Source organism: Curvibacter sp. GW821-FHT09D12 (assembly GCF_059416245.1).
In genome coordinates this window covers 226111-338706 of sequence record NZ_JBWKOU010000005.1, presented here as the reverse complement: position 1 = coordinate 338706, position 112596 = coordinate 226111, and the positions used below count along the sequence as shown (strand labels likewise).

The window sequence follows — 112596 nt, the reverse complement described above, 5'->3', positions numbered from 1 at the left end:
TCCGCCGCCGTCCTGCCTCAGATCCTGCAGGGCGTCCGGGTGGCCGGGCAACTCATGCAGGGTGTCAGGCCCCGCCAGCCCCACCGCCACCGAGGACTCGGCCTCGGCCGGAGACTTCTTCTTGGCAAACAGCTTTCCGATTTGATCCGCAAATGACATGGAACGACCTTGATGGCTGAGGCACTCAGGCACTGATACTGAGGAACTGCACAGACTGCGAGAGCGACAGGAGTTGGATCTCCTGCCAGGTCTCGCCTTGCGCATCGGTGTGGAGGGCACCGAAGAAGCCCGGGGCATCTTCGGCAGGGGGGGCGCTGGAAACAAAAGCGTCGGGGCTGCGCAATCCGGCAAGGCGGTCGACCACCAGGGCCACGTTCACGTCCAGGGCGGCATTGAGCGCCAGGAGGCTGCAATCGGCCAGGGCCAGCTCGGAGCGAGGACGCAAAGCAGGCGCTGTTGGCCAGACTTCGACCAGAAAAGCGGCCAGGTCGACCACGCCGGACAGACTGCCGCGCAGATTGGCCACCCCCCAAAACCAGGGCTGCGTGTAAGGCACCGGCTGCACCGGCGACCATGGAAAAATCTCGCCCGACTGGGCCAGGGGCATCAGGTAACGCCCTGCGCCGGCATGCACTGCCAGCCAGGCAATCGAGGGCCCTTCGGCTTGCGCAGCCTGAAGACGGGCGGCCAGGCGGCTTTGGAGTTCACGGAGAGCATCTCGATTGGCCATTGGGGGGGTCGCAGGTCTGGGCGATCAGTTCAGCGCGTTGATCTTGGCCTTGAGTTCGGCGGGATCGACCGGCTTGGTGATGTAACCCCGCGCGCCCTGTCGCAAGCCCCAGACCCGGTCGGTCTCCTGGTTCTTGCTGGTGCACATGATGATGGGCACATCGGCGTACTTGGGGTCCCGGCTGATCGAGCGCGTGAGCTGAAAGCCATTCTGGCCGGGCATCACGACATCCATCAGGATGAGGTCGGGCTTCTCTTCGGCCAGGCGCTTGAATGCTTCGTCAGCGTTTTCAGCGGTGCGGACCTGCATCCCGTTTTTCTGCAGCAGTTCAGACAGGAACATCAGCTCCGTCTTCGAGTCGTCAACGATCAGCACTTTGTGAATCGACATCACAACGCTCCTAGAGTCGGCATACCGAATTGCCGCACGGCCTGCAGCAATTGGTCCTTGGTGAAGGGTTTGGTGAGGTAATCCTGACAACCCACCATGCGTCCGCGCGCCTTGTCGAACACGCCATCCTTGGAGGACAGCATCACGACCGGCGTCGCCGCAAAGCGCTCATTGCGTTTGATGATGGCACAGGTCTGGTAGCCATCCAGCTTGGGCATCAGGATGTCACAGAAGATCAGCTGCGGCTCGTAGTCATTGACTTTGGCGAGCGCATCAAAGCCGTCGTCGGCCAGCAGAACGTCATGACCGCCCTGCTTGAGAAATATTTCAGCGCTGCGGCGGATGGTGTTGCTGTCGTCCACCACCAGCACTTTGAGACCTGAACTGTCAATGGACATCAGTGCGTTCCTCCTGTCGCCAGATCGACGCCAGCAAGGGAGTCACGGGTTCAGATCTGGACCATTTCAAAGTCTTCCTTGCGGGCTCCGCACTCAGGGCAGGTCCAGTTCATCGGAACCTTTTCCCAGGGGGTGCCTGGCTCGATGCCATGCTCGGGAGCACCGGTGGATTCGTCATAAATCCAGCCACAAATAAGACACATCCAAGTTTTGTTATCAGTCACAGCTTAAGGGGCCTTCGAATAGAATGCAATGATTGTATCGAGTCCCGCGGCCGCTTCTGCTACCCTGAGCAGACTGCCCATTTCCGGACTTCATGACCACCCTCACCTCCCCCCCCAGCGCCCCCGCGGCCAGCGACGACGAGAGCACGCCGGCATGCGTGTTGGTGTTCAACGCCAGCGACCCCAGCGGGGCTGGCGGCCTCACGGCAGACATCACCACCATCGCCTCGGTTGGCGGGCACGCCTTGCCCGTGGTGACCGGCAGCTACATCCGCGATACCTCCGAAATCTTCGACCATGCCGCCTTCGATGACGAGGTCGTCACCGAGCAGGCGCGCACCATGCTCGAAGATGTGCCGGTGCAGGTGATCAAGGTGGGCTTTGTGGGCGACCCGGAGAACCTCAGCTCGATCGCCGAGATCAGCTCAGACTACCCCGACATCCCGGTGGTGGCCTACATGCCCAACCTGTCCTGGTGGCAGGAGGACAAGATCGACAGCTACCTGGACGCGTTTTCCGAACTGCTGTTGCCCCAGACCTCGGTGTTGGTTGGCAACCACAGTACCTTGTGGCGATGGCTGCTGCCCGACTGGAACAGTGACCGTTCCCCCACCGCCCGTGACATTGCCACTGCCGCCGCCAAACAAGGCGTGCCCTACACCCTGGTCACGGGCATCCCCCTGCCCGAGCAACATGTCGACAACGTGCTGGCCAGCCCGCAAAGCGTGCTGGGCCACGTGCAGTTCGAGTTGTTCGACGCCGTGTTCGCCGGTGCCGGCGACACTTTGTCGGCCGCGCTGGCCGCCCTGGTCGCCACCGGCATGGATCTGGGCGAAGCCACCAGCGAGGCCTTGAGCTACCTGGACCGATGTCTGGACGCGGGCTTCCGCCCCGGCATGGGCCATGTGATCCCCGACCGCCTGTTCTGGGCCCAGCCCGAAGAAGGTGAAGACGACAACGAAGACCCCGACGCCAGCGACACGCTGGCCGGGTTTGTGATTCCTCCCCATGACACTCAACACTGACCTGAACCTGCCCCTGTTCGAACGTGCCAAGCGCGTGATCCCCGGCGGCGTGAACTCGCCCGTGCGCGCCTTCCGCGCCGTGGGGGGCACGCCACGTTTTGTCCAACGGGCACAGGGCGCCTACTTCTGGGACGCCAACGACCAGCGATTCATCGACTACATCGGCTCCTGGGGGCCGATGATCCTGGGCCATGGCCACCCAGCCGTGCTGGAAGCGGTGCAAAAGGCGGCCCTGGAGGGCTTCTCGTTCGGCGCCCCCACCGAGCGCGAGGTCGAACTGGCCGAAGAAATCCTGAGCCTGGTGCCCTCGATGGACATGGTGCGCCTGGTCAGCTCGGGCACCGAAGCCGGCATGACCGCGATCCGCCTGGCCCGTGGCGCCACTGGCCGCAGCAAGCTGATCAAGTTCGAGGGCTGCTACCACGGCCACGCCGATGCCCTGCTCGTCAAGGCGGGCTCGGGGCTGGCCACCTTCGGCACCTCCACCAGCGCTGGCGTACCGCCCGAGGTGGTGCAGCACACCCTGGTGCTGGAGTACAACAACATCGAGCAGCTTGAACAGGCCTTTGCCGAGCACGGCAAGGAACTGGCCTGTGTGATGATCGAACCGATCGCAGGCAACATGAACTTCGTGCGCGCTTCGGTGCCCTTCATGAAGCGCTGCCGCGAGCTGTGCTCGGAACACGGCGCCCTGCTGATCCTCGACGAGGTGATGACCGGCTTCCGCGTGGCCCTGGGCAGTGCCCAGAGCGTCTATGCGCGGGCCATCCCCGGTTTTGAACCCGACATCACGGTGATGGGCAAGGTGATTGGCGGCGGCATGCCGCTGGCCGCTTTCGGCGCCCGCCGCGCCATCATGGAACACCTGGCTCCGCTGGGGGGCGTTTACCAGGCCGGCACCCTGTCGGGCAACCCGGTCGCCACCGCCTGTGGCCTGGCCACGCTGCGCGAGATCCGCCAACCCGGTTTCTTCGAGGCCCTGTCGGCCAGCACCCAGTCGCTGGTGGACGGGCTCAAGGCGGCCGCTGCCGCCGAGGGCGTCCCCTTCAGCGCCGACTGCCAGGGCGGCATGTTCGGCTTCTTCCTGATGCCGGAGTTGCCGCAGAACTACGCCACGGTCATGAAGACCGACAGCGCCCGCTTCAACCAGCTGTTCCACGGCCTGCTGGACCGCGGCGTGTACATCGCTCCGGCCCTGTATGAAGCCGGCTTTGTCAGCAGCGCCCACAGCGCCGACGACATCGCCCAGACCGTGGCCGCCGCCCGCGAGGTGTTCAAGACCCTGGCGGCCGCGAGCTGACCCCCCTGACGCGCCGGGCCACCGCCCGGTGCGCCCAAAGCCCTTGTGCTTGCGCACCGCTGTGCTAAAAATGAAGCACTGACCGCGCCCTGCGGCCATGAAAAGAGGGCGTCATGAGCAACAACAAGCCGCTTCGCTTTTGGGAAGTCGATCTGCTGGAGTGGGCCAAGCAGACCCTGATCGACCTGTTCGTGCTGGCCCAGTTCACTTCAGTGTTCCTGTTTCTGACCCTGCCGGTGGTGATTCCAGGCCTGCTGATGTGGGGTTTCCAGATCCTGACCGGACGCCCCTGAGTTGAAACTCAAGTCGCAGTTCATCGACCTGCGACGCTTCATCACTTCCCACGGCCTGCCATTTCTTTGGCAGTATTGGCAGTCACTGCCAAACGACTGCCTGCCATGCCCCGCACCCGCCCCACGCTCCGCCCCACGTCGGCCCTGCCGAGCCAGGATGAGCTCAATGCCCTGTTGTCCTTCCTGGAGCACGACCATGCCCCGATGATGGTGCTTGACCCGGCCTACAACATCCTGGCTGCCAACACCGCCTACCGGCGCCAGTTCGGGGCAGCCGACACCTCGCCCCTGGGGCGCAAGTGCTACGAGGTCTCACACCACTACGACGTGCCCTGCGACCAGGCGGGCGAGCACTGCCCCATGCGCCACGCGCTGGAGCGGCGGCGTGCCGACCGCGTGCTGCATGTGCACCACACCCCGCGCGGGCTGGAGCATGTCGACGTCGAACTGCGCCCCATCCAGGACCGCCAAGGCCAAGTGATTGCCTTTGTCGAGCGCTTGTCCACGCTGCGCAGCGCCTCGCCCCAGGTGCGGGCCGACGGCCTGGTCGGGCATTCGAGCGCCTTCACCCAGGCGTTGGCCGCCTTGCAGCGCGTGGCGCCCTCGAACCTGCCGGTGCTGCTGCTGGGCGAGTCTGGCACGGGCAAGGAATTGTTCGCCCGGGCGCTGCATGAGGCCAGCGAACGCGCCCATGGTCCCTTCGTGACAGTGGACTGCTCGGGCTTCACCGAGACGCTGTTCGAAAGCGAGCTGTTCGGCTACGAGAAAGGGGCCTTCACCGGTGCAAGCAGCCGCAAGAAAGGCCTGGTCGAGACGGCCACCGGGGGCACGCTCTTCCTCGACGAGATGGGCGACGTTCCGTTGAGCATGCAGGTCAAGCTGCTGCGCCTGATCGAGTCGGGCACGTTCCGGCGGGTGGGCGGCATCGAGACCCTGCGTGCCGATTTCCGCCTGGTGGCAGCCACCCACAAGCCCCTGGCACGCATGGTCGAGCAGGGGCAGTTCCGGCAGGATCTGTATTACCGCATCAACGCATTTCCGGTGCACCTGCCCGCGTTGCGCGAGCGGGCCGACGACATTCCGCTGCTGGTGGACTCCATCCTGGCGCGCAGCCAGTCCGGCAGCCTGCGTTATCGGGTCGATGCCGAGGCCATGCGCTGCATGCAGCACTACGCCTGGCCGGGCAACATCCGCGAACTGCGCAACGTGATCGACCGGGCGCGCCTGTTTGCCGACGATGGCGTGATCGGACTGGCCCAGTTGCCGCCGGACACCCTGCAGTCCGACGCCCGCGGCGGCCCAGCGGTGGCCACGGCGCCACCGCCTCCGCTGACCACCGACCGGCTCCAGACACCCGACGCATTGCGCGAACTGGCCACCCGCTTCCAGGGCAGCCGCAAGGCACTTGCGCGCCAACTCGGCCTGAGCGAGCGCACCCTCTACCGGCGCCTGAAGGACCTCGGGCTGGCCGGCAGGCCGTGATCAGCGCGGCACCAGGAAGGCCGACTTCTCCGACACATGGGCCTCGCCCCCCTCGGCACCGATCGAGAAATAAACGGTGTGCGAACCTGCCGGGGCCGAGCCATAGGGCACCTGCAGGCGCACGGGCACCCAGCGCGATTCGGCCGGCCCCACCTCGACCAACACCTCCGAGGCCACCTTCAGGCCCTCCAGGCCCGTGGCGCCCAGCCGGTAGGTCTGTGGCTTTTCGGTGGCGTTCATGATCTGCAGCCGGTACACGTTCTCCAGCATGCCGCCCGGGGCAATCCGCGACAGCGCCGCGCGGTCGCGCACCACATCCACGCGCAAGGGCGTGCGCAGCACCAGGTGGGAGAACAGCGCCACGGTCAGCGCCAGCAGCACGGTGGCATACACCAGCACCCGGGGGCGCATCACATGGCGCAGGATCTGTGCGCGCGTCCAGCCGTTGCGCACCGCGTTCTGGGTGGAGTAGCGCACCAGGCCGCGCGGGTAGTTGAGCTTGTCCATCACCGTGTCGCACACATCGGCACAGGCGCCGCAGCCGATGCACTCGTATTGCAGCCCCTTGCGGATGTCGATGCCGGTGGGGCAGACCTGCACGCACAGCTCGCAATCCACGCAAGCCCCGAGCTTCAGCGCCGCCGGGTCGGCCTTGCGCGAGCGCTTGCCGCGCGGCTCGCCGCGCGCTTCGTCGTAGGTGACGATCAGGGTGTCCTTGTCGAACATGGCGCTCTGGAAGCGGGCATAGGGGCACATGTACTTGCACACCTGCTCGCGCATGAAGCCGGCGTTGCCATAGGTGGCAAAGCCGTAGAACAGCACCCAGAAGGTCTCCCAGGGGCCCAGTGAGTTGGTCCAGACCTCCAGGCCCAGCGTGCGCACGGGCGTGAAATAGCCGACAAAGGTGAAGCCCGTCCACACGGCCACGGCCAGCCAGACCCCGTGCTTGCCGCCGCGCCGCCAAAGCTTGTTGAGCGACATGGGGGCCTCGTCCAGGCGGATGCGGGCCATGCGGTCTCCCTCGAAGCGCCGCTCGATCCACAGGAAGATCTCGGTGTACACCGTCTGGGGGCAGGCATAGCCGCACCACAGGCGACCGGCGACGGCCGTGAACAGAAACAGCGACAGGGCCGAGATCACCAGCAAGCCGGTCAGGTAGATGAAATCCTGCGGGTAAAGGACGATGCCGAACAGGTAGAAGCGCCGCGCTCCCAAGTCAAACAGCACCGCCTGACGCTGCCCCCACTCCAGCCAGGGCAAGCCATAAAAGAAGATCTGCGTGAGGAACACCAGGCCCCAGCGCCAGCGAGCAAACAGGCCACTGACCGAGCGCGGATGGATCTTTTTGGTGGCGGCGTACAGGAACACCTCGGCGTCTTCCGGCGGTGCCGCAACGATGGGAATGACTTTGTTCGTGGAGGAAGGCGTGGAATCCATGGCAACCCGGTTCAGTGAGGCGCTCCTCCGCAGGCGGGATGCCACGCGGATGAGCCGACACGCGCCCGGGGACATCCCGGGCACTCAGATCAAGGCTTCCTAAGGGCAGTTTTCATGCCAGCCCATTCGCGCAGGAAATGTTCTTTAAATACAGGGGCTTATGCGCAGAACACCTGATCACCTCGAATTCTGACAGCCATTCCACTGCCAAATATCCGCCACTTCAGTGCCATAACACTGCCAATTCACTGCCACACGAGGTCGGTGGTCTGAAGCATTGAGTCGACCTGTTGCATCCATGGCATATTGAAAATAATCATTTTTAATATTTATCATCTAAAAATAGATGAAATGATTCATTTGGACGCCAAAGAATTACAAAATGCTTGTTGAATTTCATATTTAGTATATATTTCAAATAAATAGACACACTCAACGCTTGGCACCACCCCACCGAGGCCGTTGCATCCCCCAAGGTTGATCCCCCATGGCACACGTCTGCAGTCCAGAACAGTCCCCCTCGCAGCCCCTGACTGCTGCCGACCTGAATGCCCTGCAATCCCTGCACACGCATTTGAGGCAGCACTGCCCCGACGCATTTCGGGTTGCGGCCCGCCACCTGCTGCAAGAACCTGTCAGTCAGGCGCACTGGCCTGATGACGCGTCCGAGGGCCAACTGGAGCAACTGCAGGCAGCCTATTTCGCCAACCTCACCGAAGGCCCCTACGGAGAGGGTTATCGACAAAGCCGGGACCAGATGGGCCAGGCCATGGCCCGCCTGGACCTGCCCCCGAGCTGGCTGACCGAGGCCTACCGGCATTACCTGCAGACGGTGCTGCCCTGCCTGGTGCAGGCGCATGCCGGCCAACCCGACCAGTTGCTGGACCAGGTGCTGGCCCTGAGCAAGGCGCTGATGCATGACATGGGTCTGGCCACCGACGCACTGCAGCGCCACCGGCGACGAAACGCACCCCGTCTTGACAATTACGGCGCGGCCTTTGCCGGGCTGCCCTGCGGCACCCTGGTGCTGACCCCGGACCTGACGGTCGTTTTCGCCAACCCGGCAGTCGAAGCCCTGTTGAATCTGCCCGCTGGCAGCCTGCACGGGAGTGCGCTGCACGAATGGCTGGACGTGACACGCCTGATCCCACTGGCCGAACAGGTCTTCCATCAGAACCTGGCCAGCGAGACCCTGACCCTGTGCCGCAGTGGGCACCCCGAGGCCCTGGCCATCCCGGTGCGTGCCACGACACGCCTTCTGCGCGATGCCCTCCACGGAGGAGAGCCCCACCTGCTGCTGGTATTGGAAGACCTGCGCCAGCAGACCCGCCTGACGCGCGACCTGCTCAATGCCCAGGCTGTGGCCAGCGTCGGCACCTGGCAGATTGACCTGGCCACCGATGTGATGCTGCTCAGCCCCCAGGCCTGCAGCATCCTGAACTGGCCCGAAGACCGGGTCTGCACCTTCCGCAGCCTGATGGAGCACATCCATGACGAAGATCGCGAAGGCGTGGAAAAGGCCTGGCAGGCCGCGCTGGAAGGGGCCCCTTTCCGAGTGGAGCACCGCCTCAAGATGGGCCAGGGGCTGCGCTGGATCGAGGCGCGTGGCCGCCTCGAATACGACGCCCAAGGCCGGCCACTGAAAGGCCATGGGACCCTGCTTGATACCTCTGAGCGCCACCTGGCGGCCGAACACCTGCAACGCCTGGCGCTTTACGACGTGCTGACCGGACTGCCCAATCGAACCCATGGCCTGGTGCTGGCACAGCAGATGCTGGACCGCTGCGAGCGCGCGGGCCGGCAACTGGCCTTGCTGTTCCTGGACCTGGACCGCCTGCAGGAGACCAACGACATCCTGGGGCACGCCATGGGCGACCAGGTGTTGCGCGAGGTGGCGCACCGCTGTCAGGCCCTGCTGTGCAAGGACCAGTTGCTGGCCCGCATTGGTGGTGATGAGTTCATGGTGGCCTGTGAAATCGACAGCCTGGAAGACGCCCAGCACATCAGTCGCAACCTGATGCACACCCTGGCCCAGCCCATCGGCGCAGCCGCCCCCCCGGTCGAGGTGGGCGTGAGCATCGGTATGGCGCTGTTCCCCAGCCAGGGCGCCACTGTCGAGGAATTGCTCAAACATGCGGATCTGGCCATGTTCAAGGCCAAGGCCCTGGGCGGTGGCCATTGCCAGTTGTACGAGCAGCAGATGAGTGAAAAACTGCATCGCCGCAACACCCTGGCCACACGCCTTGCCAAGGCCTTGACCAGTGGCGGCCTGCACCTGCATTACCAGCCCAAGATCGACCTGAACAGCGGCCGGCTGATCGGCCTGGAAGCCCTGGCCCGCTGGAACGACCCCGAGCTGGGGTCAATCAGCCCCGGTGAATTCATCCCGGTGGCAGAGGAACGGGGACTGATTACTCAGCTGGGGGACTGGGCCCTGCGCGAAGCCAGCCGCCAATGGGCGGCATGGCACGCGCCGGCCCTGGCCGCGCCGCCCCCGATTGCGGTGAACGTGTCGGCCGCCCAGCTCAGCGATGAATCTTTCCCGCTCCGGGCCACCCAATTGGTACGCGCCGCCGGCGCCCGTCCTGAAGCGATCGAGCTGGAGATCACCGAGACCGCGATGACACTGGACCCTGAACGTGCCCGACGCGTGGCCGGCCAACTGGTGGCCGCAGGCTTCAACCTGACGCTCGACGATTTCGGCACAGGCTATGCCTCGATGGCGCAATTGAAGAACTTCCCGGTGGGCAAGCTGAAGATCGACATGAGCTTCGTGCACGACATGCTGCGCGCCCCGGCCGACCAGGCCATCGTGACGGCCGTCATCAGCATGGCACGGGCTCTGCGTCTGCGCACCGTGGCGGAAGGGGTGGAAACCCCTGAACAGGCCCAAACCCTGCTGGCACTCGGCTGCGATGAGGCCCAGGGCTACCACTACGCCCCGGCGCTGCCGCCCCGGCTGCTGGCAGCAGATTGGCTGCCCTAGCCATCCGGCCAGCACGGGTCAAAATCATCAGTACCAGCATTTATTTCAGAAAAACCAGCACGATGCCTCACTGACCCTGAGCTTTACCGGATCTGCCATGGCCCGGCACCGGCCTGGGTCATGCTTCTCCTGCAAAATGTTTGGTTACGTTGAGCGCCGTCAGCTCCATCGGGGATGGGCCTGGGCGCGCGACGCCTGCCTGCCAACCGGATGCCTGCCCCATGTGGATCGTCAATATTGCGCTGCGCCGACCTTACACGTTCATCGTGATGGCCCTGCTGATCGTGCTGGCCACGCCCCTGGCGCTGGTGCGCATGGCCACCGACATCTTTCCGGAAATCAACATTCCGGTGATCAGCATCATCTGGAACTACACCGGTCTGTCGGCCCAAGAGGTGGGCACCCGCATCACCAACGTCAATGAACGCTCGCTGACCACCACGGTCAACGACATTGAGCACATCGAGTCGCAGTCGCTGGCCGGCATTGCGGTGATCAAGGTGTTCTTCCAGCCCGACGCCAACATCCAGACCGCGCTGGCTCAGGTGACCTCCTCGGTGCAAGCCATCGTGCGGCAGATGCCGCCGGGTATCACGCCACCGCTGGTGATCAAGTATTCGGCCTCCAGCATCCCGGTGATCCAATTGGGCCTGGCCAGCCCGTCCATGTCGGAGCAGGGCCTGTTCGACGCCGCCGTCAACTTTCTGCGGCCGCGCCTGATCACCATCCCGGGCGCCGCCGTGCCCTTCCCCTACGGCGGCAAGAACCGGGTGGTCTCCGTGGACCTGAACACCCGGGCCCTGCAGGCCAAGGGCCTGACCCCCTCGGACGTGGTGAACGCCATCAATGCGCAGAACCTGATCCTGCCCGGCGGCACCGCCAAGCTGGGTGACACCGAATACACCGTGGCCATGAATGGCTCGCCAGCCAATCTGGAGGGCCTGAACGCCCTGCCCATCCGCTCCAGCAACGGCACCACCATCACCCTCAGCGACGTGGCCAATGTGCGCGACGGTTTCACCCCCCAGACCAACATCGCACGCCAGGACGGCAACCGTGGCGTGCTGCTGTCGGTGCTGAAGAATGGCAGTTCGTCCACCCTGGAGATCGTCACCAAACTGCGCGAACTGCTGCCCTCGGTGGCCCAGACCCTGCCGCCCGACCTGAAAATCACCCCCCTGTTCGACCAATCGCTGTTCGTGAAGGCCGCCATCAGCGGCGTGATCCACGAAGCGCTGATCGCCGCCTGCCTGACCGCGGCCATGATCCTGCTGTTCCTGGGCAACTGGCGCAGCACCTGCATCATTGCCGTGTCGATCCCGCTGTCGGTGCTGTCGGCCATCCTGATGCTCTACGCGCTGGGCGAGACCATCAACCTCATGACCCTGGGTGGTCTGGCGCTGGCGGTGGGTATTCTGGTGGACGACGCCACCGTGACCATCGAAAACATCGAGCGCCATCTGCACCTGGGCACGCCACTGGAGCAGGCCATTCTGGAGGGGGCTGGCGAGATCGCCGTGCCGGCCTTCGTCTCCACGCTGTGCATCTGCATCGTGTTCGTGCCCATGTTCTTTCTGACCGGTGTCGCCCGCTACCTGTTCGTGCCGCTGGCCGAATCGGTGGTGTTCGCGATGATGGCCTCCTATGTGCTGTCGCGCACCCTGGTGCCCACCCTGGTCAAGCTGCTGATGCGCAACGCCCCGCCCGTGGACGACAGCCGGCCCGGCTTTTTCCGCCGCATCTACCTGCGCTTTGACGCCGGCTTCGAAAACCTGCGCGGCGTCTACGTGGTCATCCTGAGCGGCCTGCTGACGCGCCGAGCCAGCTTCATCACCGCTTTCCTGGTGTTCTGCATCGCGTCCTGCGGGCTGTATGGCGTGCTGGGGCGCGACTTTTTCCCGAGCGTGGATGCCGGCCTGATCCGCCTGCACTTCCGTGCCCCCACCGGCACCCGCATCGAAGAGACGGCCCGCCTGGCCGACCGCATCGAGAACGCGGTGCGCGAACTGATCCCGCCCGAAGAGCTGGAGACCATTCTCGACAACCTGGGCCTGCCCTACAGCGGCATCAACCTGTCCTACAGCAATGCCGGCACCATCGGCACATTGGACGGCGAAGTCCAGATCGCGCTGCGCCAGGGCCATGGCCCCACCAATGAACACGTCAAGCGCCTGCGCGCCGAACTGCCCAAGCGCTTCCCGGGCGTGGAGATCTTCTTCCAGCCGGCCGACATCATCACCCAGATCCTCAACTTCGGTCAGCCGGCAGCCATCGACGTGCAGTTCAGCGGCGCCAACATCGCCGAGAACTACCGCCTGGCCAGTGTGTTGCAGAGCAAGGTGCGGCAGATTGATGGCGCCGTGGATGTGCACATCCAGCAGCGCATCAACCAGCCGACCAAAAAGCTCGACATCGACCGCGCCCAGTTGCAGCAGTTGGGCCTGAACGCCAACAACGTGGCGCAAAACCTGCTGGTCTCACTTTCGGGCAGCTTCCAGACCGCACCGGCCTTCTGGCTGAACCCGGCCAACGGCGTGGTCTACAGCATTGCGGTACAGACCCCGCAATACCAGATCGACTCGCTGGACAACCTGCTGCAGATCCCGGTGGGCGTGCCCATCACCAACAGCGTGCCCACGGGCAGCACCGCCCTCGTGCAGCCCCCGGCCCAGCTGATGAGCAACCTGGTCACCGTGCGCCCCACCCGTGAGCAGACCGTGGTGTCACGCTACAACATCCAGCCCGTGGTGGATGTGTTCGTGAGCGTGTCCGGGCGTGACCTGGGCAGCGTGGCCGGCGAGGTTCAGAAGGTCATCGACAGCATGAAGGCCGACCTGCCCCGCGGCACCAACGTGAAGATGCGTGGCCAGGTCGAGACCATGCAGAGCTCTTACCTCGGCCTGGGCGTGGGCCTGATCATGGCCATCGTGCTGGTGTACCTGCTGATCGTGGTCAACTTCCAGTCCTGGGTCGACCCCTTCATCATCATCACCGCCCTGCCGGCCGCCCTGGGCGGCATTGCGTGGATGCTGTTCCTGACCGCCACCACGCTCAGCGTGCCCGCGCTCACCGGGGCCATCATGACCATGGGCGTGGCCACGGCCAACAGCATTCTGATGATCTCATTTGCCCGCGAGCGCCTGTTGGACGGCGCGCCGCCCCTGTCGGCCGCACTCGAAGCCGGCACCACCCGCCTGCGCCCGGTGCTGATGACCGCCCTGGCCATGATCATCGGCATGCTGCCCATGGCCGTGGGCCTGGGCGAAGGCGGCGAACAGAACGCGCCACTGGGCCGCGCCACCATCGGCGGCCTGTTGTTTGCCACCGTCTCCACCCTGTTCTTCGTGCCGGTGGTGTTTGCCGCCGTGCACCGCGCGCTGGAGCATCGGGCCGCCCGGCGCCCGCAGCCCGTCCCGACCCCCGCCCAAGGAAATGCCTGACATGAGCCACGCACAGCGACACTCTTCCATCGGAATCCATGGCCTGCATCAGCATGAAGGGGCCCACAACATCAAGCGCATCCGGCTGCTGCGACGCGCCCGCTGGGCCGCCCTGGGCGTGCTGCTGGTGCTCGGTGCAGGCGCGGCCCTGGTGATGACCGAGCGCGCGGCCCAGGCCAAGGCCCTGGCGGCCAGCACCCAGGAGAACGCCCAGGTGCACGTGTATGTGGTCTCGCCACGGCCCGGCCGGGGCCAGCAGACACTGCAACTGCCAGGCAGCCTGCAGGGCTACATCGAGACCCCGATCTATGCGCGCAGCAGCGGCTATGTCAAACAGTGGTTCAAGGACATCGGCGCGCGCGTGAGCAAGGGTGACCTGCTGGCCGAAATCGCCACTGGCGAAATCGAGCAGCAACTGGCCGAAGCCCGGGCCAACCGGGCCCAGGTGCAATCCAACCTGCAACTGGCGCGCACCTCGTTCGAGCGCTGGCAGGGCTTGCGCGCCCGCGATGCCGTGTCTCAGCAGGAACTCGACGAGCGCCAGAACACACTGAAGCTGGTGCAGGCCAACCTGGCCGCCAGCGAGGCGGTGGTGCAAAGGCTGGAGCTGCAGCTGTCTTACAACCGCATCGTGGCGCCCTTCAGTGGCGTGGTCACCAAGCGCAACATCGATGTGGGCAGCCTGGTGGACGCTGGCAACGGCGGCGCCCCGAAGCTGCTGTTCACGCTGTCGCAGACCGATGTGCTGCGCCTGTACGTGTCGGCACCCCAAAGTTTCGCGCCGCGCATCAAAGCCGGCCAGGAAGCCCAGGTCACCCTGTCCGAACTGCCCGGCCAGACCTTCACCGGCAAGGTGGTGCGCACCGCCGGCGCCATCGACCCGGCCACCCGCACCCTGCAGGTGGAGATCAACCTGCCCAATCCCGAGGGCAAGCTGCTGCCGGGCTCGTACGTGCAGGTGGCCCTGCAGGCCGCCGGCGCTGACAAGCCCGTGCTGACCGTGCCCAACAACGGCCTGCTGTTCCGCCCGGAAGGCACGCTGGTGGCCACCGTGGTCGACGGCAAGGTGCAACTCAAGAAGGTGGCCCTGGGCCGTGACCTGGGCGTGCGCATCGAGATCCAGAGCGGCCTGTCGCCCCAAGACAAGCTGATCATCAACCCGCCCGATTCGCTGGCCGAAGGCGATGCGGTGGTGGCCAGCGAGGCGCCGGTGCCGACCAACAACAAGGAAGGTGCCAAGGAAGGCGGCAAAGAGGGTTCGAAAGAGGGGCCCGGCAAGGATGCCAAGCCCGAGGCCCAGCCGGCCAAGGCCGAGCGGAGCGCCTCATGAACGCCCCTGCGCTGCACCGCCTGGCGCGGCACGGCGCCTGGCTGGGCCTGGCCCTGCTGGGCGGCTGCTCGGCCGTGGGGCCCGACTACGTGCGCCCCGACACCGTGGCCCCGGCCCACTGGCAGGCCGAAGCCGGCTGGCAGGCCGGCCAACCGCGAGACGACGAACTCAAAGGCCCCTGGTGGCTGCTGTACACCGACCCCACGCTGCAGGGCCTGATCGATACCGCCCTGAAGCAGAACAACACCCTGGCCCTGGCCCAGTCGCGCCTGGACCAGGCCCGGGCCCAGACCGATTCGGCCCTGGGTGCCCTGCTGCCCCGGGTGGGCCTGCAGGCCGGAACCTCGCGTTTTCGAACCTCGGCCAACCGGCCGCTGAGCAGCTACACCAGCGCCAACAGTTCGGTTGAGCAGACCGACTACCAGACCGCGCTGACCGTGAGCTATGAGGTGGACCTGGCCGGCCGGGTACGGCGCCAATTGGAAAACGCCCGCGCCGCCCAGGCCCAGTCGGGCGCCGATTTTGAAAACACCCGCCTGGTGCTGACCGCGCAACTGGCCAGCAGCTACCTGGCCCTGCGCGGGCTGGACGCCGAAATCGAGGTGCTGAACCAGACCCTCAAGGCGCAGCGCCAGACGCTGGATTTCATCGCCACCCGGCACGATCTGGGCACCGCCTCCGGCATCGATCTGGAGCAGCAACAGGGCCTGGTATCGGGCACCGAAGCCCAGTTGCAAGGCCTGCGCGACAGCCGGGCCCGTTTCGAGCACGCGATTGCCACGCTCACCGGCCAGCCGGCCCCCAGCTTTCAACTGGCCGCCGACACCCGGCTGCCCGAGCCGCCGCAGTTGCCCCTGGGCACACCGGCCTCGCTGCTGGAGCGCCGCCCCGACATCGCCAGCGCCGAGCGCGCCATGGCAGCGGCCAATGCCCAGATCGGCATCGCCACCAGCGCCTACTACCCCAGCCTGACCCTGAACAGCCTCTATGGCGACGACAGCAACGGCTTCAGCAAGCTGTTCTCGGCCCCCAGCCTGCTGTGGTCGCTGGGCCTGAGCGCCACCCAGACCCTGTTTGACGGCGGCCGCACCACCGCGGCGGTGAACGTGGCCAAGGCCGGCTACCAGCAGGCCAGTGCCAGCTACCGCCAGACCGTGCTGCAGGCGTTCCAGGAAGTGCAGGACAGCCTGAGCACCCAGGCCGCGCTGCGCGAAGCCCAACGCTCGCTGCAGCAGGCCGTGAAAAGCGCCGGCAAGGTGCTGGAGCTGTCGCAGGCCCGCTACCGGGCTGGTGCCTCCAGCCTGCTGGAGGTGGTGCTGGCCCAGCAGACCCTGCTGGGCTACCAGCGCCAGCAGGTGCAGAACCAGAGCCAGCAGTTGCTGACCTCGGTGCAACTGATCAAGGCCCTGGGCGGCGGCTGGAAAGCCACCGACACCACGTTGGGCCAGGCCAGCCCGGCCCGCGTGGCTCAGGACTGAAAGCGCGGCGCTCGTTTCTCGACAAAGGCCCGCACCGCCTCGAAGTGGTCTTCGGTGGTGTGGGCGAGGGCCTGGTAGGCCGCTGAGAGCTCCAGCAGCGACTCCAGCGAACTGCGCTCGCCCTCGCGCAGCAGGCGCTTGGTCATGCGCAGCACGCCGCCCGGGTTGGCGGCAATCTTGCAGGCCAGGGTGCGGGCCGCCGCCATCAGCTGACCGGCCGGCACCACGCGCGAGACCAGGCCGCAAGCCAGGGCCTCGGCCGCATCGATGACCTCGCCCGTGAACGCCATCTCGGAGGCTTTGGACAGGCCCACCACCCGCGGCAACAGCCAGGCGCCGCCATCGCCGGGCACGATGCCCACGCGCACAAAACTTTCGGCAAAGGTGGCGCCTTCGGCGGCGATGCGCATGTCGCACATGCAGCACAGGTCCAGCCCAGCGCCGACGGCGGGCCCGTTGATGGCCGCAATCACCGGCACATCGAGCTGATAGAGCGCGCGCGGCAGGCGCTGGATGCCCTGGCGGTACTCCTCGCGGATCGCGTCGGGCGAAGGTCGCTCGCGCTCGTAGCGCTGCATGTCCTTGACGTTGCCGCCCGAGCTGAACACCGGGCCTTCGCCGGTCAGGATCACCACCCGCACGCTGGGGTCGCGGCGCACCTCATCGCAGGCCTGCACGAACTCGGCCACCGCGGTGTTGCCGGTCAGTGCGTTGCGCGTGGCCGGCTGACTCATGGTGAGGATCAGGATCGCGCCGTCGCGCTCGGATTTCAGGAAAGGGGTCGGTTGGGTCATGGAAAACTCCGTCAGGGCTCAGGCGGGAAGGGATTCGGTGTCGGTGAGCTGGCGCAACAGGTCGAGGGCCAGGCCTTCGTGCCCGTTCACGAGGGCCTCGCCCAGCACACCCTGCCAATGCGATTCGCTGCCCCCGGCCTGACGCCAGGCGTGCAGGCGGCGGGTGTGAAGCTGCAGGTCGAACTCGGCGGTGAAGCCGATGGCGCCATGGATCGAGTGGCCCAACGCCGCCACCTCAGGGGCGGCCTCGCTGCAACGGGCTTTGGCCACGGCGGCCCGCAGCAGGTCAGGCGCCTGCACCGGGCCCTGGCAGCCCAGACGGGCCGCCATGCGCGAGGCAAACACCAACTCAGCCATCACGCTGAGCTGGTGCTGGATGGCCTGGAACTTGCCAATCGGGCGGCCGAACTGCTGGCGCTCATTGGCGTGCTGCAGGCTGCGCTCGAACACCGCCCTCATGGCGCCAGCCATCTGGGCCGCATACAGCACGGCCTGCAGCTCGCGCAGCGGCGGCAGGGCCCCGGGCCAGGCGGGCGTGGCCAGCCAGGAGGCCCGTGGCCAGCTCAGCGTGGCCTCCTGGGCCAGCCCGGTGGCTTCCACCCGGGCCTCGGCCACCGGCAGCAAGGCACAGCGATCGAGGTGGCGCAGCAGCACATGGCTGGCCACGCGGGCACTGGGCACGCTGGTGCAGATCAGGCGCTCCCCGTCATCCAGCGCCTGGGCGGCCAGCGTGAGGGGCCCCTCGGGCCGGGCCAGGCCGGCCTGGGCCAACAGGCCGCGCGCCAGCAGGGTTTCGCCCAGCGGCACGGGCAGCGCGAACTCACCACACAGGGCCAGCAGGCTGAAAGCCTGGCCCAGATCCAGGCCGGCCCCGCCCTGCGTCTCGGGCAACAGGGCATCGACAAAGCCCGAATCCTGCAAGGTCTGCCACAGGGCCAGGTGCGGACCACCGGCCTCGATGGCGCGCACCACGGGCGGGCCTGCATGGTCGGTCAGCAGGGTGCGCAGCGAGGCGGCGAAAAGGTCTTGCTCGTCGTTCATCAACCAGCCTTTCTCGATGGGGTTGTCAGCGGGCTCATCAACGCAGGCCCAGGCCGCGCGCGATCATGCCGCGCAGGATGTCGCGCGTGCCGCCACGCAGCGAGTACGAAGGCGCCACCTGGATCACGTAGTTCAGGGTGTGCAGCAGGCCGAACGGCACGGGCTGGCCCTCGGCCAGGCGGGTCCCCAGGTCGTCAGCCAGTGCCGCCGGGATCAGCTGCTCGACACCAGTGCCCAGGTCTTTGACCAGGGCCGACTCGACCACCGGGCTCTCGCCCCGTGCCAGACGCCCGGTGACCGCCACCGACATGGCCCGCAGCGGCGCCAGTTGGGCCAGCACCCGCCCGGCCAGCCGCAGGGCCGCAGCATTGCGCTGTGGGTGGGTAGCGGCGTCCTGGCGCACAAAGGCCAGCCACTCGTCAAACAGCACGATGCTGGAGTACAGGCGCTCGGGCCCGCTGCGCTCGAAGGCCAGCTCGGCCGTCACCTGGGCCCAACCCTGGCCCTCGGCCCCGATCAGGGCCTCGGGCGCCAGCGCCACGTCGTCAAAAAAGACCTCGCAGAAATGGCGGTCACCGGATTGGTCGGTGATGGGCCGCACGGTCACCCCGGGCAGCGACAGGTCGACGATGAACTGCGACAGGCCCTGCTGGCGGTCGCCCGCCTCGCCGGAGCTGCGCACCAACGCGATCATGTAATGGCAGTGGTGCGCATTGGTGGTCCAGATCTTCTGGCCATTCAGGCGCCAGCCCATGTCGGTGCGGGTGGCCCGGGTGCGCACGCTGGCCAGGTCGGAGCCAGCCCCGGGCTCGCTCATGCCGATGCAGAAGAAGGCCTCGCCCCGGCAGATGGCGGGCAGGTACTGGCGCTTTTGCGCCTCGCTGCCGTACTTGAGGATCAGCGGGCCGCTCTGGCGGTCGGCAATCCAGTGCGAGCCCACGGGCGCGCCGGCATTGAGGAACTCCTCGACCAGCACGTAGCGGGCAAAGGGGCTGCGCCCGCCGCCGCCATAAGCGGTGGGCAGGGTGATGCCCAGCCAGCCCTGTGCGCCCAGTGCCCGGCTGAAGGCCGGGTCGTAACCCGACCAGGAACGCGCCCGGGTGACCCCGGGCACACCTTGCAGGGCCTCGGCCAGAAAGGCCCGCACGGGGGCGCGCAGGGCCTCGTCCTCGGCGGGGATGGGGGTCAGGTCCAGTGAGTCGAGGGCACTCATTCAGCTTCCTTGTGAGAGGGCGGGTATCCGCCGATGAAACTCATGCCAGCACCCCTTGCCGGGTCAGGCGATCGAGTTCGGCTTCACCCAGGCCCAGGCGCTCGGCCAGCACGGCGCGGGTGTGCTGGCCCAGGGTGGGCGGGGCCTGGCGGTATTGCACCGGGGTGTCGGACAAGCGGATGGGGCTGGCTACCAAGGGGATGTCCCCCTCGGCCACCGGGTGCGGCAGGTGGGTGATCACGCCGCGCGACTGCAGTTGGGGGTCGGCAAACACCTGGGCCATGTTGTTGATGGGGCCGCAGGGCACACCGGCAGCCTCCAGGCGAGCGACCCAGTCGGCCGTGGTGTGCATCACCGTGCACTGGCGCAGCAGCGGGATCAGCGTGGCGCGGTGGGCCAGGCGGGCGCTGTTGCTCGCGTAGCGCGGGTCTTGCGCCCACTCGGGGTGACCGGCCTCGGCACAGAAGCGGGCAAACTGGCTGTCGTTGCCAATGGCCAGGATCATGTCGCCGTCGGCGGTCGGAAAGTCCTGGTAGGGCACGGTGTTGGGGTGGGCGTTGCCCATGCGTTGTGGCACCTGGCCGCTGTAGAGGTAGTTCATGCCCTGGTTGGCCAGGCAGGCCACCTGCACATCGAGCAGGGCCAGGTCAATGTGCTGGCCGCGCCCGGTCTGATCCCGGGCCCGCAGGGCGGCCAGCACCGCGGTGCTGGCGTACAGGCCGGTGAGGATGTCGGTCAGCGCCACACCCACCTTCAACGGCCCGGCCCCGGGCTGCCCCTCGGGCTGGCCGGTGACGCTCATCAAGCCCCCCATGCCCTGCATGAGGAAGTCGTAGCCCGCCCGCGCGGCATAGGGCCCGGTCTGGCCAAAGCCGGTGATCGAGCAATACACCAGCCGCGGGTTGAGCGCACACAGGGTCTCGGCGTCCAGGCCATAGGCACTCAGGCCGCCGACCTTGAAGTTCTCGATCAGCACGTCGCTGTCCTGGGCCAGGCGCCGGATGATGTCCTGCCCGGCAGGCTGGGTCAGATCCACTGCGATGGAGCGCTTGTTGCGGTTGGCGCACAGGTAATAGGCCGATTCGTGGCTGGCTTGACCCTGTGGGTCTTTCAGGAAGGGAGGGCCCCACAGGCGGGTGTCGTCACCGAAGCCCGGGCGTTCGACCTTGATCACCTCAGCCCCCAGGTCGCCCAGGGTCTGACTGGCCCAGGGGCCCGCCAGCACGCGCGACAGGTCGAGCACGCGCAGGCCGGCCAGCGCCATCACTGGGGCCCTGTCCGCCGGGGCGGCCGAAGGCAAGGCGCCCGCACTCATTGCAGCTCCACCCGGGCCTTCTGGGCAATGCGCTTCCAGAGCCGGATCTCGCTGGCCTGGAAGGCGCGCATCTCGTCGGGGCCACCCGACATCACCTCGGCCCCCAGGCGCTCGTAGAACTCGCGGGTTTCGGGGAGGGCCTCGATGCGGGTGAACCAGGCGGCCAGGCGGTCGACCTCGGTGCGCGGCGTCTTGGCCGAGACCATGGCCGCGACCCAGGTGTAGGCGCTGAAGCCGGCCAGGCCGGCCTCGGTGGCGGTCGGAATCTGGGGCAAGGCCGGCACGCGGCGCTCGGACGCCACGGCCAGCGCCTTGAGCTTGCCGCCCTTGATCAGCTCCTGGGCGCTGGTGGTTTCGGCAAAGGCAAACTGCACCGTGCCGCCCACCACCGCCGTCACGGCTTCACCAGCGCCCTTGAAAGGCACATGGTGCGTCTGCACGCGGGCGGCATCGTTGAACAGCTCGGCCATCAGCTGATAGCCCGCCGAGCCAGCGCCGTAGTTGAGCGCATCGGGGCGGGCCCGGGCGGCGTTGATCAGATCGCCCAGGCTCTGCTGTTCGGCCTGGCCAGGGACCACCAGCAAGGCGGGCGAGCGCATCAGCATGGACAGGGGAGCAAAGTCAGCCACCGGGTCGTAGGGCAGCGACTTGAACAGTGCGGCATTGACGGCCAGGGTGGAGTTGCTGCCGACGAACACCGTGCTGCCATCGGCCGGGGCGGCCAGCACGGCGCGCACGGCGATGAAGCCATTGCCGCCCGCCCGGTTGTCAACCACCACGGGCTGGCCGCTGAGCTCGGTGAGCTTGCGGGCAAAGTAGCGCGCCGAGGTGTCGGTGCCGCTGCCGGGCGGAAACGGCACCACGAAGCGGATGGGGCGGTTGGCGGCATCGGGCAGGGGCGTCTGCGCCTTCACCACAGGCGCGCTGAGCGTCAGGCAGGCGCCCACCAGGGCCAGGCCCAGGGCGAACAGGGTTTTGCGTTGCATGGGGGGTCTCCAGTTCAACGGGGCCGGTGGCGGTGACTCAGTCGAGGGCGGCGCCGGTCTGACGCACCACCTCGGTCCAACGGCGGATCTCGCTGTCGATGTAGGCGCCGTACTCGGCCGGGGTCGAGCCCAGGGGTTCGGCGCCCTGCTGGGCCAGCTTGGCGCGCACATCGGCGCTGGCCAGGGCCTTGAGCACCTCGGCGTTGAGCCGGTTCACGATTTCGGGCGGGGTGCGCGCCGGCAACAGCAGGCCCTGCCAGGCACCGGCCTCGAAACCGGGGGCCGCGGTCTCGTTGAGGGTGGGCACCTCGGGCAGCACGCTGGTGCGCTTGAGGCTGGTGACGGCCAGCGCACGCAGGCGCTTGTCGCGGATGAAGGGCAAGGCCGAGTTGACGGTGTCGGTCATGAACTGCAGCTGCCCGCCCACCAGATCGGTGAGGGCCGGCGCGCTGCCCTTGTAAGGCGCGTGGGTGGCCTGCAGGCCCTGCCCTTTGAGCAACAGGAAGGCGCCCAGGTGGGTGATGTTGCCGTTGCCCGCCGAGCCGAAGGTGAGCCGCTCGCCCTGGGCCCGGGCGTACGCCAGGAACTCGGCCGGCGTGTGGACGGGCAGCGAGGGGTGCACCACCAGCACCAGCGGAATCACCGCCGTGAGGGCCACCGGCGCAAAGTCGGTGCGCACGTCGTAGCTGAGCTTCTTGTACAGCGCCGGGCTGAGCGCCACGGCCGAGGTGTTGTAGAACAGGGTGTAGCCATCGGCCGGGGCGCGGGCCACCATCTCGGCCGCGATGTTGCCGTTGGCGCCCGGGCGGTTGTCGACCAGCACCGACTGCCCCAACTGCTCACCGAGCTTCTGCGCCAGCACGCGGGCCACCAGATCGGTCGGGCCGCCGGGCGGGAAGGCCAGCACGAGGCGCAGCGGCTTGTCGGGGTAGCGGGCCGCCGGTGCGGCCGGCTGGGCAAGGCACAACGGGGCCAGCAGCGCCAGTGCCAGGCTGGCGCACACGCGGCGCGAAAAGGGGCTGAAGATCATGCCGGGGCTCCTGGGTTTCATTCGGGACGGCCCGCCAGCAAGCGCTTGGCGGTGTAGTGCATGACCTCGATGTCATGCTGATTGAAGACGGTGATGTCAGAGCTGACCACTGCCCGCCCCTTGGCCGAGGTGGGCCGCACCTCGGTCACGGTGATGCGGGCGTGGATGGTGTCGCCGACCCGCACCGGGTGCAGGATCTTCTGGTGCAGCTCCAGCATGGCCAGGCCAGTGCCCTGGATCATGGTCTGCAGGATGAAGCCCTCGATCAAGGTGTAGGTGAGTGCCCCGGGCACCGGGCGGCCGGCCATGGCACCGCCCTCGAACTCGGTGTCAATGAAGATCGCCTCCAGCATGCCGGTGCACGAGATGAAATTGACCAGGTCAGTCTCGGTGAGGGTGCGCCGAAAGGTGCGAAAGCTCTGGCCGACCGACAGGTCTTGCCAATGAAAGCCCTGGCCCAGGCGGGGCGGCAGCGGGGGCGTGGTGTGGGGCATGGAAGGCTCCAGGTTCAGGAAGGTGTTCGTTGGGCCGGGGCACCCACAGCGCCCGTGGCCAGCCACCCGGCCAGGGTGTCGGCCGGCACGCCGGCCGCGCTCAGGGCGCGCGCGGTGTCGGCCCCCAGGCGGGGCGGCAGGCCGACCGCGGCGCGCTGGCCGTCAAAGCGCGGGGCCACGCCCGGGAAGCGCAGGGCCCCCATGGCCGGGTCGTCGATCGGCTCGAAAAAGCCGGTGGCCTGCAGGTGCGGGTCGTGCTGCAGGTCTTCGAGCCGGTTCATGCGCGCCACCGGGACCTCGATGCGATCGCACAAGGCCAGCCAGTGGGCCGTGTCGTGCAGGGCTACCAGGCGGCCGGTGGTCTCGTACAAGGCCTCGATGTGGCGGGTACGCGCGGCCATGCTGGCAAAGCGCGGGTCGACGGCCAGGGCGGGCTCGCCCACGGCCTCGAAGAAGCGGCGCCAGTGGGCATCGGTGTAGGGCATCAGGCAGACGTGGCCGTCGGCCGTGGCATAGGGGCGACGCCAGTCGGCCAGCACCCGGGGGTAGCCTGGGGCCGAACGCGGCGGCTCGAAATGCTCACCATAGAAATGCTCGACCAGGTTGAAGCCCACCATGGTCTCGAACATCGGGACCTCGACAAAGCCGCCCTGCCCGGTGGCCTGCCGTTTCACCACCGCCGCCACGATGGCCAGGGCGGCCACCAGGCCACAGGTCTTGTCGGCGGCGATGGTGGGCAGGTAGCGCGCCACCCCGCTTTGGGCCTGCATCAGCGCGGCGCTGCCCGACAAGCCCTGGATGATGTCGTCGTAGGCCGGCTTGCCGCTGTAGGGCCCGCCGTCGGCAAAGCCGTGCAGACCGGCAAACACCAGGCGCGGGTAGCGTTGGCACAGCGTGGCCGGGTCCAGCCCCAACGGGGCCAGCTTCTGCGGCCGCATGCTGTGCATGAACACGTCGGCCCCGGCAATCAAGGCTTGCAGCGCGGCCTGGCCGCCGGCCTGCTTGAGGTCGATCACCACGCTTTGCTTGCTGCGGTTCACGCCCAGAAAGATCGCAGCCATGCCGGCTTCGGCCGCCGGGCCGGTGTGGCGCGTGGAATCGCCCTCGGGGGGCTCCACCTTGATCACCTCGGCCCCCAGGTCGGCCAGCCACTGGCTGGCGTAGGGGCCCATCACCACCGCGCTGGCATCCACCACGCGCAGGCCCGCCAGTGGCTGGGCCGCCTTTGTTGTCTCCGTCATGGGGATCGACTGTAGGAATCGCTTGTCAGAGCGTCCAATATTGATTAGCGTCGATCCAATACCGTTCGAGTATCAAAATGAACCTCAGGCAACTGGCGCAATTTGTCGATCTGGCCGAAACCGGCAACTTCCACCGCACGGCCGAGCGCCTGCACATGGCCCAGCCACCGCTGTCGGTGTCGATCCGCAAGCTGGAAGACGAGCTGGGCGGCGCCCTGTTCGACCGGACACCGGCCGGCGTGGTGCTGACGGCGGCCGGCCAGGCCATGCTGGCCGACGCACGACAGGCTCTGGCGCACGCGGCCCAGTGCCGCCAGCGGGTGGCCGCGGCCTTGCATGGCCTGGGCGGGCTGCTGCGGGTGGGCTTCATCGGCACGGCCACCTACTCGCTGCTGCCGCGGCTGATCCCGAGCTTTCGCGCCCATTACCCGAAGATCGAGCTGGAACTGACCGAGTCGACCACCCAGGCCGCGCTCGACGGCCTGGCCGCCGGACGCCTGGACGTGGGCCTGGTGCGCTACCCGGTGCTGACGCCGGGTGACTGCGAGTTCACGGTGCTGGAGCGCGACGAGTTCATGCTGGCCGTGCCCGGCAACAGCCCGCTGGCCCGGCGCAGTGCCATCGCGCTGTCGGCCGTGGCGCTGGAGCCCTTCATTCTTTACGAGCAGGCGCGGGTGCCAGGGCTGTTTGCGTTGGCCATGCTGCGCTGCCAGCACTCGGGCTTCAGCCCTCGCGTGGCCCAGCAGGCGATGCAGGTGTCCACCATCCTGAGCCTGGTCGAAAGCGGCCTGGGCCTGGCCCTGGTGGCCGGCGTGGCCCGCCACCAGATGCGCCGGGGCGTGAAGCTGCTGCGCCTGACCGACACCCCGGCCGATGCCCGACTCGACATGGCCCTGGCCACCCGACCGGGGCATGGCAACCAGTTGGTGAGCACCTTTGCGGCCCACGCCCTGAGGGTGGCCCAGGAAGCATCGGCCACGCCATGAATTGGAGGTTTGCGGGATTTGTTCACAGGCGGGTCAAGACCATCCAACTAGACTGAGCGCACATTCATCAAATCAAGTGCCTGCGGGCCAAGAGAGGATCACCATGGGTTTGTTCGATCAGGTACTGAGCACGGTCGGGGGCTTGGCGGCCCAGCAGGGTGGCAGCGCCGCCGGGGCCGGCCTGCCCGAGGTGGTGCTGCATTGGCTCAACGACCCGCAGACCGGCGGCTTGTCGGGTCTGGTGAAGGTTTTTGAGCAGCAGGGGCTGGCCCATGTGGTCGCCTCCTGGGTCTCGAATGGTCAGAACCTGCCGATCGACGCCAGCCAGCTGCAGGCCGTGCTGGGCAGCGACACGGTGCAGCGTCTGGCGGGCCAGCTGGGCCTGAACACAGGCGAGCTGTCGGCTCAGTTGGCGCAGTGGCTGCCCCAGATCGTCGATCACCTGACCCCCCAGGGGCAGTTGCCAGCCCAGGGCGCCCAAGGCGAGTCACCCCTGGTGGCCGAAGGGCTGAGCCTGCTCAAGGGCCTGCTGGGCTGATGTGACCTGAAGCCTCAGGCCAGAAACAGGGCCTGCAGATCGCTCAGGAAGTCAAAACCCCGCTCGGTGGGCTTGACGCGCGCGAAGTCGCGCTCGATCAGGCCCTTGCGTTCGGCCTCGTCCAGGCCGGCAGCGATGGCCGACAAGGGCAGGCCGGTGCGGTCGCAGAAATCCTGCAGCGCAAAGCCTTCGCGCAGGCGCAGCGCGTTGAGCATGTACTCGAAGGGCAGTTCGCTGCGCTTGACTTCGGTTTCTTGCGCGATGGCCTCGCCGGCCAGGGCCTTGTCCATGTAAAGGCGCGGTTCGCGCACCCGCACCTGCCGGATGACGCGGTGCGCAAAGCTGAGCTTGCCGTGCGCGCCCGCACCAATGCCCAGGTAATCGCCAAACTGCCAGTAATTGGTGTTGTGGAAACAGCCATGGCCGGGCTGAGCGTAGGCCGACACCTCGTAGCGCTGCATGCCACGGGCGGCAGTGCGCTCGGTGATCAGATCGAGCATGGCGTAAGCGGTGTCGTCTTCGGGCACCACGGGCGGATACTTGGCGAAATAGGTGTTCGGCTCGATGGTCAGGTGGTAGACCGACAGGTGCGGCGGCGACAACGCCAGCGCGGTGTCCAGGTCTTGCGCAAACCCCTCCAGGCTCTGGCCGGGCAGTGCATACATCAGGTCGAGGTTGAAGGTGTCGAAGGCGCTGCGCGCCTCCTCCACCGCCGCCAGGGCCTGGGCCCGGTCATGCACCCGGCCCAAGGCCTGCAGATGCTGGTCGTTGAAGCTCTGCACCCCCACCGAGAGGCGGGTGACTCCGGCTTGGCGGAAGGCGCGGAATCGATCCTTCTCAAAAGTACCGGGATTGGCCTCCAGGGTGATCTCACACTCGGCCTCCAGGCGCAGGCGGGCCCGCAGGCCGCTGATGAGCTGGTCGATCGATTCAGGCGAGAACAGGCTGGGCGTGCCCCCCCCGATGAAGATGCTGTGCACCGCGCGGCCCCAGATCAGGGGCAGAGAGGCCTCCAGATCGGCCATCAGGGCGTCAATGTAGCGCGCCTCGGGGGCCGCAGCCGGTTCACCGCCCTCACCCCGGAACTCGTGCGAGTTGAAGTCGCAGTAAGGGCACTTCTTGAGGCACCAGGGCAGGTGCACGTACAGCGACAGCGGCGGCAGCGCGGGCAGGCTGAGGGTGCCTGGGCGCATGTAGTGGGTCAGGTCGGGCGGACTCACGCGGAGGCCTCCGGCAGCCAGTTGTCGCGCATCAGCTGAAGCATCTGGCGCGCAGCGCGGCCGCGGTGGCTGTGGGCGTTCTTGACCTCGGGGGCCAACTGGGCAAATGTCTGGCCGAATTCGGGGATGAACATCACGGGGTCGAAGCCGAAGCCGTGCTCTCCCACGGGTTGGCGGGTGATCTGCCCGACGGCACGGCCCACCGCGATCAGGGGCTCGGGGTCTTCGGGTGAGCGCACCGCCACCAGGGTGCTGACCAGGGCGGCGCGGCGCTGGTCGATGCCCTGCATCTGTTCGAGCAAGGCGCGCACGTTGTTGTCATCGCCCTTGGGATAGCCAAACTGGGTGGCGTAGTAGGCCGTGTCGACGCCGGGCAGGCCGCCAAAAGCGTCCACGCACAGACCGGCGTCATCGGCCAGGGCCGGCAGGCCGCTGTGGGCGCTGGCGTGGCGGGCCTTGGCCAGGGCGTTTTCGACAAAGGTGCGGAAGGGTTCGGCGGCTTCGGGAATGCCCAACTCGCCCTGGCGCACCAGTTCGACGCCCAGGGGCGCGAACAGGGCCTGCAGTTCAGCCAGCTTGCCTTGGTTGTTGGAGGCCAGGACCAGTTTCATGACAGCGTTCTCACATCAGGGGGTCGGGTTCAGGCGGCCAGGGCTTGTTTCTGCAACTGCACCAGTTCGGCAATGCCCGCTTCGGCCAGGCCCAGCAACTGGTCCATTTCACGGCGGGTGAAAGCAGCCCCTTCGGCGGTGCCCTGCACTTCGACGTAGTGGCCGGCGCCGGTCATGACCACGTTCATGTCGGTGTCGCAGGCCGAGTCTTCGGTGTATTCAAGATCGAGCAGCGGGGTGCCTTCGACGATGCCCACCGAGATGGCGGCCACGTGGTCGAGGATGGGCGACTCGCTGATCTTGCCCGCGGCCAGCAGACCGTTGACGGCGTCCTGGGCGGCCACGAAGGCGCCAGTGATGGCCGCGGTGCGGGTGCCGCCATCGGCCTGCAGCACGTCGCAGTCCAGGTGCAAGGTGCGTTCACCCAGGCGTTTGAGGTCGAACACGGCGCGCAGCGAGCGCCCGATGAGGCGCTGGATCTCCTGGGTGCGGCCCGTCTGCTTGCCGCGCGCGGCCTCGCGGTCACTGCGGGTGTGAGTGGCACGCGGCAGCATGCCGTACTCGGCCGTGACCCAGCCCTCACCGCTGCCCCGCTTGTGCGGGGGCACTTTCTCTTCGACCGAGGCGGTGCACAAGACCTTGGTGTGACCGAATTCGATCAACACCGAGCCTTCGGCGTGCATGGTGTAGCCCCGCGTGATGCGCACCGGACGCAATTGGGCGGCGGCCCGCTGCTGGCTGCGTTGATAAAGGGTTGGGTTGGCCGTCATGTTGAGAATCCGTTGGTATGAAACGCGCCGACTGGGCGGCCGGCAGGGCGTGATTGGAACCTGCCGCAGGCCTGGGTTCAAGCCCGCGCCGGGATGCCCCGCCATCGCACCAGGGCAATCCCGGGCCTGCTCAATGCTTGCGCTGGGCCGAGCGGCGGATGGCGGCGTTGATCTCGGCGATGGAGCGCTCGATGGCGGCGTCGTCCAGATCGTCGACAAAATTGTCCAGGGCGCCCGACTGGATGGTCGAGGCAAACACCCCTTCGCTGATGCTGTCGGTGGAGATGCCGCGGGTGGACTCAAAGGTGTCAGGGGTTTCCCACTCGAGCGCGATCACCGTGACGTTGTCGCTGCTGTCGCCGGCCTTGCGCAGGGCGGTCTCGACCAGCTCAGGCACCACCTCCGAGACCGAGGAGCGACTGAGTTGACGCACGATTTCGTCGTCATGGACGCTGCCCCAAAGCCCGTCGGAGCACAGCATGATCTTGTCGCCTTGCTGCAGGATGACCGGTCCGGTCACATCAAAGACGGGCTTGGTGGGCGACCCCAGGCAGGTGAACAGCACGTTGCGGTTGATGCGCTCGGGCAGCATCATGGCCGGGCTGCGGTGCTCCAGGTAAGAGTGGTCGCGGGTGCGGGTGAGCAACTCGGCGTCACGCACCAGGTACAGGCGGGAGTCACCACAGTGCACCCAACTTGCACTGCCGCTTTGCACCACCCCGGCCACCAGGGTGGTGCGCGGGGTGTCCAGCATGCCTTTGTCGGCGGCGTAACGCAGGATCTGGTGGTGTGCGGCCATCAGCGCCGTGGTCAGAAACTCGGTCACGTCAGCCAAACGGGGCTGGGCCTCGCGCTGGAACAGCGCCGAGATGGTCTGCAAGGCAATTTGGGCCGCCACCTCGCCTTCGGGGTGACCGCCCATGCCGTCGGCCAGCACGAACAGGGCTGAATCACGGGTATAGCAATAGCCCATGCGGTCTTCGTTCTTTTCGCGACCACCTCGGCGGCTGACCTGGAAAACTGAGAATTTCATTTCGGTTTGGCACCCACGTCCGTGGCTTCACGGCCGGTTTTTTTCTTGTTGTCGGACACCAGGGTGTCGAATTGCAGCCGAACTTTCTCACCCACGGAGAGCTTGGTGTAGCGGCGCTCGCCTTCGCGGCTGAGTTCTTTTTGCAGCGCAAACACCGACTGCGGTCGGGCCAGTGGGTCGAGCGCCATGCACCACTCGACCACCTCGATGAGGTTGTCGGAATAGACACCGCGCAGGCGCGACAAGGCCAGCGAAAGGCGGTCTTTTTCGATGCGCTGGGGGGCCTCGTTGGGGGGATATCCCTGCATGCAGGCATAAATGCAGGCACCGATGGCGTAGATGTCAGTCCAGGGGCCCATGGCAGCATCGCGCCGGTACATCTCGGGGGCCGCAAAGCCAGGCGTGTACATCGGGCGGATGAAGTTGCCCTCCTTGGACAGCACTTCTCGGGCCGCCCCGAAGTCGATCAGCACGGCCTTGTTGTCGTCGGTGATGAAGATGTTGGCCGGCTTGATGTCCAGGTGAAGCATCTTGTGCTGGTGCACGATGCGCAGGCCGCGCAAGACCTCGTCGAACAGGGACCGGATGGTCGACTCGCGAAACACCTTCTGGGTTTTCAGGTCGCGCGCGGTGATGATGAAATCCTGCAGGGTGGCCCCCTCCAGGTAGTTCATCACCATGTAGACGGTTTCGTTCTCGCGGAAGAAGTTCAGCACACTCACCACCGAGGGGTGGGAGATCTGGGCCAGCGAGCGCCCCTCTTCAAAAAAGCTCTTCAGGCCGAGTCGGTAAAGCGACAGCTTTTCGGGCTGGACCTTGGGCAGCAACTCACCGGCACCGCGCGTGGCCAGCGACGAAGGAAGGTACTCTTTGACAGCAACCTGTTGACCTTCCATGTCGAGGGCCAGGTACACCACGCCGAAGCCGCCCGCAGACAGACGGCGCACCACACGGTAGCCACCGATGACGGTATCCGGTGGAAGCGGTGCCGGTTTGACCTTCGACATGTGGAGATAGACGGGACGGGCACCCCGTCCAGGCGGGATAATCCCTGTATTGATTTATGTAATAGAACCCAATGCCAGTTTACAGCATGACCGGTTACGCCACTGCCCAGCAGGACGTGGCCACCCCTGAGGTCGGCGGCGACGCCAAAAGCAGTGCCACCACCCGGTTCGGCCTGGAAATCCGCGCCGTGAACAGCCGCTTTCTGGACCTGAGCTTCCGGCTGCCCGAAGAGCTGCGCCAGCACGAGCCCGCCCTGCGCGAGCTGCTGACCGCCAAGCTCAAACGGGGCAAGGTGGAAGTACGCGCCGCCCTGGACCAGGAAGGCGGCGACGGCCTGAAAGAGCCCACCACCCGCCAACTGCAAAAACTCAATGCCATCCAGGACCAGGTGCGGGCCTGGCTGCCGCAGGCCACGCCGCTGAGCGTGGCGGATGTGATCCGGCTGGGGGGCTCGGATGCCCACACCCTGCTGCCCAGTGCCGAAGAGGTGCAGGCCCTGGCCGCCAAGGTGGTCAAGGAACTGCTGTCGGCGCGCCAGCGTGAAGGCGCCCGCCTGAGCACCATGCTGCAAGACCGCATCGGCCAGTTGCGCGCCCTGGCCGCCCAGGCCACGCCGCTGGTGCCCCAGTTGGTGGAGCAGCAGCGCCAGCGCTTTCTGGAGCGCTGGAAAGAAGCCATGAACCTGACCGATGGCAGCACCCTGCCCGAGGCGGCCCAGGACCGCGCCCTGTCCGAGGCCACCGCTTTCGCCATCCGAATCGACGTGGCCGAAGAGATCACCCGCCTGGATTCGCACCTGGACGAGCTGGAGCGCCTGCTCACCAAGGGCGGCGAGCTGGGCAAACGGCTCGACTTCCTGATCCAGGAACTGCACCGCGAGGCCAACACCCTGGGCTCGAAATCGGCCGCCCTGGAACTGACCCGCATCAGCGTGGACATGAAGGTACTGATCGAGCAGATGCGCGAGCAAGTCCAGAACATCGAATAAGCCCCAGAGCCCAACCCAGACTCCGAGCCCATCATGGATTACCCAGGAAACCTGTTTGTCGTGGCCGCCCCCAGCGGGGCCGGCAAGTCCAGCCTTGTGAAGGCGCTGCTGGAGCTGGACTCGCGTGTCCAGCCCTCGGTGTCGCACACCACCCGGCCACCCCGTGGCCAGGAAAAGCACGGACGCGAATACTTCTTTGTGTCCCAGCCCGAATTCGACGCGATGGTGGCCAACAACGCCTTCATCGAGTGGGCCCATGTGCACGGCAACCGCTACGGCACCTCGAAAAAAGCCATCGAAGAACGCATTGCCGAAGGCGCCGATGTGGTGCTGGAGATCGACTTTCAGGGCGCGATCCAGATCAAGAAAGCGTTTGCCAACGCCATCCTGATCTTCATCCTGCCCCCCAGCTGGGAAGAGCTGCGATCGCGCCTGGAGCGCCGCGGCGAAGACGCGCCGGACGTGATCGAACTGCGCCTGAAAAACGCCGCCATCGAGATGGCGCAGGCTTCCAAATTCGACTTCGTTATAATCAACGAATTGTTTGAGCGCGCCCTTTTCGACATGAAAGCCGTGGTGCACGCCCAACGTCTCAAGTATGCAGCCCAGCGACGCGCCCGGGCTGACACCTTCCACTCACTGAACATCGACTAGCCCGCGGAGAACCCTCATGGCACGCATTACCGTTGAAGATTGCCTGGTCAATATCCCGAACCGCTTCCAGCTGGTTCTGGCGGCCACTTACCGCGCCCGCATGCTGAGTCAGGGCCACTCGCCCAAGATCGAAAGCAAGAACAAGCCGGCCGTGACTGCCCTGCGTGAAATCGCAGAAGGCAAGATCGGCCTGGAAATGCTCAAAAAGGTTCCCTGAACCTGCTCGCGCCCCTGGCGCCGAAAAAGCACCGCAGCCGCGGTGCTTTTTTTTGCCCTCTGTCCCACACATCCCTGACAGCGCTACATTAGAAGCATGACTGCGGTGCTGCCCTCTTCCTCTGCCACGCCCCCGAAAAGTGCTGCCGCGGCCGCCGGTTCAGCCACGACTGCAGCCGCCAATGCCGCCGCCGCCAGCTTTGCCGCCCTAGTCGACGGCCTCGGCTACCTGGGCCCGACCGGCATCGAGCAGGTGCGCCAGGCCTACCGCTTTGCCGACGCGGCCCACCTGGGCCAGTTGCGCAACAGCGGCGAACCCTACATCACCCACCCGATCGCCGTGGCGGCCCAATGCGCCGTCTGGAAGCTCGATGCCCAGGCCTTGATGGCGGCCTTGCTGCACGACGCCCTGGAAGACTGCGGCGTGACCAAGGCCGAGCTGGTCGATCGCTTCGGCCTGCAGGTGGCCGAACTGGTCGACGGGCTGACCAAGCTCGACAAGCTGCAGTTCAACACCCGCGAAGAAAACCAGGCCGAGTCATTCCGCAAGATGCTGCTGGCCATGGCACGCGATGTGCGGGTGATCCTGATCAAACTGGCCGACCGCACGCACAACATGCGCACGATGTCGGACATGCCCAAGAGCAAATGGGGCCGGATCGCCTCCGAAACGCTCGAAATCTATGCGCCGATTGCCCACCGCCTGGGCCTGAACCAGACCTACCGCGAGCTGCAGGACCTGTCGTTCCGCCACCTGCACCCCTGGCGCTACGCCATCCTGGGCAAAGCGGTGGCCAAGGCCCGCAGTCGACGCCGCGACCTGATCCAGAAGGTGCAGGCCGATGTCGATGCCGCCTTTGCCACGCTGGGCATGCGCATCCGCATGGCCGGGCGGGAAAAGACGCTGTATTCGATCTATTGCAAGATGGATGAAAAACACCTGAGCTTTGCCCAGGTGACCGACATCTACGGCTTTCGCATCATCGTGCCGGGCATCACCGATTGCTACACGGCGTTGGGCGTGCTGCACCAGATGTACAAGCCGGTGCCGGGCAAGTTCAAGGACCACATCGCCATCGCCAAGGTGAACGGCTACCAGTCGCTGCACACGACGCTGGTGGGCCCTTCGGGCATCAACATCGAGTTCCAGATGCGAACCGAAGAGATGCACATGGTGGCCGAAGCCGGCGTGGCCGCCCACTGGCTGTACAAGGCCTCCGACCACGAAGGCGATCCCTCCGAGCGTCTGGGCACCCAGTGGCTGCAGTCGCTGCTCGACATCCAGAACGAAACACGCGATGCCGCCGAGTTCTGGGACCACGTCAAGGTCGACCTGTTCCCCGATGCGGTCTATGTGTTCACCCCCAAGAGCCAGATCATGGCCCTGCCACGGGGCGCCACCCTCGTCGACTTTGCCTACGCCATCCACAGCAACATCGGCGACCGCACGGTGGCGGGCAAGATCAATGGCGAGCAGGTGCCGCTGCGCACCGAACTCAAGAACGGTGATGTGGTGGAGGTGGTCACGGCCCCCGTGTCCTCGCCCAACCCCGCCTGGCTGGGCTTTGTGCGCACAGGTCGGGCCCGCTCCAAGATCCGGCATTACCTGAAGACGCTGGCCCAGACAGAATCCGAATCGCTGGGCGAAAAGCTGCTGATCCAGGCCCTGCGTGCCGAGGGCATCGACCGGTTGCCTGAAGCTCGTGACCCGCATTTCCCGGGCATCTGGGACAAATTGCTGCGCTTCACCGGCAACAAGACCCGCAGCGAGCTGATGACCGACATCGGCCTGGGCAAGCGCATTGCCAGCATGGTGGCCAAGCGCCTGACGGTGCTGATGACCGAGGGTGGCGAGAAGCGCGATGCCCTGCTGCTGACCCGCGAACGCTACACCTCGCACGAAAAGCTGTCGCAGGGCGCCGTGCTGCTCGATGGCAGCGAGAACGCCTCGGTCAAGTACGCCCCCTGTTGCCGCCCGATCCCGGGCGATGCCATCGTCGGCTACCTGGGGCGCGGCGAAGGCTTGGTGGTTCACACTGCCGACTGTGCCACCGCCAAACGCCTGCAGCACAAGGACAGCGAGCGCTTCATTGCGGTGGACTGGGCCGACGAGCCGGTTCGCCCATTCGAGACCGGGCTGGTGGTGACCGTGACCAACGGCAAGGGTGTGCTGGCCCGCGTGGCCGCCGATCTGGCCGCCTCCGAGGTAGACATCACCCATGTCGACATGGGCGATGAAGGCCCGGCCAGCACGGCCGAGCTGCGCTTCTTGGTGTCGGTTCAGGACACCCCGCACCTGGATGCCGCCTTGCGGCATCTGCAGCGCACGCCCACCGTGCTGAGGGCTGCACGCATCAAGCCGGGGGCCTGAGAAGGCCCGGACGACGTTCCGCGGGCCGCGCAGTGGCCCTGTCGGGCGGGTTCAGTCCGCAGCCGTCGACGCCGGGTAGACCACCTGCAGAATTTCGATGTCGCGCGGACCCGAAGGGGTGATCAGCTTGACCACATCGCCCTCACGCGCCTTGAGCAAGGCGCGCGACACCGGTGAGACCCAACTGACCTGCCCCAGCGCACTGTCGGCCTCGTCGATGCCCATGATGGTGACCGTGCGCTGCACGCCTTCGTCGTCTTCGTAGGTGACGGTGGCGCCAAAGAACACCTGATCACTGCCATGGTGCACGCTGGGGTTGGTGACCTCGGCGATCTCCAGGCGCTTGGTCAGAAAGCGGATGCGCCGGTCGATCTCGCGCAGACGCTTCTTGCCATACAGGTAGTCACCATTTTCCGAACGGTCGCCATTGCTGGCGGCCCAGTGAACCACGTCGACCACCTTGGGCCGCTCTTCGTCGATCAGTTGGAATAACTCGTCGCGCAGGCGTTGGTAGCCTGCCGCCGTGATGTAGTTGCGCGTGCCAGCAGGCAGGGCCGGCAGACCCAGGTCTTCGTCGTCGTCCGCCCCAGCGTCTGACTCTCGCGTGAACGCCTTGTTCATGATCCCCTCTTCAACAATCCCGGCCAGCACAGGGCCTCTGACCCGTGGTGGGCCGCAGGGCTCCGAGTGTGCACGAATCTGCCACAGGCCCGGCCATCGCCGATTGAGGGCCCCTGATTTGGCCCGAGCTTGCCCCACGTCAATCCGGCACCCCACACAGAGGGGACCGCAATCGATACATTCTGTGGTGACCTCGCCCCTGGCAGGCGCCCCCGCCCCGGAAAGGAAACCATGTCCATCGAAGCCCCTTCGCCAGAGCGCCGCGCGCGGCACGATCTGCGCGCCATCTTCTTCGAGGCCTTTGAAATGCTGGCGCCGTTTTTTTCGCAGCAAAATGGCTGGGGCAGCGCCAGCTCCCATGATCATCTGGCCTACCGCGCCCTGAAAGAGCGGTTTCCGATGCTCAGCGCCCAGGACTGCCTGGTGCTGGTGATGACGGCCAAGCGCCTGCCACATCCAGGGCGCCCAGTCGCCAAGCCCTGACGCCCCCACCCACAGGAATCCGACCCGATGTTTGAATCTGCCGAGCTGGGCCACAAGATCAGCAAAGCCGCGTATAAAGCGGCCGTTCCCGAACTGCGCACAGGCCTGCTCCAGGCCCAGGCCGAGCTGTATGAAAAAAAGCCCTTCCCTGTCTTGTTGCTGATCAGCGGCCAGGACGGTGCCGGCAAGGGTGAAGCCATCAACCTGCTCTACGAGTGGATGGACTCTCGGTTCCTGTCGACCCTGGCCTTCTCCGAACCCACGGACGAAGAACGCGAACGCCCGCCAATGTGGCGCTATTGGCGCTCGCTGCCGCCCAAGGGCCGACTGGGCATCTTTGCCGGATCCTGGTACTCCGACCCCATCCGGCAGCGCATCGCCGGTGAGATCACCGTGGCCGAACTGGACGCCCGTGCCGCACAGATCAACCGCTTTGAGGCGATGCTGGCCCAGGAGGGCGCCCTGATCCTGAAGTTCTGGTTTCACCTGACCAAGGACGCCCAGCGCGAGCGCCTCAAAGCCCTGGAAAGCGATCCACGCACCGCCTGGCGGGTCAGCGCCTGGAACTGGGATCGGCTGAAAACCTACGACCAACTGCAAGATGCCGCCGGCCACCTGCTGCGCATCACCAACACCGCCCAGGCCCCCTGGATCGTGCTGGAAGGCAATGACGATCGCTACCGCTCCTTGACGGTCGGGCAACTGGTGCTCAAGGCGCTGCGCGAGCGCCTGGGCCAGCCCGCCGCCGCCAGCGCCCCACCACCGCCCGCGGCGCCCCTGCTGCGGGTGGACACCGATGGACGCAACGTGCTGTCCCAACTCGACCTGGCGCGCTCTCTGGCCGACAAGTCCTACAAGACCGAGTTGGCCCATTGGCAGGGGCGTCTGGCTGAACTGGTGCGCCACCCCGGCTTTCGCCAGAGAGCCCTGGTCTGCGCATTCGAAGGACCCGATGCCGCAGGCAAAGGCGGCGCCATCCGGCGCATCGGGGCGGCCCTCGATGCACGCCAGTATCAGGTGATTCCCGTTGCCGCCCCAAGCGAGGAGGAACGCGCCCAACCCTATCTGTGGCGCTTCTGGCGCCACCTGCCGCGCCAGGGCAACGTCAGCATCTTTGATCGAACCTGGTATGGGCGCGTGCTGGTCGAGCGCATCGAAGGCTTTTGCAGCGAGGCCGACTGGCAGCGCGCGTACTCTGAAATCAACGATTTCGAGCACGAACTGGCCGATGCCGGCACCATCGTGGTGAAGTTCTGGCTGCAGATCAGCCAAGAGGAGCAATTGCGGCGGTTTCAAGAGCGCGAATCGATCGACTTCAAGCGCTTCAAGATCACCGAAGAAGACTGGCGCAACCGCGAGAAATGGGATGCCTACCAACAAGCCATCTGCGACATGGTCGAACGCACCAGCACAGGCAATGCGCCCTGGACCCTGGTGGAGGCCAACGACAAGAATCACGCGCGGGTGAAGGTGTTGCGCACGCTTTGCGAACGGCTCGAAGCCGAACTCGATCAAGCGACAAGCAAGGCGGGCAAGGCCAAGACACGCAAGGCCTCGGCGCAACCCAAGGCCGCACAGGCCGCAACGCGCAAGAAACCCAAGAAAGCCTGACGCCCAGGGCGAGGGCGAGGGCCGGGCTCAGCCCGGCCTGAAGGTCGCCCCGCGATGGCCAAAGACGAGACCCAGAAACGAAAAAGCCCTAGAACATTTCTGTTCTAGGGCTTGTCGTTTGGTGCGGCTGGCAGGATTCGAACCCACGACCCCTTGGTTCGTAGCCAAGTACTCTATCCAACTGAGCTACAGCCGCTGAGCTTTGTATTCTAACCTGATTTTTTTGCGTGTTTTGCGAAGTTTGAAAAATTTTTTCTTACTTGCTTTGCATCGCGTTGCTTCAGGTCAGAAGCGCTTCGTTGTGCGAAGACCGCAATTATGCACCATTTTCAAGGCCCCTCGGGGAAACCCGCGATTTTTTTGCAATCGGTGTCGACGCTGGCCCGGTCGCTGAGGTTGCCAGGAATACTGTGGGCCCAAGGCCCGGAAGGTGCAGGAATTGGGCAAAATCAAGTTTCACATGGAGGTGGCGAAATGAGCCAGACAGGGAGCAGGCGATGGCAACGGTGACTTGCCGTGAATGTGGCACCACGTTCGCATCCGATGCGTTCGTATGCCCTCATTGCAAAGCCTGGCGCGGAGAAGCTGGCACCGGTGCACACCCCAGCAACGAGCCCTCGAACCGCATTCTTCAGACGGTGGCCATCGCCTTGATGGCCGCCACCCTGATGTGCACGGTCGGGCTGATGCTGCTTTGGAACTCAACCCCCCTGCCCTCGGCCCGCCCGCCAGAGACCAGCCGCCCCCCGGCCCAGGAGCTGGCCCGCGCCGACGCCACAGCCTCAGCCACGACCGACGTCAACGGCGTCTCGACCTCACAGCCCGGCCCTGCCAATCGCCACCAGCCCTGATTGACCCAGAACCCATGTCCCCACGCTCTGCCCGCCACGACAAAAGCCCCGTCACCCGCCCCACCAGGACCTGGGTACGCCAAGGGGTTGCCGCCTTGCTGGGAGGCTTGCTGTGCATGGGGGCCTGCGCCGAGTTCATTGACGGCGCCGAACTCAATCGATGGTCAGAGGCCTACGAGCGGCAGCGCCAAGGGCTTCAAAGCGCCAAGGACGGCCGCGACATCCTGATGTTCATGGGCTACGTCATGGGCGTCTGGGATTCGACCCTCGGTGAGCGCGATTTTCTGTGCACACCCGACGACTTTGCGTCGATGCAGATGTACCAGATCGTGGCCAAACACGTGCGCGAGCACCCTGAAAAATGGGGCCTGCCGGCCGACTACCTGATCCGCGAAGCTGCCCTTCGCGCCTACCGCTGCAAAAACAAGAACTGACCTGGCTTCAGCGCGGCCCGGGCGCAGAGGAAGTGCCGCCTGCGCCGTTGCCATCTGCGCCCTTGTCATCAGGCACTGTTGCCAGCGAGGCCAGCACACCACGGACCTGGTCCAGCACCTCGTCCGCCAGGGCCCGATCGGCCTTGAGCACACCCCGCGAAATGGCGGTCGCCCCGACGAAAGCCGCCACGAACACACTGGCCAGTGCAGACCGCTGGGCCGCATCCCCGGTGTCTGGCAGCACCGACTCCAGCCCGGTGCGGAACTCAACGAAGGCATCCGCAAAGCTCTGACTCAGCAGCTCACCCTGGCGTGCCGTTTCACAGGCGGTGGCGATCAGGGGGCACCCGGCCTCCAGGTCGTCCCGGATGCGCGGGTTGAGGTAGACCTTGAGGTAGGTGTCCACACTGCGCTCCGCCCCAGGCCGCGGGGCATTGACCCGATCGAAGCCACGTCGGAAGGCGTGGCTGAACGCCTGGGCCGCCAGGTCCTGCTTGTCCGCAAAGTGCTTGTACAGCGCCCCCGGCGTCAAGCCCGCCTCGCGGCTCACGTCGGCCACGCCAATGCCATCGATCCCGTGCTTCTTGAACAGCCTGCCGGCCGCGTCCAGCAAGGCCTGCCGGTTCTGCTGAGCCTGTTCCTTGGTCACTTTCATGGCTGGATACCTCGTTGACTTTTTTTGATTTCGACCATTATCATAAACACCCACACAATCGACAACCCGAAGCCAGCCGCCATCTTCGCCCAACGCCGGGCGAAGCGGCCCTTCACCCCCTAGGACGCCACAGCATGCTCGCACCCCGCCTGGCTTTGTATCTGAAACACCTGGGCATCCATTACGCCTGGGTGATCGCCGCCCTGACCTTTCTGGCCATGCTGGTCACCTCGGCGGCACTCGGGCTGCCCGGCGCCCTGATGCAGCCCCTGAGCCAGGAGTTTGGCTGGACCACCACCGAACTGTCGTCGGTCTTTGCCATTCGCTTTGCGCTGTATGGACTGCTGGGGCCTTTTGCTGCCATGGTGTTGATGCGCTATGGCGTGTCGCGCATGGTGGCCATTGCCGCAGCCGTGATTGCCAGCTCGTTGCTGCTGGGGGTGTTCATGCACAGCCTGGGGCAGGCCTTTGCGCTTTGGGGCCTGCTGCTGGGCGTGGGCACGGGCCTGACGGCCATGGTGCTGGGCGCCACGGTGGCCAACCGCTGGTTTGTTCAGCGCAAGGGCCTGGTGATGGGCCTGCTGGCCGGCAGCAGCGCCACCGGTCAGTTGGTTTTCCTGCCCCTGGTGGTCTGGCTCATCGAGCAATATGGCTGGCGCTGGGCCCTGGCCCCGGTGATCGCGGCTTCACTGCTGGTGTTCGTGATGATGCTGCTGTTCATGCGCGACCATCCGGCCGACCTGAACCTGAATGCCTACGGCGCCCCCGCGGGCGTGAACGTGCAGCCTGCCGCAGCCCGTGCGGACTGGGGCCTGCCCCTGCGCACACTGGCCAGCGCCGTCAAGGTGCCCTCATTCTGGGTTCTGGCAGCCAGCTTTTTCATCTGCGGGCTCAGCACCAATGGTCTGATCCAGACGCACTTCATCTCGCTGTGCGGAGACAACGGCCTGGGGCCGGTGCCGGCCGCCTCGGTGTTGTCGATGATGGGCTTGTTCGACCTGGTGGGCACCACCCTGTCGGGCTACCTGTCCGACCGCTATGACAGCCGCAAGCTGCTGTTCTGGTACTACGGACTGCGCGGCCTGTCGCTGTTCTGGCTGCCGTATTCAGAGTTCACCCTGGTCGGCCTGTCGATGTTTGCCGTGTTCTACGGACTCGACTGGATCGCCACGGTGCCCCCCACCGTGAAGCTGGCCGCCGCCGAGTTCGGCCCTGAGCGTGCCAGCATCGTCTTTGGCTGGGTGTTTGCGGCCCACCAACTGGGTGCTGCCACAGCCACCTATGGCGCCGGCCTGTCGCGCTCGGTGCTGGCCTCTTACACACCGGCCCTGTTCGTGGCAGGCGGGGCCTGCCTGATCGCCGCCTTGATCATCATGCGGCTGCAGCCCGCCGCCGTGAAAGCCAACGCCACCAGCCGCTGAAGAGCCGCCTGTGGCGGCCCGCCTCAAGCCGTGGCCGCCGGGGTGATGACGCCCAGCCCCCGCAGGCGCTCGATGGCCTCAGCATCAAAGCCGGCCTCGCGCAGCAAGGCTTCGTTGTGCTCCCCCATGGCGGGGGCCGCGCGGTGAGGCAGGGCCGTGCCCGCAACGCGGATCGGGTTGGCAACCATGCGGGCGCTGCGGCCATCGTTGTAACGAAAGTCCTCCACCCCAGCCCGCTCGTGAACAAAGGGGTTGTCCAGGGCCTGAGCCACATCGAACACCGGAGACACAGGGATCTTGCCGCTCAAGGCCTGCAACCAATCGGCCGTGTCACGGGTCATGAAAGCAGCGTCGAGCAACTCGGTGACCAGGCCCCGGTGCTGCAGGCGGACAGCGAACGTGGCCAGGCGAGGGTCATCGGCCCATTCGGGGTGGCCCAGTTCGGCCGCCAGCAAGGGCCAGAACTTTTCCTTGTTGCACATGACAAAAATCCAGCCATCGCGGGTTCGATAAAGCTGGCTGGGCACCAGACTGGGGTGGCCGCTGCGCTCGGTGCGCCCGGTCACCACCTGGGCGTTCAGGTACCAGGTACCCGGGTAATTGAGGTTGTGCAGAGCCACATCGAACAACGAGGTATCGATGTCCATGCCTTGCCCGCTGGCACGCGCCTTGACCACGCCGGCCAGCAGGCCGAAGGCGGCCGCCAGACCCGTCATGAGATCGACAATCGACAACCCGTAGCGCGTGGGCGGACCGTCAGGCTCGCCCGTCAGCGACAGATGCCCCGCCTCGGCCTGCATCAGATAGTCGTAGCCGGGCCAGGCCTGGCGCGACCCGCTGCGCCCATAGGCCGAAAGGTGTGCACACACCAGGCGAGGGTTGACCTCACGCAGTGCGTCGTACGTCAGCCCCAGCTTGCCAGGCAAATCGCCACGCAGGTTGTCCAGCAAGGCGTCGGCACCAGCGGCAAGGCGGCGCAGCACCGCCATGCCTTCGGGGTGCTTGAGGTCCAGCGTCAGGCTTTTCTTGTTGCGGTTGAAGGTCTGAAAAAAGTGGCTGTCGTCATCGCCAAAGAAATGGGGCCCGACATGCCGTCCCACATCACCACCATCGCGGTGGTTTTCGATCTTGATCACCTCCGCCCCAAGGTCGGCCAGGTAAGAGGTGCCAAAGGGGCCGGCGCCATATTGCTCCACAGCCAGCACACGCAGGCCCGCCAGCGGCAGCCGGCCATTTGTCTCTTGGGATGTTTCGGGCGAAGTCATGTTGAACGTCCTTTATTTGTACGGACAATTCTATAACCACGGCCTGACAAATAGCAAGTTTCAGAACGCGACCAAGCTCAACGGGACATCTCCATCCGGTAACTGAACCGATCACTGGGGTGGAGGTTGTCGGCCACCTCGATGAGTTCACCCTGGTCACTGTAGTAGCGGCGCACGATGCGCAAGGCCGGCGCACCCGCCGGACATTGCAGGCTGGCCGCATCGTCCGCACTCAACACCACCCCCTGGATTTCCTGCTCCACGCGCTGGATGGTGACCTTGTAATCCCGCTCGATCAGGGCATAGACCGCCGTCTGACGCCCCGCCAACCTGGCCTCGATGCCCTGCAGCATGGGGTTCAAAAAGATCCGGGTCAGACACAGGGGTCGCGCAGCGCCACCGCCCGCACTGGTCTCGTCATGGCGCAAGCCCACCGCCAGCACCCACTCTTGCCCCACCTCGGCCCCGAAGTCCTGCGCCTGCGTGCGCGTGAGCGGGATGCGCCCGATGTAGACGATGCGCAGCGTGGTGTCCTGGGCGTACTGGAACAAGTCTGGCAACGAGCGCACGTCGTGGCGGTAGCGGGCTTCGTCAGGCGGGGCGATCACCACCGTGCCAACGCGCTGACGCCGGGTGACCAGGCCTGCCGACGACAAAAGCCGGATCGCCGCCCGGGCCGTGAAGCGGCTGATGCCAAATTGCTCACACAACTCCAGCTCGGTGGGCAGGCGGGCGCCGACCGGATAGCGGCCGTCGGCAATGCCGCGCCGCAACTCGGCAGCCACACGCTGGTAGATGGGCTGCCCTGCAACAACCGGCTCAGCAGCCGGCTCGGCGGGCGCCTCATCCAGAGGGAGATCGTCTTCAGAGGGCGGGGGTGGAATGGAGCTCATGCCCCAAGTCTGCATCAGATTGCCGCCACGCCAAGGATTGACACCATACAAATGAGCGCGCAATAATGTCCGGACAATAAATCGATGCAGAGAACTTCGATGCCTCCCGATTCAACCCATCCGAGACAAGCAGGAGCCTTCATGACCCCCACCCCCGTCCGTGACGCGGCCGACGAACATGAATTTGTAGAGGCCGTGGAAGCCTGGGCCGCCAAAGAGCTCAAGCCCGTGGCCCGCCTCTACGACCAGGCCGACGAGTACCCCCACGAGATCGTGGAGCAGATGAAAGAATTGGGCCTGTTCGGTGCCACCATCGGCGAGGCCTATGGTGGCCTGGGCCTGTCGGCCTGGACCTATGCCCAGATCGTGATCAAGGTCGCCTCCGTGTGGATGGCGCCGTCGGGCATCTTCAACTCTCACCTGATCATGGCCGCCGCCATCGAACGCCACGGCACCGAAGCCCAGAAGCAGGCCTACCTGCCCCGCATGGCCACCGGCGAGTACCGAGGCAGCATCGGCCTGACCGAACCCAACGCAGGCTCCGACCTGCAAGCCATCCGCACGGTGGCCCGACGCGACGGCGACCATTACGTGGTCAATGGCAGCAAGACCTGGATCACCAACAGCATGCATGGCCACGGCACCCTGCTGCTGGTCAAGACCGACCCGCAGGCCCAACCCCGCCATCAGGGCATGAGCCTGCTGATCGCCGACAAAGGACCAGGCTTCAATGTGGTGGGCAAGCTCAAGAAGATGGGCTATCGCGCCATCGACACCTGCGAGCTGACCTTCGACAACTACCGCGTGCCCGCGGGGCAACTGGTGGGCGGCGTCGAGGGCAAAGGCTTTGCGCAGACCGCCGGTGGCCTGGAGCTGGGGCGGATCAACGTCGGCGCCCGCGGGGCCGGCATTGCCGAAGGCGCCTTGCGCCACGCCTTGCGCTACGTGCAGGAGCGCGAGGCCTTTGGCAAGCCGATCTGGCAGCACCAGGCCCTGCAACTCAAACTGGCCGACATGGTGACCCAGGTGGAGGGCGCCAAGCTGCTGCTGCAGCAGGCTGCCACCAAATACGACCGCGGTGAACGCTGCGACCTGGAGGCAGCCATGGCCAAGCTGGCGGGCTCGGAAGCGGGCGCCGAATGCGCTCAACAGGCCATGCGCATCTTTGGCGGATACAGCTATTCGGTCGAGTACGAGATCGAGCGCTATTACCGCGACGCCATGCTGATGTGCATTGGCGAAGGCACCAACGAGATCCTGCGCCAGGTGATCGCCAAACAACTGATCGAGCGCCACCGCATCTGAGTCACTCCCCGAATCTGCCCCAACCTCCCCAGGAGACAAAACCATGCAATCCGCGATTGAAATCAGCCCCCAGCGTTTCCGGGCCTCCTACGGCCGCTACTTCGAAGACTTTGAAGTGGGACACACCTACGAACACCGCCCGGGCCGCACCATCACCGACAACGACAACATCCAGTTCTCGCTGATGACCATGAATGCCCACCCCATGCACTGCGATGCCAACTTTGCTGCCAAAAGTGAATTTGGCCGCCTGCTGGTCAACAGCGGTCTGTCGCTGGCCGTGGTGCTGGGCATGACGGTGAACGACGTCAGCGCCAAGGCGATCGCCAACCTGGGCTGGAAAGAAATCCGCCTGACCGCACCGGTATTCGGTGGCGACACCCTCTATGCCGAGTCGGAGGTGCTGGAAAAGCGCGCCTCCAAGAGCCGCCCCAACCAGGGCATCGTCACCACCCGCACCCGTGGGTTCAACCAGGACGGCGTGATGGTGATGGAGTTCATCCGCATGTCGCTGATCCCCATGCGTGGCCACGGCGTGGGCGACTGAGCGCGCGCGCCCACCCACCCGCCTGCACCTGCACTTCAAAACAAGACGGAGACAACACCATGAGCCTCTGGCGCAAACCCCTGGTCGCCCTGCTGCTGAGCAGCTGGGCCTGCCTGGCCCTGGCCACCTACCCCGACAAGCCGATCCGCCTGGTGGTCGGCTTCCCACCCGGCCAGGCCACGGACATCGTGGCCAGGGCCGCCGCCCGCAAGCTGCAGGAAGCCCTGGGCCAGGCCGTGATCGTGGACAACAAGCCCGGGGCAGCCGGCATCATCGGCTCGGAGCTGGTGGCCAAGGCCGCACCAGACGGCTACACCCTGGTCGTGGGCTCCAGCGGCACCATGGCCATCAACCCCAGCCTGTACTCCAAGCTGCCCTACCAGCCCCTGAAAGACTTCGAGCCGGTCAGCCTGCTCTCGGTGGTGCCGCTGTTCCTGGCGGTCAGCCCCGGGTTTCCGGCCAAGACGGCGGCTGAACTGGTGCAGATGGCCAAGGCCACGCCCGGCAAGATCAACTACGGCTCGGGCGGCAGTGGGGTGACCAGTCACCTGACCATGGAGTTGCTCAAAAACGCGCAGGGCATCGACCTGATCCATGTGCCCTACAAAGGCAGCCCGGCCGCGGTGACAGACCTGATCGGCGGTCAGGTCAACGCCATGATCGACACCGGCCCGGCCCTGCTGCCCCACATGCGCAGCGGCAAGCTGCGCGTGCTGGCCGTGGCCAGCGAAAAGCGAAACCCGGCTGCGCCCGACGTGCCCACCATGGCCGAAGCCGGCCTGGGCAACTTCGTGGCGCCCGCCTGGGTTGGCCTGGCAGCGCCCAAAGGCACCCCCAAGGAAGTGATCGACATCCTGTACAAAGCCCTGCAGACCCACTGGCGCGACGCACCGGACGTGCGCGAACAACTCAATGGGCAAGGGGCCGAACCGGCCGTGATGACGCCAGCCGAGTTCCGCAAGTACATCCAGTCAGAAATCGAGAAATGGGGCCTGGCCGTGAAGCTGTCGGGCGCCCGTGTGGATTGAGCAGGGACCACCGGCCATGACCTCTGAAACCCGCTCTCCCCGTGCCCGGCTGTCCAGGCAACTGGCCGACTTTGCCGTCGGCCTGGCGCTGGAACAGGTGCCGCCTGACGTGCAGGAACAGGCCAAGCACCTGATGCTCGACGCGCTGGGCATCGGCCTGGCCTGCACCCAATGGGACTTTGCCAACACCACCCTGGCGGGCCTGCGCGAGCTGGCCGGCCCCGGTGGCGACGTGCCTGTGATCGGTTGCGCACAGAACCTGCCGCTGCGTGACGCCGTGATCATGAACGCCTTGCTGATCCACGGCCTGGACTACGACGACACCCACCCGGCCGGCGTGATCCACGCCACCACCTCGGTGCTGCCCGCCGTAATGGGTCTGGGCCACCGCCTGGGCAGCAGCGGCGCCGAGCTGCTGCAGGCCTATGTGCTGGGCATGGAGACCGCCACCCGGATCGGTGCGGCCGCCAAAAGCGGCTTTCACCAGGTGGGTTTCCATCCGACCGGCCTGGTCGGCACCTTCGGCTGCACCTTGGCGGCAGCCCGCCTGCTGGGCCTGAACGCGGACCAGATGGTGGACGCCCAGGGCATTGCCTTGTCGCTGGCCTCAGGCAGCCTGGAGTGCCTGGAGGACGGCGCCTGGACCAAACGCCTTCACCCCGGCTGGGGGGCCGCGAGTGGCATCACCGCCGCCACCCTGGGCCGGCATGGCTTTGTCGGGCCCGGCGCTGCCTACGAGGGGCGCTTTGGTCTGTACGCCAGCCACCTCGGCCCTGACCCGCTGGCCAAAGCCGATTTATCGATGGTCTGCGCCGACCTGGGGCGGGTCTGGGAGGTGATGCAGGTGGCCATCAAGCCCGTGCCCGCCTGCCACTTCACCCACGCCTTCGCCGACGCCGCCAGCGTGCTGTCGCGGCAATGGGATGGCAGCCCCATCCGCCGCATCGTGGCCCGGGTGCCCACCGGGGCCATGAAGGCCGTGTGCGAGCCCATCGACAAAAAGCTGCGACCGGCCAATGCCTACGACGCCCAGTTCAGCGTGCCCTACTCAGTGGCCACCGGTCTTCGCTTGGGTCGCTTCACCCTCGATGCACTCGACCCGGCAGCCTATCAAGACCCCGAAACCCTCGCTCTGGCGGCGCTGGTGGAATGTCAGAGTGACCCGACGGCCGACTTTCCGCGCTACTTTGGCGGAGAGGTGATCCTGGAGCTGGCCGATGGCCGCACCCTGCGCCACCACGAACCCATCAACCGTGGCGCGGCCGGGCGCCCGATCAGCCATGCCGACATCGTGGCCAAGTTCCATGACAACGCAGCCCGCGCGGTCAGCCGCCAGCAGGCCAATCAGCTGCAGGACCTGGTGCTGAACATTGAGCAGGTCTCGGTTGCGGAGCTCACCCGCTGCCTTGGCCAGCCCGCGAAGGGCCGGTCTACGTGAGGCCCCACCCCAGCCATCCGCCCGGGCCCTGGCTCAGCCTGGCCATCACGCTGGCCGTTCAGGCCCTGGTTTCCATGGCCTTGCTGACCCTGCCGGTCATGGCACCGGTCGCGGCCCAGGCGCTCGGGGTGTCGCCCTCTCTGGTGGGCGTCTACGTGGCCCTGGTTTATGCCGGCGCCATGGCCGCCAGTCTGGCTGCCGGGGCTGGCGTGGCCCGGCTGGGCGCCATCCGGGTCAGCCAATGGGGCCTGCTGCTGTGCGCCGCCGGCCTGGCCCTGTGCGCCCTGCCCTCCCTTTGGGCCTGCGCGGCAGGCGCCGTGCTCATTGGCCTGGGCTATGGCCCCATCACCCCAGCCAGCTCCCACCTGCTGAGCCGCACCACCCCTGCGCACCGGATGTCGGTGGTGTTTTCGATCAAGCAGACCGGCGTGCCCCTGGGCGGCATGCTGGCTGGCGCGCTGATCCCCAGCCTGATGCTGGCTTTTGGCTGGCAGACCAGCCTGTTGTTGTCGGCCTTGGCCTGCCTGCTGTGCATGGCCGCCGCCCAACCCCTGCGCACCGCCCTGGACGCCGACCGACAACCCGAGCGCCCTCTGGCCCTGGGCCACCTGGGCCAGCCCATCCGGCTGGTCTTGTCGCAGCCGGGCCTGCGCCTGTTGGCGGGTTGCTCCTTCGTGTTCTCGATCGCGCAGCTCTCGCTCACCACCTACCTGGTCACGTTTCTGAGCCAGCAACTGAACTACAGCCTGGTGGCCGCGGGGTTGCTGCTGTCGGTGGCCCAATGCGGCGGCGTGGCAGGTCGCATTCTGTGGGGCTGGTTGGCCGATCGGGGCTTGGGGGCGCGCCGCATGCTGGCCGTGCTGGGGGCTGTGATGGCCTTGAGCGCCGCACTGACAGCCCTGCTGCCGGCAGGCACACCGTCATGGCTGGTGGGCTGCCTGCTGGCCATCTTCGGGGCCTCGGCCATTGGCTGGAACGGCGTCTACCTGGCCGAGGTGGCCAGGCAGGCCCCACCGGGCCTGGCCAGCGTGGCCACGGGGGGCACCCTGGCCTTCACCTTTCTGGGCGTGGTCCTGGGGCCGCCCGTGTTTGGCGCACTCTCCAGCATGGCTGGCAGCTACAGCGCAGGTTACCTGGGCCTGGCTCTGCTGACCGCCGGCTGTTGCCTGACCCTGACCCGATACCGCCTGCCAGCCCCTGAGCAGAACAAGACGACCACCCAACGCCAGGTTTGACCCTCGCGCCAAAGGAACCCCACCCATGCTGGAACGAAGCTACCTGTTTGTCCCGGGCGACCGCCCGGAGCGCTTTGGCAAGGCCCTGGCCAGCGGCGCGCACGCCGTGATCCTGGATCTGGAAGATGCCGTACAGCCCGAACGCAAGCCCGAGGCTCGTGAAGCCATCCGTCACTGGCTGCACAGCACGGGCGGAGGGTCCGTCTGGGTGCGTGTGAACCCCCAGGGCTCATCCTGGCACGATGAGGATCTGGGGCTGCTGCAGGCCCCGCGTGTGCGCGGACTGATGCTGCCCAAGGCGCAGGACGCCGCCGCCCTGCAATCCCTGGCCCGGCGGCTGCAGCCCGGACAGCAGCTGATCCCCCTGGTGGAAACCGTGACAGGCTGGTTCGAAGCCGAAGCCCTGGCCCGCTGCCCACAGGTGCACCGACTGGCCTTTGGTTCGGTGGACTTCATGGCCGACTCGGGCATTCAGGGCGACGCCGAGGAAATGGACGCCGTGCGCACACCTCTCGTCCTGGTCTCGCGCCGGGCCAACATCCAGCCCCCCATCGATGGCGTGTCGCTGGCAATTGACGATGCCACGCAACTCAGCGCCGACACCGCCCGCTCGCGGCGCTTTGGCTTTGGAGCCAAACTGTGCATCCACCCCAAGCAGGTGGCGGTGGTGAACCAGGGCTTTCTGCCCAGCCCCCAGCAGATCGGCTGGGCCCGCCGCGTGGTACAGGCCCTGGCCAGCAGCCCCTCAGGGGCCGTGAGCGTGGACGGCAAGCTGGTCGACAAACCCGTGGAGCTGCTGGCGCACGCCATCCTGGCCGAAGCCCCCCCGGACAGCGCAGGCTGACGCACCCGGGCAAAAGGGGGCGAAGGGCGCGATAACCAGAAGAACTCACGCCCGCCAAGCTCAGCCGCGGCCCTGAAGGCCGACACCAGGGTCAAGGATGTCGACTACGCCCTGTTCTGGGACCAAGGCCATGCCGACAACAACGACGTGCAGGACCCACTCCGTGGTATCAACCAGCGGCTGGCCGCCGGCAACTGAACCCGGCACCGCCAGCGCACACTCAAGGCTGCAAGGTCAAGTTCAGCGTGTTGACGCTGTTCGGCGTCGACAACTGAACCACCCCTGCGGGGCTTTGCGTGGTATAGCCCACCGCACTGCCCAACACGGTGTAAGCCCCGGCCGCCGCGTTGTCTGGGCTGAAGTTCAGGGCTGCGCCTGCGTTGTAACTGGCGCGCAACGGGGCTGCCAGCGACAGACTCAAACTGTAGCCAGCACTGACCGGGTCCACCGCGGTCCAGGCCACATCAACAGCAGGTCCGCCGCTCAAGGTTTGCCGTGCGCTCACCCAGGCATCGGTCAGCGCCGCCCCCAGGCTCGAGGTGACCGATCCGCTCACCGTCGCGACCGAAGACGCAGGCACGCTGATCGGATTGGCCGCCGGATTGATCGCGGTCACGCCAGCCGCCAACGACACAGGGACGCCAGTCACAGCCGCCGTGGTGAGATTCTGCCCCGCCACCACCACGGTGTAGGCGGTGTTCTCAGGCAGGTAGGCCAACATGAAGCGGCCCGTGACAGGATCGGGAGCGACAGCCCGCAAATGGTTGTCTGGATCGCGCGTTGACACGGTCACGCTGGCGGCCTGCGCCGGACTCACGTACCCCACGATGGCGGTGGTCAGTCGCTTGATGACCGCCACCACAGGCTTGAGGTTGTAACGCCCCGAATTGCCAGCCTGGACGATCGAATGACAGGCATCGAAGTCGAGCACCATGTCGGCCAACTGGCCGCCAGTCACCTCAAAATTGGCTTGAAGCTTGTAGCCGCTCTGCTGCCCGCTGGGCGTGCTCAAGGCAATTTCGGTGCTGCTGCCTGACAGAACCAACGCATTGGCCAGCGGGTTGCCCGAAGTCGGATTGGCCGGGTTGTCGGCCAGCACCAGCCGAACCTGCTGATAACGGCCGGCTGGCAATGGCATCGAACCCAGCTCCTGCAGAACCCCGTTGTTCAGCTGAAGCAGATCCAGGCGCTGCGCGGGGATCACCATCTCACTCCAACCGGCGTCGCTGTCAGATGCCGTGGCGCTCTGGTGAACACGAATCTTGGTGACGGTCACATACACATGGTCGTAACCGCAACTGGGCGCATCCGTCATGGCCAGCTTGAGCGTCCCCACGCTACTGCCATCGCTGCCCCCACCGCCACCGCAAGCGGACAGAGTCAGTGCCGCCAGACCAACAGCGGTCAGTCCGAGCATTCGAGAGGAGAAATTAAAAGTGTGGGGGGTGTCCATGACTGCCTCTGTAGTTATGACGAGTGGTCAAATTTGAGGCAATGAGGCAGATGGCCGGGTTACATAAAGTAAATATGCAGCCGTTCACCGATGTGACATAGCAAGAAGATTACAAAAAGACACCTTCCGGCGTGCCAAGCCCGCCGGGGGCACCGCAAGGCCAGAGCCACCCCGCGCCACGGCGCCCCAACCCCTACCCTGGGCCCATGACGGGTTGCATCACCTTGCTGAGGCCAGTAAGAGACGCCCGCAGTCGCCTTCGCCAAAGTCCTCCAACCGCCCACGACATCGGCTATCGCATGGCACTGAAAAGAAAAAGCCGCGCTATCTTTACGATAGCGCAGCTTCCTTAGGCAGCTTGGTAGGGCGTGAGGGACTTGAACCCGCGACCAAAGGATTATGAGTCCTCTGCTCTAACCAACTGAGCTAACGCCCCCCAACCTGAGCCCGTGACCGGGTCAGGATCTTTGTATTGTAAGAGGCTACTTGTTGTGGCTCAGGGCGTTGGTGACCAATTTCGCTGTGATGTCGACGATCTGGATCATGCGGTCGTAGGGCATGCGGGTGGGGCCGATGACGCCGAGGGTGCCTACGATCTGGCCGTCGACTTCGTACGGTGAACTGACGACCGACAGCTCTTCGAAGGGTACGGTTTTGCTTTCGCCACCGATGAAGATGCTCACGCCGTCGGCCTGGCTGGAGATATCGAGCAGGCGCATGAGCTGGGTTTTCTGCTCGAACAGGTCAAAGGCCCGTCGCAGGTGACCCATGTCGCCCGAAAAATCGCTGACCGACAGAAGGTTGCGCTCACCCGAGATGACCACCTCGTCCTGGGCCTGGGTGAGTGCGTCCGAACTGACATTGACGGCCGCCTGCATGAGCGCCGCGATTTCGGCGCGCAGGCTTTCGACTTCGCCCTTGAGCCGTTCGCGCACCTGTTCGATGGCCAGACCGGCATAGTTGGCGTTGAGGAAGTTGGCCACTTCCAGCAGTTGAGACTGGGTGTAGTCGGCCTCGGTGAAGATGACGCGGTTTTGCACGTCGCCGTCGGGCGAGACGATGATCACCAGCAGGCGGCGATCAGACAGGCGCAGAAACTCGATGTGGCGAAACACCGAGGTGCGCCGGGGGGCCATGACCACGCCCACAAACTGAGACAGGTTGGAGAGCAGGTGGGCCGCATTGGCGATCACCTTCTGGGGTTGCTCAGGGGCCAGCTGGGGCGTCAACAATTGTTCACGCTGCACTGTCAACATGGTGTCCACAAACAGGCGATAACCCCGCGCCGTGGGAATGCGACCGGCCGAGGTGTGGGGGCTGGCGATCAGGCCCAGGTCCTCGAGATCGGACATGACGTTGCGGATGGTGGCCGCCGACAATTCCAGGCCCGAAGCCTTGGACAGCGTGCGCGATCCGACCGGCTGGCCATCAGCGATATAGCGCTCGACCAGAGCTTTCAACAACAACTTGGAACGGTCATCGAGCATGGCGCAATTTTAATGATGTAATTTATCGAATGAAGTCCAAATTCCACCACGTTGCCCTGATCGGCAAGTACCAGACTCATGGGCCTGGCGCCAATGCCGTCAACTCGCGTGAGGTGCTGGATGACATCGCGCATTTTCTGGCCCGCCAGGGCTGTGAGGTGGTGCTGGAAAGCGAGACCCAGGCTAACACGGGCCTGGGCTCCTATGCCACGCTGACTGTCGAAGAAATCGGCGCCCGCTGCGATCTGTGTCTGGTAGTGGGTGGCGATGGCACCATGCTGGGCATCGGGCGCAGGCTGGCCTGCCATGGAGTGCCCTTGATCGGAATCAACCAGGGGCGGCTGGGTTTCATCACCGACATTCCCCTGGAAAACTACCAGACCACGCTGCGCCCCATGCTGCGTGGTGAATACGAAGAAGACCATCGCAGCCTGATGCATGCGCAGGTGATGCGTGATGGCCACGTGGTGTTTGATGCCCTGGCACTGAACGATGTGGTGGTCAACCGGGGCGGCACCTCGGGCATGGTCGAGCTGCGGGTGGAGGTGAACGGTCATTTTGTGGCCAATCAGCGGGCTGATGGCCTGATCATTGCCTCACCCACCGGCTCCACGGCTTATGCGCTGTCGGCCGGCGGGCCCTTGATGCACCCGTCGATACCGGGCTGGATCCTGGTGCCGATTGCGCCCCACACGTTGTCCAACCGGCCGATTGTGCTGGCCGACACGGGCGAGGTGGCGATCGAGATCGTGAGCGGGCGCGATGTGAGCGCCAATTTCGACATGCAATCGCTGGCCTCGCTGATGCTGGGCGACCGGATCATCGTGCGCCGCTCGGTGCACCGGGCCCGGTTTCTGCACCCGCGCGGCTGGAGCTACTTTGACACCCTGCGCAAGAAAATGCACTGGAACGAGGGAGGTTCCTGACCGTGGCGCTCAAACGCATAGCCCTTCGCGACTTCGTGATCGTGGAGCAACTCGAACTGGACCTGGCATCGGGTTTCACGGTGCTCACCGGCGAGACCGGTGCGGGCAAGTCGATCTTGATTGACGCGGTGCAACTGACACTGGGCGCCCGGGCCGATGCCACGGTGGTGCGTGACGGCGCGGCGCGCGCCGACCTGTGTGCCGAGTTTGACCTGACCCCCGAGGTGCGCCACTGGCTGGAGGAAGCCGCCCTGGAGGGCGACGACCAAAGCCTGTTGCTGCGCCGCACGGTGGACGCCCAGGGCAAGAGCCGGGCCTGGATCAACGGTACGCCGGCCACCGCCACCCAATTGCGCCAACTGGGCGATCTGCTGCTCGACATTCATGGCCAGCATGCTTGGCAAAGCCTGACCCGCCCCGAGTCGGTGCGCAGTCTGCTGGATGCCTATGCCCAGATTGACAGCCGGGCCATGCAGACCACCTGGCAACAATGGCGCACGGCGTTGGGTGCCCTTGAGCACGCCCGCGCCGCCCAGGCCACGCTGCTGCGCGAGCGCGAGCGCCTGACCTGGCAGATCGGCGAACTGGACAAACTAGCCCCTGGGGTTGATGAGTGGGACGAACTGAGCAATCAGCACACCCGCCTGTCCCACATGCACACCTTGCTTGAGGCCGCTCAGGGTGCCGTTGAAACACTGGAGGGCGAGGATGCCGGCGCCCTGGCCCTGCTGGCCCGCGCCCAGGCACGCCTGCAAGACCATGAGCACCTGGAGCCCGAATTCAAGGCGATCGCTGATGTGCTGGCCTCCAGCCTGGCCCAGGCCGAAGATGCGGCGCACTCGCTCAACGCCTGGCTGCGCCGCACCGACCTCGACCCCGACACCCTGGCCGAACTGGACCACCGCCTGACGCAGTGGATGGGCCTGGCGCGGCGCTACAAGCGCCCCCCGGCGGATCTGCCCGCCCTGCTGGCCGACTGGAAGCGAGAGTTGCAGACGCTGGACGCCGCGGCCGATCTCGACAAGCTTGAAAACGCTGCCGCGCAAACCGAAAAAGCCTTTCTGGCCGAGGCACGGCAGGTTTCGCGCCAACGTGCCGTGGCCGCGCCCCAACTGTCGCGGGCCATTACCGCCGCCATGCAGTCGCTGGGCATGAAGGGGGGGCGCTTTGAGGTGGCCCTGCCCGCAGCCAGCAGCCCAGGGGCCTGCGGACTGGAGGACGTCGAGTTTCTGGTGGCCGGCCATGCCGGCACCACGCCACGGCCCGTGGGCAAGGTGGCCTCGGGCGGCGAGCTGTCGCGCATTGCCCTGGCGATTGCCGTCACCACCAGTCGCCTGGGCCAGGCCCAGACGCTGATTTTTGACGAGGTGGATTCAGGTGTGGGCGGCGCCGTGGCACAGACCGTGGGCCAACTGATGCGGCAACTGGGCCAGGACCGGCAGGTGCTGGCCGTGACCCACCTGGCCCAGGTGGCGGCCTATGCGCACCAGCACCTGCAGGTGTCCAAGCTGTCGGGGCCCCGTGGCACCCGCAGCAGCGTGGCCCCCATCGCTGGCGGCACCCGCGTCCAGGAGGTGGCACGCATGCTGGGCGGCGATGTGCAATCGGCCGCCTCGCTGGCTCATGCCCGCGAGATGTTGGACCTGGTGCCACCGGGCGCGCTGCCGGAACCCGTTGTCGCGGCAGTGCCGGTGACGCGCAAGAAAAGGGCCTGAACCATGGAAATCGTCCTCATCACCGGCATGTCGGGCTCGGGCAAATCGGTGGCGCTGCATGCGCTCGAAGACGCCGGCTTCTACTGCGTGGACAACCTGCCCCCCGAGTTGCTGCAGCCTCTGGTGGCCCTGGAGCAAGAGCACCACGCCCACAAGCTGGCCATCGCCATGGATGTGCGCAGCGCCACCTCGCTGCCCCAGGTGCCGCAACAGCTGCGTGCGCTGCGCGACGCCGGCATCACGGTGCGGCCCCTGTTTCTGGACGCCACCACCGACATCCTGGTGCGGCGCTACTCGGAAACCCGGCGCCGTCACCCGCTGTCGCAGGGGGCCACGCAAGAGCGCGCCCTGGTTCAGGCCATCGAACTTGAGCGCGAACTGCTGGCCGACCTGCGTGAGCAGGCCCATGTGATCGACACCAGCTTCATCCGGGCGGCCCAGCTGCAGCGCCATGTCAAGGACCTGGTCTCAGCGCCAGCCAGCCAGCTGACGCTGGTGTTCCAATCCTTCGCATTCAAGCGCGGCATTCCGGTGGATGCCGATTTTGTGTTTGACGTGCGCATGCTGCCCAACCCGCACTACGAGCCTGAACTCCGCGCCTTGACCGGCAAGGACCCCGCGGTGGCCGATTACCTGGCGGCCAGCCCTCCGGTGCGCGAGATGCAGCGCCAGGTGGCCGAGTTTGTGGCCAATTGGCTGCCCTCGATGGCCAGCGATCACCGCAGCTACGTCACCGTGGCCGTGGGCTGCACTGGGGGCCAGCACCGCTCGGTGTACCTGGTGGAGCAACTGTCACGGCATTTCGCGACCGACTGGGTCACCCTGAGCCGGCACCGCGAACTCGACAGTCACTGAGCCTCAAGCAGGCGCCGCACTGGCGTGGGCAGGCCCAGCGCAGGCCAGTCGGCGGCCGCTACCCAACGCCCCTCCAGGCCTGGCACCGGGGGCTGATCGGCCTGGGCACAGCGCCATTGAACCGGGTGCAGGTACAGATCGCGGTGGGTGAGCACATGCAGAAAAGCCGGCAGTGCCTGCACCGAGGTGCCAGCCGGGCTGATCGGCAATGCGGCCTCGCTGTCGAAAACGGGCAGGCATTCCAATCCGGCCCAGATGCCTTTTTGCGGGCGACGCTGCAGCCAGACCTGGCCCTGCGGGCCCACTGGCCACAACAACCACCAGCTTTCGGCACGCCGTTTGAGTTTGCGGGTACGCACCGGATACCGTTCGGGCTCGCCCTCGGTCAGGGCCTTGCAGAGGCCCTGCAGCGGGCACAGCAGGCAGGCCGGCTTGCGCGTGGTACAGACCGTGGCCCCCAGGTCCATCAGGCCCTGGGTGTAGGCCGGCATGTCGGGTGAGCGACCCGGATCGGGACTGCCCTCGGGCGCATCGGGCACCAAATCGGTGGCCAGATCCCACAGGCGGCGCTCGTGGGCCGCCACGGCCAGGTCATCGCCAAAGCCCAGCGCCCGGGTCAGCACCCGCTTCACGTTGCCATCCAGGATCGCCACCCGCTCTTCAAAACAGAAGGACGCGATCGCTGCCGCCGTCGAGCGGCCAATGCCCGGCAAAGTGGCCAGCAACTCGGCGCTGCGCGGAAACGCGCCGCCGTGCAGGCTCATCACCTGGCGGGCACAGGCGTGCAGGTTGCGCGCCCGGCTGTAGTAGCCCAGGCCACTCCACAGGCCCAGCACCTCGTCCTGTTCGGCCGCGGCCAGCGCAGCCACGTCGGGAAAGCGCACCAGAAAGCGGTCAAAGTAATCCAGCACGGTCGACACCTGCGTCTGCTGCAGCATGATTTCCGACAGCCAGACCCGATACGGGTCGCGGGTGTTTTGCCAGGGCAGATCATGGCGCCCATGCTCGCGCTGCCAACGGACGACCCGTTGGGCCAGTGTTTCAGTCATTTGCTCAACCGGTGGTGGTTTCAGAGAGTTTCAGGGCGCTGGGGAACCTGGTCGACCGCTTCGAGCAGGTCCTGGGTCAGGCCCTGCAGCTGGCGCGACTGGCGCTCAAGCTGCTGTTCACTGGCCTCGATTTCGGCAATCCGGTCGGCCAGGCTGGTGGCCGCCTGCTGGATGCGATCGATCGCCTCCAGCCGACGGATGAAGCTGCGGCGGCGCTCGCGCACCTGGGCGTCCATTTGCGCCATGGCGGCCCGGCTCCAGAGCTCCAGGTCGTTGGCGGCCGATTCAAGCACCACGCGCAGGCGCGTGCCCAGGGCTCGCACCAGGCGCTCGCCAAACGCCGGCTGCGCCAGGCGCAGCACGTTGCCCAGGCTCAGGTACTGCAGGTGATTGCTCTCGATGCGCAGCAGCTCGGCTTCATAGCGGGTCATGTCGGGCGCGGTGGGCACCTGCAGCGAAAAGCCATATTCGGCATTGAACTGCTTGAACGAGCTCGACAACATGGTCTGCAACTCGCCGCTGGCACTGATGGCGCTTTTCAGCACCCGGCGCAATTCGGCAAAGGTGTCCAGGTAGGCCTTGCGCGCGCCCAGCTTGATGCCGGGCTGGCGCAGCGCCTGCGCCAACTGGCTGAGGATGATCTTGAGGTTGCTGGCCGACAGCGTCTGCAAAGCCTCGCGCTGCAGCTTCAGGTGCACCGATTTGACGGCCTGCACACGGGCATTGCTTTCGTCGAACTCACCCTGCTCCTGCTCGATCCGGATGCGCATGCCATGGATCACCGAGGCATTCTTGCCGCGCAGGCCATTGAGTTCGAGCATCTGCTCGGCCAGGTCGCGGCGGCGGATGTTGAACACGCGCCCCAGCTCGGTTCGCAAATCCCCCACGCCCTGCGCCACCGCCTGCTGAAGAATCGCGCGGCGGCTGCCCAGCAGGCCCTGACCCAGCGCGTCTTCCAGCGCCGGCAGGCGGCTGGCCGCCAGCAAGGCTGCATCGTTCGACACCTTGGCCACCAGCCCCTTCTGGGCCGACACGGCCAGCACCTGCTCGACCGGCACGCCCAGCATCTCAGCCGACTGGGCACGCTGGCGCTGGATCTGGGCCTCGATCTGCTCGGGGCTGCTCAAGGCATCCCACAGGGTGTCGATCTTGTTGAGCACCACCAGGCGCGACACCGACGACCCCTCGGGGGGCGCCAGGTGATCGCGCCACATGGTGAGGTCGGAGCGGGTCACGCCGGCATCGGCGGCCAGGATGAACACCACGGCGTGCGACTGCGGGATCAGGCTGACTGTCAACTCGGGCTCGGCCCCCACCGCGTTCAGCCCCGGGGTGTCCAGGATCACCAGGCCCTGCTCCAGCAAGGGGTGCGCCAGGTTGATCAGTGCATGGCGCCAGCGTGGCACCTCGATCAGGCCTGCCGCATCGGGCAAGGGGTTGTCTTCGGGGGTTTCGTCATGCCAGAAGCCCAGTGCACGCGCCTCGTCCTGGGTGACCCGGATCACATCCGAGACTTTCTCAAGGGTTTGCGCCAGCGCTTCGGGGTCTTGCAGGTCAAGGTCGATGCGAGTCCACTGCGCGGGCCGTTCGCGCCATTCGGCCAACGCCAGGGGTTCAAGCCGCGTCTGCACCGGCAGCAGCCGCAGGCAGGCCGGCAGATCCGGCTCGTAGCCCAGTTCGGTCGGGCACATGGTGGTGCGCCCCGCGGCAGCCGGCATGATGCGGCGCCCGTAGCCGGCAAAGAACAAGGCGTTGATCAGCTCAGATTTGCCGCGAGAAAACTCGGCCACAAAGGCCACGGTGACCTTGTCGGCGCGCACCTGGGCCTCCAGGCGCTGCAGTTGGCCCTGCACGGCGGCATCTGCCAGGCGGTGCGTGCGCGCCCATTCGCCCAGCTGCTTCAGGCGCAGCGCAAAATCACGCCGCCAAGCCCCATGCTGGTCGAATTGTTCATTGAAAGTTGTGCCCACGGCGGCCCCGAAACGATGTGCGATTGACTATAGCATCGGCCCCTGTTGCGCCAAGGCTCATGCCGGCACACTCAGGCATGCTGGCATTGCGGGCAATAGAAGGTGGAGCGTTGACCCTGCTTGAGCTGCCGCACCAGGGTGCCGCAGGCCCGGCAGGGCTGGCCGGCGCGCCCGTACACCATGGCCTCCAGCTGAAAGTACCCCGACTGCCCCTCGGCGTTGCTGAAGTCACGCAGGGTGCTGCCGCCTTTTTCGACCGCCCGCGCCAACACGTCGCGGATGGCACCATGCAGGCGCCGCGCCCGCGCCAGGCTGATGCGGTCAGCCCGGGTGGTGGGGCGGATGCCCGCCAGGAACAAGGCCTCGGAGGCGTAGATGTTGCCCACGCCCACGACCACATCGCCCGCCAGCAGCACCTGTTTGATCGCGGCGCGCCGCTGTCGCAAACCGGCATGGAAGTTTTCCACCTGAAAATCATCGCCCAGCGGCTCCAGGCCCAGGTGATCCAGCAGCTTGTGCGCCACGGGGTCCGACTCATCTCGGGCATGCACCACGGCACCAAAACGGCGCGGATCATGCAGGCGCAACAGACCTTGGCTGGTGAGCAGGTCAAAGTGGTCGTGCACACCCGCCGGGGCTGCGACCGCGCCAAAAGTCACGCTGCCCGACATGCCCAGGTGCAGCAGCAGCAGGCCCTGATCCAGGTCCAGCAACAGGTATTTGCCGCGCCGCCTGACGCCTCTCACCTGCCGACCCACGAGCGTGGAAGGCTCGCAGCCCAAGGGCCAGCGCAGCGGCTTGCCCAGGCTGACAGACAGCACCTGGGCGCCTGCGATGCGATCGGCAAAACTGCGCCGGGTGACTTCAACTTCGGGTAATTCAGGCATCGCACATTTCGTTTGCAAGCATGGATTATTATGAGTCGATGAAGCCTTTTCGCCGCTTGGTTCCTGTTGCCGCCGCCGTCCTGCTGGCCCTTCTTCAGCCAGTTCAGGCCCAGACGCCTCCCGCGCCCGAGCGCGAAGCCCCAGAGCCCCCTTCGCTCATGGATGCCCAACTGTTCTATGAGATCTTGCTGGGCGAAATGAATGCCAAGGGGGTTGACCCTGCGACCGGCTTTGCTCTGATCCTCGACAGCGCCCGCCGCACCAACGACAGCCGTCTGTATCAGCGCGCCATGGAGATCGCACTGCAGGCACGCTCCGGCGACTCGGCATTGCAGGCGGCGCAAAACTGGCGCCTGGCCCAACCCGATTCCCGCGAAGCCAATCGCTACGTGCTGCAGATCCTGCTGGCGTTGAACCGGGTCAGCGACTCGATCCCGGCCCTGCAACGCGAACTGGCACTGGCTTCTGCCGCGCAAAAGCCCCAATTGCTGGCGGCCATCCCCGCGCTGTATGGGCGGGTTGGCGACCGCGCCCTGGCCGCCAAAGTGGTTGAAGAAGCGCTCGACAAAGAACTGCACGACCCCGAGATGGCCGGCGACGCCTGGGCTGCCGTGGGCCAATTGCGCCTGGCAGCCGGCCAGACGCCGCAGGCCCTGGAGGCCGCCCAGGCCGGCTTGAAGCTGCAACCGGCCTCAGAGGCGCCGGTGCGCCTGGCGCTGCAGATCATGGGCCCCAAGAGTCCCACCGCAGAACCCCTGGTCAGAGGCTATCTGGACCGCTATCCCAAGAAGGGCGAGATGCGGATTGCCTACGCCCGCACCTTGCTGGACGCCCAGCGCTACAACGACGCCCAGCAACAGCTCACCACCGTCACCGTCAACCAACCCGAACTGGCCGAGGCCTGGCTCATCCTCGGTGCCCTGCAGACGGAAGAGAACCAACAAGCACAGGCCCAGAAGTCGCTGGAGCACTATCTCGGCCTGGCCAGCGCACAAGCCGAATCCGAAGCACGTCAGCGCGGGCTCTCGCAGGCCTATCTGTCGCTGTCCCAACTGGCAGAGAAACGGCAGGACTACGCGGCAGCCAACGCCTGGTTGAGCAAGATCGACAGCCCCTCGCTGCAGGCCACGGCGCGCACCCGGCGCGCCGCCATTCTCGGGGCCCAGGGCAAGGTCGACGAGGCCCGCGCACTGTTGCAGACCTTGCCTACCAACACACCCAGCGAAGCACGCACCCGGCTGATGGCCGAGGTGCAATTGCTGCGCAGCCAGAAGGCCTATGACGCCGCCCTGCAGTTGCTGGACTCGGCCCTGCAATCGAGCCCGGACGACACCGACCTGATGTACGACCTGGCCATGATGGCCGAGAAGCTCGGGCGCTTCGAGCAGATGGAAAAACTGCTGCGCGACATCATGGCGCAGCAACCCGAGAACCAGAACGCCTACAACGCGCTCGGCTACTCGCTGGCAGACCGCGGCGTGCGCCTCGACGAGGCCCACCAGCTGGTGAGCAAAGCACTGGAGCTGGCCCCCAACGATCCCTTCATCAGCGATAGCCTGGGTTGGGTGGAGTTCAAACGGGGCCGCTTGCCGGAAGCCATCCAGATCCTGGACAAGGCGTTCCAGAGCAAGCCCGATCCCGAGATCGCGGCTCACTTGGGCGAAGTGCTGTGGGTTGCCGGCCAGCGCAGCCGGGCCACCGCCGTCTGGAAGCAAGGCATGGCACTGAGCCGGGACAACGAAACACTTCAGGACACGATGCGCCGGTTCAACGTCAAGCCATGACCCCAACACCGCGCCACCTGCGCAGACAGTTGCTCATAGCCGGCGCCATGTCTGCGCTTGGGTTGCTGGGCTGCGCCAGCGGCAGGCGAGCTTTGCCCGACGATGGCTCACCGCGCCCCGCTCATTTTTGGAGCGGGCGCCTGGCCTTGAAGGTGGAAGGCGACGCCCCTCAATCCTGGTCGGCCAGCTTCGAGTTGCTGGGCACGCCCGAGCAAGGCTCGCTCGATCTGTTCAGCCCGCTGGGCAGCACGGTGGCTCACCTTGAATGGTCAGCCGATCAAGCCCTCTGGCAGGCGCGGGGCGAAACCCGCCGATACGCCACACTGGAGCAGCTGGCCACCGACGCCACCGGCACACCCGTGCCGATCGCGGCATTGTTTCATTGGCTGCAAGGCCAGCAGCCCACCCTGCCCGGCTGGCAGGCCGACCTCAGCCAGCTTGACAACGGGCGGCTGACAGCCCGGCGCGAGCAACCTCAACCTGCCCTCGAATTGCGCATCGTGCTGGAGCGCTGAACCGCAGGCGAGCCGGATAATGAGCCCATGAAGGCGATTTACGACGTTCCGGCCCCCGCCAAACTCAACCTGTTCCTGCACATCACCGGGCGCCGCCCGGATGGCTACCACTTGCTGCAGTCGGTGTTCATGCTGATCGATTGGTGCGACACCCTGCATTTCGAGCGACGCCCCGATGGCCGCATCGAACGCACCGACCTGACCGCCCCCTTGCCCGCCGATGACCTGGCAGTGCGTGCCGCCCGCTTGTTGCAGCAAGCCGGCCAGGTGCAAGAGGGGGTGCACATCAGCATCGACAAGCAGATCCCGGCGCAGGCCGGCATGGGGGGGGGCTCATCGGATGCCGCCACCACCTTGCTGGCCCTCAACCGACTCTGGAAGCTCAACTTCAGCACCGAACGCCTGTGCGAACTGGCGATCCGGCTGGGTGCCGATGTGCCGTTCTTCATCCGGGGCCGCAACGCCTGGGTCGAAGGAATTGGTGAGATAATCCGGCCGTTGGAAAATTCTGCGCAGTGCCCGCCGGCGCGTTTCATCGTGGTGAAACCCGAAGCCGGACTGGAAACCGCAAAAATTTTTTCATCGCCTTTGCTGGAGTGGTCAAAAAACGCTGCTACAATCGAAGGCTTCGCTGCTGATCACTACCGATACGGTAAAAATGACCTGCAGTCAGTTGCTCAGCAACTTTGTCCTGAAGTTTCAAATGCCATCAATTGGCTGAAACAACAAGATTTAGATGCTAGAATGACGGGCTCAGGAAGTGCTGTGTTTTCACACATCACTGATTCGGTAGATCTGAAAGATGCGCCAGGCATCTGGAAGATCCGAGAGTGCAGCAACATGGAAGTCCATCCATTATTGGGTTGGGCTTCCAGCGAAAAGTTGTCGGTGGGTGTCTAGCTTTAGACATCAACCTGTGTAGGGGAGTCGCCAAGTTGGTTAAGGCACCGGATTTTGATTCCGGCATTCGAGGGTTCGAGCCCTTCCTCCCCTGCCAAATTCTTTGCACGCACAGGCCAATTTCCTTCAGACCGCTGGACGCTCATGCAAGCCACCCCTCCTGATTTCATGGTTTTCACGGGCAACGCCAATCCTGGTCTGGCCGCTGAAATTGCAAAAAACCTCGGCACCACGCTCGGCGCGGCCCATGTGGGTCGTTTTTCCGATGGTGAAGTCACTGTCGAGATCAATCAAAACGTTCGTGCTCGCGATGTGTTCGTGGTTCAGTCCACCTGCGCTCCGACCAACGAAAACCTGATGGAACTGCTCATCATGGTCGATGCCCTCAAGCGTGCATCGGCCGAGCGCATCAGTGCCGTGATCCCCTATTTCGGCTACGCCCGCCAGGACCGCCGTCCTCGCTCCACCCGCGTGCCCATTTCCGCGAAAATCGTCGCCAACCTGTTGCAGACCGTGGGCGTGGCCCGCGTGCTGACCATGGATCTGCACGCTGACCAGATCCAGGGCTTCTTCGACATCCCGGTGGACAACATCTACGCCTCGCCCGTTCTGCTGGGCGACCTGCGTCAAAAGAACTACGAAGACCTGATCGTCGTGTCGCCCGATGTGGGCGGCGTGGTGCGCGCACGCGCCCTGGCCAAACAACTGGGCTGCGATCTGGCCATCATCGACAAGCGTCGGCCCAAGGCCAACGTGAGCGAAGTGATGCACGTGATCGGCGAAATCGAAGGCCGCAACTGCGTGATCATGGACGACATGATCGACACCGCCGGCACGCTGGTGAAGGCGGCCGAGGTTTTGAAAGAACGCGGCGCCAAGAAGGTGTATGCCTATTGCACTCACCCGATCTTCTCGGGCCCGGCCATCGAACGCATCTCCAAGGGCTCGGCCCTGGATGAAGTCGTGGTCACCAACACCATTCCCTTGAGCGATGCCGCCAAGGAATGCAGCAAGATCCGCCAACTCTCCGTGGCTCCGCTGATCGCCGAAACGATCCAGCGCATTGCCCGCGGCGAGTCGGTGATGAGCCTGTTCTCCGATCAAGACGGTCAAAACTGACCCGCATTGCCTCGGTAGAACACACAGAGGGCTGACGGCCATGTGCCGCCAGCCCATTTTCAAATCAGGGTCGCACTGGTCGCGGTCGACCCCATCAGGAGTTCACTATGAAATTCGTCGCTTTTGAGCGCGCCAAGCAGGGTACGGGTGCGAGCCGCCGTCTGCGCATCACGGGCCGCACGCCCGGTATCGTCTACGGTGGTGAGGGCAAAGAACCCCAGCTGATCGAGCTGGACCACAACGCTCTGTGGCACGCCCTGAAGAAGGAAGCCTTCCACGCCTCCATCCTGGACATGGAACTGAACGGCCAAGAAGGCAAGGTTCTGCTGCGCGACGTGCAATACCACCCGTTCAAGCAACTGGTTCTGCACATTGACTTCCAACGCGTCGATGCCAAGACCCGCCTGTCGATGAAGGTGCCTCTCCACTACAGCGGTGAAGAAGAATCGCCTGCTGTGAAGGGCGACAAGTGCCTGATCAACCACGTTGTGACCGAACTCGAAGTCGCCTGCCTGCCGGCCGACCTGCCTGAGTTCATCGCCGTGGACCTGAAGAACCTGACCAAGGGCGTGTCCCTGCACCTGGCCGACATCCAATTGCCCAAGGGCGTGACGGCTGTCACCCATGGCAAGAAGAACCCGGTTCTGGTGTCGGTGGTGGCTCCGGTGGAAGAAGTCATCGCTCCGGTGGCTGCTGCGCCTGCGGCTCCCGCCAAGAAGGGCAAGAAGTAATCTCAGGCCTGGCCTGTTTTTACCCACCCCTCGGATGGCAGGCCTTCAAGCCTGCCCTCTGCGCCAGACGGCCCACCTCGGTGGGCCGTTTTGCATGGAGCACCCCCATCAGACCCCGCAGATAATCTCTCCCCATGATCAAGCTGTTTGTAGGCCTGGGCAACCCCGGCACCGAATACGAAGCCACCCGACACAACGCCGGTTTTTGGTGGATTGACGAGCTGGCACGCACCCTGAAAGTCAGCCTGACGCCCGACAAGGCCTACCACGCCAAGGTGGCGCGGGCCAATGTCAGTGGGCAGACGATCTGGTTGCTGGAACCGCAGACCTTCATGAACCTGTCGGGCAAATCGGTGTCAGCGCTGGCGCGCTTCTACAAAATACAGCCCGAAGAGATCCTGGTGGTGCACGACGAACTCGACGTGGTGCCTGGCGAAGCCAGGCTCAAACTCGGTGGCAGCCACGCCGGGCACAACGGGCTGCGCGACATCCACGCCCAACTCGGCACCGACCGCTACTGGCGACTGCGACTGGGCATCGGCCACCCTGGCGTGAAATCGGAAGTGGTGAACTGGGTGCTCAAGAAACCGGCGCCCGAGCAACGCGAAGCCATCGAGATCTGCATCGAGCGCACCCTGAAGGCGGCGCCGGCCTTGATGGAAGGGCAGATGGAGAAGGCCACGCTGCTGATCCACACCAGCAAACCGCCGCGGCCCAAGCCCCCGAAGCCGGCCCCAAAGCCTGAGGCTGAACCAACCCCAGACGCAACGCCCCAAGCGCCTCAGGCCTGAGCCGCGCCCTGCAGACGCAAGTACTTCTGCATCAGCGTCTCGGAGTTCTCGACCCGCTGGGGATTCACCGGAATGCAGGCCACAGGGCATACCTGCACACACTGGGGCTCGTCAAAGTGCCCCACGCACTCGGTGCATTTGTCGGGGTTGATCTCATAGATCTCGGGCCCCAGAAAAATCGCCTGGTTGGGGCACTCGGGCTCGCAGACATCGCAATTGATGCATTCATCGGTGATCATCAGTGCCATGCGCACTCCTTGGCACGTCGCGCAGACGGCCGCTTCAACGGTAGACAGGGCTTGCAAAGCATAGGCTCCATTATCCCGCGATCGCCCTGCCCACTCTGCGGCCACAGGCATTCAGCGCAAATGCAGGGCGGCTGCCTCTTGGTTAAGTGAACACTCCATTCATTTGTCGCTTTTCTGCGGCACTCCGCAAGCGCGACAACCAGACGCGGCAGTTTCCGATATGCTGATCTGCTTTCACGGAAACAACCCCAACGCCACGGCCCTGCCCTGGCAGCCCAGCGGCCCATGAGTCTGTTCCTGTTCAAACGCTTTCTGACCTTTCTGGCCACCCTGGTCGGAGCGTCTGTCGTGATCTTCACCGTGCTGGAGATCCTGCCGGGCAATGCAGCCCAGATGCTGATGGGGCCTGACGCCGCACCAGAGGCTGTGGCGGCCCTGGCCACCCAGTTGGGGCTCGACCAACCCGCACTGACACGCTACGGCCACTGGGTGGTCGGCATGCTGCAGGGCGATCTGGGCAACAGTTACACCTACAGCACCCCCGTGCTTGAGCTGGTGCTGGAGCGCTTGGCCCTGACCGTTCCCCTGGCCCTGCTGGCCATGCTGATCACCACCTTGATCGCCTTGCTGGCCGGGCTGTATGCCGCCTCGCACCACAACAAGGCCGGCGACGTTGGGGTGATGAGCCTGGCCCAGATCGGCATCGCCATCCCCAATTTCTGGTTTGCCATCCTGTTGATCCTGCTGTTCTCGGTACACCTCAAATGGTTCTCTGCCGGCGGCTTTCCGGGCTGGGAGGATGATCCATTGGAGGCACTCAAAGCGCTGCTGCTGCCCGCCATCTCGCTGGCCGTGGTGCAGGCGGCCATCCTGGCGCGCATCACCCGCTCGGCCGTCCTGGAAGTGATGCGCGAAGATTTTGTGCGCACCGCCCGGGCCAAGGGCCTGAGCCGGCGTGCCACCTTGTGGCGCCACGTGCTGCGCAATGCCCTGATCCCGGTGATCACCGTGATGGGCCTGCAGTTCGCCAACCTGCTGGCGGGCACCATCGTGGTCGAGAACGTGTTCTTTCTGCCCGGCCTGGGGCGGCTGATCTTCCAGTCGATTGCCAACCGTGACCTGATCGTGGTGCGCAACTGCGTGATGCTGCTGGCCAGCATGGTGGTGGTGGTGAACTTTGTGGTCGACCTGCTGTATGCCGTGATCGACCCCCGTGTGAAAGCCAGCGACATATGAACCCGCAGCCCCATACGGCCCCACCGGGCGCCCTCCCCAACACCGCGGCCAACCCGCCCGGCTTCGCAAAGCGGGCCGCCCGGCACCCCAGCTTTGTGCTGGGGGGTGTGCTGACCGTGCTGCTGATCCTGGCGGCTGCCCTGTCCTACGCCTGGACGCCCTGGTCGCCCTACGAGGTCGACCTCAGCCTCAAGTTGCAGGGCCCATCGTGGCAGCATTGGCTGGGCACCGACACCTTCGGGCGCGACGTGGCTTCACTGCTGCTGGTGGGTGCACGCAGCTCGATCGCGGTGGGCCTGATCGCGGTCGGCATCGGCATCGGCCTGGGTACGGCCCTGGGCCTGCTGGCCTCGGCCCGCCGAGGCTGGACCGAGGAACTGGTGATGCGCCTGGCCGACTTCACCTTCGCGTTTCCGGCCATCCTGTCCGCCATCATGCTGACGGCGGTCTTCGGGGCCGGCATGGTCAATTCGATCATCGCCATCGGCATCTTCAACATCCCCACCTTTGCCCGCGTCACCCGGGCCTCGGCCAATGCGGTCTGGTCGCGCGAGTTCGTGCTGGCCGCCCGGGCCTGCGGCCGCAGCACCTGGCAGATCACCCGTGACCATGTGCTGCCCAACATCGTTTCGGTGCTGGTGGTGCAGGCCACCATCCAGTTCGCACTGGCCATCCTGGCCGAGGCCGCGCTGTCCTACCTGGGCCTGGGCACCCAGCCGCCCCAACCCTCCTGGGGCCGCATGCTCAGCGAAGCGCAGAGCATGCTGTTCCAGGCGCCACTGCTGGCGGTGTTCCCGGGCCTGGCCATCGCGCTGGCCGTGCTGGGTCTGAACCTGCTCGGTGACGGCCTGCGTGACCTGCTCGACCCTCGCCTCGCGCGCAAACGCTGATCCAACCGCCCACCCGCAAGCAACGATGGCCCTGCTCGAAGTCCAAGACCTCCACATCCGTCTGCAAACACCGCGCGGCCCGGCCGACGCCGTGCGCGGGCTCAGTTTCTCGCTCGACAAAGGCGACGCCCTGGGCCTGATCGGCGAATCAGGCTGTGGCAAGTCGCTCACCGTGATGGCCTTGATGGGCCTGCTGCCCGAAGGTGCCCAGGTGCGCGGCAGCATCCGCTTTGAGGGCCAGGAGCTGGTGGGCCTGGACGAAAGCCGCTTGTGTCGCCTGCGCGGTGACCGCCTGGCCATGATCTTCCAGGAGCCCATGACGGCCCTCAACCCGGTACACACCATCGGCCACCAGGTGGCCGAACCCCTGCGCCTGCATCGGGGCCTGAGCGCCGCAGCGGCACGCACCGAAGCCATCACGCTGCTCGACCGGGTGGGCATCCCGAACGCAGCCCAGCGCGTGGACGCCTACCCCCATCAGTTCTCAGGGGGCCAGCGCCAGCGCATCACCATTGCCATGGCCCTGGCCTGCAACCCCGATCTGCTGATTGCCGACGAGCCCACCACCGCCCTCGATGTGACGGTGCAGCGCCAGATCCTGGACCTGATCAATGAGCTGGTGGACGAGCGCGGCATGGCCTTGATGCTGATCTCACACGACCTGGGCGTGATTGCCAACAACGTTGACCGCATGCTGGTGATGTATGGCGGCAGCGTGGTCGAAAGCGGCCCGACCGAGGCGGTGTTCGCCCGCATGGCCCACCCTTATACGCGCGGCCTGTTTGCCGCCCGGCCCCGCCTGGGCCCACGCCCGCCCGGGCCGCGCCCTGCCCTGGCCACCATCGCAGGCACCGTGCCCGAGCTGGTCGACCTGCCTGCGGGCTGCGCCTTTGCCGGCCGCTGCGCCCTGAGCACAGCGCAATGCGAACAGCAACGCCCTGTCGCACGCCAGGTGGGCGGCCCCGAAGCATCGGAGGGCCTGAGCCCCCACCTGGTGAGCTGCTGGCACAGCCCCGAACTGCCCACCGAGGCCAAGGCATGAACGCGCGCGCCCCCATCCCGCCAACCCAGGCCCCTTTGCTGCGCGTGCAGCAGCTGGTGCGCGAATACACCCTGCCCCGCGAAAGCCTGTGGCGCCCGCCGGCCAGCGTGAAAGCGCTGCAAGGCGTCAGCTTCGAGATCCAGGCCGGCCGCAGCCTGGGCATCGTGGGCGAATCCGGCTCAGGCAAGTCCACCCTGGCCCGCCTGGTGATGGCCCTCGACCAGCCCACTGCAGGCACGGTCGAGCTCGAAGGCCGGAACCTGCACACGCTGACACCCTCGGCGCTGCGCCTGGCCCGCCAGCATTTCCAGATGGTGTTCCAAGATCCTTATGGCTCGCTCGACCCACGTCAAACCGTCGAGCGCATCGTCACGGAACCGCTGTTCGGGCTGCAGGTGGACACCCGCATCGCCCGAGAACAGGCTCGCCAGCAAGCCGGCGAGGTGCTGCGTGAGGTGGGCCTGCGCCCCACCGATCTCGACAAATACCCGCACGAGTTCTCGGGTGGACAGCGCCAGCGCATCGCCATCGCCCGGGCCCTGATCACCCGCCCGCGCCTGATCGTGGCTGACGAACCGGTCAGCGCGCTCGATGTGTCGGTACAGGCCCAGGTCCTGAACCTGATGCAAGAGCTGCAGACCCACCACGGCATCACCTACATGCTGATCAGCCACGACCTGGCGGTGGTCAACCACCTGTGCGACGACGTGGCCGTGCTGTTCAAGGGGCAGATCGTCGAGCAGGGAGCCCCCGATGTGCTCTTCAGTGCCGCCACCCACCCCTATACACAGACCCTGATGCAGGCCGTTCCCCAGGCCCGCCCTGGCCAGCGCCAGCGCAAGGCACGCCGGACCGACTCAGCATGACGCGCGAGATGATGACACCGCATATCGCCGGCCGGCGGCAGGCTTCTACAATGAAATTTCGACCCACCCGCCTGCCGGAGACCGCCCCCCGGGGCACACGGCGGCGCGGGCGCGACCTCTGTCCATCCCTGGCTTTTTCTGGAGCATGACCCCATGATCAACCGCCGTACTGTCCTGAGCTCTGGCGCCCTCGCCGCCCTGAGCGCGACCACCTCCCTGGAAGCCCTGGCTCAAAGCCGCAAAGACTCGGTGGTCCTGGGCATGACCCTGGAGCCGCCAGGCCTGGACCCTACCGCTGGCGCCGCCTCGGCCATTGCTGAAGTGGTGCAGTACAACCTCTTCGAGACCCTCACCAAGATCAACGCCGACGGCAGCGTCACCCCCCTGCTGGCCGAAAGCTGGGAGGTGTCGCCCGACCTCAAGACCTACACCTTCAAGCTGCGCAAGGGCGTGAAGTTCCAGAACGGCGAACCCTTCAACGCAGCGGCCGTCAAGTTCTCGTTCGACCGCGCTGGCGGTGAAAAAAGCACCAACAAGGACAAGCGCACCTTTGCCGAAATGAGCACCCAGGTGGTCGACGACAGCACGGTGGTGGTGCTGCGCAAAGAGATCGATCCCGACTTTCTGTTCGTGCTGGGCCAGGCCACGGCCATCATCGTCGAGCCCAAAAGTGCCGACACCAACGCCACCAAGCCGGTGGGCACCGGCCCCTACAAGCTCGATGCCTGGAACAAGGGCGCCTCGGTGGTGCTGGGCAAGTGGGACGGCTACCGCAACGCGGCCGCCATCAAGATCAAGAAAGCCACCTTCCGCTTCATCGGCGACCCGGCCGCCCAAGTGGCCGCCCTGCTGGCTGGCGATGTCGATGCCTTCCAGCGCGTGACCCAGCGGGCTGTGCCCCAGTTCAAGGCCAACCCGCAGTTTCAGGTCATCGTGGCGGGTTCACGGGCCAAGACGATCCTGGCCATCAACAACAAGAAGAAGCCGCTCGATGACGTGCGGGTGCGCCGCGCGATTGCCGCCGCCATCGACCGCAAGGCCGTGATCGAAGGCGCCGTGGACGGCTACGGCGTGCCCATCGGCAGCCACTACGTGCCCGGCGCCCTGGGCTATGTCGACACCACCGGCATCAACCCCTTCAACCCCGAAAAGGCCAAGGCCCTGCTCAAGGAAGCCGGCGTCACCACACCGCTCGAACTGAGCCTGCTCCTGCCCCCCACCCCTTATGCCCGTCAGGGCGGCGAGGTGATCACCTCGCAACTGGCCAAGATCGGCATCGTGGCCAAGACGCAGAACGTGGAATGGGCGCAGTGGCTCAGCGGCGTGTACACCAACAAGAACTACGACCTGACCATCATCTCGCACGTCGAGCCCTTCGACCTGGGCAACTTCGCCAAGCCAGGCTACTACTGGAACTACGAATCGCCCAAGTTCAACGAGTTGTTCAAGAAAATCAACAACACCCCGCGTGAGGCCGACCGGGCCAAGTTGCTGGGCGAGGCGCAAAAGCTGCTGGCCGAAGACTCGGTGCACGCCTTCCTGTTCCAGCCGCAATGGATCACGATCGGCCACAAGAACCTCAAGGGTCTGTGGAAAGACATGCCGGTCTTCGTCAACGACCTCTCTGCTCTCTCCTGGTAAACCATGTCCACCGCCGCCCTTTCGAGCCAGCCCCTGCACAACCTTGAAGCCCACACGCTGATCGAGGCTTACCGGCAACGCGCCCTGTCACCGGTGGAGGTGACCGAGGCCGTGATCCGCCAGATCGAGCGTTGGGAGCCCGCTCTGTGCGCCACCTGGCTGTACCGGCCCGAAGCCGCCCTGGCCCAGGCCCGCGCAGCTGAGGCGCGCTGGCTCAAGGGCCAGCCTCTGGGCCTGCTCGACGGGGTGCCGGCCACCCTCAAGGACAACATTGCCACCGAAGGCGACCCCACCCCCCTGGGCAGCGCCGCCGTCAGCCTGACCCCGGCCACGGCCGACGCCCCGCCTGCCGCCCGCATGAAGGAAGCCGGCGCGGTGATCGTCAGCAAGACCACCATGCCCGACTACGGCATGTTGTCCTCCGGGCTGTCCACCTTCCATGCGCTGGCGCGCAACCCCTGGGACCTGAGCAAGGGCCCCGGTGGCTCCAGTGCCGGCGCAGGGGCCGCTGCCGCGGCCGGCTACGGTCCGCTGCACATCGGCACCGACATCGGTGGCTCGATCCGACTGCCCGCGGGCTGGTGCGGCATCTTCGGCCTCAAGCCCAGTCTGGGCCGCATTCCCATCGACCCGCCCTACACCGGCCGCGCCGCCGGCCCCATGACCCGCAGCGTGGCCGACGCGGCGCTGATGATGCAGGTGCTGTCGCGGCCTGATGCCCGTGACAGCATGAGCCTACCCTGGCAGGACCTCGCCTGGTCGCAGTTCGATGCCGGCGTCGACGCCTTGCGTGGCCTGCGCATCGGCCTGCTGCTGGATGCCGGCTGCGGCCTGCCGGTCGAGCCCGAGGTGCGCGCCGCCGTTGAACGCGCCGCGGCCCTGCTGACCCAGGCCGGTGCCCACGTCGAGCCCATGGCCCCCTTCATGACCCAGGCCATGCTCGAAGGCATGGACCACTACTGGCGCATGCGCTCGCACATCGACCTGTCGGCCCTGTCCCCCGCCCAGGCCGACAAGGTGCTGCCCTACATCCGCCAATGGGCCGACAGCGCCGCCGGCATGAGCGGGGTCGAGGTCTTCAACGCCAGTCACCAGTTCCACCAGACCCGGCTGGCCAGTGTGAAAGCCTGCAACGCCTTCGACTACGTGATCTCGCCCACGTCCCCCATGCCGGCGTTTGCAGCCGAGCTCCCCTCGCCCACCAACGACCCGCTGCATGGTCTGGAGCACATTGGCTTCACCGTGCCCTTCAACATGTCGGAGCAGCCTGCTGCGTCGATCAACTGCGGCTACACCCGCGCCGGCCTGCCCATCGGCCTGCAGATCGCCGGTGCCCGTTTCAATGACCTGGGCGTGCTGCAGGTGGCCCGAGCCTTCGAGCTGATCCGCGATCCGCAACGCCCCTGGCCAGAACCGCCGCAAGCATGACGCCCGGTTGAGTTCAGGCAAGATCGGCGACAAGCAATGAGCGCGCCTGGGTCACGAAGGCGCTTTCCCCGGCGCGGGCCGGCAACACCCGGAATTCGGCCTGAGGTAAGACGGGCAGGCCATGGGGTTCGGGCACTGGCGCGATGCCAACACCTTGGGCTGACTCATTCAGGCACGCGATGCCCAGGCCTGCAGCCAGCGCCGACTGCAGACCTGCCACGCCCGAGGCCTGATGAACCAGCACAAAAGGCACACGCCGTCGCTGCAATATGCCCACCGTGAATTGATGCAGTGAGCAGGTGTCTGGCAGTGCCAACAAACGCCACGGCTCGCCTGTCGGAGGCCGCCACCCCGACGCCGCCAGCCATCGCAAAGGCTCACGCTTGAGCAATTGGCCCGGCCGTCCACCCGATGCACCCGCGACGCGCAAGGTCAGCCCCACATCCAATTCACCGGCGGCATAAGCCGCCTCGATCAATCCGCTCTTGAGCACAGACACCTGCAGGCTCACCCGGGGGTAGCGGGCCTGCATGCGCGCCAACAGAAGGGTCAACTCAGACGGGCGGAAATAGTCCGTCACCCCCACCCGCAACTGTCCAGCCAGAGGCACCCCCTTCAAATCTCTGTAGGCCTCATCGTTGAGCGCCAGCAGTTGCCGAGCCCAGCCCATCAGGCGTTGCCCTTGGGGCGTCAGCACTACCCCGGACTTAGAGCGCAGCAACAGGGAGTGCCCCGCCAACTCTTCCAGCTTGCGCAACTGCTCGCTCACCGCAGACTGGGACAGAAAGACCCGCGGGGCGCCGGCAGTCACGCTGCCAGCCTCCACCACGGCTACCAAAGTGCGCAGTTGGTCCAGGGGAAATACAGGTGTGGCCATCGCTTCTATCCAACGGTTTATCAAATGGATTCAAACATTATTTCCTGCTTTTCCGAATTTTCTCAAAAAACCAGAATAGACCCCTGTCCAACCCTTGAGTCGAGAAGATCACCATGCCTCATATCGTCATCCACTTGTCTGGTCAGCCCGATCCCGTGCTGGCTCGCCAGGCGACCCACGCGCTCACCGAGCTGACCCACCGACACCTCGGCAAAGTGAAAGCGGTGATGGCCACCACAGTGCAATTCATTGCGACTGACAGCTGGTTCATCGGTCAGCAAAACCTGGCTGATCTGGATCAGAACGCCTACTACGTGGACATCAGCGTCACCGACGAAACCAATACCAAGGCGGAAAAAGCCCGCTTTCTGAAGGAGGTCCACGCCTTCATGAGCCAGCTGTTGCCACGTCTGCACGAGGTCAGTTACTGCCATGTGATCGATGCCCGCGCCGCGGCCTATGGCTACGGCGGGCACACACAAGAATGGCGGCATCAGCAAGCGGGAGTCTGAGCCTGGCACGCGGACACCGAGGCGGGCACAATCGGCTCATGCCGACCTCCCACCTTGCTTCATCCGATGCGCGGCCCGCCACCGACAGCCTGGGCAACCCGGTCACCCTGCACGACCCGGCCAGCCTGGGGCCGTTGAATGACTTTGTCGAGGGCTTCATCGCCTGCGAGGCCCGGTGTGTGAACGTGCTGGTGGCGGCCGAAGACAGCAGCCCGCTGTTACAGGCCTATGCGGCGGCCCTGCACATGTTTGCCGAGACCGATGATGCCCCCACCCAGGCCCGGCCTTTCATCGAACGGGCCGAAACGCAGGCGGCCGGCGCCACCGAGCGCGAGCAGCGCTTCATTGCCGCGGTGGCGGCCTGGGTACGCGGTGACCTGGCCCGCGCCGTGGCCCTGCACGAAGAGCAGGCGCGCCTGTTCCCGCGCGATCTGGCCTCGCTCAAGCTGGGGCAGTACCACCTGTTCAACCAGGGCCAGTCGCCCGGCATGCTGCGCCTGGCACTGGCCGCCCTGCCCCACGCAGCCGATGTGCCCTACCTGCACGGCATGGCGGCTTTTGCCTGGGAACAATGCCACCTGCTGCGCCAGGCCGAATCGGCTGCGCGCACGGCCCTGCGCCTGAGCCCCAAAGAGCCTTGGGCACAGCACGCATTGGCCCACGTGATGCTGACCGAGGGCCGACTGGAGGAAGGGCGTGGCTTCATGCGCGAGGCCAGTGTCAGCTGGGTGGGTCTGAACTCCTTCATGCAGACCCACAACTGGTGGCACCTGGCCTTGTTCGAACTGGAGCGCGGCCACGCCGAGGAGACCTTGCGCTTGTTTGATGAGCAGGTCTGGGGCGTGGTGAAGGACTACAGCCAGGACCAGATCAACGCCATCTCGCTGCTGGCCCGGCTGGAACTGGCTGGCGTGGCGGTCGGCCCACGCTGGCAAGACCTGGGCCAGCACCTGCTGCAACGCAGGCCTGACCATGTGCTGCCTTTTCTGGATCTGCAATACCTTTATGGGCTGGCCCGCGCAGGCCATGGTGACGAGGCCCTGGCGCGGCTGCAAGCCCTGCGCCGCCATGCGGAACAAGCCACCGGCCCCCTGCGCCCCGCCTGGCAGCAGGTGGCGGTGCCTGCCGCCGAAGCCCTGCTGGCCCACGCCGAAGGCCAGTACACGCACAGCGCCCAGCGCCTGGGCCAGGCGCTGCCGCGCCTGAGCGAGATCGGTGGCAGCCATGCGCAGCGTGACCTGTTTGCCCAGATCCACCTGGATGCGTTGCGGCAATCGGGCCAGTGGGTGGGTGCACAGAACCTGCTGCAGCCCCTTTGCAACCAGCAACCCGAATCGTGTCGCCTCGCCGCCATGGCCACCCAGCTTTACAAGGATCTGGGTCTGGCGGAGGTCGTGGCCCAGACTGGCGCTGCGCCAGGCTGATTCACATCGGCAGCAGGCGGGGTGGCAGCTTGCGGCAGTCGGCGTCCAGAAATGGCCCCCCTTGCTGAATCCAGCCCACCCCTGGCGAAGCCTGGGCACAAACCTCTTTGCCATCCAGCTTGCTGCGCCACACATACCAGGGAGCGGGCCCCGCCTGGGCCAGCCCGACGAGCTGACAGCCCACCAGGCAGCCAACCAGACAGACCCGCCGGAAGACCCAACCTGAAAGGGGTGAGCGCAAGATACCCATGCCCTCACTCGACCAGGTAGCGCCCAGGCAGCAGGTGAACCGACTGCCGCAGGTGTTGGAGAATGCCTTCGTGCTCACGGGGCGTCAGCATGCGGACCCCGAAGGGGGTGTCGACCGTGGACAGCCGCTCGGCCTCCAGCACGCGCAAACCACGCGCCACATCCTGCACCACCCGAACCGGCACCCGCATGTTGCCGCTTTGGTACATCAAGGTCTCCGGGCTGCTCAGGTGCATCGAGTAATCGGGCCCGGTGATGCGCCCATCGGGCTGCAACTCAGCCTGCGCCGGGTGCGGACCATCGCGCTCGTCGGCATGGGGTTTGACTGAATAGGCCACGTCCCCAAACTCCGGCGCCACCATGGCGAGTTTGTAGCCGCAGCGTTCGCATTGGTAGTGGTCGGTGCCTGCGTCGCGCAACACGAAGCGCAGGCTGTTCTCGCGGCAATGCGGGCAATGCCGGCGCCCCGCCAGCAAGGCCGGATCAGGTGGCGCAGGACGAGGTGAGAGCGGCATGGCGTCGGCCCGAGGATGCTCAGGTGGGACCACACCCAGGCTGACCCGTGCCTGGGGCTGCAAGGCGAATGGGTCATCCAGACTCGGCAGCCTCGACGGGTCCGCTGTCACAGCGCCCGGCGCGGCCGGCTTGGGGGAGGGTGCAGAGGGGGGCCGGTCGGGCGTCAGGTCCAGCTCGGGAGAACCATGGCTGGGGGTGATGCGCACCCGCACACCCCAACCCACAGGCTTGCGAAAAAACCCGATCCGACATCCCACCCAAGGCAGGCCATCGTGGGCCAGCGCCCGCGCGAGGGCCTGTGCCGCGGCCTGCACCCGTGCGGGCGCCGGCTGCTCTGCCCCGCCTTCGGGACGCCGCAGCCGACACACCAGGGCAGGCCCCTGCTGGCTCAGGCACAGTTCGCCCTCCGACCAGCCTTCAGGCCGGTCGGCGATGGCGGCCTGCGCCAAGACTTTCAGCAAGGGCTGATAAGACGAGTATCGGGTCGATTTCATGGTGTTGTTCTCCCAGTGCAGGTCGGTCTGAGGCCTGCAGGGTGAAGCACGGTGATACGCCAAGTGTAGCGATGGCCCCGGCCCTATGTCGATGTTCGGTGCCAGTTCGCCTCAAGCGGGCCAGGCAGCGCTGAGGATCCAGCCCTCGAGTGGATCCAGGCCGGGCGGCAAGCCATACAGCGGATCACCGGCGGCATGCTGGCGATGTGCCCAGGCCGCCTGCAGCAGGCACAGCACGGCATCCAGGCTGTCGCCACTGGCGTCGTCCACCAGGGCATCACGCTGGGCATGGCTCAGTTTAAGGCGCAGGCCCAGGCGGGTTTGCCCATGCTCCAGCGCGGTGATCAGGTCTTTGCGCGCGATCAGGCGCTCGGGGGTCTGCTTGGCAGGGTCATCGCTTTTGTACGAGCGTTTGCCCAGCAGCTCGCGCGCCAGCAGGCCGGGGTAGGCTTCCAGAGCCACCCGGGTCGGGGCACCAGGGCACGCCGCGGGCTGCCACAAGCCAGGCAATTGCACGCCCGCAGCCAGCAAAGGGGGCACGCCGGCATGCATCATGTAGGCCACAGGGGGGTTGACCCATTTCATCGACGGGCTGGACCCGGCGGGCCCATCCGTGGCACGGTGGGCAAACTTGCCGCCCACGGGGCGGGCATCACAAAAGGCCGCAAACGCGGCCCGGATCTGCTCCCGCGTCAGGCTGGCGTAGTGCGCCATGCAGGCCGCCCAGTCGGTGGGCCAGCCCAGGGTGCTGACCAGCTCGCGCGGCAGCCCGAAAGGCAGGTCGAAGCCCCCTACCCACGCGCGGGGCTCGGCCAGCCAGGCGGCGTAGGCCTCCAGTGTCTGCAGCCGTTCCAGGTGGCTCAGCACCACCCGGCCCGCACGCTCATGCCCCAATGCCAGCAGCACCGGCTTGCGCCGGGTCGGCCGGCTGCTGAAGTCGCAGCCCAGCAGCAACATCGGGGACAGGGGATCCGCCATGTTCAGCCCAGCCCCAGCAGCACCACACCGGCAGCGATCAAAACCGCCCCCCCCACGCGGGCCAGTCGGTCGCCCTCGCCCAGCAGATGCCCGCCGATCAGTGCGGCAAACAACATCGAGACCTCGCGCGCCGGCGCCACATGCGACAAGGGCGCTGTCTGCATCGCATACAACACCAATACATACGAAACCGGGCTGATGGTGGCCACCAGCAGGGCATGCCGCCACTGCAGGCGCCACAGCCGGGCGGCCTCGGGCCGGTCTCGCCAGACCTGGGGAGCCAGAGCGGCCACCCGCACGAAATTGCCCATGTAATCGATCAGCACCGGCGACATCAGCATCACCTTCACGGCATAGCCGTCGACCACGGTGTAGCTGGCAATGAAGGCCCCGGTGAGCAGGCCATACACCAGGCCCAGGCGCACACGCGCCTGGTGTTCGGCGTCTCGGCCGGCCCGCCACAGGCCAGGCCCGCCCGCCACCAGAAACACCCCCAACACCACACCCAGCAGGCCCAGCCCGCTGGAGGCAGTCAAATGCTCGCCCAGCAGCACCAAAGCCACGGCCGATGACAGCAAGGGCCCGGAGCCGCGCGCCAGCGGGTACACCACCGTGAGGTCGGCCCGCTGGTAGCCGCGCAGCAGCGTGACGTAATAGACCACGTGCAGCAGGCCGCTGATGACGACCAGGCTCCACTCGGCGAGCCCCCAGGCGCCCACCACGCCCCATCCCATCCACAGGCCCACCGGCGCCCACACCCCCATCATCAGGAACGAGGTGAAGAAGGCAAAGCGAGAGTCACCGCCAGCCCGTTTGGCTGCGATGTTCCACAAGGCATGGATGAGGCCGGCCAGCATGACCAGCGAGAAGGACAGAAGGCTCATGACACCGGCCCAGCGCTCCAGGAGCGCCGGGGACACCCGACCGCGCTCAGGCCCGACCGATGATGGAGGCGGTGGCCATCAACTCTTCGAGCAGGGCCAGGGAAACGCGGCCGGACACGGCATATGGGTCCAGTTCGGGGCGCTCAGAGTATTTGAGCAGGATGGAGGTATTGAGCTTGGACAGGTTCACCAGGCCCATGGTCCAGCCGCCAAAATGGCGTTCAGAGATTTCTTCGTACACCAGCAACTCGACCTGACTGTGACGGGTGTCGCGCAAGATGTGGCCATACAGCTCATTGACGGCGGAGCGGCCGCCCTCGATGGCCTGCAGAAAAATACCGCCGCCGTAACACAGCACCCCCGTGATGCCACAGCCCGGGTTGTGTTGCCGCGACTGGGCCAGGATGGCGTCGATCGCGGCTGGCGAATTGTCAACCACGCGGCTGGCATAGAGCAGACGAACAAGCATGGTCAGTCCTTGCGAGGAATCAGGGAGAGGAATTCACGGCGCAGCGCAGAGTCTTTGAGGAACACGCCACGCATCACCGAGTTGATCATTTTGCTGTCCATTTCGCGCACACCGCGCCAGGACATGCAGAAATGACTGGCCTCCATCACGATGGCCAGGCCATCGGGCTGGGTCTTCTCCTGGATCAGGTCGGCCAGCTGAACCACGGCCTCTTCCTGGATCTGAGGGCGCCCCATCACCCAGTCGACCAGACGGGCGTACTTGGACAGGCCGATCACATTGGTGTGCTCATTGGGCATCACCCCGATCCAGATGCGGCCCATGACCGGGCAGAAATGGTGACTGCAGGCGCTGCGCACGGTGATCGGGCCGACGATCATCAGCTCATTGAGGTGTTCTGCGTTCGGGAACTCGGTGATCGGCGGCGCCGCCACATAGCGGCCCTTGAACACCTCGTTCAGATACATCTTGGCCACCCGGCGGGCGGTGTTGTTGGTGTTGTGATCCCGCTCGGTGTCAATCACCAGGCTGTCGAGCACGCCTTGCATCTTGTGCTCGACTTCGTCGAGCAACTTCTCAAGTTCACCGGGCTGGATGAAGTCGGCGATGTTGTCATTGGCGTTGAAACGCTTGCGCGCTGCGGCCAGTCGCTCACGGATTTTCAGCGAGACGGGGGTGCCCTCGTCCGGGTTGATTGGGTTCATTGCGGCTTGTACTCTGTCCAAACAGCCAAGGATGGTAACAGCGATTGAATTTTGGGGTTTATGGGCTGATAGCCACTGCAGCGCAAGGGTTTCAAGCTACACAATGAATAGCACTGAAGCCCTGTTGAACGAGCCTGGGCTCAGTAGCGGTAGCCCGTCAGCCACAAGGCCAGCCGCATCAAACCAAAGGCCAGCCTGTCCAGCACCCGCAAATGCCAGGGGCGCTGGGCCAGTAACTCAGGCTGGACCAGGCGCCCAGCCTGCCGCATGGCGGCCTGCAAGGACCGGCGCAAGCCGGCCGCAAACTCGCGGTCATCAATGACCACATTGGCTTCGCGCGCCAGCAGCAGGCTCAAGGGGTCGAGATTGGACGAGCCGACCGTGCTCCAGCTGCCATCCACCACCGCCACCTTGGCATGCAGAAAGCTGGGTTCGTACTCGTGGATCTCCACGCCCGCGGCCAGCAGGGGACCGTACACCGGGCGCGCCGCATGGTGTTGCATGAAACTCTCATAGCGCCCTTGCAGCAGCAGCTGCACCCGCACGCCACGCTGCGCGGCCATCACCAGGGCACGGCGCAACTTTCGCCCCGGCAGAAAGTACGCATTTGCAATCAACACCTCTTCGCGCGCCGACCCGATGGCGCGCAGGTACGCCTTTTCGATGCGCGCGCGATGGCGCAGGTTGTCACGCAGCACCAGGGCCGCGCGCAGGCCCTGTGGCGCGCTGCGCAGCGCGCCCGGGGTGGGTGCCGGCAAACCCTGACGCCAGGCCTCCAGGGCATGCGGCAGCCGCCGCGACCGGATTGCCCGGGCGGCCTCCAGCCGCCACCACAACCGGGACATGGTGTCCACGGCCTCCGCCACCACCGGGCCCGACAGGCTCACGGCCAGGTCAAAGCGCGGCTGCCTGAGCGGCCCATGGTGCGGGTCGTACCAGTCGTCCAGCACATTGATGCCGCCACAGAACAGGCGTTCCCCATCCAGCACACACAGCTTGCGGTGCAGGCGGCGCCAGCGGTTGGGGATCAACAGGCCGCCCGGTCCCAGGGGGGAAAAGACGCGCCACTGCACGCCCGCAGCCTGCCAGCGCTGCAGCCACAGCGCGGGCATGGCATCGGTGCCCACACCGTCCACCACCACACGCACCGCCACGCCACGCTGTGCCGCCCGCTCCAGGGCCTGGGCAACGCCTTGTGCGCTGCCCGTGAAATCGAAGATGTAGGTCTCCAGCCAGATGCTGTGGCGACAGGCGTCCATGCCTGAGATCAGCGCCGGAAAAAACTCGGTGCTGCCTTGCAGCAATTGCACCTCATGGCCGGCGCGGTAACTCAAACCATGGGCCCGAGGCATGTCTAGAACCGGAACTCGGTGATCAGGGGCAGATGGTCGGACATGCGTGCCCAGGCCCGCCCGTGTGGCACCTGGGCGCTGATCGGGGCCAGGCCTCGGGCGTAGATGTGGTCCAGTTGGGCCAGGGGCAGGCGCGATGGAAAGGTGGGGTGGCGCGAGGCCTCGAACTCGATCAGGCCATCGTGGCGCAATGTCCTGCTCAGCGAGCCACCAAACTCATTGAAGTCGCCCGCCACGATCAGGGGCTCGCTGACCCGCACCTCACGGGCAATGAAGCGGCGCAGCTGGTCAACCTGGCGCACCCGGCTGCCTGGGATCAGGCCCAGGTGCACCACGATCACGTGCAACAGCCGATCGGCCACCTGGATCTCCACATGCAGCAGGCCACGCTGCTCGAAACGGTGGTCAGACATGTCCTCATGCTGATGGTTCACCACGGGCCAGCGGGTGAGCAGGGCATTGCCATGTTCACCATGGCGGGTAATCGCGTTGGTGCGGTACACCGCCTCGTACCCCTCAGGGGCCAGGTAATCGGCCTGCGGCATGGCAGGCCAACGCGCAAAGTGGCTCTGCTCGCGCCGATGCACCTTGCGCACCTCTTGCAGGCAGACCACATCGGCGTCCAGTTGCTCCACACCATGACCGATGTCATGAATCTCAAGCCTGCGCGTCGGCCCCACGCCTCGCACACCTTTGTGAATGTTCCAGGTGGCTACCCGGAAAACGCCATCTTTGTCCATCCGGGGATTGTGGACCATCCGTCTGGCCGCGAATATGACCGGAATCCGACACACCCTAGGTGATTTTTCTGATTTTCGGATCTGTCGCCCGCTTTACACTGAGCCTGGAGAATATCTGGCTTGTAGCCACTTTCCATTGCACAACACAACATGGCAACAGCCCCACAACGCGACATCGGCGACTGCCTGGCACTGGTCATCGACAGCAATGCCACCTCGCGCAGCATTCTGGCTGGCCAGTTGCGTGACTACGGGGTGGGCAAGGTGGTGCAGTGCAGCCGCGTGCGGGATGCCCGCAACCGGCTGGAACACACGGTCTTCGATTTTGTGCTGTGTGAACAGTATTTTGATGACACCAACGAGTCGGGCCAGACCCTGCTCGATGACCTGCGCCGAGCCCACCTGCTGCCGTTCTCGACGGTGTTCTTCATGGTGACGGCCGAGGCCTCGTACGCGTCGGTGGCCGAAGCCGCAGAATCCGCCCTCGACGGCTACCTGCTCAAGCCCTTCACCCCCGTGGCACTGTTCGACCGGCTCAGTTTGGCCCGCCTGCGCAAGGTGCACCTGATGCCGATCTTCAATGCGATTGAAGACGAGAACTTTGAACTGGCCGCCAGCCTGTGCGTGCAGCGCTTCGAGACCCAGCAGCCCTACTGGCTGTACGCGGCCCGCATCGGTACCGAATTGCTGCTGCGCCTGGGGCGCCACGACGAGGCCCGCACCCTGTTCGAGGCGGTGATTGCCGCCCGCGCCCTGCCCTGGGCCAAGCTGGGCGTGGCCCGAGCCCAGGTCGAGTCAGGCCAGGCCACCCGGGCCATCACCACCTTGATGGGCCTGATCGGTGAAGACGCGAGCTACACCGATGCCTACGACGTGCTCGGACGCGCCCAGGTCGAGGTGGGCAATTTTGCCGAGGCCCTGGAGACCTACCGAACCGCCAGCACGCTGACACCTGACTCGGTCGGGCGGCAGCAGAAGTTCGGCATGATGGCGTTCTACATGGGCGACCGTGTCACCGCCACCAAGGCCCTGGCCCGGGCCACCATCCTGGGCATTGATTCGAAGCTGTTTGACTTTCAATCGATCGTGTTGCTGGCCTTTGCGTATTTTGCGGACAACGACCGCAAGGGCATGGAACGCTGCATGGCCGACTGCGCCCGCATCCTGGAGCGGCACCCTGACAGCCCCCGCGTACGCCGCTTCGTCGAAGTGACGGGTGCGCTGCAGCAGATCCTGCAAAGGCAGTTTGCGCGCGCAGTCGAGATGGTGCGCAACATGGCTGCGCAATTGAGCGCCGTCGACTTTGACTTCGAAGCGTCCTGCAACCTGGCAGGCCTGCTGTCGGTCCTGGCCAACACATCGATCGACCTGTCCGAGGGCAGTGGCTGGATCAAGCAACTGGGCATGCGCTACGCCAACACCCGGGGCCTGAGCGAATTGATGGCCAACGCCTGCCACCTGCACACACCCTATGCGGACACCATCCGCGCGTGCCTGCAAGAAATCAACGGCACCGCCGAACGTGCCATGGGCCTGAGCCTGTCGGGCGATCCGGCCGGTGCAGTGCGCAGCCTGCTGGAACACAGCGAAGCCACCCTGAACGTCAAGCTGCTCGACATGTCGCAGCAGGTGCTGTTGCGCCACCAGGCCCGCATTGCCCAGGCCGAGCCGCTGCAACAACAGATCGACACCTTGCGAAGCCGCTGCGGCACCACCCCGGCTCGGGCCGTGCTGGGTCAGGACAGCGAACGCCAACCCGGCGGAGTGACACTGCGCCTGCGCAAACGTGCTGAAGCCAAAGCCCAGGCGGCCGAGAGCCTGCAAGCCGCCCAAGCGCCAGCAGAGGCGCCACCCAAGCCTCAAGCCGAATCGAAATCAGAGCCCCTGGCGCAGGGCTTGGACGCGCTGCGTCTGCGCCCAGGGCGCTGAGGCCCGGGCTGAAGTCACACCAGGAACCGGGGCAACATCAGACAGGCCTCGGCATTCGACGGGGAGAAACACTGATCCGCCGCCTCCAACCAGGGCAGCCACTGGCTGGCCGTGTGCTCACGAGGACTCAGGCGCACCGACAAGGGGGTTGGCACGGTAAGCCCCATCACGCGTTCGCGATTGCGCAGCACCCCAGGGGCATAGCGGTGCTGCCATTCAGGCCAGATGTCGTAGACATTCTCCAGGCCCCAGTCCCATAACCGATGCCCTGGGGCCAGCGCATCAATCCCGGTTTCCTCCATCACCTCGCGCACGGCAGTGTCGACCCAGCTTTCGCCCGTGTGGTCCTTGCTGCCGGTGACGGATTGCCAGTGCTCGCCGGCATCGGTGCGCCGGATCAGCAACACCTGCCGGTCGGGCGTATGGATCAGGACCAGCACCGATTCGGGAATCTTGTAGGCGCGCGGCTCAGGCATGGCGATCTCCGAGGCAAGAAAAAAGCGGCCAGGGCTTGCGCCGTGGCCGCTGTGGTCCTGGCAGGCCGCTCGGGGCCGCTCAGGTGATCTGCCGGACTCAGGCGGCGGGCGTGGTGTTGCGCAGGCGGATGTGCAGTTCGCGCAACTGCTTTTCGTCCACCGGGCTCGGGGCCTGGGTCAGCAGGCACTGGGCACGCTGGGTCTTGGGGAAGGCAATCACGTCGCGGATCGACTCGGCCCCCGTCATCAGCGTCACGATGCGGTCCAGGCCGAAGGCCAGGCCACCGTGCGGGGGCGCACCGTATTGCAGCGCGTCGAGCAGGAAGCCGAACTTCTGCTGAGCTTCCTCAGGGCTGATCTTCAGGGCATCGAACACCTTCTGCTGCACATCGGCGCGGTGGATACGGACCGAGCCGCCACCCATTTCCCAGCCATTGAGCACCATGTCGTAGCCCTTGGAGATGCACTTCTCGGGCGCCGTGACCATCCAGTCCTCATGACCGTCCTTGGGAGCGGTGAAGGGGTGGTGCACCGCATTCCAGCGCTGACCGTCTTCGTCGAACTCGAACATCGGGAAGTCGACCACCCACAGCGGGGCCCAGCGGCTCTCGAACAGGCCATTCTTCTTGCCAAACTCGCTGTGACCGATCTTGATGCGCAGGGCACCGATGGAGTCGTTGACGATCTTTTCCTTGTCGGCCCCGAAGAACAGCAGGTCACCGTCCTGAGCGCCGGTGCGTGCCAGGATCTCGGTGATGGCCTTGTCGTGCAGGTTCTTGACGATGGGGCTTTGCAGGCCGTCACGGCCCTTGCTCAGGTCGTTGACCTTGATCCAGGCCAGGCCCTTGGCACCATAGATCTTGACGAACTCGGTGTAGCTGTCAATCTCACCGCGCGACAGGCCGGTACCTTCCTTGGCACCGCCCGGCACACGCAGGGCCACCACACGGCCACCCTTGGTGGTGGCGGGGGTGGAGAACACCTTGAAATCGACATCGGCCATCACGTCGGTCAGCTCGGTGAATTCGAGCTTGACGCGCAGATCGGGCTTGTCAGAGCCGAAACGGAAGGCCGCATCCTGGTAGGTCATGACCGGGAACTCGCCCAGGTCCACACCCAGGGTGTTCTGGAACACGGTCTTGATCATGCCCTGGAACATGTCACGGATGTCCTGCTCTTCCATGAACGATGTTTCGATATCGATCTGCGTGAATTCGGGCTGGCGGTCAGCGCGCAGGTCTTCGTCACGGAAGCACTTGGTGATCTGGTAGTAGCGGTCAAAGCCCGCCACCATCAGCAGCTGCTTGAACAGCTGGGGCGACTGGGGCAGCGCAAAGAACTGGCCGTCATGCACACGGCTGGGCACCAGATAGTCACGCGCGCCTTCGGGCGTGGACTTGGTCAGCATCGGCGTTTCGATGTCGATGAAGCCATTGGCATCCAGGAACTTGCGCACTTCCATGGCCACGCGGTAGCGCAGCATCAGGTTGTTCTGCATGTACGGGCGGCGCAGGTCCAGCACGCGATGGGTCAGGCGGGTGGTCTCGCTGAGGTTGTCCTCATCGATCTGGAAGGGAGGCGTGACCGAGGGGTTGAGCACCTTGAGCTCATGGCACAGCACTTCGATCTGGCCGCTCTTGAGCTTGTCGTTGGTCGTGCCATCCGGGCGGGCACGCACCACACCCTTGACCTGCACGCAGAACTCATTGCGCACTTCTTCGGCAACCTTGAACATCTCGGCACGGTCCGGGTCGCAGACCACTTGCACATACCCTTCGCGGTCGCGCAGGTCGATGAAGATCACACCACCGTGGTCACGACGACGATTGACCCAGCCCGACAAGGTAACGGTTTGGCCCAGCAGGGCTTCGGTCACGAGACCGCAATAGTGTGAACGCATAGCCATAAGAAACATCCAGCGCCAGCAGGCGCATTACTGAGAAGATTGAGAGAGGATGGCCGGGCCCGCAGGAGCGACCACGCCCATGGAAACGATGTACTTGAGCGCCTCGTCCACGCTCATGTCGAGTTCGATGCAGTCACTGCGCCGCAACATGACGAAATACCCCCCCGTGGGGTTCGGCGTGGTGGGCACGTAGACGCTGAGGAAGTCGTCCTTGAGGTAGGTGAGCACATCACCACCCGGGGTGCCCGTGACGAACGCCACGGTCCAGACGCCGTCACGCGGCCACTGGATCAGAACGGCCTTGCGGAATGCATTGCCGCTTTCCGAAAACAGCGTGTCCGAGACCTGCTTGACGCTGGAATAGATCGAACGTACCACCGGGATGCGGTGCACGATGGCGTCGCCCAGCTTGACGAGCTTGCGGCCCAGAAAGTTGCTGGCAACGGCGCCCACCACCAACAGGATGAGCAGCGTGAGCACCACCCCGAAGCCCGGGATGTGGAAGCCCAGCAACTCATCTGGCCGCCATTTCTGGGGCAGGATGAGCAGGGTCTGATCCAGGGTGCCGATGATCCAGTCGAGCACCCAGATGGTGATGGCCACCGGCACGATGACCAACAGACCCGCGAACAACCATTTGCGCATGGCAGCCATGGGGGAGGCCATCAGTGACAGGCGCAACCGCCGCCGCACGAACCACCCGAGGCGGTGGGGGCAGCGTCAGACTTGGCCGCGCTGGCAGACGACGACTCGGCCGGCGCGCTGGAAGTACCCGCTTCAGCGCCCGAGGCCGGGGCTGCTGCTGGGGCACTGGTGCCTGCGCTGGCACCGTTTCCGCCGCTGTTGCCACCCCTGAAATCAGTCACATACCAGCCCGAGCCCTTGAGCTGGAAACCGGCCGCCGTGATCTGTTTGCGGAAGGCCGAAGCATGGCAGGCGGGGCATTCCGTCAGCGGAGCGTCGGAGATTTTTTGCAAGACGTCTTTGCTGTGCCCGCAGGACTCGCATTTGTAGGCGTAGATTGGCATGGCTTTCTGAGCTTGGAAGGGGGTTGCAAAACCCTCAATTATAGGCGGGCGGTCATTCTGCAAGAGGCGCCCGGTCAATGTGCATGGGTTCCCAGGTCTCAAAGGCCCGGCAAGGCGTGGTGCGCAGCATGGCTGTTGCGGATGGCCTGCGGCCCCAGCGAACCAATCAGCATGCCCACCAGCGCGGCCACAAAGCCGGCCAACTGGGCCGGCACCTCTTCCCCGGCCGGGGTCATGATGAACAGCAGCCAGCACAAAATGCCGAGCACGATCGAGAACAGTGCCCCCTGGGTGGTGGCCCGTTTCCAGTACAGCCCGGCCGTCAAGGGCACGATGGCCCCCACCAAGGTGACCTGGTAGGCGCCCGACACCATCTCATAGATGGGCTTGTCCTTGGACAGAATGGCATAGGTGCACACAAAGACGCTGAAGATCAGCACGGTGATGCGCATGGTGCGCAGCTCCTGCCGGTCACTCTGGCGCGGAAAGAACTGACGCCAGATGTTTTCCACAAAAGTGACCGAGGGCGCCAGCAAGGTGGCCGAGGCAGTGCTTTTGATCGCCGACAGCAAGGCACCAAAAAACAGCACCTGCATCACAAAAGGCATGTGCGTGCGCACCAGGGTGGGCAAAATCATCTGGCTGTCCACCTTGCGGCCGGTGGACAACAGTTGCCCCGTGGTCTCGGGCATGATGATCAAGGCACTGGTGACCAGGAACATGGGCACGAAGGCAAACAAGATGTAGCAGATGCCACCGATCACCGGGCCCCGGGTGGCAGCCCGCTCGTCCTTGGCCGACATCACCCGCTGGAACACGTCCTGCTGCGGGATCGAGCCCAGCATCATGGTCATGCCGGCACCGATGAAAAACAGGATGTCCTTGAACTGCATGGGCGGCCAGAAGGCGAACAGGTCCTTTTCCTGGGCGTAGGCCAGCACCTTGTCCACCCCACCCGCCTGCTGTCCGGCAAACACGGCGAGGATCAGCAACCCGCAGACCAGGATGATCATCTGGATGAAATCCGTCACCGCCACCGACCACATGCCACCGAACAGGGTATAGGCCAGGATGGAGGCCGTGCCGATCAACATGCCGACCGGTTGCGAGATGGCGCCTTCGGACAACACATTGAAGACCAGCCCCAGGGCCGTGACCTGGGCCGCCACCCAGCCCAGGTAGCTGAGAAGGATGATCAGCGAGCAAAGGATCTCGACCACCCGGCCATACCGTTCGCGGTAATAGTCGCTGATGGTGAGCAGCGACATCTTGTACAGCCGCGCCGAGAAGAACAACCCCACCAGGATCAGGCAGAACCCGGCGCCAAACGGGTCTTCGACCACGCCATGCAAGCCCTCCTTGATGAAGGTGGCCGGAATGCCCATCACCGTCTCGGACCCGAACCAGGTCGCAAACGTGGTGGTGACGATCATGAACAGGGGCAGGTGGCGCCCCGCGATCGCGAAATCGGCGGTGTTTTTCACCCGTTTGGCCGCCCACAGGCCGATGGCAATCGTGACGAGCAAGTAGATGATGACCAGGGTCAGCAGCACGGAAACCTCCAGGAAGACGGCGGATTATCCCGAAATCGGGCCTGGCGTCAGAACAGGCGGATCCTGATCACCAGTTGCAACACCAGCAGGCCCAATACAAATCCCATGCCACCGTAAACAATGGACTGCAGCAGGCGGTTGGTGCGCCGCTGCTCGGCCAGCAACAGCGCCAGTTCCTTTTTGTGACCGGCCGGCCCTTGCTCCAGGTAGCCGGCCAGCAAGCGTGGCAGCTCAGGCAACAGCTTGGCGTAGCGCGGAAACTCGTCGCGCAACTGCTTGAACAGGCGCTGCGGGCCCACCTGATCGAGCATCCACTTCTCCAGGAAGGGCTTGGCAGTGCTCCAGAGGTCCAGTTCGGGGTCCAGTTGTCGCCCCAGGCCCTCGATGTTGAGCAGGGTCTTCTGCAACAGCACCAACTGGGGCTGGATCTCGACCTGGAATCGACGTGAGGTCTGGAACAGGCGCATCAGCACCATGCCCAGCGAAATTTCCTTGAGCGGCCGGTCGAAGTAGGGCTCGCACACACTGCGGATGGCGGCCTCCAATTCATCCACCCGGGTTTCCGGAGGCACCCAGCCGCTTTCGATGTGCAACTCGGCCACCCGCTTGTAGTCGCGCCGGAAAAACGCCGTGAAGTTCTGCGCCAGGTACTCCTTGTCGTACTCGGTCAGAGTGCCGACGATGCCGAAGTCCAGCGAAATGTAGCGCCCGAACGTGCCAGGCGCCAGGCTGACCTGGATGTTGCCCGGGTGCATGTCGGCATGGAAGAAGCCATCACGGAACACCTGGGTAAAGAAGATGGTGACGCCATCGCGCGCCAGTTGGGGAATGTTGACCCCAGCCTCGCGCAGGCGTTCAAGCTGGCTGATGGGCACACCCTTCATGCGCTCCATGACCATCACCTCGGGGTGACAGAAATCCCAGAACACTTCGGGGATCAGCACCAGATCCAGCCCGGTCATGTTGCGCCGCAATTGGGCGGCATTGGAGGCCTCGCGCACCAGATCCAGCTCATCGTGCAGGTACTTGTCGAACTCGGCCACCACTTCGCGCGGCTTGAGGCGCTTGCCGTCCGAGCTGAGGCCTTCGACCCAACCGGCCATCATGCGCATCAGCGCCAAATCCTTGTCGATCACAGGCAGCATGCCCGGACGCAACACCTTGATCGCCACCTCGCGCTCTTGACCGTTGGCCGTCCGGACCAGACCGAAATGCACCTGGGCGATCGAGGCACTGGCCACGGGCTCACGGTCAAAAGACTGAAACACCTGATCCACCGGGCGACGGAAGGCGCGCTCGATGGTGGCAACAGCAACGTCGGAGCTGAACGGAGGCACCCGGTCCTGCAGATGGGCCAGTTCTTCGGCAATGTCGGGTGGCAAGAGGTCGCGCCGGGTGGAAAGCACCTGGCCGAACTTCACGAAGATCGGACCCAGTTGCTCCAACGCCTCGCGCAGGCGTTGGCCACGCGGTGCGTCGAGCGAGCGGCCAACGGTGATGATGCGTGCCAGCCGAATCATCCAGGGCCGCCCGAAATGGGTCAGCGCCATCTCATCGAGGCCATAGCGCAGCACCACCCAGAGGATGTAGCCCCCCCGCAACAGACGGCTCATAGCCCGTCCTTGTCACGCACGATGGAGGTGGCGGGGAAGCGGGTGACGAAGTCCTTGAGGCCGCGGGCCAGGTTTTTCACAGCCTGCACGGCTGCGTGGGCCGGACCATCGCCCACCACACGGGCCAGGTCTTCTTCCAGATCCCAGCGCACGTGATCGACGATCCAGTTGATTTCAGCCGCAAATTGCACATCGCCTTCGATGCGCACCGGCGGCTTTTCACCCGCCACAACCGCCTGCACCAGGGACGCAGGCGAACTCTCGGTGACGGCCAGATGCAGATCAGAGGCTGCCCCCGGCTCGGCCAGGTCGATCAGCCCCGCCGGGGTGATGAGCAGCTTGATGTCGAACAGCCGCCACTGCACGCTGGCCACGCGGCCCTTCTGGCGAGCCAGCCGGGCCATGGCCTCGGGTTCTTGCATCAGCACGTGGTTGATGAGCAGCACACCACGGTGCTGCAACTCGCTCACCAGCCAGGCAGGGGGCTGAAATGTGCTGGTGACGCGGTCAAACAGTTGATCGATCAGGGAGAAAGGGGTTGCTTGGGCCATAGCCGGCGATTATTCCCCGAAAGTAGGTCGCCAGCCCGATGACCCTGCACGGGCCTGGGCAGGCGGCAGCCTCAAAGCGGGCTCAGGCTCACTGCAGAGCCTGCACGCCAGCCACCAGCCAGCCTGCACTGCCATCCTTGGGCTTGGTCATGTTCCAGACTTCGCGGAAAGGATTCGGGCCGGCCGCGGGTTCCTCGCGGATCATGCCGGAGAACTCGACGCTGGCCATGTAGCCCTCGCCCAGATCCTCGATGCCCAGCAATTGCGCCTCGATCATGACCACGTCGGTCTTGTTCTGCTGCCCCGGGCGATGGGCCTCACGCTCGTTGAGCTGCACACGGATCTCGTCGAGCATGCCATCGGTCATCATGGCGCGCAGGGTCGGGATGTCGGAACGATCCCAGGCGGCCTGCAGTGACACAAAGTTGCGTTTGGCGGCGCCCAAGAACCCTTCGGTATCAAAACCGGTCGGAATGCCCCAGCTTTGATTGCCCCCCAGCGAAGTGCCGATCAAGGCGCCGCCGGATTGGCGGCCCGCAGCCTCAGCGCCGAACTGGCTCTGACGCTCCCAGGGCCGGGCAGAGGCGTCGTTGCCGACGTGATCGGGGCTGTACTGACGCAGGGCAGGCGCCGCCGCGGGTGAGCCCGCCCCCTGGAAGGCGTAAGGGCCGGAGGCTGATGCCGCGCCACGGCGGCTGCGCATGATCCAGCCGATCACGCCCATGGCCACCATGGCCAGCAGGGCCACCATGAGGATCTGACCAAAGGCTTCACCAAAACCAAGCGAGTGCGCGAGCCAGGCCAAACCCAGGCCGGCCGCCAGACCACCGAGCATGGCCCCCCACGGGCGACGCGGCGCCTGCGCCGCAGCCGGGGCGGCCGCCTGTGCTGGTTTCGCAACCGAAGAAGGGGCGCCGGCGGGTGCCACGGAAGGCGAAGCGGGGGTTGCCGGTGCAGGCGATGCTGCCGCGCGCTGGGTCACGTTCGAGGATTGACGCCCGATCGATTGGCCGCCCCCCAGCCTGCGTGCCGCCTCGGCCTCCTGGCCAGCCATCACCAGCGCCAGCGCCAGCACCACAGACCAAAGCTTCTTCATGTCATCTCCATCTTCTCGTACAGTGGGGCAAGCCCCGTTCATTCGGTTCGGGCGCGCGCCCTCAGCACTTGATGCCGACGTGCAGGGCCACCACCCCGCCGGTGAGGTTGTGGTAGTCCACATGACCAAAGCCAACCTGCTTCATGAGGGCCTTGAGCTCTTCCTGCCCAGGGTGCATGCGGATCGATTCGGCCAGGTAGCGGTAGCTGTCGGCATCGCCGGCCACCATCTGCCCCAGGCGGGGCAGGATCTTGAAGGAATACCAGTCGTAGGGCTTGGCCAACGGCGCCGCCACCTTGGAGAACTCCAGCACCAGCAACTTGCCCCGCGGCTTGAGCACGCGGTTCATCTCGGCCAGGGCCTGGTCCTTGTGGGTCATGTTGCGCAAACCGAAGGCCACGCTGACCACATCGAAATGGTTGTCGGGAAAAGGCAGCTTCTCGGCGTCGCATACCAGGGTGGGCAGCACCACGCCCGCGTCCAGCAGACGATTGCGGCCGGTGCGCAGCATGGCCTCGTTGATGTCGGTGTGCACCACGCGGCCGCTGCGGCCGACCTTCTTGGAGAAGGCCATGGCCAGATCACCGGTGCCCCCTGCGATGTCGAGCACCTGATCGCCTTCGTGCAGGTTGGCCACCATGACGGTGTAGGCCTTCCAGGCCCGGTGCAGGCCCAGGGACATCAGGTCGTTCATGATGTCGTAGCGTGACGCGACCGAGTCGAAGACCCCACGGACCTTGCGAGCCTTCTCCTGCTCGTCCACCGACTGAAAACCGAAATGTGTCGTGCTCATGGCTGAATGCTATACGTTAGTGCCTCGGGCCTCGGCGACAACCCCGCTTGCGGCAGGGGTGGCCCGGTCCGGGCGGAGGGGTTCAGTGACTGGAACAGCCATGACCGCCCTTGACGGGCATCGGGTCATCGCGGCCGCGGCCAGCGGCTTGCAGGCGGGCCTCGTACTCGGCCCAGAGTTCAGCCTGGCGGTTGCCCAGCGAATACAGGTAATCCCAAGTGAAGATGCCGCTCTCGTGACCATCGGTGAACAAGGGCTTGACGGCGTAGTTGCCCACCGGCTCCAGGCCCAGCAGGCCCACATCGCGTTTGCCGGTCTGCAGGGTTTCCTGCCCGGGCCCATGGCCCTGCACTTCGGCCGAGGGCGAATAGACGCGCATCAATTCAAAAGGCAGGCGAAACACGGCACCGTCCGAAAATGCCACCTCCAGCACGCGCGACTGCCCGTGCACCGTGAGCGCCGTGGGGGTTGGGGCGCCAGCCGTGAGTCCTGCCATGAATACCTACCTGCCTTGCTTGAGGGTGAAACCGCCTGGGGCGGCACAGCCCGCATTGTCCCACCACCCGCAGGAAGCCTGCGACAAGAAGGGGCAAATCGGCCAGACCAGGCCTCCTCGAACCTGACCCGCGTCAAGGCGGCCCCTCAAGTCAACCCACTCACTGAGGCTGGAACCCGCTGGATTTGATGATGCGCGCCCAGGTCTGGGCATAACTGCGCTCGCGGACAGCCAGTTGAGCCCCGGTCGAGTAGCCCACGCTCAGGCCCATGGCCGTCAGGCGCTCATGCACATCCGCCTGGGCCAGCACCTTGGCGAGTGCGGCAGAAAACTGGTCCAGCGAGGCCTTGGGCGTGCCAGCGACAGCGAAGATGCCGTAGTAGGGCACATCCTCAAAGCCGGCCAAGCCCAGCTCAGCAAAGCTGGGCACATCCGGCAGGGCCGCCTGACGCTTGTCACCCAGCACGGCCACCACGCGCAGCTTGCCGGCACGGTGGTTCTCGATGAAATCTGGCACTGAGGCCACACCTGCACCGATCTGATTGCCCAGCATGTCGGCCAACATGGGCGCACTGCCACGGTAGGGCACCGAGACCAGGTCCAGCTTGTTCTTCTCGCCAATCACCTTGACCAGGAATTCCGGCACCGAGGCCGGTGCCGGCACCCCGACGTTGCCCTTGCCGCCCGCCGCATGCACCGCCGCCACGTAGTCCTTGAACGACTTGGCTGGCGTGCCGCTCGACACCGCAAAGGCATTCACAAAAGTGGCCAAGCCGCCCACAGCCACGAAATCGTGCGCCGGGTCGAAGCCGGGGTTCTTCACCACCAGCGGCAGGATGGAGATGGTGTGGTCATGGCTCAGGAAATAGGTGCTGCCGTCCGGGGCCGAGGCCTTGAGGGCCTGTGCCGCCACCTGCCCCCCCGCACCGGGGCGGTTGTCCACCACCACCGGTACACCGAGCTCGTCCTTGAGCCTGTCGGCCAGGGTACGGGCGATCACATCAGTACCCCCGCCGGCCGGAAAACCCACCAACAGACGGATGGGTTTGGCAGTCTGCGCCCCGACCAGGCCGGCGGCCGTGAGGGCTGCGGCGGCCACCAGGCCGCGCAGGGTGTTGACCATCAGGGCTCGACGAACAATCGACATGACATGCTCCACAACAAAGTTGACGACGAAATCAGACCAGCACGCGCTCGATGCCGCCGGCATTGGCAGCGGACACGTACTGCGGCAGCCAGTCGGCGCCCAGGATCTGCTGAGCCATCTCGATCACGATGTAGTCGGCCTCCAGCAGGCCGGTGTTCAGGTCATCGCCGTAGCGGGTCAGGCCTTGCAGGCAGCTCGGGCAGCTGGTGAGGATCTTGACATTGTCTTTCGGCCCGACGGCGCCCGAGGCACGCAAGGCGGCCTCACCCTTTCGGATTTCCTCTTCCTTGCGGAAGCGCACCTGGGTGGAGATGTCGGGGCGGGTCACGCCCAGGGTGCCCGACTCGCCGCAGCAACGCTCGCTCTTGAGCACCTTGTCACCGATCAGGGCCTTGACGGTCTTCATCGGGTCCTGCAGCTTCATGGGGGTGTGGCAGGGGTCGTGGTACAGATAGCCCACACCGCCGCCCGAGGTGTCGAGCGTGATGCCCTTTTCGAGCAGGTACTCGTGGATGTCGATGATGCGGCAGCCCGGGAAGATCTTCTCGAACTCATAGCCCTGCAACTGGTCGTAGCAGGTGCCGCAGCTCACCACCACGGTCTTGATGTCGAGGTAGTTGAGCGTGTTGGCCATGCGGTGGAACAGCACCCGGTTGTCGGTGATGATCTTTTCCGCCTTGTCGAACTGGCCGCTGCCGCGCTGCGGGTAGCCACAGCACAGGTAGCCCGGCGGCAGCACGGTCTGCACCCCGGCGTGCCACAGCATGGCCTGGGTGGCCAGACCCACCTGGCTGAACAAGCGCTCCGATCCACAGCCCGGGAAATAGAACACGGCCTCGCTGTCCGCGGTGGTGGCCTGCGGATTGCGGATGATGGGCACGTAGTCCTTGTCCTCGATGTCGAGCAGGGCGCGCGCCGTCTTCTTGGGCAGGTTGCCCGGCATCTTCTTGTTGATGAAGTGGATGATCTGCTCCTTGATCGGAGCCGCCCCCACCGTGGCCGGAGGCGCACCGGTCTGCTTGCGGGCCACGCCCTTCAACAGATCGTTGGCCAGCCGCTGCGCCTTCATGCCCACGCCCACCATGGCCGAACGGGCCAGCTTGATGGTCTCGGGATTGGTGGCGTTGAGCATGAACATGGCCGCGGCATTGCCCGGGCGGAAGCTCTTCTGCCCCATCTTGCGCAGCAGGTTGCGCATGTTCATGGTGACGTCGCCAAAGTCGATCTTCACCGGGCACGGGCTGAGGCACTTGTGGCACACCGTGCAGTGGTCGGCCACATCTTCGAACTCCTGCCAGTGCTTGATCGACACCCCCCGGCGGGTCTGTTCCTCGTACAGGAAGGCCTCGACCAGCAGCGAAGTGGCCAGGATCTTGTTGCGTGGGCTGTACAGCAGGTTGGCACGCGGCACGTGGGTGGCGCACACCGGCTTGCACTTGCCGCAACGCAGGCAGTCCTTGACCGAATCGGCGATGGCGCCGATGTCGCTTTGCTGCATGATCAGCGACTCATGGCCCATCAGGCCGAAGCTCGGCGTGTAGGCATTGGTCAGGTCGGCGTGCAGTGTTTCGAGCGTGCCGGCCGGGGCACGCAGAAGCTTGCCCTTGTTGAACCGGCCTTCGGGGTCGACCTTCTGCTTGTACTCGGTGAACGGACGCAGCTCGGCATCGCTGAGGAATTCGAGCTTGGTGATGCCGATGCCGTGCTCACCCGAGATCACCCCATCGAGGCTGCGGGCCAGCACCATGATGCGGGCCACGGCCTCGTGGGCGGTCTGCAGCATCTCGTAGTTGTCACTGTTGACCGGGATGTTGGTGTGCACGTTGCCATCACCGGCGTGCATGTGCAGCGCCACCCAGACACGGCCCTTGAGCACGCTCTGGTGGAGGGTGTTGACTTCGTCCAGGATGGGCTTGAACGCCGCGCCAGTGAAGATGCCCTGCAGCGGGCTGCGGATCTGCGCCTTCCAGCTGGCACGCAGGCTGTGATCCTGCAATTGCGGGAACAGGGTGTCGACGTCATTGAGCCAGCCCGCCCACAGGTCACGGGTTTCCTGCAGCACCGCGATGGCCTGGGCCACGCGCTGTTCGAGCAGTTCGGGCGAGGGCATCTCGCTGGCGTCGTCGGCCTTGCCCAGGGGCAGCTTGCCTTGCTTGAAGAAGGCCTCCAACTCGTGGCACAGCTTGAGCTTGTTGCGCAGCGACAGTTCGATGTTGATGCGCTCAATGCCGTCGGTGTATTCGGCCATGCGCGGCAGCGGGATCACCACGTCTTCATTGATCTTGAAGGCGTTGGTGTGACGGCTGATGGCGGCCGTCTTCTTGCGGTCAGCCCAGAACTTCTTGCGCGCCTCGGCGCTGATGGCGATGAAGCCCTCGCCATGGCGCGAGTTGGCGATGCGCACCACTTCGGAGGTGATGCGGGCCACGTCGTCGGCGTTGTCGCCCGCGATGTCGCCGATCAGCACCATCTTGGGCAGGCCGCCGTTGCCCTTCTTGCTCTTGGTGGCATACCCCACCGCCTTCAGGTAACGGTCATCCAGGTGCTCCAGACCGGCCAGCAACACGCCGCTGCGCTTTTGCTCGGCGAACATGAAGTCCTTGATCTCGACGATGCTGGGCACCGCATCCTTGGCATTGCCGAAAAACTCAAGGCACACCGTGCGGGTGTGTTCAGGCATGCGGTGCACCACCCAGCGCGCGCTGGTGATCAGGCCGTCACAGCCTTCTTTCTGGATGCCCGGCAGGCCGGCCAGGAACTTGTCGGTCACGTCCTTGCCCAGGCCCTCCTTGCGGAAGGTCTTGCCCGGGATCACCAGGCGCTCGGTGCGCACCGGGGTCTTGCCGTCGGCTTCGAAATACTTCAGCTCGAAGGTCGCCACCTCGGCGTCGTGGATCTTGCCCAGGTTGTGGTCCAGTCGCGTCACCTCCAGCCACTGGGCATCGGGGGTGACCATGCGCCAGCTGGCCAGGTTGTCCAGGGCGGTGCCCCACAGCACGGCCTTCTTGCCGCCTGCATTCATGGCGATGTTGCCGCCGATGCACGAGGCTTCAGCCGAGGTCGGGTCGACCGCAAAGACAAAACCACCTCGCTCGGCGGCGTCGGCCACGCGTTGCGTGACCACACCGGCTTCGGTCCAGATGGTGGCCACCGACTCGGCAATGCCGGGCAGCTGCACCTTCTCGACCTCGGTCATGGCTTCGAGCTTTTCGGTGTTGATGACCACGCTCTTCCAGGTCAGCGGGATGGCGCCACCGGTGTAACCGGTGCCACCGCCACGCGGGATGATGGTCAGCCCCAGCTCGATGCAGGCACGCACCAGGGCTGCCATCTCGGCCTCGGAATCCGGGGTCAGCACCACGAAGGGATATTCCACCCGCCAGTCGGTAGCGTCGGTGACGTGGGCCACACGCGACAGGCCGTCGAACTTGATGTTGTCTTTGGCCGTGACCTTGCGCAGGCGCTTGCTGACCTGGGCGCGCAGGGTGGCGGCCTCTTGAAATGCCGCATCGAAGGTCTTGACGGCCTGTTCAGCCATGCCCAGCACCTCGCCCACCAACGCATCGCGGGCAGCGTCATCACCCGGGGTGCGCCTGCGCTCGATCTCGCCCAGGCGGTGGCGCAAGGCCTCCACCAGCAGGCCACGGCGCTTGGGGTTGTCCAGCAGGTCATCCTGCAGGTAGGGGTTGCGCTGCACCACCCAGATGTCGCCCAGCACTTCGTACAACATGCGGGCAGAACGGCCGGTCTGGCGCTCACCGCGCAACTGGCTCAGCAGCTCCCAGGCCCGCGAGCCCAGCAGGCGGATGACGATTTCCCGGTCGGAAAACGAGGTGTAGTTGTACGGAATTTCGCGAAGTCGGGCAGGCTCTGCGGCCTGCGACAAGATGGCGGCCAACGCGGTGGGTGCATTCATGGAGTAAACCTGGGGGGTGGGCATGGACATGCCCATGGACCTTGGGGCCCGGATTTTACGGTACCGGGAAGAAGGGCTCGGATGGAAGGCAGGAAAGCCCGCCGCCAACCCGGCCAGGGCGTCAAAGCCAGCGCCGGGATCGCCAGGAGGACGCACGCACCGACGCCAGCACCCGGGCGGGCTGTTGAGGCAGATCGGACAAGAGCGTGAGCAGTGAGGTCATGGCGGGCATCAGGGTCAGGCAGGGCCTGAATCGAAACTGTTGCAATGCACAATTTAACGCATCCACCCAATCCTTGACGAGTTTCAGGGTTATCTGCGGCAGGGGCCCAGGGAATCTCCGGATGGAGTGATTGCAACACGTATGACAAAACCGACTTCCTTTTGTCACACCTTGCGACTAGCATCCGCGCTTTTCGTACCCCCCCGCAGGAGATTGCATGAAATTCCGCAACCTGGCCCTCGTGGCCGCGCTGGCCACCGTGATCGGTGCACCCGCCCAGGCCCAGACCGAGATTCAGTGGTGGCACTCGATGGATGGCGCCCTCAACGACTGGGTCAATGACCTGGCCAAGCAGTTCAACGAGAGCCAGAGCGAATACAAGGTGGTGCCCACCTACAAGGGCGAGTACGACCAATCGATGGCCGCAGGCATCGCTGCCTTCCGCGCCGGCAATGCCCCCGACATCCTGCAGGTGTTCGAAGTGGGAACAGCCACCATGATGTACGCCAAGGGTGCCGTGAAGCCCGTGGCCGAAGTGATGAAGGAAGGCGGCGTCAAGTTCGACCCCAAGGCCTACATCCCAGCGGTGGCCGGCTATTACACGGCCCCCAATGGCCAGATGATGTCGCTGCCCTTCAACAGCTCGACCACCGTGTTCTATTACAACAAGGACGCTTTCAAGGCGGCCGGCCTGGACCCCGAAAAAGCCCCGGTGACCTGGCCCGATGTGGTCTCGGTCGCCGCCAAGCTCAAGGCCAGCGGCAGCAAGTGCCCCTTCACCACTTCGTGGATGACCTGGGCCCAACTGGAAAGCTTCTCCACCTGGCACAACACCAGCTATGCCAGCAAGGGCAATGGCTTTGGCGGTCTGGACGCCCGCCTGGAGTTCAACTCGCCCCTGCATGTGCGACATTTCGAGAATCTGGGCAACATGGCCAAGCAAGGCCTGTTCGTCTACAAGGGGCGCGCCAGCAAGGCGATCACCTCGTTCACCTCGGGTGAATGCGCGATGTTCGTGGGTTCGTCGGGCAGCTACGCCAGCATCCAGCGCGACTCCAAGTTCAAGTTTGCCGAATCCACCCTGCCCTACTACCCCGATGTGCCGGGCGCACCGCAGAACACCATCGTGGGCGGCGCCAGCCTGTGGGTGCTGGCAGGCAAGCCAGCAGCCCATTACAAGGGCGTGGCCTCGTTCTTCAACTTCCTGTCCAAGCCGGATGTGCAGGCCGCCAGCCACCAGCGCACCGGCTACCTGCCCATCACCACCGCCGCTTTCGAGCTGACCGAGAAGTCGGGTTTCTACAAGAAGAACCCGGGCACCGACGTGGCCGTGAACCAGATGATCCGCAAGACCACCGACAAGTCGCGTGGCGTGCGCCTGGGCAATTTTGTGCAGATCCGCGCCATCCTGGACGAGGAAACCGAACAGATCTGGACCGGCAAGAAGACAGCCAAGGAAGCCCTGGACACGGCCGTGACACGCGGCAACGAGCTGCTGGTGAAGTTCCAGGCCGCCAACAAATAAGCCGCTCAGGCGACAAGAAGGCCCGTCAGGCTGCGTTATGCTGCCTGCCCTTCACAAACGTGCATGCGCCCAAAGGGGCGCTGCGCGCCCCTTGACAGCCCGCCCGCCACCAGCGGACGGGCTGTTTGACTCACCAGGGCACCCTCCATGGAAAAACGAGTTTTATTCAGGTCCGGCTGGCTGCCTTGGGCCTTGCTGGCACCCCAGCTGATCATCGTCGGCGTCTTCTTCTTCTGGCCCGCAGGCCAGGCCTTGATCCAGTCGCTGCAGCAACAGGATGCCTTTGGCACCACCGTGACCTGGGTCGGGCTGGACAACTTCCGCACATTGTGGGCGGATGCCACCTATGTGGAATCGTTCGAGACCACGCTGATCTTCTCAGCGCTGGTGACCGTGCTGGGCCTGAGCCTGGCCTTGCTGCTGGCGGTGTTTGCCGATCGCATCACGCGGGGGGCCACGTTCTACAAGACGGTGCTGATTCTTCCGTATGCCGTGGCGCCGGTGGTGTCAGGCCTGCTGTGGTCTTTCATGTTTTCGACCTCGATCGGGGTGGTCAGCTATGGCCTGCGCCAGATCGGTTTTGAATGGAACCACCTGCTCAACGACCAGCATGCCATGGCGCTGGTGGTGATGGCCTCGGTGTGGAAGCAGATCTCGTACAACTTCCTGTTCTTCCTGGCCGGGCTCAGCGCCATTCCCAAGTCGCTGATCGAGGCTGCGGCCATCGATGGCGCAGGCCCCTGGCGTCGTTTCTGGAGCATCCAGTTCCCGCTGTTGTCGCCCACCACCTTTTTCCTCGGCGTGATCAACATGGTCTACGCCTTCTTCGACACCTTCGCCATCATCGACGCCACCACCCAGGGCGGACCGGGCAAGGCCACCTCAACCTTGGTCTACCGGGTGTATTTCGACGGTTTCCGCGGCATGGACTTCGGCGGCTCGGCCGCCCAGTCGGTGGTGCTGATGGTGATCGTGGTGGCCCTGACCATCGTGCAGTTCCGCTATGTCGAAAAGAAGGTGCAGTACTGATGAAGCCCGCCCGCCCTTCCCTTTTCGCCCAGCCCGGAGGCCGCCGTCATGGTTGAACGCAATCCCGCCCTGAACGTGCTGGCCCATCTGGTCATGATCGTCGGCGTGTTGATCGTCGCCTTTCCGATCTACCTGGCTTTTGTGGCCTCCACCCACACCGCACCCGAGATCATGCAAGCCCCCATGCCGCTGTGGCCGGGGCACAACTTCTGGGCCAGCTACGAGGCGGCACTGCGTGGCTCGGGCCGCATCAGTTCCACGCCCCCGGTGGCCCGCATGATGTGGGTGAGCTTGGTGGTGACCATGATCATCACCGTGGGCAAGATCAGCATCTCGCTGCTGTCGGCCTTTGCGGTGGTGTATTTCCGCTTCCCGCTGCGCAACCTGTGCTTCTGGTTGATCTTCATCACGCTGATGCTGCCGGTGGAAGTGCGCATCGGCCCCACCTACCAGGTGGTGGCGGATCTGGGCATGATCAACACCTACGCCGGCATGTCGGTGCCCCTGATTGCCTCGGCCACCGCCACTTTTCTGTTCCGGCAGTTCTTCCTGACGGTGCCCGACGAACTGGTCGAGGCGGCCCGCATCGATGGCGCGGGGCCGATGCGCTTCTTCAAGGACATCCTGGTGCCCCTGTCGGCCACCAGCATTGCTGCCCTGTTCGTGATCCAGTTCATCTATGGCTGGAACCAGTACCTGTGGCCCCTGATCGCAGCCACCAGTGAAGACATGTACCCGGTGGTGGTCGGCATCAAGCAGATGATCGGCGCGGGTGAATCGCCCGTGGACTGGAACGTGGTCATGGCCACGGCCGTGCTGGCCATGCTCCCCCCCGCCGTGGTGGTGGTTCTGATGCAGAAATGGTTCGTCAAGGGCCTGGTTGATACCGAGAAATAAGAGAGCAACACGATGGCTTCCATCTCCCTTCGCAACGTCGTCAAACGCTATGGCCAGGGCCCCAAGGCCAACCAGGTGATCCACGGCGTGAACGCCGAGATTGCCGACGGCGAGTTCATCGTCATCGTCGGGCCCTCGGGCTGCGGCAAATCCACCCTGCTGCGCATGGTGGCCGGTCTCGAGGAAATCAGCGGTGGCGAGATCGCCATCGGCCCCCGGGTGGTCAACCAGCTCGAACCTGCCGAGCGCGACATCGCCATGGTGTTCCAGAACTACGCGCTGTACCCGCACATGAGCGTGTTCGACAACATGGCCTATGGCCTCAAGATCGCCAAGGTCCCCACGGCGGAGATCAAGCAGCGCGTGGACAAGGCGGCCACCATCCTGGAGTTGGGCCACCTGCTGCAGCGCAAGCCGCGTGAGCTGTCGGGCGGCCAGCGCCAGCGTGTGGCCATGGGCCGGGCCATCGTGCGCCAGCCTCAGGTGTTCCTGTTCGACGAGCCGCTGTCCAACCTGGACGCCAAGCTGCGCAGCCAGACTCGCCTTGAGATCCAGAAGCTGCACCGCGAGCTGGGCATCACCTCGCTGTTCGTGACCCACGACCAGGTCGAGGCCATGACGCTGGCGCAACGCATGATCGTGATGAACGCCGGCGTGATGGAACAGTTCGGCACGCCCGAAGAGATGTACCACCGCCCGGCCTCCACGTTTGTGGCCAGTTTCATCGGATCCCCCTCCATGAACCTGCTGAAACACGCCCCCGGGACCCGCGAAGGCGTGATCACGGGCATCCGCCCCGAGCACCTGGACGTGACGAGCACAGGCTGGGCCGTGACGGTGGAAACCACCGAGCTGCTGGGTGCCGAACGGCTGATCTACGGCCGGCTGGGCCAAGGTTCGGCCCAGGAGCAACTGATCGTGCGCATCGAGGAAAGCGCCCAGGTGCCTGCACCTGGCAGCTTGATCCACGTGGCGCCCCGTGAAGACCGCATCCACCATTTCGACGCCGCCACCAGCAAGCGTCTCTGACCCAGACTTCTGCCTTCGCCTTGCCATGAACCCCAGCCTTCCCCACTGGCCCTACCCCCGCTGGATTGCCCACCGTGGCGCCGGCAAGCTGGCCCCCGAAAACACCCTGGCCGCGTTCCGGCACGGTGCAAGCTTCGGCTACACCATGTTCGAATGCGACGTGAAGCTGAGCGCCGACGGCGTGCCGTTTCTGCTGCACGACGCCTCCTTGCAGCGCACCACCAACAGCCGCGGCATCGCCGGTGACCTGAGTTACGGCGAACTGGCCCAACTGGATGCCGGCAGCTGGCATTCGCGCACTTATGCGGGCGAGGTCATCCCGAGCTTCGAAAATGTGGCACGTTACTGCCTGCACAACGGCTACTTTCTGAACATCGAGATCAAGCCCACCCCCGACACCGAGCGCGCCACCGGCGAAATCGTGGCCGCCTATGCCTCGCACCTGTGGGCCTCGGCTTCGGAGCCGCCACTGTTGACCTCGTTCAAGATCGAGGCCTTGGAAGGCGCTGCCGCCACCGCCCCGCACCTGCCCCGCGGACTGCTGGCCGACACGCTCTTTCGCGGCTGGCTGGAGAAGGCTGTGGAACTGGGCTGTGTGGCCGTGGTCCTGAATCACGCGCTGTGGGATGCCGACACCGTGGCCAAGGCCCAGGCTGCCGGCCTTCGAACGCTGAGCTACACCGTGAACGACGAATGGGCCGCACAACGGCTGATCGAACTGGGTACCGACGGCATCATCACCGACCGGGTGGACCTGTTCAGCCCGCAGGGCTGAGGCCAAACCAGTCGGCCCGCCCCGGTCTCTGGACCTCAATTGACCGATATCAAGAAAACCCGTTTTCCTCAGCGGCGCCAGGCGCCCTGCAAAAACCACTGGCTGGTGGTCACGGACAGCACCAGCAGGCCATAGCCCGCCACCTTGCCATCGCGCCCCAAAATCAGCACGGCCAGCATCAACGCCAGCACACCGACAGCAAAATTGATAGCAAGCTTCCAATGCCAGGCAAGGCGAAAGGGGCTTTCGCCGCCCAAAATCGGGCTCACCAAAGTGAGCAACACCGACACGCAAAGTGCCGGTGCAACAAAGTTGGCCAGGTGAAAAAGCAACTCGATGGGGCCCATGTTGATCAGGTTCTGAGGCCCTGACCCGGGTCATTCAAGACCATGCGGGACAATGGCGGCCATAGGAAAGGGCAAAGATAGCGCGCCCGCCTCGACCTCGATCAATTTTATAATCATCCGATGGCAGCAGTCTGGGCTTTGGGCATCAACCACACGACGGCACCGCTCGATCTGCGCGGTCGCTTTGCCTTTGCCGTCGATCAAATGGCTCCCACGCTGCATGGCCTGCGGGAGTCCTTTGGCAACCAGCGCCACCCGGACGTCGAAGCCGCCATCATCTCCACCTGCAACCGCACCGAGATTTACTGCGCAGGCGACCAGCAGGCACTGGACCACACTCTGGGCTGGCTGGCCCAGACCGGCGGGGTGACCCCGTCGGTGCTGCGCTCACATGCCTACCTGTTGCAACACGACGAAGTGGCGCGCCACGCCTTCCGCGTCGCCAGCGGGCTGGACTCGATGGTGCTGGGCGAGGCCCAGATCCTGGGGCAGATGAAAGACGCTGTGCGTGCCGCCGAAAGCGCTGGTGCACTGGGCACGACGCTGAATCAGCTGTTCCAGCGCAGTTTTGCCGTGGCCAAAGAGGTGCGCAGCTCGACCGAGATCGGCGCCCACTCCATCAGCATGGCCGCAGCTGCCGTGCGCCTGGCCGGTCAGCTGTTCGAAGACCTGAGCAAGATCCGCATCCTGTTTGTGGGCGCGGGCGAAATGATCGAACTGGCGGCCACCCACTTCGCGGCCCGCAACCCCAAGGCCATTGCCATTGCCAACCGCACCCTGGAGCGCGGCGAAAAGCTGGCCGGACGGTTTGGGGGCGAGGTGATGCGACTGGCCGACCTGCCCACCCGGTTGCACGAATTTGATGCCGTGATCAGTTGCACGGCCAGCACCCTGCCCCTGATTGGTCTCGGTGCCGTGGAGCGAGCCCTCAAGCAACGGCGCCACCGCCCCATGTTCATGGTTGACCTGGCAGTGCCCCGCGACATCGAGCCCGAAGTCAAGGCCCTCGAAGACGTCTACCTCTACACCGTGGACGATCTGGCCACCGTGGTGCAGACCGGCCAGGCCAACCGGCAGGCTGCCGTGGCCCAAGCCGAAGCCATCATCGACGCCGGCGTGCAGAGTTTTCTGCACTGGATGGACCAGCGCGGCACCGTGCCCTTGATCCGGCAGCTCAACAGCCAGGCCGAAGCCTGGCGCGAAGCCGAACTGGCACGTGCCCGCAAGCTGCTGGCGCGCGGCGAAGATGTCGAGGCCGTGCTGCAAGCCATGGCCAAGGGCCTGACCCAGAAAATGCTGCACGGCGCGATGGCCGAGTTGCACACCGGCGATGGCCCGTCGCGTGAACGCGCCAGCCAGGCCATCCAGCATTTCTTCCTGCGCAAAGACCGTTAGCGGCGCAGGTGTGGCGCGGCCCTGTGGCCCGACCTGCTTGCTCTTGCGCCTGCTCGGGCGCAAGCCTTCTCCAGCCTGCCGCTTCTGATGCAACAGCCAGCGGCCCTGCAAAGTGCCCCATGAAAGACTTCCTACGCCAGCAACTTGAACGCTATGCCGCGCGCCTTGAGGAGCTCGACTTTCTGCTGTCGCGCGAAGACATCATGGGCGACATGGCGCAGTACCGCACGCTGTCGCGCGAACACGCCGAGGTCACCCAGGTGGCCGGGCGCTACCAGCGCTATCGGCAGTGCGAATCCGACCTGAAGACCGCCCAAGAGATGCTGACAGACCCGGACATGGCTGACCTGGCCCGGGAAGAGATTGCGAGCGCCAGCGAAGAATTGCTGAAGCTTGAAAGCGAGTTGCAGCGCCTGTTGCTGCCCAAAGACCCTGACGACGCGCGCAATGCCTTTCTGGAGGTGCGCGCCGGTACGGGCGGCGATGAGTCGGCCCTGTTCGCGGGCGATCTGGCACGCATGTACACGCGCTACGCCGAGCGTGCCGGCTGGCGTTGCGAGATCGTCAGCGCCAACGAAAGCGAACTCGGGGGCTACAAGGAACTGGTCTTGCGCCTGGAGGGTGAGCAGGTCTACGGCGCGCTGAAGTTCGAATCCGGCGGTCACCGGGTACAGCGGGTACCCGCCACCGAGACCCAGGGCCGCATCCACACCAGTGCCTGCACCGTGGCTGTGCTGCCGGAACCCGACGAAGCGCAGGCCGTGCAGATCAACCCCGCCGATTTGCGCATCGACACCTTCCGTGCCAGCGGCGCCGGCGGCCAGCACATCAACAAGACCGATTCGGCCGTGCGCATCACCCACTTGCCCACCGGCATCGTCGCCGAATGCCAGGACGACCGCAGCCAGCACCGCAACAAGGCCAAGGCCCTGCAGGTGCTGTCGGCGCGCATCCAGGAAAAGGAGCGCAGCGAGCGCGCCGCCAAGGATGCCGCCCTGCGCAAGGGTTTGATCGGCAGCGGCGACCGCAGCGACCGCATTCGCACCTACAACTTTCCGCAGGGCCGACTGACGGACCACCGCATCAACCTCACGCTTTACAAGCTGGGCGCCATCATGGAAGGCGATCTGGCCGACGTGCTGGCGGCGCTGCGCGCCGCCCACGAGGCCGAACAACTGGCCGAACTGGAAGTGGGGCTGTCTTGAACGCGCGCCCAACCCTTGCCCGTGCCCTGCGCGAGCTCCAGGAGCAGGGCCTGCCCAGGCTGGAGGCCCAGATGCTGGTGTTGCTGGCCGTGCAGCGGGCGCCGCACGACCGAGGCTGGCTGATGGCCCACGACACCGACACGTTGACCGAGACGCAACAAGCCCACCTGGCCGGAGTCGTGGCCCGCAGACTGGCAGGCGAACCGATGGCCTACCTCACGGGCAGGCACGAGTTCTATGGGCTGGATCTGGCCGTGGATGCCCGGGTGCTGGACCCGCGCGACGACACCGAAACCCTGGTCGACTGGGGCCTGGAAGTGATGGCCCCATGGCCCCGCCCCAGGGTGGCCGACCTGGGCACCGGCAGTGGTGCGATCGCACTGGCGGTGGCCAGCCAGCGCCGAGATGCCGAGGTCTACGCCGTGGATGCCAGCGCCGAGGCCTTGGCCGTGGCCACGGGCAATGCCCAGCGCCTGGGCCTCGCAGTGTGCTTTCTTGAGGGCAACTGGTGCGCACCACTGGGTGATGCGCCCTTCGCCTTGCTGCTCTCCAACCCGCCCTACATTGCCGACCACGACCCGCATCTGCCGGCACTGCGTCACGAGCCGCTGCAGGCCCTGGTGAGCGGGCCCGATGGCCTGGATGACCTGCGGCGCATCATCACGCAGGCCCCCGCACACCTGATGGCGGGCGGGTGGCTGCTGCTGGAGCATGGCTGGGACCAGGCCCACCAGGTGCGCGAACTGCTGCAAGCCCGGGGGTTTGAACAGGTGCAAAGCCGCAAAGACCTCGCCGGCATTGAGCGCTGCTCGGGCGGACTCTGGCCAGGACTGAGATAATCTGTCGCTATCTGCCCGCACACCGGGCCCGCCCCAAGAGGAAACTTCATGAGCAACACCCAACAACGCATCGATGACCTGGTCAAGAACAGCCCCGTGCTGCTGTTCATGAAAGGCACTGCCAGCTTTCCCCAATGCGGCTTTTCCGGCCGCGCCATTCAGATCCTCAAGGCCTGCGGCGTCGACCCCAAGAGCCTGAAGACCGTGAACGTGCTGGAAGACCCGGAGATCCGTCAGGGCATCAAGGAATACAGCCAGTGGCCCACCATTCCGCAGCTCTACGTGAAGGGTGAGTTCATCGGCGGCTCGGACATCATGATGGAGATGTACGAATCGGGTGAGCTGCAACAGGTGATCGGCGGCCAGCCCGGCTGAGCCCTGCCCCCACCCTCTCGAAAAGCCACTGTCTACAGTGGCTTTTCTGCTTCTGGCGTCAGCGCCGGCGCTTGAGGACGGGCACGGCTTGTGCTTGAATCAAAGCGTGTGTCCTGATCTGGAGAGCGTCATGGAATCCCGCAGCCTTGTCCCCCATTCGACCGCTTTCAAACTGCCCATCGCCCAGATGCGCAGCGTGTTCGAGCCCTCGGAAGTGGAACGCAAGCTGGCCAAGCTCAGCGAGCGCGAACATGAATCCCTGCGCAACACCTACCAACGCATGCTGGAGCGCGGGCCTGATCGCTTCGAGGTTCGTCCCTGCGGGGTTCCGGAGATGACGCCTCTTTATGAGGCCTTGCCCAACTTCACCGAGGTGCTGGATGACGTCAAGCGCCACCTGGCCCTGTCTCAGGACAGCCGTGACGGCCTGGAGGTGACCCCCATGCTCCTGCTGGGAGCCCCAGGCATTGGCAAGACCCACTTCGCCCGTCAACTGGCCGAATTGCTGGGCACAGGCATGTCACTGGTGCCGATGAGTTCGATGACGGCGGGCTGGCTGCTCTCCGGTGCGTCGTCTCAATGGAAGGGTGCGCGGCCCGGCAAGGTGTTTGAAGCCCTGGTCGACGGTCAATATGCCAACCCGGTGATCGTCATTGACGAGATCGACAAGGCCAGCGCCGACGCCCAGTACGATCCACTGGGAGCGCTTTACAGCCTGCTCGAGCACGACACAGCAGGCCGTTTTGTGGATGAGTTTGCCGAAGTGTCGATCGATGCCAGCCGGGTCGTCTGGATCACCACAGCGAACGATGCGCGCGCCATTCCCGAGCCCATTCTCAACCGCATGAATGTTTTTGAGATCGAGCCGCCGACGCCGGAGCAGGCCCGGGAAATCGCCCGCCGGCTGTACCTGTCGATCCGCGGCAGCCACGATTGGGGCCGCCACTTTGCGGAAGAGGCCCCGACGTCGGTCCTTGATGTGTTGGCCGAAATGGCCCCACGCGACATGCGACGTGCCTTGATGACGGGCTTTGGCAATGCACGGCTCGATGGGCGTGACGAGCTGCAGGTGGATGACTTGCCACGCGGTGGCCCGCAACGTCGCCGCATGGGCTTTGTCCAGTGAGTGGGGCGACCCAACGACATGTGGCCGCTAAACTGGGGGCACGGCGGTCACCGACTGCCGCAAAGCCCGTGACATGAACCTGAGCCAAAGTCTGCTGCTCATCCTGGCCTTGATTGCAGCCAGCGCGTATTTCTCGATCGCCGAAATCTCGCTGGCGGCCTCGCGTCGCCTGCGGCTGCGGCAGATGGCTGATGCCGGTGACCTGCGCGCTGAGCAGGTGCTGCGCCTGCAGGACGAACCCGGCCCTTACTTCACGTTGGTCCAGATCGGATTGAACGCGATCGCCATCGTGGGGGGTGCCGTCGGCGAAGGGGCCTTGAGCCCCTTCTTCAGCGAGCTGATGGCACTTTGGCTGCCCGGTGAAACCGCCTCGAAGGTCGGTGCCGTGCTGTCCTTCATCGTCGTCATCGGGCTGTTCATCGTCTTTGCCGATCTGCTGCCCAAGCGCCTGGGCATGAGCGAGCCCGAGCGGGTGGCGGTTCGACTGGTCGGCACGATGCAAGGCCTGATGACCCTGTTCAAGCCCCTGGTCTGGTTGCTCAGCCATCTCACCGATCGGCTGTTCTCCCTGCTGGGCCTGCCTGCAGCGAGAGACGAGCGCATCACTCCGGCCGACATTCTGGCCATGACCGAGGCGAGTGCCCGATCGGGCCTGCTGGCTGAGCGTGAACATCAGTTGATCACCAATGTGTTCGAGCTCGACAGCCGCAGCGTGACCAGCACCATGACGCCACGAGAGCGCATGGCCTGGTTCCGGGTGGATGACCCGGAACCCGTGATACGGGCCCGCATCCTGGCAGCGCCCTATTCAAGTTACCCGGTCTGTCGGGACGGCTTGGAACAGGTGCTGGGCTATGTCGATGCCAAGGACCTGTTCCAGCGTGTGCTCAACGGCCTTCCGCTCGACCTGAGCAGTGAGGGGCTGTTGCGCAAGATCCTGGTGGTGCCCGATCGGCTCAGTGTGGGTGAAGTCCTGGCCCTGTTCAGGGAAGCTCACGAAGACTTTGCGGTGATCGTGAACGAGTACAGCGTGGTGATGGGACTGGTGACGCTCAATGACCTGATGAGCACCGTGATGGGGGATCTGGTGGATCAGCAGGATGAAGACCTGATCGTGCAGCGCGATGAGAACTCGTGGCTGATCGACGGCATGACGCCGATCGCCGATGTGCAGAGGGTGCTTGAACTGGACGCCCTGCCCCATGCCGACCAGTACGACACGCTGGCCGGCTTTCTGATGGAGATGCTGCGACGCATTCCAAAGCGCACCGATGCCGTGATCTGGGAGGGCTTCCGCTTTGAAGTGATGGACGTGGACAGCTACCGGATCGACCAGGTGATGGTGACCCGCCTGCCCTCAGACAGACCCACGTGATGTCGGCCCGAAGTGCCCGAAGTGGCGGGCCTCAGGCCTGGGCCGGCGATTTGACGGGGTCTGCGAACACCCAGTGGCGCTGGGCCCCGAACACGGCGCCCGGGTATTGCGGCTTGCCGCGGCTGCCGTTGTAACGCCCCAGGGCCAAGTAAAGATCACCCTGCTCTCGGTCAAGATAATGGCGCAGGATCACGCAGCCAAAGCGCAGGTTGGTCTGGAGGTGGAACAGCTTGCCCGGGTCTCCATCGCCGATCACCCGGGTCCAGAAGGGCATCACCTGCATGTAGCCGCGAGCGCCCACGGGGGACACCGCGAATTTGCGGAAGTTACTTTCCACCTCGATCAGGCCCAGCACCAGCGAGGTGTCCAGGCCAGCCCGGCGGCTTTCATACCAGACCGTCTGCAAGAACTCCTTGCGCACCAGCCACTCAGGCTTGCGCCGCCAGAGCCGGTCGCTCATGGCCGCCAACCAGCGCAGGTAGACCAGGCGCCCATCGGTATCGACGAACTCAGGCACAGGGGGGGCCTGCTGGGCCACCGCCGAACTCAAGGCGGTGCGCACGGAGTCAATCAGGGGTTCTTCCGCCTGGGCTCCGGCGCGCGCCGATTCAGACCACAAGAACAGAGAAGGCCCGGCGGCCAAAGCGGCCAGGCTTTTTCGCCTTGAAATCAACATGCCATCATCCTCAACCCAGCGCGGCGCTCAAAGAGCCAGTCGCTCCTTCAAGTGAGCCAGCACATCCGCGGCAGCGATCTTGGTGGCCGCCGTGTCGCGGCGGTGTTGATACTCGACCTGACCTTCCTTCAGGCCCCGGTCCGACAGCACCACGCGGTGCGGCACGCCGATCAGCTCCCAGTCGGCAAACATGGCCCCAGGACGTTCGCCACGATCATCCAGCAGCACATCCACCCCCAATGCCAGCAGGTCGGTGTGCAACTGCTCGGCGGCAGCCTTGACCTCAGCACTGCGGTCCATGCCGATCGGGCAGATCACCACCGTGAACGGCGCAATCGCATCGGGCCAGATGATGCCGCGCTCGTCGTGGTTCTGCTCGATGGCCGCCGCAGGCAGGCGGGTCACGCCAATGCCATAGCAACCCATTTCGAAGAACGCAGGCTTGCCGTCTTCGCCCAGGAAGGTGGCATTCATGGCCTTCGAGTACTTGGTGCCCAGGTAGAAGACATGGCCCACCTCGATGCCACGCTCGATGGCCAGCACGCCCTTGCCATCGGGTGAGGCATCGCCTGCCACCACATTGCGCAGGTCAGCCACCAATTCGGGCTCGGGCAGGTCGCGCCCCCAGTTCACGCCGGTGATGTGGAAGTCGATCTCGTTGGCACCGCAAATCCAGTCGGCCATCACCGCGACCTCACGGTCAGCCACCACCTTGACAGGCTTCTGGAGGTTCAACGGGCCCAGGTAGCCGGGCTTGCAGCCGAAGTGATCTTCGATCTCAGGCACGGTGGCAAAACGGAAGCCGCCTTCCATGCCGGGCAGCTTGCCGACCTTGACTTCGTTCATGTCATGGTCGCCGCGCAACAGCAGCAGCCAGATCTGACTGCGCGT

The 112596-nt window shown here is 65.3% G+C and carries 107 protein-coding genes and 3 tRNA genes (2 of these 110 cut by a window edge); 55 read left to right on the top strand and 55 right to left on the bottom strand.

Annotated elements, in window-relative coordinates; genetic code table 11:
* The 5 genes in view from AC07PT_RS11040 to AC07PT_RS11020 are tightly spaced (at most 50 nt apart) and all read right to left on the bottom strand, a layout consistent with a single transcriptional unit that may run on beyond the window.
* On the bottom strand, positions 1-159 hold the beginning of the coding sequence (locus tag AC07PT_RS11040) for a methyl-accepting chemotaxis protein (protein WP_494656686.1). The gene continues 2166 nt to the left of window position 1, outside the view; only the first 159 of its 2325 coding nucleotides appear in the window; its start codon is at positions 157-159; the stop codon falls past the left edge of the window.
* A 25-nt stretch (positions 160-184) separates the two neighbouring features.
* Positions 185-730 carry a chemotaxis protein CheW gene (locus tag AC07PT_RS11035; protein ID WP_494656685.1) on the bottom strand — a complete coding sequence of 182 codons (546 nt, stop codon included), beginning with the start codon at positions 728-730 and terminating at the stop codon, positions 185-187.
* A gap of 24 nt (positions 731-754) precedes the next feature.
* Entirely contained in the window at positions 755-1120 is a 366-nt protein-coding gene (locus AC07PT_RS11030; RefSeq protein ID WP_492347116.1) for a response regulator, read from the bottom strand.
* Positions 1120-1518, bottom strand: a complete 399-nt coding sequence (locus AC07PT_RS11025; protein ID WP_019577131.1) for a response regulator — start codon at positions 1516-1518, stop codon at positions 1120-1122. The genes AC07PT_RS11030 and AC07PT_RS11025 overlap by 1 nt, the downstream gene beginning before the upstream one ends.
* 50 nt (positions 1519-1568) lie before the next feature.
* Positions 1569-1742: a rubredoxin gene (locus AC07PT_RS11020; protein ID WP_084461699.1), complete on the bottom strand. Its 174-nt coding sequence runs from the start codon at positions 1740-1742 to the stop codon at positions 1569-1571.
* Between the two features lie 92 nt (positions 1743-1834).
* On the opposite strand from AC07PT_RS11020, the gene thiD reads away from it, so the two are divergent.
* The 4 genes from thiD (at position 1835) to AC07PT_RS11000 (ending at position 5842) form a co-directional block, all read left to right on the top strand.
* Positions 1835-2767, top strand: a complete 933-nt coding sequence (thiD, locus tag AC07PT_RS11015) for a bifunctional hydroxymethylpyrimidine kinase/phosphomethylpyrimidine kinase (RefSeq protein WP_494656684.1) — start codon at positions 1835-1837, stop codon at positions 2765-2767.
* A complete protein-coding gene (hemL, locus tag AC07PT_RS11010; RefSeq protein ID WP_492347119.1) occupies positions 2751-4067 on the top strand; it encodes a glutamate-1-semialdehyde 2,1-aminomutase in 1317 nt (438 codons plus the stop codon). The genes thiD and hemL overlap by 17 nt, the downstream gene beginning before the upstream one ends.
* A 113-nt stretch (positions 4068-4180) precedes the next feature.
* Complete coding sequence (locus tag AC07PT_RS11005) at positions 4181-4360, top strand: hypothetical protein (protein WP_019577134.1); 180 nt, start codon at positions 4181-4183, stop codon at positions 4358-4360.
* 105 nt (positions 4361-4465) lie between these two features.
* Positions 4466-5842: a sigma-54 interaction domain-containing protein gene (locus tag AC07PT_RS11000; protein WP_494656683.1), complete on the top strand. Its 1377-nt coding sequence runs from the start codon at positions 4466-4468 to the stop codon at positions 5840-5842.
* Here the strand turns inward: AC07PT_RS11000 and ccoG are convergent, their stop codons facing one another.
* On the bottom strand, positions 5843-7279 hold the full coding sequence (ccoG, locus tag AC07PT_RS10995; RefSeq protein ID WP_492347121.1) for a cytochrome c oxidase accessory protein CcoG: 1437 nt from the start codon (positions 7277-7279) through the stop codon (positions 5843-5845).
* 487 nt (positions 7280-7766) lie between these two features.
* On the opposite strand from ccoG, the gene AC07PT_RS10990 reads away from it, so the two are divergent.
* From AC07PT_RS10990 to AC07PT_RS10975, 4 genes are all read left to right on the top strand, one after another.
* The gene (locus AC07PT_RS10990; protein ID WP_494656682.1) at positions 7767-10265 is read left to right on the top strand and encodes an EAL domain-containing protein; all 2499 of its coding nucleotides are present in this window, start codon (positions 7767-7769) and stop codon (positions 10263-10265) included.
* 221 nt (positions 10266-10486) lie between these two features.
* The gene (locus AC07PT_RS10985) at positions 10487-13705 is read left to right on the top strand and encodes an efflux RND transporter permease subunit (protein ID WP_494656681.1); all 3219 of its coding nucleotides are present in this window, start codon (positions 10487-10489) and stop codon (positions 13703-13705) included.
* 1 nt (position 13706) lies between these two features.
* Entirely contained in the window at positions 13707-15035 is a 1329-nt protein-coding gene (locus AC07PT_RS10980; RefSeq protein WP_494656680.1) for an efflux RND transporter periplasmic adaptor subunit, read from the top strand.
* A complete protein-coding gene (locus AC07PT_RS10975) occupies positions 15032-16513 on the top strand; it encodes an efflux transporter outer membrane subunit (protein ID WP_494656679.1) in 1482 nt (493 codons plus the stop codon). Before AC07PT_RS10980 ends, AC07PT_RS10975 begins: the two co-directional genes overlap by 4 nt.
* Here AC07PT_RS10975 and AC07PT_RS10970 read toward each other — a convergent pair.
* The 8 genes from AC07PT_RS10970 to AC07PT_RS10935 are packed head-to-tail and all read right to left on the bottom strand — an operon-like array spanning position 16504 to position 24627.
* Entirely contained in the window at positions 16504-17307 is an 804-nt protein-coding gene (locus AC07PT_RS10970) for a crotonase/enoyl-CoA hydratase family protein (RefSeq protein ID WP_494656678.1), read from the bottom strand. The genes AC07PT_RS10975 and AC07PT_RS10970 overlap by 10 nt on opposite strands.
* An 18-nt stretch (positions 17308-17325) precedes the next feature.
* Complete coding sequence (locus tag AC07PT_RS10965; protein WP_494656677.1) at positions 17326-18348, bottom strand: acyl-CoA dehydrogenase family protein; 1023 nt, start codon at positions 18346-18348, stop codon at positions 17326-17328.
* A gap of 37 nt (positions 18349-18385) precedes the next feature.
* Positions 18386-19561 (bottom strand): acyl-CoA dehydrogenase family protein, encoded by a 1176-nt coding sequence (locus tag AC07PT_RS10960; protein ID WP_494656676.1) that lies wholly within the window; start codon positions 19559-19561, stop codon positions 18386-18388.
* Positions 19562-19601: 40 nt separating this feature from the next.
* Entirely contained in the window at positions 19602-20876 is a 1275-nt protein-coding gene (locus tag AC07PT_RS10955; protein WP_494656675.1) for a CaiB/BaiF CoA transferase family protein, read from the bottom strand.
* A complete protein-coding gene (locus tag AC07PT_RS10950; protein ID WP_494656674.1) occupies positions 20873-21862 on the bottom strand; it encodes a Bug family tripartite tricarboxylate transporter substrate binding protein in 990 nt (329 codons plus the stop codon). Before AC07PT_RS10950 ends, AC07PT_RS10955 begins: the two co-directional genes overlap by 4 nt.
* A gap of 37 nt (positions 21863-21899) precedes the next feature.
* Positions 21900-22892 (bottom strand): tripartite tricarboxylate transporter substrate binding protein, encoded by a 993-nt coding sequence (locus AC07PT_RS10945; protein WP_494656673.1) that lies wholly within the window; start codon positions 22890-22892, stop codon positions 21900-21902.
* A 17-nt stretch (positions 22893-22909) separates the two neighbouring features.
* The gene (locus AC07PT_RS10940) at positions 22910-23386 is read right to left on the bottom strand and encodes a MaoC family dehydratase (RefSeq protein WP_492347132.1); all 477 of its coding nucleotides are present in this window, start codon (positions 23384-23386) and stop codon (positions 22910-22912) included.
* A gap of 14 nt (positions 23387-23400) precedes the next feature.
* Complete coding sequence (locus AC07PT_RS10935; protein WP_494656672.1) at positions 23401-24627, bottom strand: CaiB/BaiF CoA transferase family protein; 1227 nt, start codon at positions 24625-24627, stop codon at positions 23401-23403.
* Positions 24628-24704: 77 nt separating this feature from the next.
* Here AC07PT_RS10935 and AC07PT_RS10930 point away from each other — a divergent pair, with 77 nt between their 5' ends.
* Both AC07PT_RS10930 and AC07PT_RS10925 read left to right on the top strand, forming a co-directional pair.
* Positions 24705-25613, top strand: coding sequence for a LysR family transcriptional regulator (locus AC07PT_RS10930; RefSeq protein ID WP_492347134.1), 909 nt, complete (start codon positions 24705-24707; stop codon positions 25611-25613).
* A 103-nt stretch (positions 25614-25716) separates the two neighbouring features.
* Positions 25717-26151, top strand: coding sequence for a YidB family protein (locus tag AC07PT_RS10925; RefSeq protein WP_492347135.1), 435 nt, complete (start codon positions 25717-25719; stop codon positions 26149-26151).
* Between the two features lie 14 nt (positions 26152-26165).
* On the opposite strand, the gene hemW is transcribed toward AC07PT_RS10925, so the two are convergent.
* From hemW to AC07PT_RS10900, 5 genes are all read right to left on the bottom strand, one after another.
* The gene (hemW, locus tag AC07PT_RS10920; RefSeq protein WP_492347440.1) at positions 26166-27344 is read right to left on the bottom strand and encodes a radical SAM family heme chaperone HemW; all 1179 of its coding nucleotides are present in this window, start codon (positions 27342-27344) and stop codon (positions 26166-26168) included.
* Positions 27345-27367: 23 nt separating this feature from the next.
* The gene (gene rdgB, locus AC07PT_RS10915; protein ID WP_492347136.1) at positions 27368-27982 is read right to left on the bottom strand and encodes an RdgB/HAM1 family non-canonical purine NTP pyrophosphatase; all 615 of its coding nucleotides are present in this window, start codon (positions 27980-27982) and stop codon (positions 27368-27370) included.
* Between the two features lie 29 nt (positions 27983-28011).
* Positions 28012-28752: a ribonuclease PH gene (gene rph / locus AC07PT_RS10910; RefSeq protein WP_494656671.1), complete on the bottom strand. Its 741-nt coding sequence runs from the start codon at positions 28750-28752 to the stop codon at positions 28012-28014.
* Positions 28753-28882: 130 nt separating this feature from the next.
* A complete protein-coding gene (locus AC07PT_RS10905) occupies positions 28883-29785 on the bottom strand; it encodes a PP2C family protein-serine/threonine phosphatase (RefSeq protein ID WP_492347138.1) in 903 nt (300 codons plus the stop codon).
* Complete coding sequence (locus AC07PT_RS10900) at positions 29782-30792, bottom strand: serine/threonine protein kinase (RefSeq protein WP_492347139.1); 1011 nt, start codon at positions 30790-30792, stop codon at positions 29782-29784. Before AC07PT_RS10900 ends, AC07PT_RS10905 begins: the two co-directional genes overlap by 4 nt.
* Positions 30793-30863: 71 nt before the next feature.
* On the opposite strand from AC07PT_RS10900, the gene AC07PT_RS10895 reads away from it, so the two are divergent.
* The 4 genes from AC07PT_RS10895 (at position 30864) to AC07PT_RS10880 (ending at position 35022) form a co-directional block, all read left to right on the top strand.
* A complete protein-coding gene (locus AC07PT_RS10895) occupies positions 30864-31781 on the top strand; it encodes a YicC/YloC family endoribonuclease (protein ID WP_494656670.1) in 918 nt (305 codons plus the stop codon).
* A gap of 33 nt (positions 31782-31814) precedes the next feature.
* The gene (gene gmk / locus AC07PT_RS10890; protein ID WP_492347141.1) at positions 31815-32435 is read left to right on the top strand and encodes a guanylate kinase; all 621 of its coding nucleotides are present in this window, start codon (positions 31815-31817) and stop codon (positions 32433-32435) included.
* A 16-nt stretch (positions 32436-32451) separates the two neighbouring features.
* Positions 32452-32652: a DNA-directed RNA polymerase subunit omega gene (gene rpoZ, locus AC07PT_RS10885; RefSeq protein WP_027478290.1), complete on the top strand. Its 201-nt coding sequence runs from the start codon at positions 32452-32454 to the stop codon at positions 32650-32652.
* Between the two features lie 96 nt (positions 32653-32748).
* Complete coding sequence (locus AC07PT_RS10880) at positions 32749-35022, top strand: RelA/SpoT family protein (RefSeq protein ID WP_494656669.1); 2274 nt, start codon at positions 32749-32751, stop codon at positions 35020-35022.
* Positions 35023-35073: 51 nt separating this feature from the next.
* Here AC07PT_RS10880 and greB read toward each other — a convergent pair whose 3' ends face one another.
* Positions 35074-35643, bottom strand: a complete 570-nt coding sequence (gene greB, locus AC07PT_RS10875) for a transcription elongation factor GreB (RefSeq protein WP_494656668.1) — start codon at positions 35641-35643, stop codon at positions 35074-35076.
* A 231-nt stretch (positions 35644-35874) separates the two neighbouring features.
* Between greB and AC07PT_RS10870 the strand changes: the two genes are divergently transcribed.
* Both AC07PT_RS10870 and pap read left to right on the top strand, forming a co-directional pair.
* The gene (locus tag AC07PT_RS10870; protein WP_492347144.1) at positions 35875-36126 is read left to right on the top strand and encodes a hypothetical protein; all 252 of its coding nucleotides are present in this window, start codon (positions 35875-35877) and stop codon (positions 36124-36126) included.
* 27 nt (positions 36127-36153) lie between these two features.
* Entirely contained in the window at positions 36154-37737 is a 1584-nt protein-coding gene (gene pap / locus AC07PT_RS10865) for a polyphosphate:AMP phosphotransferase (RefSeq protein ID WP_494656667.1), read from the top strand.
* 119 nt (positions 37738-37856) lie between these two features.
* Here pap and AC07PT_RS10860 read toward each other — a convergent pair.
* Positions 37857-37933, bottom strand: a tRNA-Arg gene (locus tag AC07PT_RS10860).
* Between the two features lie 457 nt (positions 37934-38390).
* Here AC07PT_RS10860 and AC07PT_RS10855 point away from each other — a divergent pair.
* Positions 38391-38588, top strand: coding sequence for a hypothetical protein (locus AC07PT_RS10855; RefSeq protein ID WP_494656666.1), 198 nt, complete (start codon positions 38391-38393; stop codon positions 38586-38588).
* A gap of 14 nt (positions 38589-38602) precedes the next feature.
* Positions 38603-39022 carry a Rap1a/Tai family immunity protein gene (locus AC07PT_RS10850; RefSeq protein WP_492347154.1) on the top strand — a complete coding sequence of 140 codons (420 nt, stop codon included), beginning with the start codon at positions 38603-38605 and terminating at the stop codon, positions 39020-39022.
* Between the two features lie 7 nt (positions 39023-39029).
* Here AC07PT_RS10850 and AC07PT_RS10845 read toward each other — a convergent pair whose 3' ends face one another.
* Entirely contained in the window at positions 39030-39677 is a 648-nt protein-coding gene (locus tag AC07PT_RS10845) for a TetR family transcriptional regulator (protein WP_494656665.1), read from the bottom strand.
* 134 nt (positions 39678-39811) lie between these two features.
* On the opposite strand from AC07PT_RS10845, the gene AC07PT_RS10840 reads away from it, so the two are divergent.
* The gene (locus AC07PT_RS10840; protein WP_492347156.1) at positions 39812-41098 is read left to right on the top strand and encodes an MFS transporter; all 1287 of its coding nucleotides are present in this window, start codon (positions 39812-39814) and stop codon (positions 41096-41098) included.
* Positions 41099-41121: 23 nt separating this feature from the next.
* Here AC07PT_RS10840 and AC07PT_RS10835 read toward each other — a convergent pair whose 3' ends face one another.
* Positions 41122-42363 carry a CaiB/BaiF CoA transferase family protein gene (locus tag AC07PT_RS10835; protein WP_494656664.1) on the bottom strand — a complete coding sequence of 414 codons (1242 nt, stop codon included), beginning with the start codon at positions 42361-42363 and terminating at the stop codon, positions 41122-41124.
* Between the two features lie 77 nt (positions 42364-42440).
* Positions 42441-43256, bottom strand: coding sequence for a GntR family transcriptional regulator (locus AC07PT_RS10830; protein WP_492347158.1), 816 nt, complete (start codon positions 43254-43256; stop codon positions 42441-42443).
* A 141-nt stretch (positions 43257-43397) separates the two neighbouring features.
* On the opposite strand from AC07PT_RS10830, the gene AC07PT_RS10825 reads away from it, so the two are divergent.
* The 6 genes from AC07PT_RS10825 to AC07PT_RS10800 are packed head-to-tail and all read left to right on the top strand — an operon-like array spanning position 43398 to position 49653.
* Positions 43398-44561, top strand: coding sequence for an acyl-CoA dehydrogenase family protein (locus tag AC07PT_RS10825; RefSeq protein WP_494656663.1), 1164 nt, complete (start codon positions 43398-43400; stop codon positions 44559-44561).
* 43 nt (positions 44562-44604) lie between these two features.
* Positions 44605-45108 carry a MaoC family dehydratase gene (locus AC07PT_RS10820; protein WP_492347160.1) on the top strand — a complete coding sequence of 168 codons (504 nt, stop codon included), beginning with the start codon at positions 44605-44607 and terminating at the stop codon, positions 45106-45108.
* Positions 45109-45167: 59 nt separating this feature from the next.
* Positions 45168-46136, top strand: coding sequence for a Bug family tripartite tricarboxylate transporter substrate binding protein (locus AC07PT_RS10815; protein WP_494656662.1), 969 nt, complete (start codon positions 45168-45170; stop codon positions 46134-46136).
* 16 nt (positions 46137-46152) lie between these two features.
* A complete protein-coding gene (locus AC07PT_RS10810; protein ID WP_494656661.1) occupies positions 46153-47574 on the top strand; it encodes an MmgE/PrpD family protein in 1422 nt (473 codons plus the stop codon).
* A complete protein-coding gene (locus AC07PT_RS10805; RefSeq protein ID WP_494656660.1) occupies positions 47571-48809 on the top strand; it encodes an MFS transporter in 1239 nt (412 codons plus the stop codon). The genes AC07PT_RS10810 and AC07PT_RS10805 overlap by 4 nt, the downstream gene beginning before the upstream one ends.
* 25 nt (positions 48810-48834) lie before the next feature.
* Positions 48835-49653, top strand: a complete 819-nt coding sequence (locus tag AC07PT_RS10800; protein ID WP_494656659.1) for an HpcH/HpaI aldolase/citrate lyase family protein — start codon at positions 48835-48837, stop codon at positions 49651-49653.
* Between the two features lie 220 nt (positions 49654-49873).
* Here AC07PT_RS10800 and AC07PT_RS10795 read toward each other — a convergent pair whose 3' ends face one another.
* The 3 genes from AC07PT_RS10795 to hrcA form a co-directional block, all read right to left on the bottom strand.
* On the bottom strand, positions 49874-51106 hold the full coding sequence (locus AC07PT_RS10795; protein ID WP_494656658.1) for a DUF4382 domain-containing protein: 1233 nt from the start codon (positions 51104-51106) through the stop codon (positions 49874-49876).
* Between the two features lie 359 nt (positions 51107-51465).
* Positions 51466-51542 (bottom strand) — tRNA-Ile (locus AC07PT_RS10790).
* A 46-nt stretch (positions 51543-51588) separates the two neighbouring features.
* On the bottom strand, positions 51589-52593 hold the full coding sequence (gene hrcA / locus AC07PT_RS10785; RefSeq protein WP_492347199.1) for a heat-inducible transcriptional repressor HrcA: 1005 nt from the start codon (positions 52591-52593) through the stop codon (positions 51589-51591).
* A 29-nt stretch (positions 52594-52622) separates the two neighbouring features.
* Here hrcA and AC07PT_RS10780 point away from each other — a divergent pair, with 29 nt between their 5' ends.
* Genes AC07PT_RS10780 through rapZ form a run of 3 tightly spaced genes read left to right on the top strand, consistent with a single transcriptional unit; the run spans position 52623 to position 56089 of the window.
* Positions 52623-53519 carry an NAD kinase gene (locus tag AC07PT_RS10780; RefSeq protein ID WP_494656657.1) on the top strand — a complete coding sequence of 299 codons (897 nt, stop codon included), beginning with the start codon at positions 52623-52625 and terminating at the stop codon, positions 53517-53519.
* 2 nt (positions 53520-53521) lie between these two features.
* Positions 53522-55234, top strand: a complete 1713-nt coding sequence (recN, locus tag AC07PT_RS10775) for a DNA repair protein RecN (RefSeq protein WP_494656656.1) — start codon at positions 53522-53524, stop codon at positions 55232-55234.
* Between the two features lie 3 nt (positions 55235-55237).
* Positions 55238-56089: an RNase adapter RapZ gene (rapZ, locus tag AC07PT_RS10770; RefSeq protein ID WP_492347202.1), complete on the top strand. Its 852-nt coding sequence runs from the start codon at positions 55238-55240 to the stop codon at positions 56087-56089.
* On the opposite strand, the gene mutY is transcribed toward rapZ, so the two are convergent.
* The 3 genes from mutY to mutM all read right to left on the bottom strand — a co-directional run bounded on the left by mutY (position 56083) and on the right by mutM (position 59995).
* The gene (gene mutY / locus AC07PT_RS10765) at positions 56083-57138 is read right to left on the bottom strand and encodes an A/G-specific adenine glycosylase (protein WP_494656655.1); all 1056 of its coding nucleotides are present in this window, start codon (positions 57136-57138) and stop codon (positions 56083-56085) included. The two genes, rapZ and mutY, sit on opposite strands and share 7 nt — an antisense overlap.
* Before the next feature lie 20 nt (positions 57139-57158).
* The gene (locus AC07PT_RS10760) at positions 57159-59108 is read right to left on the bottom strand and encodes a dynamin family protein (protein WP_494656654.1); all 1950 of its coding nucleotides are present in this window, start codon (positions 59106-59108) and stop codon (positions 57159-57161) included.
* A 71-nt stretch (positions 59109-59179) separates the two neighbouring features.
* Entirely contained in the window at positions 59180-59995 is an 816-nt protein-coding gene (gene mutM / locus AC07PT_RS10755) for a bifunctional DNA-formamidopyrimidine glycosylase/DNA-(apurinic or apyrimidinic site) lyase (RefSeq protein WP_492347205.1), read from the bottom strand.
* Positions 59996-60033: 38 nt separating this feature from the next.
* On the opposite strand from mutM, the gene AC07PT_RS10750 reads away from it, so the two are divergent.
* The 7 genes from AC07PT_RS10750 (at position 60034) to pth (ending at position 65835) form a co-directional block, all read left to right on the top strand.
* A complete protein-coding gene (locus AC07PT_RS10750; protein WP_494656653.1) occupies positions 60034-61779 on the top strand; it encodes a tetratricopeptide repeat protein in 1746 nt (581 codons plus the stop codon).
* A gap of 47 nt (positions 61780-61826) precedes the next feature.
* The gene (locus AC07PT_RS10745) at positions 61827-62294 is read left to right on the top strand and encodes a lipoprotein insertase outer membrane protein LolB (protein WP_492347207.1); all 468 of its coding nucleotides are present in this window, start codon (positions 61827-61829) and stop codon (positions 62292-62294) included.
* Between the two features lie 27 nt (positions 62295-62321).
* Entirely contained in the window at positions 62322-63194 is an 873-nt protein-coding gene (gene ispE / locus AC07PT_RS10740; RefSeq protein WP_492347208.1) for a 4-(cytidine 5'-diphospho)-2-C-methyl-D-erythritol kinase, read from the top strand.
* Positions 63195-63214: 20 nt separating this feature from the next.
* Positions 63215-63291, top strand: a tRNA-Gln gene (locus AC07PT_RS10735).
* Positions 63292-63338: 47 nt separating this feature from the next.
* On the top strand, positions 63339-64313 hold the full coding sequence (locus tag AC07PT_RS10730) for a ribose-phosphate pyrophosphokinase (RefSeq protein ID WP_019576050.1): 975 nt from the start codon (positions 63339-63341) through the stop codon (positions 64311-64313).
* A 107-nt stretch (positions 64314-64420) separates the two neighbouring features.
* Positions 64421-65044 (top strand): 50S ribosomal protein L25/general stress protein Ctc, encoded by a 624-nt coding sequence (locus tag AC07PT_RS10725; protein ID WP_492347209.1) that lies wholly within the window; start codon positions 64421-64423, stop codon positions 65042-65044.
* A 134-nt stretch (positions 65045-65178) separates the two neighbouring features.
* A complete protein-coding gene (gene pth, locus AC07PT_RS10720) occupies positions 65179-65835 on the top strand; it encodes an aminoacyl-tRNA hydrolase (RefSeq protein ID WP_494656652.1) in 657 nt (218 codons plus the stop codon).
* Here the strand turns inward: pth and AC07PT_RS10715 are convergent.
* Positions 65826-66083 (bottom strand): YfhL family 4Fe-4S dicluster ferredoxin, encoded by a 258-nt coding sequence (locus AC07PT_RS10715; RefSeq protein ID WP_492347211.1) that lies wholly within the window; start codon positions 66081-66083, stop codon positions 65826-65828. The two genes, pth and AC07PT_RS10715, sit on opposite strands and share 10 nt — an antisense overlap.
* 285 nt (positions 66084-66368) lie before the next feature.
* Between AC07PT_RS10715 and AC07PT_RS10710 the strand changes: the two genes are divergently transcribed.
* From AC07PT_RS10710 to AC07PT_RS10685, 6 genes are all read left to right on the top strand, one after another.
* Positions 66369-67319 carry an ABC transporter permease gene (locus tag AC07PT_RS10710; protein ID WP_492347212.1) on the top strand — a complete coding sequence of 317 codons (951 nt, stop codon included), beginning with the start codon at positions 66369-66371 and terminating at the stop codon, positions 67317-67319.
* Positions 67316-68209, top strand: a complete 894-nt coding sequence (locus tag AC07PT_RS10705; RefSeq protein ID WP_494656651.1) for an ABC transporter permease — start codon at positions 67316-67318, stop codon at positions 68207-68209. The genes AC07PT_RS10710 and AC07PT_RS10705 overlap by 4 nt, the downstream gene beginning before the upstream one ends.
* A 25-nt stretch (positions 68210-68234) precedes the next feature.
* Entirely contained in the window at positions 68235-69251 is a 1017-nt protein-coding gene (locus tag AC07PT_RS10700) for an ABC transporter ATP-binding protein (protein WP_494656650.1), read from the top strand.
* Positions 69248-70117, top strand: coding sequence for an ATP-binding cassette domain-containing protein (locus AC07PT_RS10695; protein WP_494656649.1), 870 nt, complete (start codon positions 69248-69250; stop codon positions 70115-70117). Before AC07PT_RS10700 ends, AC07PT_RS10695 begins: the two co-directional genes overlap by 4 nt.
* Before the next feature lie 153 nt (positions 70118-70270).
* Positions 70271-71758 carry an ABC transporter substrate-binding protein gene (locus AC07PT_RS10690; protein WP_492347216.1) on the top strand — a complete coding sequence of 496 codons (1488 nt, stop codon included), beginning with the start codon at positions 70271-70273 and terminating at the stop codon, positions 71756-71758.
* A 3-nt stretch (positions 71759-71761) separates the two neighbouring features.
* Entirely contained in the window at positions 71762-73186 is a 1425-nt protein-coding gene (locus AC07PT_RS10685; RefSeq protein WP_494656648.1) for an amidase, read from the top strand.
* A 13-nt stretch (positions 73187-73199) separates the two neighbouring features.
* On the opposite strand, the gene AC07PT_RS10680 is transcribed toward AC07PT_RS10685, so the two are convergent.
* Positions 73200-74063 carry a LysR substrate-binding domain-containing protein gene (locus AC07PT_RS10680; RefSeq protein ID WP_492347218.1) on the bottom strand — a complete coding sequence of 288 codons (864 nt, stop codon included), beginning with the start codon at positions 74061-74063 and terminating at the stop codon, positions 73200-73202.
* A gap of 113 nt (positions 74064-74176) precedes the next feature.
* On the opposite strand from AC07PT_RS10680, the gene AC07PT_RS10675 reads away from it, so the two are divergent.
* Both AC07PT_RS10675 and AC07PT_RS10670 read left to right on the top strand, forming a co-directional pair.
* On the top strand, positions 74177-74575 hold the full coding sequence (locus AC07PT_RS10675) for a tautomerase family protein (RefSeq protein WP_492347219.1): 399 nt from the start codon (positions 74177-74179) through the stop codon (positions 74573-74575).
* Positions 74576-74613: 38 nt separating this feature from the next.
* Entirely contained in the window at positions 74614-75999 is a 1386-nt protein-coding gene (locus AC07PT_RS10670) for a tetratricopeptide repeat protein (RefSeq protein ID WP_494656647.1), read from the top strand.
* A gap of 1 nt (position 76000) precedes the next feature.
* Here AC07PT_RS10670 and AC07PT_RS10665 read toward each other — a convergent pair whose 3' ends face one another.
* From AC07PT_RS10665 to AC07PT_RS10630, 8 genes are all read right to left on the bottom strand, one after another.
* Positions 76001-76249 (bottom strand): hypothetical protein, encoded by a 249-nt coding sequence (locus tag AC07PT_RS10665; protein WP_494656646.1) that lies wholly within the window; start codon positions 76247-76249, stop codon positions 76001-76003.
* Positions 76250-76253: 4 nt separating this feature from the next.
* Positions 76254-77258: a hypothetical protein gene (locus AC07PT_RS10660; RefSeq protein ID WP_494656645.1), complete on the bottom strand. Its 1005-nt coding sequence runs from the start codon at positions 77256-77258 to the stop codon at positions 76254-76256.
* 111 nt (positions 77259-77369) lie between these two features.
* A complete protein-coding gene (locus tag AC07PT_RS10655; RefSeq protein ID WP_492347222.1) occupies positions 77370-78236 on the bottom strand; it encodes a DUF429 domain-containing protein in 867 nt (288 codons plus the stop codon).
* Positions 78237-78238: 2 nt separating this feature from the next.
* Positions 78239-79120, bottom strand: coding sequence for an EamA family transporter (locus AC07PT_RS10650; RefSeq protein ID WP_494656644.1), 882 nt, complete (start codon positions 79118-79120; stop codon positions 78239-78241).
* Positions 79121-79166: 46 nt separating this feature from the next.
* A complete protein-coding gene (locus AC07PT_RS10645) occupies positions 79167-79589 on the bottom strand; it encodes a BLUF domain-containing protein (RefSeq protein WP_027478319.1) in 423 nt (140 codons plus the stop codon).
* Between the two features lie 2 nt (positions 79590-79591).
* Positions 79592-80293: a GTP cyclohydrolase I gene (gene folE / locus AC07PT_RS10640; RefSeq protein WP_492347224.1), complete on the bottom strand. Its 702-nt coding sequence runs from the start codon at positions 80291-80293 to the stop codon at positions 79592-79594.
* Positions 80294-80433: 140 nt separating this feature from the next.
* Complete coding sequence (gene clsB / locus AC07PT_RS10635) at positions 80434-81645, bottom strand: cardiolipin synthase ClsB (RefSeq protein ID WP_494656643.1); 1212 nt, start codon at positions 81643-81645, stop codon at positions 80434-80436.
* 2 nt (positions 81646-81647) lie between these two features.
* Complete coding sequence (locus tag AC07PT_RS10630; RefSeq protein ID WP_494656642.1) at positions 81648-82385, bottom strand: endonuclease/exonuclease/phosphatase family protein; 738 nt, start codon at positions 82383-82385, stop codon at positions 81648-81650.
* A gap of 150 nt (positions 82386-82535) precedes the next feature.
* On the opposite strand from AC07PT_RS10630, the gene AC07PT_RS10625 reads away from it, so the two are divergent.
* The gene (locus AC07PT_RS10625; RefSeq protein WP_494656641.1) at positions 82536-84314 is read left to right on the top strand and encodes a response regulator; all 1779 of its coding nucleotides are present in this window, start codon (positions 82536-82538) and stop codon (positions 84312-84314) included.
* Between the two features lie 14 nt (positions 84315-84328).
* Here AC07PT_RS10625 and nudB read toward each other — a convergent pair whose 3' ends face one another.
* The 12 genes from nudB to AC07PT_RS10565 all read right to left on the bottom strand — a co-directional run bounded on the left by nudB (position 84329) and on the right by AC07PT_RS10565 (position 98889).
* A complete protein-coding gene (gene nudB / locus AC07PT_RS10620; RefSeq protein ID WP_494656640.1) occupies positions 84329-84790 on the bottom strand; it encodes a dihydroneopterin triphosphate diphosphatase in 462 nt (153 codons plus the stop codon).
* 97 nt (positions 84791-84887) lie between these two features.
* Entirely contained in the window at positions 84888-86696 is a 1809-nt protein-coding gene (gene aspS, locus AC07PT_RS10615) for an aspartate--tRNA ligase (protein WP_494656639.1), read from the bottom strand.
* A gap of 27 nt (positions 86697-86723) precedes the next feature.
* Positions 86724-87350, bottom strand: coding sequence for a DUF502 domain-containing protein (locus AC07PT_RS10610; RefSeq protein WP_027478325.1), 627 nt, complete (start codon positions 87348-87350; stop codon positions 86724-86726).
* Between the two features lie 11 nt (positions 87351-87361).
* A complete protein-coding gene (locus AC07PT_RS10605; protein ID WP_494656638.1) occupies positions 87362-87724 on the bottom strand; it encodes an FmdB family zinc ribbon protein in 363 nt (120 codons plus the stop codon).
* A gap of 98 nt (positions 87725-87822) precedes the next feature.
* Positions 87823-89277, bottom strand: coding sequence for a high affinity choline transporter 1 (locus AC07PT_RS10600; RefSeq protein WP_492347232.1), 1455 nt, complete (start codon positions 89275-89277; stop codon positions 87823-87825).
* A gap of 47 nt (positions 89278-89324) precedes the next feature.
* Positions 89325-90890, bottom strand: a complete 1566-nt coding sequence (ubiB, locus tag AC07PT_RS10595) for a ubiquinone biosynthesis regulatory protein kinase UbiB (protein ID WP_494656637.1) — start codon at positions 90888-90890, stop codon at positions 89325-89327.
* Positions 90887-91441, bottom strand: coding sequence for a hypothetical protein (locus AC07PT_RS10590; RefSeq protein ID WP_492347234.1), 555 nt, complete (start codon positions 91439-91441; stop codon positions 90887-90889). The genes ubiB and AC07PT_RS10590 overlap by 4 nt, the downstream gene beginning before the upstream one ends.
* A gap of 88 nt (positions 91442-91529) precedes the next feature.
* Positions 91530-92537 (bottom strand): Tim44 domain-containing protein, encoded by a 1008-nt coding sequence (locus AC07PT_RS10585; protein WP_494656636.1) that lies wholly within the window; start codon positions 92535-92537, stop codon positions 91530-91532.
* 61 nt (positions 92538-92598) lie between these two features.
* Positions 92599-93330, bottom strand: a complete 732-nt coding sequence (gene ubiE / locus AC07PT_RS10580; protein WP_492347236.1) for a bifunctional demethylmenaquinone methyltransferase/2-methoxy-6-polyprenyl-1,4-benzoquinol methylase UbiE — start codon at positions 93328-93330, stop codon at positions 92599-92601.
* Positions 93331-93412: 82 nt separating this feature from the next.
* On the bottom strand, positions 93413-93826 hold the full coding sequence (locus AC07PT_RS10575; protein ID WP_492347237.1) for a gamma-butyrobetaine hydroxylase family protein: 414 nt from the start codon (positions 93824-93826) through the stop codon (positions 93413-93415).
* Positions 93827-93986: 160 nt separating this feature from the next.
* Complete coding sequence (locus tag AC07PT_RS10570; protein WP_494656635.1) at positions 93987-94973, bottom strand: Bug family tripartite tricarboxylate transporter substrate binding protein; 987 nt, start codon at positions 94971-94973, stop codon at positions 93987-93989.
* Positions 94974-95004: 31 nt separating this feature from the next.
* Positions 95005-98889 carry a DUF3683 domain-containing protein gene (locus tag AC07PT_RS10565; protein WP_494656634.1) on the bottom strand — a complete coding sequence of 1295 codons (3885 nt, stop codon included), beginning with the start codon at positions 98887-98889 and terminating at the stop codon, positions 95005-95007.
* Between the two features lie 440 nt (positions 98890-99329).
* Between AC07PT_RS10565 and ugpB the strand changes: the two genes are divergently transcribed.
* The 5 genes from ugpB to ugpQ all read left to right on the top strand — a co-directional run bounded on the left by ugpB (position 99330) and on the right by ugpQ (position 104367).
* Positions 99330-100637, top strand: a complete 1308-nt coding sequence (ugpB, locus tag AC07PT_RS10560; protein WP_492347240.1) for a sn-glycerol-3-phosphate ABC transporter substrate-binding protein UgpB — start codon at positions 99330-99332, stop codon at positions 100635-100637.
* A 147-nt stretch (positions 100638-100784) separates the two neighbouring features.
* A complete protein-coding gene (gene ugpA / locus AC07PT_RS10555; RefSeq protein ID WP_492347241.1) occupies positions 100785-101666 on the top strand; it encodes a sn-glycerol-3-phosphate ABC transporter permease UgpA in 882 nt (293 codons plus the stop codon).
* Between the two features lie 48 nt (positions 101667-101714).
* Positions 101715-102563: a sn-glycerol-3-phosphate ABC transporter permease UgpE gene (gene ugpE, locus AC07PT_RS10550; RefSeq protein WP_492347242.1), complete on the top strand. Its 849-nt coding sequence runs from the start codon at positions 101715-101717 to the stop codon at positions 102561-102563.
* 12 nt (positions 102564-102575) lie between these two features.
* The gene (gene ugpC / locus AC07PT_RS10545; RefSeq protein ID WP_492347243.1) at positions 102576-103592 is read left to right on the top strand and encodes a sn-glycerol-3-phosphate ABC transporter ATP-binding protein UgpC; all 1017 of its coding nucleotides are present in this window, start codon (positions 102576-102578) and stop codon (positions 103590-103592) included.
* 25 nt (positions 103593-103617) lie between these two features.
* Positions 103618-104367, top strand: coding sequence for a glycerophosphodiester phosphodiesterase (ugpQ, locus tag AC07PT_RS10540; RefSeq protein ID WP_492347244.1), 750 nt, complete (start codon positions 103618-103620; stop codon positions 104365-104367).
* Positions 104368-104435: 68 nt separating this feature from the next.
* On the opposite strand, the gene AC07PT_RS10535 is transcribed toward ugpQ, so the two are convergent.
* Positions 104436-104714: a hypothetical protein gene (locus tag AC07PT_RS10535; RefSeq protein WP_492347245.1), complete on the bottom strand. Its 279-nt coding sequence runs from the start codon at positions 104712-104714 to the stop codon at positions 104436-104438.
* Positions 104715-104834: 120 nt separating this feature from the next.
* On the opposite strand from AC07PT_RS10535, the gene hemA reads away from it, so the two are divergent.
* The 6 genes from hemA to paeA all read left to right on the top strand — a co-directional run bounded on the left by hemA (position 104835) and on the right by paeA (position 111029).
* On the top strand, positions 104835-106109 hold the full coding sequence (gene hemA, locus AC07PT_RS10530; RefSeq protein ID WP_492347246.1) for a glutamyl-tRNA reductase: 1275 nt from the start codon (positions 104835-104837) through the stop codon (positions 106107-106109).
* Between the two features lie 119 nt (positions 106110-106228).
* Entirely contained in the window at positions 106229-107314 is a 1086-nt protein-coding gene (gene prfA / locus AC07PT_RS10525; RefSeq protein WP_494656633.1) for a peptide chain release factor 1, read from the top strand.
* Positions 107311-108153: a peptide chain release factor N(5)-glutamine methyltransferase gene (gene prmC, locus AC07PT_RS10520; RefSeq protein WP_494656632.1), complete on the top strand. Its 843-nt coding sequence runs from the start codon at positions 107311-107313 to the stop codon at positions 108151-108153. The genes prfA and prmC overlap by 4 nt, the downstream gene beginning before the upstream one ends.
* A gap of 48 nt (positions 108154-108201) precedes the next feature.
* On the top strand, positions 108202-108528 hold the full coding sequence (gene grxD / locus AC07PT_RS10515; protein ID WP_492347249.1) for a Grx4 family monothiol glutaredoxin: 327 nt from the start codon (positions 108202-108204) through the stop codon (positions 108526-108528).
* 130 nt (positions 108529-108658) lie between these two features.
* Complete coding sequence (locus tag AC07PT_RS10510; RefSeq protein ID WP_494656631.1) at positions 108659-109654, top strand: AAA family ATPase; 996 nt, start codon at positions 108659-108661, stop codon at positions 109652-109654.
* A gap of 73 nt (positions 109655-109727) precedes the next feature.
* Entirely contained in the window at positions 109728-111029 is a 1302-nt protein-coding gene (gene paeA / locus AC07PT_RS10505; protein ID WP_492347251.1) for a polyamine export protein PaeA, read from the top strand.
* 31 nt (positions 111030-111060) lie between these two features.
* Here paeA and AC07PT_RS10500 read toward each other — a convergent pair whose 3' ends face one another.
* Complete coding sequence (locus AC07PT_RS10500; RefSeq protein ID WP_492347252.1) at positions 111061-111705, bottom strand: lytic transglycosylase domain-containing protein; 645 nt, start codon at positions 111703-111705, stop codon at positions 111061-111063.
* A gap of 27 nt (positions 111706-111732) precedes the next feature.
* A protein-coding gene (locus AC07PT_RS10495) for a proline--tRNA ligase (protein ID WP_492347253.1) crosses the window boundary here: on the bottom strand, positions 111733-112596 show its final stretch. 882 nt of this gene lie beyond the right edge of the window; the window shows 864 of its 1746 coding nt (coding positions 883-1746); its start codon lies beyond the right edge, outside the window; the stop codon is at positions 111733-111735.

Coding starts and splice junctions, on each gene's coding strand:
- ugpC (WP_492347243.1), top strand. CDS start 102,576: ATGGCTTCCATCTCCCTTCGCAACGTCGTCAAACGCTATGGCCAGGGC.
- ubiE (WP_492347236.1), bottom strand. CDS start 93,330: ATGAGCACGACACATTTCGGTTTTCAGTCGGTGGACGAGCAGGAGAAG.
- folE (WP_492347224.1), bottom strand. CDS start 80,293: ATGAACCCAATCAACCCGGACGAGGGCACCCCCGTCTCGCTGAAAATC.
- AC07PT_RS10975 (WP_494656679.1), top strand. CDS start 15,032: ATGAACGCCCCTGCGCTGCACCGCCTGGCGCGGCACGGCGCCTGGCTG.
- hemW (WP_492347440.1), bottom strand. CDS start 27,344: ATGCGCCCAGGCACCCTCAGCCTGCCCGCGCTGCCGCCGCTGTCGCTG.
- ubiB (WP_494656637.1), bottom strand. CDS start 90,890: ATGAGCCGTCTGTTGCGGGGGGGCTACATCCTCTGGGTGGTGCTGCGC.
- clsB (WP_494656643.1), bottom strand. CDS start 81,645: ATGCCTCGGGCCCATGGTTTGAGTTACCGCGCCGGCCATGAGGTGCAA.
- AC07PT_RS10575 (WP_492347237.1), bottom strand. CDS start 93,826: ATGGCAGGACTCACGGCTGGCGCCCCAACCCCCACGGCGCTCACGGTG.
- AC07PT_RS10855 (WP_494656666.1), top strand. CDS start 38,391: ATGGCCGCCACCCTGATGTGCACGGTCGGGCTGATGCTGCTTTGGAAC.
- AC07PT_RS10850 (WP_492347154.1), top strand. CDS start 38,603: ATGTCCCCACGCTCTGCCCGCCACGACAAAAGCCCCGTCACCCGCCCC.
- AC07PT_RS10705 (WP_494656651.1), top strand. CDS start 67,316: ATGAACCCGCAGCCCCATACGGCCCCACCGGGCGCCCTCCCCAACACC.
- AC07PT_RS10840 (WP_492347156.1), top strand. CDS start 39,812: ATGCTCGCACCCCGCCTGGCTTTGTATCTGAAACACCTGGGCATCCAT.
- hemA (WP_492347246.1), top strand. CDS start 104,835: ATGGCAGCAGTCTGGGCTTTGGGCATCAACCACACGACGGCACCGCTC.
- AC07PT_RS10700 (WP_494656650.1), top strand. CDS start 68,235: ATGGCCCTGCTCGAAGTCCAAGACCTCCACATCCGTCTGCAAACACCG.
- hrcA (WP_492347199.1), bottom strand. CDS start 52,593: ATGCTCGATGACCGTTCCAAGTTGTTGTTGAAAGCTCTGGTCGAGCGC.
- AC07PT_RS10880 (WP_494656669.1), top strand. CDS start 32,749: ATGACTGCGGTGCTGCCCTCTTCCTCTGCCACGCCCCCGAAAAGTGCT.
- pap (WP_494656667.1), top strand. CDS start 36,154: ATGTTTGAATCTGCCGAGCTGGGCCACAAGATCAGCAAAGCCGCGTAT.
- AC07PT_RS10625 (WP_494656641.1), top strand. CDS start 82,536: ATGGCAACAGCCCCACAACGCGACATCGGCGACTGCCTGGCACTGGTC.
- AC07PT_RS10925 (WP_492347135.1), top strand. CDS start 25,717: ATGGGTTTGTTCGATCAGGTACTGAGCACGGTCGGGGGCTTGGCGGCC.
- AC07PT_RS11035 (WP_494656685.1), bottom strand. CDS start 730: ATGGCCAATCGAGATGCTCTCCGTGAACTCCAAAGCCGCCTGGCCGCC.
- AC07PT_RS10605 (WP_494656638.1), bottom strand. CDS start 87,724: ATGCCAATCTACGCCTACAAATGCGAGTCCTGCGGGCACAGCAAAGAC.
- paeA (WP_492347251.1), top strand. CDS start 109,728: ATGAACCTGAGCCAAAGTCTGCTGCTCATCCTGGCCTTGATTGCAGCC.
- hemL (WP_492347119.1), top strand. CDS start 2,751: ATGACACTCAACACTGACCTGAACCTGCCCCTGTTCGAACGTGCCAAG.
- AC07PT_RS10685 (WP_494656648.1), top strand. CDS start 71,762: ATGTCCACCGCCGCCCTTTCGAGCCAGCCCCTGCACAACCTTGAAGCC.
- AC07PT_RS10510 (WP_494656631.1), top strand. CDS start 108,659: ATGGAATCCCGCAGCCTTGTCCCCCATTCGACCGCTTTCAAACTGCCC.
- AC07PT_RS10630 (WP_494656642.1), bottom strand. CDS start 82,385: ATGGACAAAGATGGCGTTTTCCGGGTAGCCACCTGGAACATTCACAAA.
- ugpB (WP_492347240.1), top strand. CDS start 99,330: ATGAAATTCCGCAACCTGGCCCTCGTGGCCGCGCTGGCCACCGTGATC.
- pth (WP_494656652.1), top strand. CDS start 65,179: ATGATCAAGCTGTTTGTAGGCCTGGGCAACCCCGGCACCGAATACGAA.
- AC07PT_RS10990 (WP_494656682.1), top strand. CDS start 7,767: ATGGCACACGTCTGCAGTCCAGAACAGTCCCCCTCGCAGCCCCTGACT.
- AC07PT_RS10780 (WP_494656657.1), top strand. CDS start 52,623: ATGAAGTCCAAATTCCACCACGTTGCCCTGATCGGCAAGTACCAGACT.
- AC07PT_RS10985 (WP_494656681.1), top strand. CDS start 10,487: ATGTGGATCGTCAATATTGCGCTGCGCCGACCTTACACGTTCATCGTG.
- AC07PT_RS10565 (WP_494656634.1), bottom strand. CDS start 98,889: ATGAATGCACCCACCGCGTTGGCCGCCATCTTGTCGCAGGCCGCAGAG.
- grxD (WP_492347249.1), top strand. CDS start 108,202: ATGAGCAACACCCAACAACGCATCGATGACCTGGTCAAGAACAGCCCC.
- AC07PT_RS11030 (WP_492347116.1), bottom strand. CDS start 1,120: ATGTCGATTCACAAAGTGCTGATCGTTGACGACTCGAAGACGGAGCTG.
- AC07PT_RS10725 (WP_492347209.1), top strand. CDS start 64,421: ATGAAATTCGTCGCTTTTGAGCGCGCCAAGCAGGGTACGGGTGCGAGC.
- AC07PT_RS10955 (WP_494656675.1), bottom strand. CDS start 20,876: ATGAGTGCGGGCGCCTTGCCTTCGGCCGCCCCGGCGGACAGGGCCCCA.
- AC07PT_RS10680 (WP_492347218.1), bottom strand. CDS start 74,063: ATGGCCACACCTGTATTTCCCCTGGACCAACTGCGCACTTTGGTAGCC.
- AC07PT_RS10900 (WP_492347139.1), bottom strand. CDS start 30,792: ATGTCGAAGGTCAAACCGGCACCGCTTCCACCGGATACCGTCATCGGT.
- ugpA (WP_492347241.1), top strand. CDS start 100,785: ATGGAAAAACGAGTTTTATTCAGGTCCGGCTGGCTGCCTTGGGCCTTG.
- gmk (WP_492347141.1), top strand. CDS start 31,815: ATGGATTACCCAGGAAACCTGTTTGTCGTGGCCGCCCCCAGCGGGGCC.
- AC07PT_RS10960 (WP_494656676.1), bottom strand. CDS start 19,561: ATGAGTGCCCTCGACTCACTGGACCTGACCCCCATCCCCGCCGAGGAC.
- AC07PT_RS10535 (WP_492347245.1), bottom strand. CDS start 104,714: ATGGGCCCCATCGAGTTGCTTTTTCACCTGGCCAACTTTGTTGCACCG.
- AC07PT_RS10690 (WP_492347216.1), top strand. CDS start 70,271: ATGATCAACCGCCGTACTGTCCTGAGCTCTGGCGCCCTCGCCGCCCTG.
- greB (WP_494656668.1), bottom strand. CDS start 35,643: ATGAACAAGGCGTTCACGCGAGAGTCAGACGCTGGGGCGGACGACGAC.
- AC07PT_RS11000 (WP_494656683.1), top strand. CDS start 4,466: ATGCCCCGCACCCGCCCCACGCTCCGCCCCACGTCGGCCCTGCCGAGC.
- AC07PT_RS10965 (WP_494656677.1), bottom strand. CDS start 18,348: ATGAACGACGAGCAAGACCTTTTCGCCGCCTCGCTGCGCACCCTGCTG.
- ispE (WP_492347208.1), top strand. CDS start 62,322: ATGAAGGCGATTTACGACGTTCCGGCCCCCGCCAAACTCAACCTGTTC.
- AC07PT_RS10980 (WP_494656680.1), top strand. CDS start 13,707: ATGAGCCACGCACAGCGACACTCTTCCATCGGAATCCATGGCCTGCAT.
- mutM (WP_492347205.1), bottom strand. CDS start 59,995: ATGCCTGAATTACCCGAAGTTGAAGTCACCCGGCGCAGTTTTGCCGAT.
- ugpQ (WP_492347244.1), top strand. CDS start 103,618: ATGAACCCCAGCCTTCCCCACTGGCCCTACCCCCGCTGGATTGCCCAC.
- AC07PT_RS10570 (WP_494656635.1), bottom strand. CDS start 94,973: ATGTCGATTGTTCGTCGAGCCCTGATGGTCAACACCCTGCGCGGCCTG.
- AC07PT_RS10970 (WP_494656678.1), bottom strand. CDS start 17,307: ATGACCCAACCGACCCCTTTCCTGAAATCCGAGCGCGACGGCGCGATC.
- AC07PT_RS10675 (WP_492347219.1), top strand. CDS start 74,177: ATGCCTCATATCGTCATCCACTTGTCTGGTCAGCCCGATCCCGTGCTG.
- AC07PT_RS10940 (WP_492347132.1), bottom strand. CDS start 23,386: ATGCCCCACACCACGCCCCCGCTGCCGCCCCGCCTGGGCCAGGGCTTT.
- rpoZ (WP_027478290.1), top strand. CDS start 32,452: ATGGCACGCATTACCGTTGAAGATTGCCTGGTCAATATCCCGAACCGC.
- AC07PT_RS10835 (WP_494656664.1), bottom strand. CDS start 42,363: ATGACTTCGCCCGAAACATCCCAAGAGACAAATGGCCGGCTGCCGCTG.
- AC07PT_RS10845 (WP_494656665.1), bottom strand. CDS start 39,677: ATGAAAGTGACCAAGGAACAGGCTCAGCAGAACCGGCAGGCCTTGCTG.
- nudB (WP_494656640.1), bottom strand. CDS start 84,790: ATGCCTGAGCCGCGCGCCTACAAGATTCCCGAATCGGTGCTGGTCCTG.
- AC07PT_RS10815 (WP_494656662.1), top strand. CDS start 45,168: ATGAGCCTCTGGCGCAAACCCCTGGTCGCCCTGCTGCTGAGCAGCTGG.
- AC07PT_RS10935 (WP_494656672.1), bottom strand. CDS start 24,627: ATGACGGAGACAACAAAGGCGGCCCAGCCACTGGCGGGCCTGCGCGTG.
- AC07PT_RS10590 (WP_492347234.1), bottom strand. CDS start 91,441: ATGGCCCAAGCAACCCCTTTCTCCCTGATCGATCAACTGTTTGACCGC.
- AC07PT_RS10895 (WP_494656670.1), top strand. CDS start 30,864: ATGCCAGTTTACAGCATGACCGGTTACGCCACTGCCCAGCAGGACGTG.
- AC07PT_RS10645 (WP_027478319.1), bottom strand. CDS start 79,589: ATGCTTGTTCGTCTGCTCTATGCCAGCCGCGTGGTTGACAATTCGCCA.
- AC07PT_RS10750 (WP_494656653.1), top strand. CDS start 60,034: ATGAAGCCTTTTCGCCGCTTGGTTCCTGTTGCCGCCGCCGTCCTGCTG.
- AC07PT_RS10905 (WP_492347138.1), bottom strand. CDS start 29,785: ATGAAATTCTCAGTTTTCCAGGTCAGCCGCCGAGGTGGTCGCGAAAAG.
- AC07PT_RS10500 (WP_492347252.1), bottom strand. CDS start 111,705: ATGTTGATTTCAAGGCGAAAAAGCCTGGCCGCTTTGGCCGCCGGGCCT.
- AC07PT_RS10665 (WP_494656646.1), bottom strand. CDS start 76,249: ATGGGTATCTTGCGCTCACCCCTTTCAGGTTGGGTCTTCCGGCGGGTC.
- AC07PT_RS10870 (WP_492347144.1), top strand. CDS start 35,875: ATGTCCATCGAAGCCCCTTCGCCAGAGCGCCGCGCGCGGCACGATCTG.
- prfA (WP_494656633.1), top strand. CDS start 106,229: ATGAAAGACTTCCTACGCCAGCAACTTGAACGCTATGCCGCGCGCCTT.
- AC07PT_RS10660 (WP_494656645.1), bottom strand. CDS start 77,258: ATGAAATCGACCCGATACTCGTCTTATCAGCCCTTGCTGAAAGTCTTG.
- AC07PT_RS10695 (WP_494656649.1), top strand. CDS start 69,248: ATGAACGCGCGCGCCCCCATCCCGCCAACCCAGGCCCCTTTGCTGCGC.
- AC07PT_RS11005 (WP_019577134.1), top strand. CDS start 4,181: ATGAGCAACAACAAGCCGCTTCGCTTTTGGGAAGTCGATCTGCTGGAG.
- AC07PT_RS10800 (WP_494656659.1), top strand. CDS start 48,835: ATGCTGGAACGAAGCTACCTGTTTGTCCCGGGCGACCGCCCGGAGCGC.
- rdgB (WP_492347136.1), bottom strand. CDS start 27,982: ATGAAACTGGTCCTGGCCTCCAACAACCAAGGCAAGCTGGCTGAACTG.
- AC07PT_RS10655 (WP_492347222.1), bottom strand. CDS start 78,236: ATGGCGGATCCCCTGTCCCCGATGTTGCTGCTGGGCTGCGACTTCAGC.
- AC07PT_RS10670 (WP_494656647.1), top strand. CDS start 74,614: ATGCCGACCTCCCACCTTGCTTCATCCGATGCGCGGCCCGCCACCGAC.
- AC07PT_RS10830 (WP_492347158.1), bottom strand. CDS start 43,256: ATGAGCTCCATTCCACCCCCGCCCTCTGAAGACGATCTCCCTCTGGAT.
- AC07PT_RS10945 (WP_494656673.1), bottom strand. CDS start 22,892: ATGATCTTCAGCCCCTTTTCGCGCCGCGTGTGCGCCAGCCTGGCACTG.
- thiD (WP_494656684.1), top strand. CDS start 1,835: ATGACCACCCTCACCTCCCCCCCCAGCGCCCCCGCGGCCAGCGACGAC.
- AC07PT_RS10950 (WP_494656674.1), bottom strand. CDS start 21,862: ATGCAACGCAAAACCCTGTTCGCCCTGGGCCTGGCCCTGGTGGGCGCC.
- AC07PT_RS10820 (WP_492347160.1), top strand. CDS start 44,605: ATGCAATCCGCGATTGAAATCAGCCCCCAGCGTTTCCGGGCCTCCTAC.
- AC07PT_RS10650 (WP_494656644.1), bottom strand. CDS start 79,120: ATGAGCCTTCTGTCCTTCTCGCTGGTCATGCTGGCCGGCCTCATCCAT.
- AC07PT_RS10795 (WP_494656658.1), bottom strand. CDS start 51,106: ATGGACACCCCCCACACTTTTAATTTCTCCTCTCGAATGCTCGGACTG.
- AC07PT_RS10930 (WP_492347134.1), top strand. CDS start 24,705: ATGAACCTCAGGCAACTGGCGCAATTTGTCGATCTGGCCGAAACCGGC.
- AC07PT_RS10710 (WP_492347212.1), top strand. CDS start 66,369: ATGAGTCTGTTCCTGTTCAAACGCTTTCTGACCTTTCTGGCCACCCTG.
- mutY (WP_494656655.1), bottom strand. CDS start 57,138: ATGACTGAAACACTGGCCCAACGGGTCGTCCGTTGGCAGCGCGAGCAT.
- ccoG (WP_492347121.1), bottom strand. CDS start 7,279: ATGGATTCCACGCCTTCCTCCACGAACAAAGTCATTCCCATCGTTGCG.
- aspS (WP_494656639.1), bottom strand. CDS start 86,696: ATGGCTATGCGTTCACACTATTGCGGTCTCGTGACCGAAGCCCTGCTG.
- ugpE (WP_492347242.1), top strand. CDS start 101,715: ATGGTTGAACGCAATCCCGCCCTGAACGTGCTGGCCCATCTGGTCATG.
- rapZ (WP_492347202.1), top strand. CDS start 55,238: ATGGAAATCGTCCTCATCACCGGCATGTCGGGCTCGGGCAAATCGGTG.
- AC07PT_RS10585 (WP_494656636.1), bottom strand. CDS start 92,537: ATGAAGAAGCTTTGGTCTGTGGTGCTGGCGCTGGCGCTGGTGATGGCT.
- AC07PT_RS11025 (WP_019577131.1), bottom strand. CDS start 1,518: ATGTCCATTGACAGTTCAGGTCTCAAAGTGCTGGTGGTGGACGACAGC.
- AC07PT_RS10810 (WP_494656661.1), top strand. CDS start 46,153: ATGACCTCTGAAACCCGCTCTCCCCGTGCCCGGCTGTCCAGGCAACTG.
- AC07PT_RS10610 (WP_027478325.1), bottom strand. CDS start 87,350: ATGGCTGCCATGCGCAAATGGTTGTTCGCGGGTCTGTTGGTCATCGTG.
- rph (WP_494656671.1), bottom strand. CDS start 28,752: ATGACGGCCAACCCAACCCTTTATCAACGCAGCCAGCAGCGGGCCGCC.
- AC07PT_RS10730 (WP_019576050.1), top strand. CDS start 63,339: ATGCAAGCCACCCCTCCTGATTTCATGGTTTTCACGGGCAACGCCAAT.
- AC07PT_RS10715 (WP_492347211.1), bottom strand. CDS start 66,083: ATGGCACTGATGATCACCGATGAATGCATCAATTGCGATGTCTGCGAG.
- AC07PT_RS10825 (WP_494656663.1), top strand. CDS start 43,398: ATGACCCCCACCCCCGTCCGTGACGCGGCCGACGAACATGAATTTGTA.
- AC07PT_RS10745 (WP_492347207.1), top strand. CDS start 61,827: ATGTCTGCGCTTGGGTTGCTGGGCTGCGCCAGCGGCAGGCGAGCTTTG.